This is a genomic window from Streptomyces sp. NPDC008121 (genome assembly GCF_042957155.1).
GTDB lineage: Bacteria > Actinomycetota > Actinomycetes > Streptomycetales > Streptomycetaceae > Streptomyces.
This window is the reverse complement of the sequence record NZ_JBIBHT010000001.1, coordinates 598,768-710,666: the sequence shown is the minus strand read 5'-3', so window position 1 is coordinate 710,666 and position 111,899 is coordinate 598,768. Positions and strand designations below refer to the sequence as shown.

Here is a 111,899-nt window from a genome sequence, read left to right as displayed (position 1 = left end):
ATGCGGTCGTTCATGTAGTGGTCGATCAGCAGCGGGAAGTCGGAAGCAGGCTTGCTGGAGCCGTAGTTCGAGCCGATGAGCGAGAGCTCCTGATCGGACATGACGAAGGGGTCGATGGAGACCTTCAGGCCGTCCGCCACCTGCCCGGCGACCACCGCCGTGCCGCCCCGGGCCAGGACCTCGTAGGCCGCCTCGATGGTGCGGGGCAGTCCTATGGCCTCGATGGCGATCTCCACACCGCGTCCGTCGGTGAGCTGCCGCACCCGGTCCGCGAAGTCCTCGCGACCGTTGTTGATCAGGTCGGTCGCGCCGAAGACGCGTGCCTGCTCCAGCTTCTCGTCGGAGATGTCCGCGGCGATGATCTTCCGCGCGCCGGCGAGCCGGGCACCCTGGATCGCGTTCAGGCCGACGCCGCCGCAGCCGAGGACCAGTACGGTGTCGCTCGGCCGCACGTTGGCGGTGTTGACGGCCGCGCCGACACCGGTCGTGACGGCGCATCCGACCAGAGCCGCCTGCGGGAACGGGGCGTCGTCCCGGACGGCGATCGCGCCCGACTCGGGCACGAGGGCGTACTCGCCGAACGTTCCGAGGCCCGCGAAGCTGAGGACGTCGTCCCCGCCGGCGGACGTGATCCGGGACCGGCCGTCGAACGACAGGTGGTTCGCCGAGTGCTGGCTTACCATGTCACAGAGGACGGGCCTGCCGCTGATGCAGTAGCGGCAGCGGCGACACGAGGGCGTCCAGGACAGCACGACGTGGTCGCCCTTCTTGAGCGTCGTGACGCCCTCGCCCACGCTCTCGACGATCCCGGCTCCCTCATGGCCGAGGATCATCGGCGTAGGAACCTCCCATTCGCCCAAGAGGACGTGGAGGTCGCTGTGGCACACCCCGCTCGCCCGGAGCCGCACGAGCACCTCGCCGGGCGGAGGCGTCGAGGGGATCGTCACTCGCTCGATGGTCAGCGGTTCGTTCGGCGTCCTGAAGACGGCGGCGTCGAACTCGATCGTCATGAAGGTCTTCCTTCCGTGTGGTGGGGCGGTCACGTCCGAGCGGTGCGGATGAGCTTCTTGTTGGCGAACTCGTCGATGCCCGCCCGTCCGAGCTCGCGGCCGAAGCCGGACAACTTGACTCCACCGAAGGGCAGTTCCGTGCCGTCGAGGCCGACGCCGTTGATGAAGACCATGCCGGCCTCGATCCTGTCGGCGACGCGCAGCGCCTGCTCGGCGTCCGTCGTGAACACGTAGGAGCCAAGGCCGTACGGGGTGTCGTTCGCCAGCTCGACGGCCTCCTTCTCGGAGGCGACCCGGTAGACGGTCGCGACGGGGCCGAAGAGCTCCTCGGCGGCCGACGGCGACGCCGGGGAGAGGCCCGTCAGCACGCCGGGCGGGAAGTACGCCCCCTCGCGCTGCCGTGCGGAGACGAAGGTCGCCCCCTCGGTGACGGCTCGCCCGACCTGCTCCTCGACGTACTCGGCGGCGGCGACCGAGGAGAGCGGCGCCAGGCCGTCGGTCAGCGCGAGCACCTTCTCGGTGAACCTGTCGAGGAAGGCGTCGTAGAGGTCCTCGGCGACGATGAAGCGCTTCCCGGCGTTGCACGCCTGCCCGGCGTTCTCGAACCGCGCCTCGACCGCCGCCTGGACCGTGGCGTCGAGGTCGTCGGTCGACAGCACGATGAACGGGTCCGAGCCGCCCAGTTCGAGCACCACCTTCTTGAGGCTGCGTCCGGCCTTCTCGGCGACCTCCGCGCCGGCCCGCTCCGAACCGGTGAAGGAGACGCCCTGCACGCGGGGGTCGGCGATGGCGCGGCCGATCTGCTCGCCGGTGGCGTGGACGTTGACGTAGCAGCCCTGGGGGAAGCCCGCGTCCGTGAACAGCTGCTGGAGAGCCGCGGACGACTCCGGACACTGCGACGCGTGCTTGAGCACGATGGTGTTGCCCAGCGCGAGGTTGGGCGCGGCGAACCGGGCCACCTGGTAGTACGGGTAGTTCCAGGGCATGATTCCCAGCAGCACGCCGACCGGCTGGCGACGGACGAAGGCGGTGCCCTCGCCCTCCAGGAGCTCGATCGGCTCGTCGGTGAGGAACTTCTCCGCGTTCTCGGCGTAGTACCGGTAGATGGAGGCGCTGAACTCGACCTCCCCGACGGCCTCGTCCACCGGCTTGCCCATCTCCCGGTGGATGATCTCGGCGAGCTGCCGGCTGCGCTCGTCGTGCAAGGTGGCGACGGCGTGCAGCAGCTGGGCGCGCTGTGCCACGGAGGTCTGCCTCGACCACTGCGCGTAGGCCTCCGCCGCCGCGTCGAGCGCCGCGTCGACGGTCTCGTCCGTCGCGGTGGGGTACTCCTTGACCAGCTTGCCGGTGGCCGGCTCCACCACCGCGTACACGTGCCTTTTCGTCATGCTGGCTCCTTGTGGATGTGACGGGTTCATGCGAGGGCCCCGGTCGCGGGGGCCGGGTTCGCGTCCGAGGCCGCGTCGCGGTCGTGCAGGGCGCGGTAGGCGTGGAAGTAGACGAATCCCTGGGTGCCCCAGGTCGCCAGCGCGGCGGTGTAGAAGATCGTGCGGTTCGCGTCGTCGAACGGCAGCGGGAAGAAGTCGTACGTGATCGCGATGGTGGTCCCGGCGGCCGTGACCAGTCCGGTCCAGACCGCCGGCCACCTCGCGCCCGCGCTCCAGAGCCGTTTGACGAAGTAGCAGAGGAACACGGCCGTGAGGAGGTTGACGACGACGTAGAACACGGAGACCCAGAACGCGGCACGGTCGGTGTGGAGATCCGCGCCGTGGAGGGGGCGGAGGAACAGGGCGGCCACGATCGCGACCCCGAACACGGCGACGTCGACGCCGCGGCTCGGCTTGTAGCGATGGGTGACCTTCATCAGGCCCAGGACCAGGATGAGGGTGATGCCGACCGACCTGGAGAACGCGTCGAAGAAGTACGCCACGTCGTACAGCACGCTGTCGCTCTTGGCCCCGAGCAGCGACCAGAGCAGGAAGTTGGTGCCCGACGTCGCGACGACCATCCACTCGAGACCCAGGAGGTAGTTGCCGTAGCGGCGGATGAATCTCCAGCCGTAGAAGTAACCGGCGAAGATCATCCACAGGTCGGCCAGCAGGAACAGCGTCTCCTTCATCGGGACGCCCCCTCTCGGACGTCGCGAGTCAGCAGGGTGAGGACGCTCTCCGCGGTGCGCTGGCCCGTCAGAACGGCGCCGTTCATGGTTCCGGCCCATTCGCCGGCGGTTTCGGAGCCCGCCCAGTGGACGCGCCCGTGGGGCTCGCTCAGCGCCTTGCCGAAGCTCGTGGTCGCGTAGGGGGCGACGGCGGGGTTGGGGCCGCCCGGGGCGAAGGGCTCCGCTCCCCAGCAGTGGTCCACGTAGTCGATCGGGGCGAGCGCCTGCGGACCGTAGAGGTCGGCGAGTTGCCGGACCACCCGGTCGCGTCGGGCCCCGGGGCTGAAGCCGTCGAAGACGCGCGGATCGCAGAAGGCCATCAGGACGCCCGGCCCGCCGAGGGCGGGGGACACGTCGAAGGTGATGAACACGGTTCCGGTGTCGGTCACCGCCTCGCCGGAACAGCCGTCGGTCCGCCAGAACGGCCTCTCGTAGGCCACGAACGCCTTGCTCAGCACGCCCATGCGCCAGGTCCGCGTGAGCCCTTCGCCCTGCTGGGACAGAGCGGGCTCGAAGGCGATGGCGGCGCGGTGCGCCGGTGAGGCCGTGACGATCGCGTACCGGGCCCGGATCTCGCCGGAGTCGGTGCGGACGGTGACGCCGTCGTCGTCCTGTGCGATGCGGCGCACCGGTGTCTCCAGGCGCACGCGGTCGCCGAGCCGCTCCGCCACCCGCTGGGCGATCTCCTGGGTGGTCTCGACGATCCGGTCCTGCTGCTGGCCGCCCTCAACGTCCAGCATGTGGTCGAGCCCGCCCGCCGAACGGATGTAGCGCAGTGCGTGCAGCAGGGAGACGTCTCCCGGGGTGCAGCCCCATTGCACCTTGCTGATGACGGTCATCAGCGCACGGGTGCCGGGCAGCGCGTTCTTCCGGTCGAGCCACTCGCCGAACGAGACGGCGTCGAGCCGGCCGGCCCCCGGCGTCTCCCACGCCGCGTCCACGTCGACGGTCGCGACCAGCTTGTTCACCGCAGCCTGCATGCGCGCCATGTCCACCAGGGCCGCGGGGGAGACCTTGGGAATGGTCCCGCTGTAGGTGCGGCGCCGGCCCGCCATCCACAGCACGTTGCGGCCCTGGGCGAACTGGTCGGTGGTGGTACACCCCACCCGGCTCGCGAGGTCCCGGACGGCGGTGTGGCGCCGGGCCACCCAGGTCGCTCCGAGGTCGACCTTCACGCCGGCCACCTCGCCGGAGAACGAGCGGCCTCCCACCCGGTCGCGGCCTTCCACGACCAGGACGGACCGCCCCGTGCTCACCAGTCGCTCCGCCGCGCTCAGACCGGCGAAACCGGCACCGACGACCACGACGTCGACCGTGCTGCTCCCGGAGCGGGGCTCACGAGATCCGGACATGGCTGCCTCCTTCACCCACGCGGTTCGCGTGCTGCGCGATGTAGGTCGTGATGGGGCCGACGAGGGACTCGGGGAGGTGATGGCCCATGCCGGGAATGACCACGTGCTGTGCTGAGCGGATCGCCTGGACTGTCGCGGCGCCGCCGCTCGGGCTCACCAGTGGGTCCCGGTCGCCGTGGATGACCAGCGTCGGGGCGGTGATCCGGCTCAGCTGGGCCGTCCGGTCCCCGGAGCGCTGGATGGCCTGGATCTGGCGCGCCGTGCCGGCCGCCGGGTCGCCGGCGCTCCGGTCCCAGCCGCGCGCCGCGATGGCCGCCTCGGCCGCGTCGTCGATGGGGTGCCCCGTTCCCGCGACGTGACGGGTGAGCCTCAGGTGGGCACGGACCGCCGCGGTTCTGTTCCTCGCCGGCGGGGCGGCGAGGAGCCGGATCGTCGACAGGGCCGGCTGACCGACCTTGCGCGCCCCGGTCGTGGAGTAGAGGGAGGCCAGCGACAGGACCCGCTCGGGTGCTGTGGCCGCGATCGTCTGCGCGATCATCCCTCCCATCGACCGCCCGACCAGATGCACCCGCGCGATCCCGAGATGGTCGAGTACGCCGACGGCGTCCTGGGCCATGTCGGCCAGCGCGTACGCGTCGCCGCGCGGACGCGCGGCGATCTGACGCCAGAGCCCGGGAGGGGGCGCGGCGACGAACGTCGACTGGCCGGCGTCGCGGTTGTCGATCGCGACGACCCTGAAACCGTGGACGGTGAGGGAGTCGACGAACGAATCGGACCAGAAGGTGAGGTCTTCGCCCAGTCCCGCGATGAGCAGCATCGCGGGGTCGTCCTGGTCGCCGTGGTCCCGGAAACAGATCGTCATCCCGGACGGCAGGGTCGCGTACTGGTCGGCGCTCTCGACGGCGCTCGTCTCAGGCACGGGTGGCTCGCCTCCCGCCGGGTGCCGGCGCGGCCGCCCGGCGGACGCCGAACCGGAGGTTCTCGTCGGCCACCGGGCCGCGCAGCGCCCTGGCGTCCTCGGGGTAGGACATCGCCATCCGCCAGGGCTTCTCGGGGCCCTGCTTGGGCATGAGCTTCTCGCCGCGCTTGGCGTATCCGGCCTGGAGGTCCATGACGGGCCTGCGGTTCGTTCCCGGCGGTGCGACCGGAACCACCGTGTCGTATCCGCGGGTGTCCATGTGGCGGACGAGATCGATGAAGTAACGACACATCAGGCTCACCTTGAGCGTCCAGGACGAGGTGGTGTAGCCGATCGCCATCGCCCAGTTCGGCAAACCGCTCAGCAGCATGCCGCGGTAACAGAGCGCGTCCGCGATGTCGACCTGGTGACCGTCGACCACGATGGGCATGCCGTCGAAGAGCCGAAGGTTCAGCCCCGTCGCCGTGACGATGATGTCGGCTTCCAGTTCCTCACCCGACGCCAGGACGATGCCGCGCTTGCTGAACCTCGCCACGGCGTCGGTGACGACGGAGGCCCTTCCGTCCTTGATCGCGTCGAAGAAGTCGCCGTTCGGTGCCACACACACCCGCTGGTCCCACGGGTCGTACGGCGGGTTGAAGTGCTTGTCGACGTCGAACCCCTTGGGAAGGCGCTTGACGTTCTCGCGCCGGATGAAGGCCCGTCCTGCCTTGGGGAAGGTCCGCAGGCCCTTCACGACGGAGTGTTCGGTCCAGATGTTCTTGAACCGCGTCACGGCGTACCCGCGCTCTTCCCCGAGCAGCTTCGTGAGCGCCAGGGCGACCTTGTCGACGCGGGGGAGCGCCATGACGTAGGTGGGGGTGCGCTGCAGCATCGTCACGTGCCGGGCGGCGCCCGCCCCGGTGGTCATGGCCGGCACCAGAGTGATCGCGGTCGCGCCGCTGCCGATGACGACGACCTTCTTGTCGCTGTAGTCGAGTCCCTCGGGCCAGTGCTGCGGATGGACGATCCGGCCCTCGAACTCGTCCCGTCCCTGGAACTCCGGGGAGAACCCCTCGTCGTACCGGTAGTAGCCGGTGGCGGCGAAGACCCATCCCGCGTGGATCGTCCTGGTCCGGGTCGCTCCCGTGGCGGAGTCCGACGTCTGGACGGTGAGGGTCCACCGTGAGTCCGCCGTGGACCACTCCGCGCGGACGACCCGGTGGCCGAGCCTGAGGACGCGCTCCAGGCCGTTCTCCTCGACGGTCTCGTGGAGGTACTCCTTGATGAGGGGAGCGTCGGCGATCGCGGCTTCGTGGCGCCAGGGCTTGAACGCGTATCCGAACGTGTGGAGGTCGGAGTCCGAGCGGATGCCGGGATAGCGGAACAGGTCCCACGTGCCTCCGATGTCGTCGCGCGCTTCCAGTACGGCGAGCGACTTGTCGGGCAGCTCCCGGCTGAAATGGGTGGCCGCGCCGATCCCGGAGATTCCGGCTCCGATGATCACCACGTCGAATTCCTCGACGGCGTCCAACACCTCAGCTGTCATGGCGTTTCCTCGCTGTTCCTGTGGCGGTTACCTCACTGTCGCGAGCCGCGACCGCCTGCGAGAACGACAGCGGGCACCTCCTTCGCCAGAGCTCGGTGCACGATGCACAGGCGGACCCGGCCGCTGCGCCCATACGGTGTCCGACGTTCGGGCGGAGGCCCCGGTGGAGCCTGGGGCTCGGCCCTTCCGGGAGGGCGGTCGGAGACGGCCGTCCAGCGGCGTCTTGCTGCCGCAGCCATTGCAGGAGCAAGACCGGGGTGGTAGAGGTTTCCTCCCGCTGTTTAGTGGTAGTAAACAGCGGGCTCGTGGTCATGCGGGGAGACCGAACCCGCTGTCGTCACGACCTCGCCGCGTGCCGGGACCCACAGGTGTATCGAGTCGCGGGGGATCGCCGCCGTCGCTCCCGCGATCGCGGCCGAGCGGAAGCGGCCGACGTCCCTGAACCCGCACGGGGCCGCGTCTTCTCGGGCGGCAGGAGCCGCCTCCTGCCGCTCCGGCTCAGCCACCGCGAGGGAGCCGCACCTGTTCGTTCGCGCAGGCGTACCGCTCCACCCACTCCTTCACCCACCCATGACGAGCCGGTACCGGCCCGTGAGCCGAAAGGTGATCGCGATGACCGACCTCTCCAAGACAGGGCACGCCGAAGCACCCGGCGGTGAAGCGGGATCGGGCAACCCGCTCCACCGTGGGCTCGGCGTGTCGCAGATCGTTTTCATGGTCGTCGCCGCGGCGGCACCGCTCGGCCTGGTGGCCGGCGGGGTACCTCTCGCCTTCGCCGTGAGCGGCAGCCCGGGGATGCCGCTGTACTTCGTGCTGTCCACCGTGCTGCTGCTGGTCTTCGCGGTCGGCTTCACGCTGATGGCCGGACGGGTACGTGACGCGGGGGCCTTCTACGCCTACGTCCAGGCGGGGCTGGGCCGGATCCCCGGTCTTTCGGCGGCGACCCTCGCGCTCTTCTCCTACACGCTGCTTCTCGTCGGGGTGAACGCCTACGTCGGGGTCGCGACGAGCAACGTCATCGAGCGGTACGCCGACGTCGGCTCCCCGTGGTGGGCCTGGGCGCTCGTCTCGCTGGGCGTCATCGCCTTCCTCGGCTACCGCGACATCGAGCTGAGCGCCAAGGTGCTCGGTGCCGTGCTGGTACTGGAATTCCTGCTGCTCCTAGTCATGGACGTCGGCATCGTGGGCCACGGCGGCGCCCACGGCCTGACGGCCGAGCCGGTGTCGCCCTCGATCGTGGGCACCGGCTCCCTGGGCCTCGGCGTCATGTTCGCCCTCTTCGGCTTCATCGGCTTCGAGGCGACGGCCGTGTTCCGCAACGAGGCGAAGGACCCCGACGTCACGGTCCCGCGGGCGACATACGTCGCGATCCTGGTGATCGGAGCCTTCTACTCGTTCACCGTGTGGGCGATCGTGGTGGGTTCCGGCGTCGACGCCGTGGTCGGAGCCGCGCAGGCCGACCCCGAAGGTCTGGTCCTCACGTTGACGCGGAGCTACGTGGGGTCCGTCTGGGCCGACGCCATGCAACTCCTTCTGATAACAAGCCAGTTCGCTTGCGTACTGGCCTTCCACAACGTCGTGACGCGCTATCAGTTCGCGCTGTCCCGGGCCGGCGCGCTTCCGGCGTCGCTGAGCGTCGTCCACCCCCGGCACCGCGCGCCGTCGGCGTCCTCGGCCGTCGCCTCGGCGGTCGCGCTCGTCACCACGCTCGTCGTCGCCTCGCTCGGCCTCGACCCGATCGGGGACCTCTACGCGTGGTTCTCCGGCGCCGCCACCCTCGGCATCGTCCTGCTGATGGCGGCCACCAGCCTCGCCGTCGTCGGCTTCTTCCGGCGCGCCGACGGGCGGCAGCCGGTGTGGCGGACGGTCGTGGCCCCGGCCGTCGCCTTCCTCGGCCTGGCCTGCGTGGTCTGCCTGATGGTCGCCAACTTCCCGCTCCTCGTCGGCACCACCACGGGTGCCTGGGTGATCGGCGGACTCGTCGCCCTCTCGGCCGTGGCCGGCGCGGTGCAGGCCCTCGTCCTGCGAGCGCGCCGACCGGCTGTCTACGAGCGACTCTGAGCGACTTGCCGATCAGCTCATGAGCGCAAGGGCGCGGCCGGTCTGTGCACCGTGCACCGCCCTCGGAGGAAGCCGGTGCCCAGTGTCGTTCTCGCCATGCCCGTTGCCTGTGACAGTGGGGTACCAGGCAACCGCCACCGGCGAAGTCCGATTTCGCCGAGCACAGTGTCGTGGGCGGGCCGACCGAGGCGCCCAGGGGAGTGACGTTGAAGAATCGGACTGTCGTGGTGGGGCTCGGTGCCACTGGCCGGGCCATCGCCTCTTCCTTGCTGCGACGCGCGGACGTGGAGATCGTGGGAGCGGCGGACCGGGACCCCCGCGTGGTCGGTCAGGACCTCGGAGGGCTCCTCGGCGGCCTCGCGAACGGTGTCGTCGTCGTGAACGACCCGGACGAGCTGCCCGTCGCCGACCTCGCGATCGTGGCGACCGTCTCGGATCTGCACGGGGCGGCCGACGTCTTGCTGCCGCTGCTGGAACGTTCGTACAACGTTCTGAGCATCTGCGAAGAGCTGGCCCATCCATGGCGGAGCCACCCCGATCTGGCCCGGCGGCTCGACGACACGGCGAAGGCGCACGGCGTGACCGTCCTGGGCAGCGGGGCGAACCCGGGCGTCCTGATGGACACCCTTCCTCTCCTCCTGACCGCACTGACCCAGCGTGTGGAGAGCGTGCGGATCCTTCGGCGGACGAACATGTCACGCTACGGTGCGATCCTGTCGAAGTTCGGCCTCGGTCTGACCATGCGCGAGTTCGCGACGGCTCGCAGCCGGGGCGAGGTCGTCGGGCACCACGGCTTCGAGCAGGCCATCGGGGCGCTCGCGGCAGGGCTCGGATGGGATCTCGACTCGGTGGACGTAAGAGAGGTCGAACCCGCCGTCGTGACGACTTCGCCGCGCGTCGGGGACCACATGCGTATCGAACCGGGGCAGATCGCGGCGGTCACTCACGCCGCCCGGGGCGTGCTCAAGGGCGAGGTGGTGATTGATCTGGAGATCACGTTCGGGTTCTTCGAGGCGGCCGACGAGGTGGCCGCGGGTGACGACTACCGGATCGTCGGAGAGGAGCAGATCGTCGACCTCCGTTCCTCCGTGGGCTTCGATTCCTTCCTCAGCACCGTCGCGGCAGCGGTCAACGCCTCCACCGCGGTCGTCGAGGCGCGTCCCGGTCTCCTGACCATGGGGGACCTGCCCGCCCGTTCGGTCGCGGCCAAGGGAGAGCGGCGAGCGGGCCGGACCTCACTCGGGGCCACGACTTCTCAGGACTGAGACGGAGACGCAGAGGACGGAGAACCTCCTGTTCGCCGTCTTCACGCGTCTCGCCGAAGAGCCGCCCGTCACCGTCGATCCGCCGGAAGGGAACGGGGGCTCGGGCGCGCCGCCGAGCACGCCACGACGCGGAGTACGAAGTGGGGCGGACGCCCCACCTGGAAGGAGATCGGGACAGCATGAGGACCGACAGCACGAAGTACACCAGCTTCACCGGCTGGATCGACCCGCCGGACGACGTGCGGCCCGCGCTGGACGGTGATCTCACCTGCGACATCGCCGTCATCGGCGGCGGGATGGGCGGCATGGCGGCCGCCCTGCGCCTCGCGGAGCGCGACCAGGACGTGGTCCTGCTGGAGGCCGAGTTCTGCGGTTACGGCTCGGCCTCGCGCAACGGCGGTCAGATCGCCGGGGCGCCGGGTGGCGACCTGCGGATGCTCAGCCTCCAGTCCCCGAAGAAGATGCCGGTCATGGCCAAACTGGCGGAGCACGCGGGCCGCTATGTGGAAGACCTCATCACGAGGCACGACATCGACTGCGACTACGTGGCGAACGGCCTGGTGTGGGGTGCGGTCTCACCCCTCATGATGCTCAGGGTGCGTACCCAGGCGGCGATCCTGCGCGCCTTCGGTGGGGGCGGGACCGTCGGCAGCAGCGAGGAGCTCGGCCTCCCCGCCGGCTTCGTGGGCGGGATGCGGGAATCCATCGGCGGGATGCTGAACCCGGGCAAGCTCGCCCGTGGTGTGCGCCGCGCACTGCTCGCGTCCTCGGCCAAGGTCTTCGAGCGGACGCGGGTGAGCGATGTCCGGCGCACGGGCGGCATCGTCGAGATCACGACACCGCACGGCACCGTGCGGGCCAACAAGGTGCTGCTCGCGACCAGCGTCTACGGCGGCGAGTGGGACATCACGCCCAAGAACCTCGCGACGCCGCTGTACGTCATCGAGATCGAGTCGGAACCCATCGCGCCGGAGCGGCTCGCCGCGCTGGACTGGACCAGCCGGTCCGGCATCATCACCCAGCACCAGTTGATGACCCACTACCGGCTCACCGAGCGCAACACCATCGTCTGCGGGGTCCGCAAAGCGCAGCGAGGCCAGACCTACCCGCTCCCGGACCGGCTCCCGGACCCCGCTGTCGTGCGGGACATGGGGAAGGATCTGGCCAACCGGTTCCCGTCGCTGTCCGACGTGGCCATCGAGCGGGCCTGGGGCGGTTGGATCGGCATCAGCCCGGACTGGCTGTCGGTCGCCGGGCAGGTGGGTGACAACGTCTTCTACGCGATGGCCTGCAACGGCCACGGCCTCTGCCAGGTGCCGTACGTGACCCACCAGCTCGCCGACTACATCGTCGACGGTCAGATGTCGGACGACCTCGCCGGCATCTGGTCGGACGCCCCGAAGTACTCGCCGTCGATGTCGCTGCTGATGCAGCCGTTCGTCCTCCGGGCCATCTGGGGGCTGGACCGGTTCAACGACTTCTTCAACGGCAGCAGGACACGGGCCCGGCGGGCGCTCGGTCGTGCCAGGCGCGGGGGTTCCTGAGGGTTCGGGCGACGCCTGCTCCGTGACGGCGCGGTGTGAGATCGCCATCCGCTACGACAACACCGCCGGGTCCTGCGAAGTAGCCGTCGCCCTCGCACCACTCCTCATGCGGGCCCGGCATTCGACGCCGGGATCTAGGCGGGTTCTCGCGCGGCGCGCGGCAGGGGAGGCGACAGGACCCAGAGGACCTCGCTCACCGTCGTACCCGGATTGTCGAACTCGTGAAGCGTCTGCCCGGAGAACGACGTGGACGCCCCGGCCGACAGCATCCGGGTCTCGCCTCCGACGATCAGACGGGTGGAGCCGCTCAGCCCCATCGCGAAAATCGTGGCGGTGTCGAGCCGGTAAGGGCCTCCGGTGCCCCCGCCTGGCTCGATCACGGAGCGGAAGACCTGGAACGCCGTGGTGCCGGCGGGCGTGAGCAGGTATTCGGCCACGCCCTCACCGCCCATGTCGATCCGGCTTCCGCCGTCCACGACGTGTTCGTCGGGGCACGCGAACAGCTCCCCGACCCCGATCCGCAGCACCTCGCAGACGCGCAGCAACGTGGGGACGGACACGCTGGTGAGCCCACGCTCCAACTGGCTCAGAAAGCCCTTGGTGACCTCTGCCCGGTGCGCGACCTCCGTCAACGACAAGCCGCGGTCGAGCCTGATCCTCCGCAGCTGCGCGCCGGTGGACGCTTCGAGGGCGGCGGCGCCCCGTTCCGCTCCGTCTGCTGTCCCGCCGTCACCGATGGACATGGTGTGCTCACCGCCCGTCCCGAGGCCGAGGTCGTGTGCCTGTCAGGTGACGGGCCGACCCGGACGAGTCCTCTCCGTGGCACGAGGCTAAGGCATGGGTGCCAGGGGCGGTCGGTGCGCCCCTGCGGAGGGGGAGGGGGCGATGGTGTCGAACCACTTGTAGTGCCGACGAGAAGGTGGTAAATCTGCCGCCGTTTAGTGGGAGTAAACAGCGGCCGAGGGCCGGGGACGCCCTCGTCGTCGGCCGGGCCGCCGACAAGCCCTTCATCGGTCTGGGACACAGCATGTCGGGAGCCTCGGCTCCCCGAGAGCAGAGGGACACTGAGAACATGGAAGAGCTGTGGCCCCCGCCCTCGCGTGAGGTCGCCGATGCGATCAGGTCCCTGTGTCAGCGCCTGCTGACGGAAACGGACGCCCTGATCGAAGCCTTCGCAAGGCCCTCTCTCGTCGCCCAGAACGATCCCGCTCTCCTCGCGGACGCATCGCTGGTCGAGGAGGATCGCGCGCTCAACCGCTCTGAGGTGGTCCAATGGTTGTCCGCAAACGTTCAGCAACCGGGGCGGAGGGTAGAGCCCTACGTCAGTCCGAGGACCACGGCGTACATCAACGATCTCGTCTCCCGGGGCATCGCGCCCGACTTCGCCGGTGCGTGGCGTGTGGCCCTGGGGATCGGCTGGCGGCGATGGCTGGAGGAATGCGTGGCGGACTGCGCGGACCCCGATCTTCTCGTGGGGGTCCTGGACGTGACGGCGCAGTCGCTGGTGCAGTACGCCCTCGACTCCGTCGCTGCCCTGCGGCAAGCCGGCCTCGCCGCGGCCATGGGGAACACGGATGCAGAGGGGATCGCACTGATCCAGCTGATCGCCAGTGGGGCACCGATGGCGGAGGACCTCGCCGAAGGACGCCTGCGCTACCGGATGGCGCGGTGGCACGTGGGTCTCGTCCTCTGGGTCGACGATCCCCAGCAGGCCGGTGCCCTGGAAGAGGCGATCGCCGCCGTGCGTTCCTCCGCCGGCGGCCGGAGCGCCCTGGTGGCGCGCGCCAGCGCCACGTCGCGGTGGATCTGGCTCTCGGGGGAAACCGTCCCGGACCTTCACCACGTGGAGAAGGACCTCGCGGCGACCGACGAGGTCCGCGCGGCGGTGGGAAGGCCGGGACGCGGTCTCGAAGGATTCCGCTCCAGCCACCAGGACGCCCTCGCGGCGCAGGCGCTGGTGATCCGGCTGGGTTCCGACCGGCGGTTCACCGCCTACGCCGACGTCGAGCTGATCGACGCGCTCACGAAGGACCGGCCCGGCGCACGTCGGTTCGTCATCAACACCCTCGGGCCATTGGCCGAAGCCGACACAGCCCTGCGGCAGGCACTGCTCACCTATGTGCAGTGCGGCTTCAGCACCACCCGGGCGGCCGCCGACCTCTATGCGCACCGCAACACCGTCGAACGGCGCGTCTCACGCGCCAACGAACTCTCGGCCGTCAAGGTGGAGGACAACCCGACCCACGTGGCGGCGGCGCTCCTGGTGCTGGACATCGCCCCTGACATCGTGACGATCGCTCCGAGCTGAACTCACGAGGCACGGGCTGCGGTCGGCATCTGCCGCGCAGTGTCAGTACGCGCGCGTAGGTTCCGACTCTGGACGTTTGACAGGTCTGCGGTATGTGGACGCGGTCAGGGGCTTGCTCTTGATGGTTCATCAGGTAAGTCAGCATGCGGTCAGCATGGGCCGCAGAGCGCTCCTGGAGAATTGCCCGAACTGCCGCCGGTGACGGCGTAAAAGACCAGGTGAGGGCCGTCTAGCCCGACCAGAGCGATGTTTCTCACAAACATCGTTCGGCGTGTGCCGATGTAAAGTCGAGGATGCCCTTGACCTGCACGAAGCAGGCAGGGAGCCGTCTTCGAGGAGTCCACAGTGCTGCGCACTCTGTTCAAGTCCAAGATCCACCGGGCCACCGTCACACAGGCCGATCTGCACTACGTCGGCTCCGTGACCGTCGACGCCGATCTCATGGAGGCGGCCGATCTGCTGCCCGGGGAGCTGGTACACATCGTCGACATCGACAACGGGGCCCGGCTGGAGACGTACGTCATCGAGGGCGAGCGCGGGTCCGGGGTGATCGGGATCAACGGCGCCGCCGCGCACCTCGTGCACCCCGGTGATCTGGTGATCCTCATCAGCTACGCCCAGGTCGACGACGCCGAGGCGCGGGCTTTCGTGCCGCGGGTGGTGCACGTGGACGCGGACAACCGGATCGTGGAGGTGGGGGCCGACGCGTCCGCGCCCGTGCCCGGGAGTGACACCCGGCGCAGCCCGCAGGCCGTCGCCGCGCACGTCTGAGCCGGGGGAGGCGTCTCGCATGGCGGAGCTGAGGATCCGCGACGACCGGGCCGAGGGGCGCCTGGAGGCGTACGAGGGTGACACCTGAGGAGGCGCCCGCGGCGTCGGCCGAGGTCGTCCAGGCGGCGAAGGCCCAGCTCAAGGAGGCGCCGGAACTCTGGTGACCTTGGCGCTGCTGCACACCTCGGACGGCCACGTCCCCGTCTTCGACGGCCTACGCGACCGATACCACCCCGGCCTCGTCCTTCGGCACCTCGTCGCCGCGGAACTGCTCGTACGGGCCCGGGTCGAGGGCCCGGGAGTGGTGGCCGGAGCCGTCCGTGGCCTTCTCGGGCGTGCCGTCCGGGACGGCGCCGCCGCCGTGCTCTGCACCTGTTCGACCCTCGGGGCCGTCGCGGAGCGCGCCTCGGCCTCCCTCGGTGTGCCGGTGCTGCGGGTGGACCGGCCGATGGCGGCCGAGGCCGCCCGGCATGCGCGGATCGTGGTCGTCGCGACCGTGGCGTCCACCGTCGAGCCCACCCTCGGGCTCCTGCGCGAGGAGGCGGGCGACCGGTCCCCGGCGGTGGAGACCCTGCTGGTGGGGGAGGCGTGGGAGCGTTTCGAGGCCGGCGACCGCGACGGCTACCTGGACGCCGTCGCCGCCGCCGTGGACCGGATCGACCCGGGCGGCGACACCGTCGTCGTGCTGGCCCAGGCCTCCATGGCGGACGCCGCCGCCCGTACGCGTACACCGTTGCCCGTGCTCTCCAGCCCCGCGTCCGGTCTCGGCGCCGCAGCCGCCGCGGCGGGCCGCTGACCCGAAGGAATGGATCCGGCGGGCGCGGGCACGCGCACCGGTAGAACCTGGTGCAGAACGGCCGAGTTGAACGGCCGAGTCGACCGAGAGGCCCGTCATGACCCACCCGTACCCCGATCCGGTGCCGCCCTCGCCGGTCCCGCCTCCGGGCCCCGTCCCGCCCCCGACGCCCGGGCCGACCCCGGTTCCGCCGCCTAACCCGGTGCCCGAGCCGCCGCAGCCCACGCCCGTACCGGAACCGGAGCCTCAGCCCCAGCCGGGTCCCGCCGGCCCCTGAGCGGCGTGTGACACGAGGAAGTCGAGCCCCGCGCGGAATTCGCGCGGGGCCTTGTCACGGTCTGTGGATTACCCGTAACTTGGTCGGCTGCTGATGCGCCCAAGGGGGGACCATGGCCTTACGCGGACGACACCGCAGACCTCAGCAGAGCCGGATCAACCGGGCTTCGCTCACGGTCACCGCGAGCGGCGCCGGACTCGCGCTGCCGCTGATCGGGGCGGGCTCCGCGCAGGCCGCCTCTCTCGACGTGTGGGAGAAGGTCGCCGCCTGCGAATCCTCCTCCAACTGGGCCATCAACACCGGCAACGGCTACTTCGGCGGGCTGCAGTTCAGCCAGTCGACCTGGGAACGGTACGGCGGTACGCACTACGCCCCGCGCGCCGACCTGGCCTCGAAGGACCAGCAGATCGTCATCGCGGAGAAGGTCCTCAAGGGCCAGGGGCCGGGTGCCTGGCCGACCTGTTCCCCACGGGCGGGGCTCGTCCGCGGCGGTGACGCGCCGGACGTCCGGCCCGCCACCCTCCCCGCGCAACGCGGCTCCGGCGGCCAGGAGACGGAGCGGTCGGCCCGGCAGCAGCAGGGGCAGCAGCTCACGGGGCAGAGCCCCACGGGCAAGAGACCGACCGGCCAGAGGCCGCCGACCGCCGCACCGAAGCCCCCTGCCGCCGTCACTCCCACCAGCGTCCCGACGGTCCGCGAGATGTACACCGTCGCGCCGGGCGACTCGCTCTCCCGGATCGCACGCGAAGAGCAGGTGAGGGGCGGCTGGCCGCAGCTGTACGAGGAGAACCGCGCCGTCGTCGGCGGCGACCCGGACATGATCCACCCCGGGCAGCGGCTCACCTTGCGCATCTCCGCGCCCAAGTCCCCGCCCGCCCAGGCCCCCTCGGCCAAGGCCCCGACGACCACGGCCCCGCCCGCGAGTAAGCCGCCCGCGGGCAAGGCACCCGCGAGCAAGGCACCCGCGACGAAGCCGCCCGTGGCCAAGGCGCCGGTCACCAGGACCCAGCCCGTCACCCGGCCCGCGTCCAAGCCGCCCGTGAAGGCGGTGACCAAGCCCGTCACGAAGCCGGTGAGCCGGCCGGTCACCAAGCCCGTCACCAAACCGGCGACGAGACCCGCGCCCCGGGCCGACGACCGCTACAGCGCCCCCGTCTCCGCCTCGCTCGGCACCCGCTACCGCAAGGCGGGTTCCTCCTGGTCCAGCGGCTATCACACCGGGGTCGACTTCCCGGTCCCCACCGGCACCTCTGTCAAGGCCGTGTCCGACGGCAAGGTCGTCTCCGCGGGGTGGGGCGGCGCGTACGGCTACGAGATCGTCATCCGCCACGACGACGGCCGCTACAGCCAGTACGCCCACCTCTCGGCGCTGCACGTCCGCGACGGCCAGCGCGTCACCGGCGGTCAGCGCATCGCCCGCTCAGGATCGACCGGCAACAGCTCGGGGCCGCACCTCCACTTCGAGGTACGGACGGGCCCCGGATACGGCTCCGACATCGACCCCCTGGCGTACCTCCGCGCCCGCGGCGTCTCCATCTGAGCCCCTAGGGGGTGTCGGGCCCGCCGCGCGCGGGCCCGACCCCGGATCCGGGCACGGGGACGGCGCCTCCGGGTTCCCCGCCTCCCGGTCCACCACCGTGTGCGGGACCTGCGCCGTCGCCGCCAGGCGGTCCGTGGTGAGCTGGACGAGGCCGGCCGCCGTCACGGCGCCGCAGATCAGCGCCGCCACGGTGCCGGCGGCGCCGTAACGGAAGGTCTCGCCGAAGAGCGTCAGGCCCACCGCCGCGGCCACCACCGGGTTGACCACCGTGACCGTGGCCAGCGGCGCCGCCAGACCCGCGCCCCGGTAGGAGGCCTGGGAGAGCAGCAGTCCGGTGATCGCGAGCGCCGACAGGACCAGCAGGCTCGGCCACTGGGCCAGCGGCGCGCTCGCCGTCCACTCCTCCGCCACCGTTTTCGTGAAGACCGAGGCGATACCGAAGGAGACGCCCGCTGCGGCCGCCAGGATCACGCTGCGCAGGACGGAACGGCCCACCACGCGCGCGGCGGCGAACAGCGCGACGATCACGCCGAGCGTCCCGGCGGCCAGCAGCCACCTCTCGCCGCCGTCCAGGGACCGGGCCCCGGCGCTGCCGGTCAGACTGAGCAGCCCGGCCAGACCGACCGTGGCCATGACCGCGCCGCGCCAGGCCGTGCGGCCGGCGTGGCGGCCGACGAAGAGCGCCGCCATGGGCAGCGCGAAGACGATCGTGAGCGCGCCGAGGGGCTGGACCAGGCTGAGCGGACCGTAGGCGAGCGCGGCCACGTGGAGCGCGGCCCCCAGGCCGTTGAGGACCACGGACCCCCACCAGGCCGGGGTGCGCAGCGGGGCGTACGTGTGGCCGCCGGCGGTGGCCGCCACGCGCTCCTGCACGATCGCCGCGGCCGCGTAGGCGACCGCCGAGACCAGTGACAGGAGCACGGACGGCAAGAGGGGGTTCATACCTCCAACGATCTCTCCTTTCGGCGTTCACGTCGTCGTACCTGGGAACCCCCTCGGACGTACTGCTGACGCAGTACGGGCCCGATCCGTACACCCTGAGATGTACGCCGTCGCAGGTCAGGACGGGTGGAATGCGACCTTTCCGGTATCCAGGTCGAAGCGGGCACCGACGATCAGGGCCCGGTCGAACGCCTCATCCCGAGCCAGTCGCCGCCGGATCCGGGCCACATTGGCCCGCACCGTGTTCTCCACCCAGTCGCCCGGCAGGGCGCGCGTCTCCCGCGCGGCCGGGGCGATCTCCTCGACGAGCCGGGCGAGGTGCCCCTCGGCGGGCTTCCCGGTGCGGACGAACTCGACCGCGGCCGTCGCGGCCCCGCAGCGCTCGTGCCCGAGCACGACCACCAGCGGAACGCCGAGCTCCGTGACACCGAACTGGATCGAGCCGAGCACGGCCTCGTCGAGGACTTGCCCGGCCGACCGTATGGCGAGCAGATCGCCGAGCCCCTGGTCGAAGACGAGCTCGGGCGGCACCCGCGAGTCGACGCAGCCGAGGATGAGCGCGAAGGGGTGCTGCGAGACGGCGACGGCCGCGCGCCGGGCGGCGTCCTCGTGCGGGTGGAGCTGTCGCAGGGCCGCGAAGCGGGCGTTTCCCGCGCGGAGTTCGGCCAGCGCGCGGGCCGCCGTCGGCGGCTTCTCGGCCCGTGTCCGGCCCGACGGCGACGGGGTCGGGGACGTGAGGGTCGTGGCGCGGGCCGCGGGAACGCCCGCCGCGAGGGAGGCGGCCGCCGTCAGGGTCAGCACCGCCCGTCGCCGCGAGACCGCGGGCGCCGTGGGAGGGGTGGAGGGGGACGTGCGCGGGGAGGTGGTCATGCGCCGAGCGTTACGGTGATCAACGGGCACCGCGACCGGCTTGGTCCGTTCATGACCTGACCATGACGGGGTGTGACCCACATTTGACCGCGCCCATGCCGGGCGGGCACGTCAAGGAGGCAGGTCGGTGGATCTCGTCGAGAGCGCGTCGGTGGGCGGTTTCTTCGCGCTGCGGACGACCCCGCCCGCGCCTCCGCCCACGACCGCGGCGGACGGCTCGCACCCGGCGGAGGACTCGGCCCCGCCCGCGCCCGTGACCCCGCCCGAGCAGAGCGCCCCGCCCGCGCCCCCGGCGTCCGCCTCCACCGCCCGCCCCCTCGCCGGCCTCTACGCGGGCCGCATCGGCCCCCTGACCGCCCGCGTCGACACCGTCGCCGCCCGCATCCGTACGCCCGAGCGGAGGGTGGCCGCCTCGCTCGCGCATCTCGGGCTCGCCGCGCGGTTGTGGTCGGTCGCCCTCGGTCCGGCGGTCCTCCACGGGAGGTTCCCCGACCTCGATCCCCGGGAGGTCCACTGGGACGGGACGGCCACCTCGCCCGACGACCTCTGGTGGTCCGGCACCGCCACCCGCCCCGGCACGGTGGAGGAGTTGCGCGAGGCCGTCCTGGAAGCCCATCTCGTACCCCTCGCCCACGCCTTCCGCGCCGACGGCCGGATCTCGCCGCGGCTGCTGTGGGGCAACGCCGGCTCCGCGCTCGCCGGCGCCCTGCGCGAACTCGTCCGCTGGGCCCGCGCCCAGGGCCGCCCGGACGCGGGCGAGCGGGCTGCCGCCCTCGTCTCCGGGCTCTTCGCCCACCCCGACCTCGCGCGCACCGTCCGCGGTCCCGCCCTGCGCCGTACCACCTGCTGCCTCTACTACCGCTCCCCGAACGGCGGACTCTGCGGCGACTGTGTGTTCGAACACCCTCCCGTCACGGGTTTGGAGACATGCCCTCCGGCTCCGTAAAGTTCCTCTTTTGAGAGACGAGCGCGCGCGAGCGTATGAGCGATCGAGGAACGGCAAAGGCCATGACGGTGACTGAAGAGACCCAGGAGCACGGGCCGGGCATCGACCCCGAGCGCCTGGCCGTCTGTCTGAGCGTCCTCGACGAGCTCGACGAGCTGGACGTCGACCACCCCGACGCGATCGCCGTCCGCCGCGCCACCGCCGGCATCTACCGGACCGTGAAGCAGCGCCGCCGCCAGGAGCGCCGGGCCGCCAAGACCGCGCACGACAAGGCGGTCACCGAGTCCACCGCCACCGGCTCCGCCCAGCGGATCGACGACGAGACCGAGGGCATCCTGCCCTCCTCCGTCACCGAGGCCGGACAGATCGCCGGGATACTCCAGCGCCCCCGCTCCTGCTACATCTGCAAGACCCGGTACATCGAGGTCGACTACTTCTACCACCAGCTCTGCCAGGCCTGTGCCGCCGAGAACCGCACCCGTCGGGACGCCCGCGCCGACCTCACCGGCAAGCGCGCCCTGCTCACCGGCGGCCGCGCCAAGATCGGCATGTACATCGCGCTGCGGCTGCTGCGCGACGGCGCCCACACCACCATCACCACCCGCTTCCCGAACGACGCCATCCGCCGCTTCAAGGCGATGCCGGACAGCGACGAGTGGATCGGCCGGCTGAAGATCGTCGGCATCGACCTGCGCGATCCCGCCCAGGTCGTGGCGCTCGCCGACTCCGTCGCGGCCGAGGGCCCGCTGGACATCCTGATCAACAACGCCGCCCAGACCGTGCGCCGCTCCCCGGGCGCGTACAGCGAGCTGGTCGCCGCCGAGGCCGCGCCGCTGCCGGCCGGTGAGCTGCCGCCCGCCCAGATCATCGGGACCTTCGGCTCCGGTGCGGTGGACACCATCCCGGCGCTGCCGTCCGCCCGCAAGGGCGACGCGCTCACCGCGCAGGACGTGACCGAGCTGGCCCTCGTCGGCGGCTCGGCCTCCCTGGAGCGGATCGCCGCCGGTACGGCGATCGACGCCGGCGGTCTCGTCCCCGACCTGCACGACACCAACAGCTGGATCCAGACCGTCTCCGAGGTGGATCCCGTCGAGCTGCTCGAAGTGCAGCTGTGCAACTCCACCGCGCCGTTCATCCTGATCAGCCGGCTCCGCCCGGCGATGGCGGCCGCCGCCGCGAAGCGCACGTACGTCGTGAACGTCTCCGCGATGGAGGGCGTCTTCAGCCGCGGCTACAAGGGAGCGGGCCACCCGCACACCAACATGGCCAAGGCGGCGCTGAACATGCTGACGCGCACCAGCGCGCAGGAGATGTTCGACTCCGACGGCATCCTCATGACCGCCGTCGACACCGGCTGGATCACCGACGAGCGCCCGCACCCGGACAAGATCCGTCTCGCCGAGGAGGGCTTCCACGCGCCCCTCGACCTGATCGACGGCGCGGCCCGGGTCTACGACCCGATCGTGCGCGGCGAGGCCGGCGAGGACCTGTACGGCTGCTTCCTCAAGGACTACGCCCCGGCCAACTGGTAAACCTGCCGGACAGCCGGGCCGTGCCGCCCAGGCGGCCGCCCGGCACGGCTCCACCTGGCCGGGCACGGCTCCCGCCTGGGCCGACACGCCTCCCGGCCACCCGTCCCGGCGGTCGCTCACCCGTACGACATTCACCCGATCGCGTCACACTTTCGAGCCCCATAGAGCGCGAGCGCGCTCATTTGGTTACTCTGAGGACCACGGTCGGCCACCGGGGTTTCACAAAACCCTCACGGCCGGCCTGGGGACTGGCCTTCCACCAAGGCCGCGGTCCCGCCCCTCCACGGCGCCACCGCGACCGAACGGCCATGTCCTCATTGGTAACGCGACACAAGGGAGTGCGCGGTGACACCAGAACTGACGAAGCAGGAACAGCGACCGGCCGACCGCCCGGAGCGGCCCCGGCGGTCCGGCGAGCTGGGCAGCCTGGAAGTGTGGGCCCGCTCGGCGCCCATCAGGCTGGCCGGCTACGAAGACGACCTCGCGGAGCCGCACATCCTGCCCGGTATCGACTGACCGGGATCGACCGAGTCGCGATTCGTCGCTTCGCCCTGTGCCCCCGTCCGGACCCCGGCCGGGGGCACAGCACTGTCCGGCCGCCTGCCCGCCGGGGCGCATCACCGAACACTCACCGGGACTCGCCGTCCCGGAGCCGGATCGGCGGCATGTACTCCCGTTCCAGCGTCCGGTGCCACCACGCGCCGGTCTCCCGCAGCTCACGCCAGGTCGTGTACCGGTAGCGGTAGAGCCGCGCCCGGACATGGGTGGGCGGCCGGTCCGGGAAGGGGTTGTGACGCAGCAGCCGCAGCGTGTCCCGGTCGCCTTCGAGCAGACGCTCGAGGAAGGGCCCGAACCACTCGCGCGCGTAACCGGGGGAGAGCGCCGCGAACCACATCAGCCAGTCGAGCCGCAGATGGTACGGGGCGAACGGCCGGGGCATTCGGCGCGGATCGCCCGGCTTGCCCTTGAAGCCGTACTCCCGCCAGACCGTGCCCGCGTGCGGCGCCGGATCGTCCGTCCCCTCGATCACGATCTCGTCCCGGACCCGGCCGATCGACCCGAAGGCGCCGTACGTGTTGACCAGGTGGAACGGGTCGTACGAGCGGTTCATCGCCTGGTTCCTGGAGAGCAGGTTGCGGGCGGGGCGGTAGCTGAGGCCGAGGACCAGCGCCGTGGCCGCGACGACCAGGACCACGTACCAGAGCGGCGGATCGGGCTGCGGATGGTCACCGACCAGCGGCGAGGCGTCCACGGCGGAGAGCGCGAGGACGATGGTGATCCAGTTCAGCCAGGCGAAGTTGCCGGAGAGCACCAGCCAGAGCTGGGTGAGCACCATCAGGCCGGCCGCGACCGTCGCCACCGGCTGCGGAGCGAAGAGCAGGACCGGGACGAACAACTGCACCATGTGGTTGGCGGCGACCTCGGCCCGGTGAAGGGGCCGGGGCAGGTGGTGGAAGAACCAGCTGAGCGGGCCGGGCATCGGCTGCGTCTCGTGGTGGTAGTACAGGCAGGTCAGGTCGCGCCAGCAGCGGTCGCCGCGCAGCTTGATCAGACCCGCGCCGAACTCGACCCGGAAGAGCAGCCAGCGCAGCAGGAAGAGGACGAGGACGGGCGGGGCCGTGTCGTCGTTGCCGAGGAAGACGGCGAGGAAGCCCGTCTCCAGGAGCAGCGACTCCCAGCCGAAGCCGTACCAGGTCTGGCCGACGTTGACGATGGACAGGTACAGAGCCCAGAGCACCACCCACAGCAGCATCGAGACGGCCAGCGGTACCGCGTCCCCCGCGCCCGCCACCAGCGCGAGCGCCAGGGCGGCGCCGGTCCAGGCGACCAGCGCGAAGAGCCGGTCGGAGTAGCGCCAGTGGAAGAGGCTGGGGGCCCGGCGCGGGCCCACCCGGCGGACGTACTCCGGCACCGGGAGCATGCCGCGCTCGCCGATCAGGGCCCGGAACTGCAGCGCGGCCGACACGAACGCCACGAGGTAGAGCCCGGCGAGCCCGCGCTGGAAGACGATCCGGCTCAGCCAGTAGTCGGGCGAGGTGAACCACTCCATCCCCTCCAGTATCGGCCCGTACGCCCCCAGCCTCACCCCGTCCGTTCACTGGGCCCGGCCGGCGACCGCTCCGCACCGTCGGTGGCGGCCCCCCGGCTCCGAGGCGGGCGGGTCAGCCCTTCTCCTCGTCCTCCGCGGCGCGCTCGCCCTCCGCCTGGGACGGCGTGGTGCGCAGGGTCTGCGGATGCCGCTGCTTCCTCTCCTGGGCGTCCATGTCCTCGTCGAGCCGCTCGCCCTCGGCCTGCGAGGGACTGGTGTATTCGTCGTACTGGCTCATCGCCGACTCCTCGGAAGGGATGTCACGCACACGCGGAAGGTCATGAACAAGTGACGCATACCGGACGAATCCGTACAGGGGGAGCGTAACGCCCGGTGCACGCCGTTCACCCCTCGACGATGCGCCGCAGCGTACGTCCGAGATGCCGGGCGTAGGCGTGCTGGAGGACCGGGATCAGCGGTCCGGCGAGGCGGGTGTACCAGGTGGCGGGGCGGCTGAAGGCGGTGACCGTGAACCAGACCGAGCCGTCGGCGTGCAGATCGACCACGAAGGACTCCTCGCCGCGCTCGGGATGCCGCGCCAGGGTGCCGTACGCGAATCCGGTGCGGTCCTTCTCGTACGCCGTCCAGACGACCTCGCAGGGCGCGGCGAGGCGGAGCGGGCCGACGCCGACGGAGATCTCGACGAAGGCGCCCGGCTCGGCCCGGACGGCCGCGCTGCGGACGCGGGCGCCCGACGAGCGGTGCATCCGCCAGGTGGTGACGGCTGCCCCGGCGGTCTCGAAGGCGTCGCGGCCGTGCCCGATCCGGGTGGTGTGGTGCAGGTGGTGGTAGCCGGCCGGCAGCGGGCCGGACGCGGTGGCGCCCAGGCCGGGGTAGGCCAGGCCCGCGGGGGTGTCGGTGGCGAGGCTGCGGATCAGACGGGTCATGACGCGGTCTCCGATCGGGGTGCGAGGGTGCGCAGTCGGCGCCAGGCGAGTACCGAGCACAGCGCGAACCCGAGGGCGTTGGCAAGACCGTGGGTGGCGGCCATCCAGGTCAGGCTGGGGTGGGGAAGGCCGGTCGCCTCGCCGAGCGCCCAGCTCAGGGCGAGCAGCATGGTGGCGACGAGGACGGCCGCGGAGGTGGCGAGGAGGGCGCGGGTGGCCGGGTCGGCCACGCCGGTACGGACGTCCCGCCAGGTCAGCAGGGCGACCGCCCACATGCCCCCGGTGAGGACGACTGCTCCGGCGAGTTCGGCCCAGTCGTCGATGAAGTAGCCCGCCAGGACCAGCAGGGTGCCGAGCGGCACGCTGAGGGCCGCGAACCGTGCCAGGGGCCCGGGGGAGGCGCGGCAGACCAGGCCCGCGACGAGGGCGGCGGCGAAGCCCGCGAAGTGGAAGTGCGGGACGGTCAGGGCGAGGATGTCGAGGTCGAAGCCGAGGAGTTCGTGGCCGGCCCGTTCGGCGACCAGGGCGAGGCCCGCCACCGAGGGTGCCGCCAGGGCGGTGAGCACGGCGACCTCCGCCGGGGCAAGGGAGCCGGTCGCGGCGAGGCGCAGCGGGGCGTGCAGCGCGAGGGCGAGCGTGGCGAGGGCGTAGACGGCCGCGAGCGCGGCGGCGGTGGGGCCGCGGGGGAGCCAGAGGGCGACGGCGCCGGGCAGGGCGAGCAGCGGCCAGGCCCGCGCAAGCGGGCGCAGGGCGGCGGGCTGAGGGCCGTCGAGCAGGCGGAGTCCGGCCGGGACGACGGCCAGCATCCCCAGCATCACGATGAGTCCGACCAGTACGGACATGCGGCCACCCCTTGTTGAACGTGTTCAAGTGTCATGGTCGAGCGTAGACCGTCTCTTGAACGTGTTCAAGTGCCCGGGTGTCGGCGGGACGACCGGATGGCCGCACTCGGATTGCGGTGCGCGGCGGGATGCGACAGACATGAGGGAATGTCCCGTCCCGGGTGGAGAACGGCCGGGTGAAGGAAGCGTCTCGGGGCGAAAGAGGCGGGAGAACCACGTGCGCTCACCCCTGCGCCGGCCACCACGGCCCCTCGCCGCGCTGGCCGCGCTGACCTCCGCGCTGCTGATCGCGGGCTGCTCGTCCGGCGGCGACGCGGGCGGGAGCGGGACCGAGGAGGCGACCGCCGCCTTCGGGGAGGTCCTCCTCCAGCCGGCCACCGCCCCGGGCCCCGACCCGTTCACCGCCTCCACCGCCACGGCCACCACCGTCGCGGCGGGGACGACCGCCGTGGCCCGGGCGCCCGCCTCCCCGGCACCCGCCCGCGGCCGGGCGCTCCGCGAGGTCACCGGCTCCACCCCCGGCCTCTACGGCGGCACCCGCTCCGTCGCCAGCTGCGACGTCGAACGGCAGGTCGCCCTCCTGACCGAGGACCCGGCCAAGACGGGGGCCTTCGCCGAGAGCTCCGGTGTGCCCGAGTCCGGCATCGCCGACTGGCTGCGCGACCTCACCCCGGTCCTGCTGCGCACCGACACCCGGGTCACCGGCCACGGCTACCGCGCCGGCGAGGCTGCGCCCTTCCAAGCCGTCCTCCAGGCCGGCACGGCGGTCCTCGTCGACGGCTACGGAGCGCCCCGCGTCCGCTGCGCCTGCGGCAACCCGCTGCGCTCGCCCGTCGACGACAAGGGGGCCGCGCACAGGGGCAAACCCTGGAGGGGCTACCACCCCGACCGGGTCGTCGCCGTCACCCCGACCACCACCGTCGTCGGCAGCCTGGTCATCGTGAACGTCGCCGACAACACCTGGATCGAACGGCGGAGCGGATCCGACGGGGAAGGGGACCGCGACCCCGACGTCGTACCGCCGTGCGACCCCGCCGAGTGCGACCTCGTCGCCGCCCCGTCCCGCCGGCCGCCGGACGCGCCGGCCCCGCCGCCGACCGGCCCCGACGGGCCGGACACGCCCCGGGATCCGGCGCCCCCGGACACCTCCGTGCCACCGCCCGGCGAGGCCCCCTCGGACCCCGCCCCGCAGGAGCCGGAGCAGCCGATGGAACCGCCGATGGAACCACCGGTGGAGCCGCTTCCCGAGCCTCCGCCGGGGGAGCAGCCGCCGTCGGATCCGGACGCGCCGATGGACCCGGGTGTCCCGATGGGACCGGATCTGGGCATTCCGCTGCCGGAGGAGCTGTACCCCTCCGGCGAGGGCCCGCGGCAGCCCGAGACCTACGAGGGATAGGACGGAGCGGAGGAGCCCGGTGCGGCGCGCACCGGGCCCCTCCGCTCCGTCCGTGCGACGCCGTCGCGGCGCCTTCGTCCGGCACGATCCCCTGGCCGTACGTCCCGTAAGGCAGCGGAAGCCCCCGGCTCCGGCCACGCCCGAGCCCTCGGAAGACCTGCCAGTAAGGCGCTTTCCGGCGGGCGATCTCCGCCGTGCGCGCGGCCCGACCTGCGCCTAGCGTGGCCATCATGGACGCGGGCAGAGGGGGCGGCGATTCGACGGAGCGCTGCCTCTGTGCGACAGGGGCGGGGGGTGAGCGGTGCCGCTTCCTCCGGGACTTCGGCCAGGAGTTCGGGATGGGCAGTTTCGACTGGGACCTGACCGCCGGGACCATGGTCATGGACGACGGCGCGCTGAAGCTCTTCGACATGTCCCCCGACGAGTACGACGGCGACCCCGCCACCCTCAGCTCCCGGGTGCTGCCCGACGAGGCCCGCCGGCTCGACACCCTCGTCACCCACGCCCTCAAGGACGGCAGCCGACGCTACGGCGCCTACTTCCGGATCCGCCGCCGCGACGGAAGCCAGCGCTGGACCCACACCCAGGGCGTCATCCACCGCGACGAGGCGGGGCGCCCCCGGCGGATCCTCGGCATCGTCCGCGACGCCTCGGAGGAGCTGACCGAGTCCGCCGCCCGGCTCGGCCTCGACGAGGGCCGGCGCAAGCGCACGAGCGTCGTGGAGAGCACCACCGCCGCCCTCGCCCACGCCCGGACCGTCAAGGACGTCATCGACCTGCTGAACGACTCCCACGGCCTGGAGTACTTCGGCGCCACCAGCCTGGTCATGGGCCTGCTCCAGTCCGGCCGGATCCACCTCGTCGCCGAGGGGCCCAACGGCGCCTTCGTACCCGGCACCCGCTTCACCCGGGTGGACGAGCCGTACCCCATGAGCGAGGTGATCCGGACCCTCACCCCCCGGTTCATCGACTCGCCCGAGGACTTCGCCCGGTCCTACCCCGTCCTGTGGCCGCACATCAGCGGCCTCGGCATCACCTCGGCCGCCTACCTGCCGCTGATCGCGCAGGCCCGCCCGGTCGGCGCGCTCGGGCTGCTCTACAGCGACAAGACGGGGTTCAGCGCCGACGAGCGGAACCTGCTGGTCGCGCTCGCCAGCAGCATCGCCCAGAGCCTCCAGCGGGCCATGCTCTACGAACAGGAGCACGACCTGGCGGAGGGGCTCCAGCAGGCGATGCTGCCCCGCCGGATCCCTGACGTGCCGGGAGCGCACATAGCCGTCCGCTACCGCTCGGCCCGCCTCGGCCGGGACATCGGCGGCGACTGGTACGACATCATCCCGCTGCCCGGCGGCCGGGTCGGCGCCGTCATCGGGGACGTCCAGGGGCACGACACCCACGCGGCGGCCGTGATGGGACAGCTGCGCATCGTGCTGCGGGCCTACGCCGCCGAGGGGCACAACCCGGCGACGGTGATGGCCCGCGCCTCCGTCTTCCTCCACGAGCTGGACACCGACCGCTTCGCCACCTGCACCTACGCGGAGGCGGACCTCGCGACCGGCGTCGTCCAGCTGGTGCGCGCCGGACACGTGGACCCGCTGATCCAGGACACCGAGGGCGGCTGCCGGCGGCTCCCGGTGGAGGGCGGGCTGCCGCTGGGTCTCTCCGCGGAGTTCGGCCGCCTGGACTATCCGGTGACCGCCCTGGAGCTGGACCCCGGACAGACCCTCGTCCTGTACACCGACGGCCTGGTGGAGGCGCCGGGCTCCGATCTCGACGAGGGCATGCGGTGGCTCTCCTCGCTGGTCCGGCGCGGCCCGCGCGACCTCCAGCAGCTCGCCGACCACCTCTGCGAGAGCGTGGACGAGCGGGGCGGCGACGACGACGTGGCGATCCTGCTGCTGCGGCGCGAGGGGGCGTACTTCCCCCGGTCCGGCGGCCGGCTCCAGCAGCACGTCGGCCAGAGCGACCCCGAGGCGCTGAGCTCGGCCCGCCACATGATCAGGGCCGCCGTACGGGCCTGGGGCGGGGGCGAGCGCTCCGACGAGATCGAGCTGGTCGCCGACGAGCTGGTCACCAACGCGCTGATGCACACCGACGGAGGGGCGATCGTGACCCTGCGGATGCTCGGCAACCCGGAGCGACGGCTGCGGGTGGAGGTCGAGGACCGCTCCAGCGCGCTGCCCCGGCGCCGGGAGGCGGGCGAGGCGGGCGTCTCGGGGCGCGGGCTGCTGCTCGTCGACCAGCTCTCGGACGTCTGGGGCGTGGAGTCACGCGGCAGCGGCAAATGCGTGTGGTGCGAGTTCAGTGTTAACCCAGAGTATACGGATCGTACTTGACCGTAACCGATCGTCCGCGATTGACTTCGGGCTTCCGCTGCCCTTCCCGGACACGACCTAGGACATGAGGATGCGTTGAGCACCGAGCTTCTGGCACCCCTCGATCTGGCCTTCTGGCACCTCGAATCCACCGACCACCCCATGCACCTGGGCGCCCTCGCCCACTTCGGGCCCGCGCCGGACGACACCGACCTCCTCGACCTGCTCGCCCGCCGGGCGGCGGCGATCCCCCGGCTGCGCATGCGGGTCCGTGACGTCTGGCTTCCCGTCGGCGGTGCGGCCTGGGCGTCGGACAAGGACTTCGACGTGCGGCGGCACGTGCGGCGGATCGTCCTGCCGGGCGCGGACTTCGCGGACGAGGCCGACCGGCTGGCGGGCGACCTGATGGAGCGGCCCCTGGAGCGGGGGCGACCGCCGTGGGAGATGTTCCTCCTCACCGGAGCCCGCGACGGCTCCTTCGCCGTCCTGGTCAAACTCCACCACGCCCTCGCCGACGGCATGCGGGCCGTCGCCATCGGCGCCGGGATCTTCGACGAGATCGCCGCCGTCCGCGCGGCCGCCGTGCGGCGCGTCCGCCCCGTGCCCCCGCGCTCCTGGCTCCCCGGGCCCGGCCGGCTCGTCGGCGCCGCCCGCGGCCGCATCGAGGACCTCGGACGGGCCGTCGAGGTCGGCGCCAGTGTGCTCCGCGCCAGCCGGCTCGAACCCCGGGGCGCCACGGCCCTCGCCGCCCACTCCAGCGGCACGCGCCGGGTGGCCACCACCGCCCTCGACCTGGACCGGATCCAGCGGGTGCGCCGCGCCTCCGGCGGCACCGCCAACGACGTGCTGCTCGCCGTCGTCGCGGGGGGCCTGCGCCGGTGGCTCGAAGAGCGCGGCGAACCGCTCCCCGGCGCCGACCCCCGGGCCCTCGTCCCGGTCTCGCGCCGGCGCCCTGGCGCCTCCTCCGGCACCGGCAACAGCCTGTCCGCCTACCTCCTGGCCCTGCCGGTCACCGAGCCCGACCCGGCCGCCCGGCTGGCCGCCGTACGGCGGGGGATGGAACGGAACAAGGCCGACGGGCCGATGCGGGGAGCCGGCGCCGTCGCCGTCCTCGCCGACCAGCTGCCGCCCCTCGCCCACCGCTTCGGCGCCCCCCTGGCCTCGGGAGCCGCCCGCCTCCTCTTCGACGTCCTGGTCACCAACGTGCCGCTGCCCCGCTCGGCCCTCTCGCTCGGCGGCGCGCCGCTGCGCGAGCTGTACCCGATGGCCCCGCTCGCCCGCGGCCAGTCCCTCGCCGTCGCCATGTCCCCCTACGGCGGCCGGGTCCACATCGGCCTGGTCGCCGACGGCAAGGCCGTCCCCGACCTGGACGCCCTGGCATCCGCCCTGGCCGCCGAACTGGAGGTGCTGCACCGGGCGGACGGAGCCTGAACGGCACGGGGGCGTGGGGACGGCGGCCGGCGGGCCCACGGCGGACGCCCGCCCGCCGGCCCTTGGTTCCCGGCGGTCGACACGCCGACGGCCAGGAGGAGTCCCCTGGGCGCGCGTCGGGGCCATGGGTGGGGCAGGGTGGAGCCATGCCCGAACTGCCCGAGGTGGAAGCCCTGCGAGAGTTCCTCGACGAGCATCTCGTGGGCAAGGAGATCGCCCGCGTCATCCCGGTCGCGATCAGCGTCCTCAAGACGTACGACCCCCCGCTGACCGCCCTCGACGGTGCCGAGGTCGTCTCGGTCGGACGGCGCGGCAAGTTCCTCGACATCCGGACGGCCGCCACCACGGGTGAGCTGCTCCACCTCCTGGTCCACCTCGCCCGCGCGGGCTGGCTGCAGTGGAAGGACCCGCTGCCCTCCGGACCGCCGCGGCCCGGCAAGGGCCCGCTGGCCCTCCGTACCGCCCTCGTCACGGGTGACGGCTTCGACCTCACGGAGGCCGGCACCACCAAACGGCTCGCCGTCCACCTCGTCCGCGACCCGCTCGACGTCCCGGGCGTCGCCCGCCTCGGGCCCGACCCGCTCGCCGCCGCATTCGACCTCGCCGCCTTCACCGCACTGCTCGCCGGGGAACGCCGCCAGATCAAGGGGGCCCTGCGCGACCAGAGCCTGATCGCCGGCATCGGCAACGCGTACAGCGACGAGATCCTGCACGCGGCGAAGATGTCCCCCTTCAAGCCGACCCAGAACCTCACCGAGGCCGAGACCGCCGCCCTGTACGAGGCGCTGCGCACCACCCTGCGCGAGGCCGTGGAACGCTCGCACGGCATCGCGGCGGGCAGGCTCAAGGCCGAGAAGAAGAGCGGGCTGCGGGTGCACGGCCGCACCGGCGAACCGTGTCCCGTCTGCGGGGACACCATCCGCGAGGTGTCCTTCAGCGACTCCTCGCTGCAGTACTGCCCCACCTGCCAGACCGGCGGCAAACCGCTCGCGGACCGCAGGCTGTCCCGACTGCTGAAGTAGCGCCGCCCCAGGCACCCCCGCGCCCCGGACAGACGGGACTTTCGAAACACGGCCGAAGCGCCCGCCCCCGCGCCCCCGGCCCCCGGCCCCCGGTGGCCGGTTCTGCCCCGGCCGCGCCCCGCCTACACTCCGCTGCATGCTGCGCGTACTGGCCGTCGACGACGAAGAGCCGGCCCTCGGGGAACTCCTCTACCTCCTCCGTGCCGACCCGCGGGTCCGCAGCGCCGAGGGAGCCACCGACGCGACCGAGGCGCTGCGCAGGATCGGGCGGGCACTGGAGGCCGGGCCCGACGGCGAGGAGGCCGTCGACGTCGTCTTCCTCGACATCCACATGGCCGGACTCACCGGGCTCGACCTCGCCCGCCTGCTCGCCGGGTTCGCCCGGCCGCCGCTGATCGTCTTCGTCACCGCCCACGAGGGCTTCGCCGTCCAGGCCTTCGACCTGAAGGCGGTCGACTACGTCCTGAAGCCGGTGCGCCGGGAGCGGCTCGCCGAAGCGGTCCGGCGCGTCCGCGACCTGGTCCACGTGGCCCCGCCGCCTCCCGCGCCCGGCGGCGCGCCGGAGCAGATACCGGTGGAACTGGGCGGTGTCACCCGGTTCGTGGCCGTCGACGACATCGAGTACGTCGAGGCGCAGGGCGACTACGCCCGCCTGCACACCGGCGACGGCGGCAGCCACCTCGTCCGCATCCCGCTGTCCACGCTGGAGGAGCGCTGGGCGGCCCGCGGATTCGTACGGATCCACCGCAGCCACCTCGTGGCCCTCGACCGCATCGACGAACTGCGCCTCGACGGCGGCGCGACCACCGTACGGGTCGGCGCCGCCGAACTCTCCGTGAGCCGCCGCCACGCCCGCGACCTGCGGGACCTGCTGATGCGCCGGGCGGCCGGGCGCCCCTGACGGCCCGCCCCTCCCGCCCGCCCACGCGTCTACCGCCCGTGATCGCTTCTGCGTAGACTCCACCCGCCCCAGCAGGTCGATCAGAGGCGGGAGCGGACGCCGATGTCCGAGCAGGAGCCACCGCCGCGCCGGCCCCGGCGCGAGACCGTCACGCACGCCTCGGCCCTGCGCGAGGGCGCCACCGGGACGCCCGGCGTGCCCCGGCAGGCGTCCAGCCCGCGCCCGCCCGCCGGGCGGCGAGCCGGCCATCCGCCCGCCCGTCACGAGATCAGCGAACAGACCACCCTCGGCCACACCTACGTCCGCTCCCTGATGCGCAGCCAGCTGAGGGCCGCGCTCACCGCCCTCGGCGCGCTCGCCCTGCTCGTCGGCTCCCTGCCCCTGCTCCTCGCGCTCCCCGCCCCCGAAGCCGTCGTCTGGGCCGCCCTCGGCGTCGGCGTCCACCCGGTCATCTGGGCCGTCGCCCGCTGGTACGTCCGCAGGGCCGAACGCAACGAGCGGGACTTCACCGGCCTCGTCGAGGGCCGCTGAGCCCGGGGGAACGGACGTGAACCACACCTACGCGGTGGCCGCCGTCACCGCCGTCGTCGTGGCGACCGTGCTCATCGGCGCCCTCGGTCTGCGGATATCCCGCACCACCTCCGACTTCTACGTCGCGTCCCGCACCGCCGGTCCGGGGCTCAACGCCGCCGCGATCAGCGGCGAGTACCTCTCCGCCGCGTCCTTCCTCGGCATCGCGGGACTCGTCCTCGTCCAGGGCCCCGACATGCTCTGGTACCCGGTCGGCTACACCGCCGGCTATCTCGTCCTGCTGGTCCTGGTCGCGGCCCCGCTGCGCCGCTCGGGGGCGTACACGCTCTCCGACTTCGCCGAGGCCCGGCTCGAATCGCCGCAGGCCCGCCGGCTCGCCAGTCTCTTCGTCGTCGGGATCGGCTGGCTCTACCTGCTGCCCCAGCTCCAGGGCGCGGGACTCACCCTGGAGATCCTCACCGGCGCGCCCGACTGGGTGGGCGGCCTCCTCGTCGCCGTCGTCGTCACCGGCATCGTCGCCGCCGGCGGCATGCGCAGCATCACCTTCGTCCAGGCCTTCCAGTACTGGCTCAAACTCACCGCCCTGCTCGTGCCCGCGCTGTTCCTGGCCGCCGCCTGGTCCGGCGACGACGCGCCCCGGGTCCGCTTCGACGCACCGGCGGTCTTCCGTGAGCACACCGTCGTCCGCGTCGCCGACACCGTCCGGATCGAGGTCGACGCCCCGCTCGCCCTCACCGTCACGGGACGGATCGACGCCCGCGCGTACGAAGGCCGTTCCGTCACGCTCGACCCGGGCACCCACCGGGTGGAGGGCGGTACCGAACTCGCCTTCCCCGCGGGCGCGAAGGTCCCGGAGCGTACGGTGGTGCCCCCGGCCGAGGGGTGGGGAAGGGCCTCCGACGGCGCCGACCCCCTCGGCTGGTCGCAGCCGCTCGCCGGAGGGCGCGACGGGCACCAGCTGTACGCCACGTACGGGCTGATCCTCGCCACCTTCCTCGGCACCATGGGGCTGCCCCACGTCGCCGTCCGCTTCTACACCAGCCCGCACGGCCGCGCCGCCCGCCGCACCACCCTCGTCGTGCTCGGGCTGGTCGGCGTCTTCTACCTCCTGCCGCCGGTGTACGGCGCGCTGGGCCGGATCTACGCCCCCGAACTCGCCCTCACCGGCGCCGCCGACGCGGCGGTGCTCGTGCTCCCGGAGCGGATGCTCGGCGGGGTGCTCGGAGACCTGCTGGGCGCGCTGCTGGCCGGCGGGGCGTTCGCGGCGTTCCTGTCGACCGCCTCCGGGCTCACCATGTCGGTCGCCGGGGTCCTCACCCAGGACGTGCTGCCGTCCCGGGGCGTACGGCACTTCCGGCTGGCGACCCTGCTGGCCACCGCCGTCCCACTGGCCGTCGGGGTGATGGCGTCCAAGGTCCCCGTCGCCGACGCCGTCGGCCTCGCCTTCGCCGTCTCGGCCTCCTCCTTCTGCCCGCTCCTCGTCCTCGGCATCTGGTGGCGGCGGCTCACCCCGCCCGGCGCGATGGCCGGACTGCTCCTGGGCGGCGGTTCGGCGCTCACCGCGGTGATGGCGACCCGGGCCGGGCTGCCCCCGGCCGACGGCTGGGCGCACACGCTGATGGCCTGGCCGGCCGTCTGGTCGGTCCCCATGGGCTTCGCCTCGATGGTGCTGGTCTCGCTGGCCACCCCCCGGCGCGTCCCGGCCGGGACCCCGGCGATCCTGGCCCGGCTGCACCTGCCGGAGGAGCTGCTGCGCGAGGGGGCCGGCCGATGAGCGGGACCGCCCTGGCGGCCGCCTCCGCCGCCGCGGCCGTCCTGCTCGCCGTCGGATTCGTGCTGGGGCGGCTCACCGCCCGGCGCGGCGACCGGGACGCCGACCCCGACCTCGGCACCCCCGTCGAACGCGCCACCTTCCACACCCTGCACACCGCCTCGCTGGCCGCGCCGCCGCTGCGGGCGGGCCTGACCGAGGACACCGCCCGCAAGGCCGCCCGGCGGCTGCGGTCCCTGCTCGGCACCGAGGCGCTCTGCCTCACCGACCGCTCCGCCGTCCTCGCCTGGGACGGGCCGGGCGAGAGCCACCACCGCGACCACGTCATGCACCAGGTGGCCGAGACGCTCGCCTCGGGGCGCAGCCGCTCCGCGCACACCGGCTGCGGGGAGTTCGAATGCCCGCTGCGCTGGGCGGTGATCGCCCCGCTCACCGGAGAGGACGGCGTGCTCGGAGCGCTCGTCGCCTACGGCTCGCGGGAGTCCGCCGTCCTGGTGCGGGCGGCCACCGAGGTCGCCCGCTGGGCGTCCGTACAGCTGGAACTGGCCGAGCTCGACCGGTCGCGGACGCGGGTGGTGGAGGCGGAGATCCGCGCCCTGCGCGCGCAGATCTCGCCGCACTTCATCTTCAACTCCCTCGCCGCCATCGCCTCGTTCGTACGGACCGATCCGGAACGGGCACGTGAACTCCTCCTGGAGTTCGCCGATTTCACCCGCTATTCCTTCCGCAGGCACGGGGAGTTCGCCCAGCTCGCCGACGAACTGCGCTCCATCGAGCAGTACTTGGCGCTGGCCGGGGCGAGGTTCGGCGACCGGCTCAAGGTGACCCTGCAGATCGCCCCCGAAGTCCTGCCGGTGACGCTGCCGTTCCTCTGCCTCCAGCCGCTCGTCGAGAACGCCGTCAAGCACGGTCTGGAGGATTCCGTGCACGTCTGCCGGGTCACCCTCGCGGCGCGGGACGCGGGAGCGGAGGCGGTGGTGACGATCGAGGACGACGGCGTGGGCATGGACCCCGCCGTGCTGCGCGCGATCCTGCGCGGTGAACGGCCCACGGGCTCCGGGATCGGACTGTCGAACGTGGACGAGCGGCTGCGCCAGGTGTACGGCGCGGAGTACGGCCTGGTCATCGAGACCGGCACCGGCGCGGGGATGAAGGTGACCGTACGGATCCCGAAGTACCGGGCCGGTGTGCACCCGACACCCGGCTAGATCGACGGTGGTGCGGAGCCGGCCGGTGGGTCAGTACAGATGCAGGGCCAGATGGCCGAGGGGAAGTCCCAACTGCCATGCGGGCATCCACACTTGTTCCCGCTCGTCGACCGGGAAGCCGGGGGAGAAGGGCGGCAGGCCGCCCAGATCGGCCGCCCGGATCAGGGTCGCCTCCAGGAGCCGCCAGGTCTCGCGGGCCAGGGCCAGGTCGGGTCCCTCGTCTCCCGCGCGGGCCCGGGCGTCGAGCCGCCCGCGGACCCAGTCGGGCCAGGGGTGGTCGTACGCGGTCCGGTTGATCCACTCGTCGAGCCGGTCGGCGCGGCCCGTGGCCACGCGGTCCTCCGCGGTCTCGCAGAGGTGGATGGTGAGGGCCAGCGTGCGCTGTCCGGCCCGGTACTCCAGTGAGCCGGGCTCCACCAGACAGCTCGTGCGGAGCAGGTCGCCGGCGGTGAACTCGGCACACAACCAGGCCATCGGGACGGCGAGGCCGCCCCCGCTGGTGCCGTTCGTACTCTCGGGCAGCAACGCTCCCACCTTCTCCGGACGTGTCGTGTCGGTCGAGGACCCCGAGGACGAGCCTCCACCCAAGAAGACGCGCGCGGGTCGCTCTTTGCTCAACTCGCCGGTGTGGTTTCGGATACGTTTTACCCGCGCATCGGTGCTGGTGGGAGAGGCGGGGCGGGGCCTTACGCCCGTGACGCGTGGGACATGTCGAGGCCCGGGCGGACCGGGGCGGCCCGGTCGACGGGCCCTCGCTGCAGGTCCGGGCGGCTCAGCCGAGCAGGGCGTAGACGGCCGTCGCGTGCGCGGCGGTCTCGTCCGTCCCCTCGGCCGTCATCGCGATGTCCGCGAACGCCATCCGCTTGCCGGTCTTGGTGAGCCGTGCCCGCACCAGGACGTCCGCGCCCAGGACGGCCCGCTGGAAGCTGATCGACTGCTGGACCGTCGTCATGGGCACGAAACCGCCCCGGGCGGCCGAGACCGCGATCACCGTCGCCGTGTCGGCGGCGGCCATCAGCGCCTGCCCGCACAGCCCCCCGCCCTCGCGGGCCAGCCGGTCCGACCAGGGGAGACGGAGGACCGCCTCCCCGGTGTCGAGCGAGACCACCGAGAGGCCCAGGTCCAGCACCCACGGGGCGAAGTTGTCGGCGAGTACCCGGTCCGCGGCGGCGAGAGTCAGCGTCACCCGCTCATTGTGCGGCCGCGGCCCTCGGCCGGGCAACGCCCCCGCGCCGGGGGCGGTAACCGGGCAGGCACCGCCCGAGCTGGCGCAGCGCGTAGTGCGAGCGGGACTTCACCGTCCCGGCGGGGATGCCGAGGTCGGCGGCGGCCTCGTTGACGGTCAGGCCGTGGAAGTAGATCCGGACCAGGACCGCCCGATGTTCCGGGCTCAGGCCCCGCACGGCCGCCCGGACATCGAGGGCGGCGACCGCCGACTCCGTGACGTCCGCCGGATCGGGGGTGGCGGCGAGCATCCCGTCGCCGATCTCGGCGGGCCGGGCGAGCCGGGAGCGCCGGGCGTCGATGGCGAGGCGCCGGGCGACGGTGAACAGCCACGGCCGCATCGACTCGTACGGGCTGTCGAAGGCCTCCGGGTGGAGCCAGGCGCGCACCAGCGTCTCCTGGACCAGGTCCTCGGCCCGCTGCTGATCGCCGTAGGTCAGCTGAAGCAGGAAGGCGAGGAGGGCCGGGCCGTGGTCACGCTGGAGCTCCGCCAGGGCACGCTCGTCGGTCGTCGCCGTTGTCATGCTGCACACCTCTCCTGCCGGCTCGTCGTCCCACGGGGCGTATCCGAACGCATGCGGGCGACGGGGGACAGGGAACGCACACGTCCGTGCGACGAGCGGTCGCACCGAGCGGCGAATGGTGCGGTGAACGGTCACACGGAAGCGCTGCGTCCGTTTCAGCGGGGTTTGAAAGCTTCGCGGCTTTGTGCCTTGACTGCGGCTTATATCCGCTGTGAATTCATCAGGACAGATGTTCGTCAGATGAACTGCGGAGTCCGGCATATGACCCAGCGCACGAGACGACGGGCGGTGGTCGTCACCGCCGTCCTGCTCACCGCGGCGACCGGCTGCGCCGGCGCGGCCCGTACCTCCGGAGCACCGCCCGCGGGGCAGGACCCCCCACGCTCCGCCGTCCCGCCACCGGCCGGCTCCGCCACGTCCTCGGAGGGAGTCGGCGGGCCCTCGGCCCGCGCCGGCTTCACCCTCGTGGCCTCCGGGGACGTCCTGCCCCACTCCTCGGTCATCCGCCAGGCCGCGGCCGACGCGAACGGCCAGGGCTACGACTTCCGCCCGATGCTGGCCGGCGTCAAGCCGGTCGTCTCCCAGGCCGACCTGGCGATCTGCCACATGGAGACGGTGTACGGCGAGGAGGGCGGCCCCTACACCGGCTACCCCGCCTTCAAGTCGCCGCCCGAGATCGCCGCGGCCCTCAAGGACACCGGCTACGACTCCTGCTCCACCGCCTCGAACCACACCCTGGACGACGGCGTCGCCGGACTGGGCCGCACGCTCGACGCGCTCGACCGGGCCGGCGTCCGGCACGCCGGTTCCGCCCGCTCCGCCGAGGAGGCCGCGCGGCCCCCGCTCATGAAGGCGGGCGGCGCGACCGTCGCCCAACTCGCCTACACCTACGGAACCAACGGTTACCCCCTGCCCGACGGGCAGCCCTGGGCGGTCAACCTGATCGACGAGCAGCGGATCGTCGCCGACGCCCGGGCGGCCCGCAAGGCCGGCGCCGACGTCGTCGTCGTCAGCCTGCACTGGGGCACCGAGTGGGAGACCGCCCCCGACGACACCCAGCTGACCCTCGGCAGCTCCCTCACCGCCTCCCGGTCCGGCGGGCGCCCCGACATCGACCTCATCATCGGCACGCACGCACACGTGCCCCAGGCGTACGAGAAGGTCAACGGCGTCTGGATCGTCTACGGCATGGGCGACCAGATCGCCGGCGACATGATCAATTACCAGGGCTCCCCCGACCCCCGGGGCAACCAGGGCACCCTCGGCCGGTTCACCTTCGCCCCGCCCGCCGCGCCGGGCGGCCGCTGGGAGGTCACCAAGGCGGAGTTCATCCCGCAGTGGTTCGACACCTCCCGGGGCCGGGTGGTCAACCTCAACGCCGCCCTCGAACAGGGCGGCGGGCAGACCGCCGTACGCGACACCATCCGCGAGGTCGTCCTCGGCCGCGGCGCGGGCAACGACGGTCTGGTGATGGGGCGGTAGGCGGTGAAAGGCCGCGCCGGGGCGGTCCGGCTATCGGCTCATCGGGTGCTTTCGGCAGGGCGGCCGGTGTGGAGGAAGCGCACCGGCCTTCGGCCATGCGAGTTATTAGTCATGAAAAACGATCAGATTCCCAAAGGGCGCCGTACGGTGCTGCGCATCGCCGCCGCCCTGGGGGCCACCGCCACGGTCGGGGTCTTCGCCGCGGAACGGGCCGCCACGCCCGTACGGCCCGGGAGTACCGCACCCGGGTCCGCCGCGGGCGCGCCCGGCTCCGGGGCGCCGGCGAGCACCCGGCTGAAGCCCTCCGCCTACCGGCTCCAACCGATGACCGCCTACGCGCCCCCCACCCTGCGCAGGGCGCTCCCGCCGGTCCGGCAGCGGCCGTTCCTGAAGATGTCCGGCGTCGGCCGCTCGATGGTGCTGACCTTCGACGACGGACCCGACCCCCGCTACACCCCGGAGATCCTCGCCACCCTGCGCCGCTACGGCTGCCGGGCGATGTTCTTCGTCTGCGGGGAGATGGCCGCCGAGAACCGGGACCTGCTGCGGGAGATGGCCGCCGACGGGCACGTGGTGGGCAACCACTCCTGGTCCCACCCCCTCATCCCCAAGCTGCGCCCCTCGCTCATCCGCCACGAGCTGGGCTCCACGAGCGACCTGGTGGAGCGGACCCTCGGTACGGCGCCCCTGTGGTACCGCGCCCCGTTCGGGGCGTGGAACCGGCACTCGTTCGAGATCGGCGCCGAACTGGGCATGGAGCCGCTGGCCTGGACCGTGGACACCCTCGACTGGAAGGAGCCGGGCACGGACAGCATCGTGCGCCGGGTCCTGGACGGGGCGGCCCCGGGGGTCGTGGTGCTCTCGCACGACGCGGGCGGCAACCGCTCCCAGAGCGTGGCCGCGCTCAGGCGCTACCTGCCCGAACTGCTGGACGCCGGCTACAGCATCACCGTGCCCCAGCGCTGACCGGGTACGGCAGGGCCCCCGGCGCGCGGCGCCGGGGGCCCTGCCGGTGTGTCCGCCCGCTCAGCGGGTGGCGACCATGCGGGCGTAGACGACGACGTTCCCGTCGTAGCCCTGCGCCCGGGAGTAGCCGCCGCCGCAGGTGATGACCCGCAGCTCGGGCTCCCCGGTGTCGGCGTAGACCTGGACACCGGGGAAGTTGTTCTTGGCGTACACCTCGACGCCGTAGATCTCGAAGATCGCGACGCGGCCGTCGAACCGCTCCACCTCGACCAACTGGCCCTTCTCCAGCGAGCCCAGGCCGTAGAAGACCGCGGGACCGGCCTGGTTGTCGACATGGCCGACGATGATGGAGGTGCCGCGCTGCCCGGGCGCGATGCCGTTCTGGTACCAGCCGGCCAGATTGGCGTCCTCCGGGGGAGGCGCGGCGATCCAGCCGTTCTCGTCCAGGCCCACGTCCATGAGGGGGGCCGCGACCCTGATGGACGGGATCTTCACCCGTGAGGCGGGGGCGAACGGCAGCGGCGCCAGGCCGGAGACGGCCGGCGGAGCCCCGATGCGGGTGGGAGCCGCGGCGGCGGCGGGCTGCGGGGGGCCGAGCTCGACATCGACCCCGTTGCGCATCATCGCCAGGCCGGACAGCATGACGAGGGTCAGGACGCCCCACGGTTGGCGTCTTCTGGGCTCAAAGACGCGGAAGTCCTTGGGGCTCATGGTTCTCCCTTCGTGGCGTCGACGAAACGGTAAGGGTGGCGGGTCGGACCGGCGAGCGGGGAGAGGCGAACGGGTGGCGGGCGCCTCCCGGCCGTGCGAGGGCCATCCGGCAGGCGCCGGGAGCTCAGTGGTACCCCAGGGCGGGCCGGGTGACGAGAACGATGACCCATACGAGTAATCATCAGATAAGCAGCCTGACGGCCTGTGACCTGCGGCTCCGTCAGGTCCGGCGGCCCTTTTCCCGGCGTGTCGCCTCACCGGGGTGGACCAGTGTCAGGGTGCGGTGGTTGTCCGGAATGGTGATGGTTCGTCATGGAAGGCGTACTCGTCGAATTTCCCGGGGCACCGCTTCGGGGCGTCTTCCACTGGAGGTTCAACCATGCGTGCTGCACGCACTCTGGCGGTGGCCGCCACCGCATTCGCGGCGGTCGGGCTCGCGGCCCCCCTCGCCGCCGCCACGAACGGTCCCGGCGACGTCACCGTCAACTCCTCCGTGGTCCAGCGGGGAGGGGACGGAAACCAGGGCGTCACCGTGACCCCCTTCGCCGTCCACCAGGGATCGACCCTCACGATCACGGTCAGGGGCTGCTCCGGCGGCCGGGTCACGTCCGACGCCTTCCCGACGACCAGCCTCTCCGCGAACGTCAACGGCGTCTCCAGTGCCGTCGCCCGCATCCACGACAACGCCCGGCTCGGTCAGCACACCCTGACCGTGCACTGCAACAACAACCGGGTGCTCACCGGCCAGTTCCGCGTGCTGGCCGGCCAGGGCTCGCAGGGCGGCATCGGCGGCTCGCTGGCGCCCAGCTCCACGGAGATGGCCGTCGGCGGTTCGCTCGTCGCCGCGGCCGGGCTCGGCGGTGGTCTCTTCATCGCCCGCCGCCGCCGTGTCGGCGCCGCCGCCTGACCGGCCGAACCTCCCGATCGGCCGGCCGCCACGCCCCGTCGCCCCCGAATCCTGGTCGGACAGGACTCGGGGGCGACGGGTGTCCGCGGTCGTGTCCGCGGTCATGGCGGGGGTGCGGGTGGTGGCGGGAGGCGCCGTCGGGAGACACCGTCCCCGCCGTCAGTGACGCCGGGCCCGGTCGAGATCCGCGCGGCGCCGCCGTACGACGAACACCAGACCCGTGGTCGCGACGGCGACCAGGCCGGCGCCCGCCGCCAGGGTGACCGTGTCGATCCCGCCGACCGAACCACCGAGACCGCCCTGTACGCCGCGAGGCGGGGTGAGCACGGTGGAGTTGGCCGTCGGGGTGGCCGTGGTGCCGCTGATGGTCAGCGTGACGGTCTCCTGGACGCCGCCGGTGCAGTTGAACGAGACGGTGTAGACGGCGCCCCGCTTGGCGTCCTGGTCCACCACGGCGGTGGCCGTGGATCCCGGGGCGATGGTCACGGTGTCGAAGATGCCGGCCGAGGCGGTCGCGGTGCTGCGGCAGGCGGGAGCGCTGAGCGTCACCCGGCCACCGGGGGCCACGAGCGAGGGGGAGACGACGAAGTCGCCCGGAGCCTTGGCTCGGGGCGCCTTGGGGGCGGGTGCGGGGGCGCCGTCCGCAGCCGAGGCGAGGGGAGCGGCCAAGGCGAGGGCGGCCGCCCCCAGAAGGGCAGTGGACGCGGCACGTATCGCGCGCATGGGTGTCCTCCGGGTCCGTGAGGCGCAGCCGCGGAAGGTTTTCCGCGAAAGGGCAGGAATGCACCTCGATGCCCGAAACGTTAGAAGCGCACTATCACAACCGCGATCCCAGACGGGCGAATGGGGCACCAAGGTCAACCGTTCGGCCTACAGGGCGCTGCTCCGGGCCCGGGATTCCGGGCCTTCCGCCACGCCGTGTCCGCCGCCCCCGGGGGCGTCTCCGTCCGCCCGTCCGCTCCCGGCCGTCCACCGCCCGCCCTCCGCCCCGCCCCCCGTTCAGTTCACGACCTCCGGGAAGAGGTCGGTGAAGGGGGTGGCGGTGGCCGAGATGCCCCGTCCGAACGGCGCGTCGAAGTCCCAGATCAGGAAGAGCAGGAAGGCGATGAGCGCGCTGAAGAGGCCCGCGAGCAGGAGTTCGCGCCCGGTGCGCCGGATCTGCAGGGTGAAGATCAGGCCGACCGTCACCAGCGCTCCGATGATCAGGCCGAACCACACCACCCCCGGCATCGTCGCCCCCGCGCTCTGCCCCCGCGCTCCCCGGGCGTCGTCCACCGCCGCCACCTGGTCCACCAGCGGCTGGTACGCCTGTCCCTCGTGGTCGTCGGCGGGACGGTAGTCGGTCACGCCGCGGCGGATCCGCTCCAGCAGTTCGGTGCCCTTCTCGCTGAGTTCGCCGTGCTCGGACATGTGGCGCCACTCGTCGTCGATGACGTAGGCGACGTACGCGTCGACGTCGGAGCGGATCCGGTCGCGGACGTCGGCCGGGTAGACCTCGACCCGCGCCGAGATCTCGTGCAGCGCCTGGGCCTCCTGGCGCACGGTCTCCTGGGCGGCGCTGCGGGCCTCCCAGACGCCGGCGATGGCCAGGCCGAGGACGATCGCGTAGACCACGCCGATCATCATCGTCATGTACTCGATGACGTCGGGCGTCTCGCTGGGGTCGTCGTCATCGGAGAGCCTGCGGTTGTTGATGACGACGATGGTGAGGACGACGGCGCACGCGGCGGCCATCGCGATGGACAGGACGAGCCATTCGGACATGGTGGTCTTCCTTCGGCGGGCTCGGCGGGCTCAGCGGGAGCGGGGACGGAGTGCCGCGGTCGCCAGTACCGCGGGTGCGGTGACGAGCAGCGTCATCGACACGAGCGAGGGTCCGCCGTCGGGTTCGGGCCGCTGGGCGCGGCGGTAGGCGGGCAGGGCGACGGGGGCCGGGGCCGGCGGCCGCGGCCGCAGTGTGGGGGGCGGCGTCGGCTTCGGCGCCGGCGGGGGAGGGGGCGGCGGTGCGGGCGCCGGCGGGGGAGGCGGAGGTGGCGGGGCCGGCCTCGGCGGGGGCGGCGGATCCGCGCGCACCGGAGGCGGCGGCTCGGGCGTCGGGCTCGGCTTCGGCGGCTTCGGCTTCGGCGGCGGAGGCGGCGGGGGTGGAGGCTCCGGCGAAGGCGTCGGAGTGGGCGTGGGCGTGGGCGTCGGCGTGGGGCTGGGCGAGGGCGGCGGGGTCGGGGTCGGGGTGGGCGGGCACACCCCCGCCACCGCGACCGCGTTCGTACCGCCGGGCCCGGTCACGGCGTAGGCGCAGGCGTCGGCGGCCGCCGGCACCGGAGTGGCGAGCAGCCACAGCAGCGCGGCGGCCCCCAGGGGCCGCGAGAGGAGCGATCCGTACACAGACACGCCGACGAGCATGATCAGAACGCGCCCCCCGTGTGCGCGGAACGCTCCGGATTCGCTGGATGGAGGGGTTCTTGGAGGACGGCGGTTTGACGTTCCGGCGGAAATTTTTCGCCAGAGGTTGAGCAGACCGCCCCCCGGCCCCGTACTCCATGCCGTGGACGGATCCCGACGCCGGTCCAACAAGCTATGAAGCAACGGGAGTTGACATGAAGACCTGGGGGAACGCGGCACTCGCGCTGACCGCGGCGGCCGTTCTCACGCTGACGACGGGTTGCGGCCAGGAAAAGGGCGACCAGTCGCTCGGCGGAGCCCCCGCCGGGGCGGCGAACCCGGCCGGGGCGTCCGCCGACGGATACAACCCCGGTGGGTACGCCTCCGGGGGTTACGGCTCCGGCGCCGAGGGTTCGGGAGCGGCGCCCGCCTCGCCCGCCGGCCAGCTCGTGGCGGCGGACACCAAGCAGCTCGGCGAAGTGCTCACCGACAGCAAGGGTTTCACGCTCTACCGCTTCGACAAGGACTCCGCGAACCCGCCCCGCGCCACCTGCGAGGGCGACTGCGTGAAGGCGTGGCCCGTGGTGAGCCCCGCCGGGGCCAAGCCGCCCGCCGGCGTGGACTCCGCGCTGCTCGGCGAGGTCACCCGGGCCGACGGCACCAAGCAGCTCACCGTCGACGGCTGGCCGATGTACCGCTACGCCAAGGACGCCCGGCCGGGCGATGTCAACGGTCAGGGCGTGGGCGGCACCTGGTTCGCCGCCGCCCCGGACGGAAAGAAGGCCGCACCGGCCCAGAATGAGGAGAACGCCGACGGAGGCGAAGATTCCGGTACGGTTCCCACAGGGCTCTCGGTGCGCAAGGATCCCAAGCTCGGTGACGTTGTGGTGGATTCGCGTGGAATGACGGTTTACCGCTTCAAGAAGGATTCCGCCTGGCCCATGAAGACGGCCTGTGTCGGTCCCTGCCTGGAGAAGTGGCCGGTTGTCGCCCCTGTGGACAAGAACGACACCAAGGGCATCACGCGCAAGGGCTTCGTGACCTTCAACCGGCCCGACGGCATCAAGCAGCAGACCATCGACTGCTGGCCGCTGTACACCTTCGCCGGTGACGAGGAGCCCGGAGACACCAACGGCCAAGGCGTGGGCGGCACCTGGTACGCCGTCTCCCCCGAGGGAAAGCTGGTCGGAGCGCCCAAGTAGTCCCCCGCGCCGCGCTGCGACCGGTCGGCCCGCCGTCACGCCTCCCGTGACGGCGGGCTCGACGCACGTCCATATGCACGTGAATGTGCACGGTAGGAAGGCGCGAACTCTTCGCTGCGTACGCACGTGCCAATGGCGTGTGACCAAGAACGGATCGCGAATTTCCGTTTCCACTCGCTCTCTCGGCGGGCGATCAGTAGCCTCGGCTCGAACACCGGCCGCGAACACATGGCCGCATCCCCGTGGCGACTTGTTGGAGACATTGATGGAGCGTCCCGCCTGGGCCCCGCCGGGTATCGATATCTCGGTGCCGAGCGTGTCCCGTATGTACGACTACTATCTGGGCGGCTCGCACAATTTCGAAGTGGACCGGGAAGCGGCCCGCAAGGCCATGGAGTTCATGCCGGGACTGCCCAAGGTCATGCAGGCGAACCGTGCCTTCATGCGCCGCGCCGTGCGCTTCGCGGTCGACAGCGGCATCACCCAGTTCCTCGACATAGGCTCCGGCATCCCGACCTTCGGCAACGTCCACGAGATAGCGCAGGCCGCCGACCCGGCCGCCCGCGTGGTCTACGTCGACCACGACCCGGTCGCCGTCGCGCACAGCCGCGCCGTGCTGGAGGGCAACGACGGCGCGGCCGTCGTCTCCGCCGATCTGCGCAAGCCCCGGGAGATCCTCGACAACCCCGAGGTGGAACGGCTCCTGGACCTGGACAAGCCGGTGGCACTGCTCCTCGTCGCCGTCCTGCACTTCCTGGAGGACCAGGACGAACCGGCGAAGGCCGTCGCCGAACTCCTCGACGCCCTGGCGCCCGGCAGCCTCGTCGTGCTGACCCACGCCTCCTACGAGGGCATCCCGCTGACGGAGGAGCAGGCCGGCGGCACCGTCGAGGTCTACCGCACCATCCGCAACCCCCTCGTGATGCGCTCGCACGCCGAGATCTCCCGCTTCTTCGAAGGCTGCGAACTCCTCGAACCCGGCCTGGTGTCCATGCCGAACTGGCGGCCCGACGGGGAGGTCGAGGAGGAGGATCCCTTCGCCTTCTCGGGCTTCGCAGGGGTGGGGCGCAAGGCGTGAAGCTGCCGTCTCAGCCGTCCGGTTCCGGCGCGGAACCGGACGACGTCGAGGACAGACTCAGGCGGTTCGCGACGATCTGGAGCCGGGCCATCTTCCCGGTCACCGCCACCTCGCTGACCCGCGCCGAGTTCGAGGGGCACCTGCTGCCGCTCGCCCGCGTCCTGCGCGCCGCCCTGCACGACCGGCCCTTCGACACGACCCCGGCCCACCGCGCCGGGACCGCGCTCGTGGCGGCCCACTGCACCGACCCCGACGCCCTCAGCCGTAGCCTCGGCGTCGTCGACTCCTACCTCGTGCTGTACTGCGGCGACGAGCGGGAGCACCCCGCCGAGGAGCTGCGGGCCCGGTGCGCGCGGCTCCAGCACGCCATGGCGGCCGGCTTCGCCCAGGGCCTGCGCGAACGGACCCTGGCCGAACAGGAGTCGATAGCCCGCTCCGCGCTCGCCGCCCGCAGCGCCGCCGAGGTCGCCCTGCACGCCACCGAGACCCGTTTCCGGGCGGTCTTCGAGGGCGCCGCCATCGGCATCGGCATCGCCGACCTCGACGGCAACATCCTGGAGATCAACGAGACCCTGACCCGGATGTTCGGCGGCCTGGAGCACCACGTCCGCGGCCGCAACGTGCAGGACTGGGTGCACCCCGAGGACGCTCCGCACGTCTGGAAGCTCTACGGCGAGCTGGTCCGCGGGGAACGCGAGCACTACCGCGTCGAGAAGCCCTACTACCGCGGCGACGGCACGGTCCTGTGGACCAACCTCACCGTCTCGCTGCTGCGGGACGCCGAGGGCTTCCCGCAGTACCAGCTGGCGCTGATGGAGGACACCACCGAACGGCGCCTGCTCAACCTCCGGCTCCGCTACGAGGCGACCCACGACGCGCTCACCGGACTGCCCAACCGGACCCTGTTCTTCGAACGCCTGGAGAAGGCCCTCGCCCCCGCCGACGGAGCCCGCTTCGGGCTCTGCTACCTCGACCTCGACGGCTTCAAGGCGATCAACGACAGTCTCGGCCACGCGGCCGGGGACCGGCTGCTCGTCGAGGTCGCCGACCGGCTGCAGAGCTGCGCCACCGCTCCCGGCGAGATGGTGGCCCGGCTCGGCGGCGACGAGTTCGTCGCCCTCACCACCGGCACCGACACCGAACGACAGGTCGTCGAGCTGGCGAACCGCATCCTCACCACGCTCGCCACCCCCGTCCGGATCGACGGCCGCGAGCTGACCGTCCGCGGCAGCGTCGGCGTCGTCGAGGGCCCGGCGGGCGAACGGACCCCGGCCGAGGTGCTGCGCAGCGCCGACATCACCATGTACCGCGCCAAGTCGGCGGGCGGGAACCGCTTCGAACTCGCCGACGCCGAGGCCGACGCCCGGGCCATCACCCGGCACGGACTGACCACCGCCCTGCCGGCCGCCCTGGAGCGCGGCGAGTTCTTCATCGAGTACCAGCCGCTCGTCCACCTCGGCGACGGCAGCGTGCACGGCGCCGAGGCGCTCGTCCGGTGGTGCCACCCGCAACACGGAGTGCTCGGCCCCGACCGCTTCATCCCGCTCGCCGAGAACACCGGCCTGATCGTGCCGCTGGGCCGCTGGGTGCTCCAAGAGGCCGTGCGCCAGGCCCGGTTCTGGCAGGCCCGCCACTCCGACGGCGGACCGCTGCGGATCAACGTCAACCTCTCGCCCACCCAGCTGCACCACCCCCGCCTGGTCGCCGACACCGTCGACGTGCTGGAGCGCTCGGGCCTCGAACCGGGCGCCCTGTGCCTGGAGGTCACCGAGTCCGCGCTGATCGGGGCGGACGACGACCTCCTCAAGCCGCTGCGGCAACTCGCCGAGATGGGCGTGGACATCGCCCTCGACGACTTCGGTACGGGCTACTCCAACCTGGCCAATCTGCGCCGCCTCCCGGTGAGCGTCCTCAAGCTCGACCGCTCCTTCACCCGGGGCATGCAGCAGCACCCCGCCGATCCGGTCGACCTCAAGATCGTGGAGGGCATCGTCTCGCTGGCCCACAGCCTCGAACTCGCCGTCACCGTCGAGGGCGTGGAGACGGGCGCACAGGCCCAGCAACTGCGCGAACTCGGCTGCGACACCGCCCAGGGCTGGTACTACGCCCGCCCCGGCGCCCCCGACCGCATCCACGCCCTGCTCCTCGCGGACGCGGTGTAGCGAGCCCCGGGGGGCGGGGGCCTCACCCGGTGCAGGGCCCCTCGGGGCGGGGCTCACGGCGGGGTCGGGCCTCACGCGGGCCTCACGCGGTCCTCAGGTGGGCCTCACGTAGCGCGGGCGCACGCGGGGCGCGGACTCATGTGCTGCGCGGCCTCACGCCGAGCGGAGGAGGAACCGCTGCAGCTCCCGGGCCGCCCTGGGCGGGGCCACGTCGCTCCGGTGCGCCAGCGCGATCGTCCGGCGCAGACCGGGGCGGGCCAGGGGCGTGACCCGCAGGTCGCCGCCCGCCCGCGCCGCGACCATCGCCGGCACCACCGCGACCCCCAGGCCCGCCCGTACGAAACCGAGCACCGCGTCCATCTCGCCGCCCTCCACCGTGAACGAGGGCTCGAAACCCTCCGCCCGGCACGCGGCCACCGTCAGCTCCCGCAGGTCGTAGCCGTGCCGGAACATCACCATCGGGCGATCGCGCAGATCCGCGATCCGCACCGGTCGCCGCGGCGCCGGCGCGCCCGCCGAGGAGACCACCACCAGATCCTCGCGGAGCAGCTCCACCGTCGTCAGCGCCGGCGACGGACTCGGCAGCGGCAGCACCACCAGCGCCAGGTCGAGCGCGCCGCGCGCCAGCTCCCGTACGAGATCGTGCGAGCCGCCCTCCTCGATCAGGAGCCGGATCCCCGGGTGGGCGTCGTGGAAGGCCCGCAGCACGTCCGGCAACAGCCCCGTGCACAGGCTCGGCGTCGCCCCGAGCCGCACCCGTCCGCGCCGCAGCTGCGCCAGCTCCTGCACCTCGTGCCGGGCCGTGTCGGTGTCGGCGAGGATCCGCCGGGCCAGCGGCAGCAGCGCCTCGCCGGCGTCGGTCAGCGTGATGTTCCCGCGCGCCCGGCTGAACAGCTCCGCTCCCAGCTCCTGCTCCAGCGCCTTGATCTGCTGGGACAGCGAGGGCTGGGAGACGTGCACCCGCTCCGCGGCGCGGGTGAAGTGACGGGTCTCGGCCACGGCCACGAAGTAGAGGAGCTGCTGGAACTGCATAGGCCCAGCCTATCGAGATGAGCCGAACCATGTCTTGGACCTCTCGGGCTCTTCGCCCCTAGCGTCGACTCCATGGCTCTGGCAACGAAGACGAAGGACCGGGGGACCGGCCGTCCCCCCTCCCCGACGCGCTCGACCGGCTTCTGGGCGTCGACCCTCGGCAAGAAGACGGTCATGGCCGTCAGCGGCCTGCTCATGCTCGGCTACCTCGTCGCCCACGTCATGGGCAACCTGAAGGTCTTCTTCGGCCCCGAGGAGTTCAACGCGTACGGCCACTGGCTGCGCACCATGGGCGCCCCCGTCCTGCACCACTCCTGGGCCCTGTGGCTCGTGCGGATCGTGCTCCTGGCCGCCGTCGTCGCCCACGCCGTCTCCGCATACCAGCTCAGCAGGCGCGACATCCGGGCCCGCCCCACCGCCTACGTCCACCGGCGCAAGCGCTCCTCCTACGCCACCCGGACCATGCGCTGGGGCGGCGTGATCGTCGCCCTCTTCATCGTCTGGCACATCCTGGACCTGACCACCGGCACCGCGCACCCGGGCGGCTTCCAGGAAGGACACCCGTACCAGAACGTCGTGGACACCTTCTCCACCTGGTACGGCAACACCATCTACATCGTCGCCATGCTCGCCGTCGGACTCCACGTCCGCCACGGCTTCTGGAGCGCGGCCCAGACCCTCGGCGTCGGCAACGCACGCCGCGAACGGGGCCTGAAGGCCGCCGCCAACGGGCTCGCCCTCGCCCTCACCCTGGGCTTCGTCTCCGTCCCCGTCGCCGTCATGACCGGAGTGGTGAGCTGACATGAGCTTCCTCGACTACACGGTGGGCGCGCCCGCCGTCGACCACAAGGCCCCCGCGGGGCCCGTCGCCGAGCGCTGGGACACCCGGCGCTTCCAGGCCAGGCTGGTCAACCCCGCCAACCGGCGCAAGCACACCGTCATCGTCGTCGGCACCGGCCTCGCCGGCGGCTCCGCAGGTGCCACCCTCGCCGAACAGGGCTACCACGTCGTCCAGTTCTGCTACCAGGACTCCCCGCGCCGCGCCCACTCCATCGCCGCCCAGGGCGGCATCAACGCCGCCAAGAACTACCGCAACGACGGCGACTCCGTGCACCGCCTCTTCTACGACACCGTGAAGGGCGGCGACTTCCGGGCCCGCGAGTCCAACGTCCACCGCCTCGCCCAGATCTCCGTCGAGATCATCGACCAGTGCGTCGCCCAGGGCGTCCCCTTCGCCCGCGAGTACGGCGGACTCCTCGACACCCGCTCCTTCGGCGGCGTCCAGGTCTCCCGTACGTTCTACGCCCGCGGGCAGACGGGCCAGCAGCTCCTCCTCGGCGCGTACCAGGCGCTCTCCCGGCAGATCGCCGCGGGCAACGTCGAACTGCACGCCCGTACCGAGATGCTGGACCTGATCGTGGTCGACGGACGGGCCCGCGGCATCGTCGCCCGCGACCTGGTCACCGGCCGGATCTCCACCCACTACGCCGACGCGGTGGTCCTGGCCAGCGGCGGCTACGGCAATGTCTTCTACCTCTCGACCAACGCGATGAACTCCAACGCCACCGCCATCTGGCGGGCACACCGGCGCGGAGCCCACTTCGCCAACCCCTGCTTCACCCAGATCCACCCCACCTGCATCCCGCGCACCGGCGACCACCAGTCCAAGCTGACGCTGATGAGCGAGTCGCTGCGCAACGACGGCCGCATCTGGGTCCCCAAGGCGCAGGGCGACACCCGCCCGGCCGCCGAGATCCCCGAGGACGAGCGCGACTACTACCTGGAGCGGATCTACCCCTCCTTCGGCAACCTCGTGCCGCGGGACATCGCCTCCCGCGCCGCCAAGAACGTCTGCGACGAGGGCCGAGGTGTCGGCCCCGGCGGACAGGGCGTCTACCTCGACTTCGCCGACGCCATCCGGCGGATGGGGCGCAAGGCCGTCGAGGAGAAGTACGGCAACCTCTTCGACATGTACGCGCGGATCACCGCCGAGAACCCCTACGAGGTGCCGATGCGGATCTACCCCGCCGTGCACTACACGATGGGCGGCCTCTGGGTCGACTACGACCTCCAGACCACCGTCCCCGGCCTCTTCGCCATCGGCGAGGCCAACTTCTCCGACCACGGCGCCAACCGGCTCGGCGCCTCCGCGCTCATGCAGGGCCTCGCCGACGGATACTTCGTCCTGCCCTCCACGATCAACGACTACCTCGCCCGCCACCCGTCGGCCGCGCCGCTCGACGACGCGCATCCGGTGGTGCGCGAGGTGCTCGCCGAGACCGAGGACCGGCTGAACCTGCTGCTGGCCGTGGACGGCGACCGGACCCCCGACTCCTTCCACCGCGAACTGGGCGAACTGATGTGGGAGTTCTGCGGCATGGCCCGCACGGACGAGGGCCTGCGCACCGCGCTCGACCGCATCCCCGGCATCCGCGAGGAGTTCTGGCGCCGCATCAAGGTCCCGGGCACCGGCGAGGAGTTCAACCAGTCGCTGGAGAAGGCCAACCGGATCGTCGACTATCTGGAACTCGCCGAGCTGATGTGCCTCGACGCGCTGCACCGCGCCGAGTCCTGCGGCGGGCACTTCCGCGAGGAGTCCCAGACGCCGGAGGGCGAGGCCGCCCGGCGCGACGAGGCGTTCTCGTACGCCGCGGCCTGGGAGTTCACCGGAACCGGCGACGCCCCCGTCCTGCACAAGGAAGACCTCGTCTTCGAGTACGTCCACCCCACCCAGCGGAGCTACGCATGAAGCTCACCCTGCGCGTCTGGCGCCAGAAGAACGCCGACGCCGACGGCGCCATGTCCACCTACGAGGTGGACGGCATCTCCTCGGACATGTCCTTCCTGGAGATGCTCGACACCCTCAACGAACAGCTCATCCTGGGCGGCGAGGACCCCGTCGCCTTCGACCACGACTGCCGCGAGGGCATCTGCGGCGCGTGCAGCCTCGTCATCAACGGCGACGCGCACGGTCCCGAGCGCACCACCGCGTGCCAGCTCCACATGCGGTCCTTCCGCGACGGCGACACCATCGACATCGAGCCCTGGCGCGCCGCCGCCTTCCCGGTCGTCAAGGACCTGGTGGTCGACCGGTCCGCCTTCGACCGCGTCATCCAGGCCGGCGGCTATGTCAGCGTCCCCACCGGCGCGGCGCCCGAGGCCCACGCGACGCCGGTCCCCAAGGCCGACGCCGACTTCGCCTTCGAGCACGCCGAATGCATCGGCTGCGGCGCGTGCGTGGCGGCCTGCCCCAACGGCTCGGCGATGCTCTTCACCTCGGCCAAGGTCAACCACCTGAACGTCCTGCCGCAGGGCGCTCCCGAGCGCGAGACACGGGTCCTCGACATGGTGGCCCAGATGGACGCGGAGGGCTTCGGGGGCTGCACGCTGACGGGGGAGTGCGCGACGGCCTGCCCCAAGGGCATCCCGCTGCCGTCCATCGCGGCGATGAACAAGGAGTGGCTGCGGGCGCGGCGCAAGGCCGCCCGCCGGTAGACAGACCCCGGCGGCGGACGCGGGGGCGGCCCGCCCGGGGACGGGGTGTCAGTCGCGGGGGAGCAGGTGCCCCAGCGGCCCGAGGTCGAGGTTCAGGTCCTCCAGCGTGAAGCCGTGCTCCTCGCACAGCTCGGCCAGCCGGTCGTGCAGCGCCATGAGAGTGGCGCCCAGCTCCTCCTCCTGCTCGTCGGTGAGGTCCCCGGCGTCGACACGGCGCAGCGCCTGGCGCTCGATCAGCTGACGCAGCAGCTCCACGAGGGTCAGGACGAGTTTCAGGAGGTCCTCCTCCACGGTCTCCCGGTCGGTGGTGAGCCGGTGCGCGGGGCGCGATCGCCCGCCGTGGGCGGGAGGAGGAGCCTGGACGAGCCGGAAGGCCTGGGACATGGCGTCGCCGACGGCGGGCAGGCGCGGGGGCGCGTCCGCCTCGGGCGGCACCCGCGGGCGGCCCCGCTCCGAGGGCTCGCCGCTCATGGCGGTCCTCCGTCCTGCGAAGGCGCCGCGATCCCCGTCTCGGAGTCGACGGAGACGATGAGCGCCCGAAGCGAGATCCGTACGAGGTCGATGTCCGCGATCGACAGGACGATGTCGCCGGTGACGACCACCCCGCCGCTGAGCAACCGGTCGAGGAGGTCGATGAGGGCGACCTGACGCTCGGGGAGCGGGTCGCCGCGCTCGGTGAGGCTCATGGCGCCGTCCGGCGGATGTCGGGCCGCGCCGGGGGCTCGGCGGGTCCCGCCGACCCGGGGGCGGCCGGGCCGGTGGGGGTGTCCGGGGCGGTGGGGGTGTCCGGGGCGTCGCGGTCGCCCGGGCCGTCCATGGCGTCGCGCTCGTCCGGGGCCTCTTCCGCCTCGTCGGGCGGGGTGACGAACGAGTAGGGGGCCCACGGCCCCGTGACGTCGACGCGGACCCCCGTGAAGTCCCGGGCCGCGTCGGTGACGGCGGCGCGGAACGTCTCGGCCAGGTCGTCGGGTACGAGATAGGCGTCGTTCAGGACGTTCTCCTCGGGGCCGGTCAGCGCCCCGCTCTGGGCGGCGTGGCGCACCCGCTGGGAGGCGTGGCGCGCCGCCGCGGCCTCGATCGCCTCGGCCGCGAGCCGTGCCTGCGCGTGGACGGCCTCCTGCGCGTGGCGATGGGCCTTGCGGCGCTGCAGGTACGCCTTGCCCGGGGAGAGGGCCGCCTCCGGGGCCGGTTCCGCCCCGGGCCCGGCGGCGTCGGACCGTACGAGGTACATCTTCACGCCGAACTCCGTCTGCGCCTCCAGCCGGGCCAGTCGTTCGGCGAAGGCGGCGCGCCGGCGGACGAGCGCCTCGCGGGCCCGCGCGTCGTCCTCGTAGACGGTGGCCATGCGCAGGGGCAGGACGGTGGCGTGACCGGCGAGTGTCTGTACGACGTCGTGGTGGGCCCGTGCGACGCTCTCCAGCCAGTCCAGATCCTCGAAGTGGTCCTTCAGCGCGGCCTCGTCGAAGTCGCGGCGGGGTACGGCGCTGACGACGAACGCGAGGCTCCCCTGCGCGCCGTCCCCCGCTCCGGCGTCGGCGGGCGGTTCCGGTTCGTCGAGGTAGCGGACGGGGGAGCCGAGGACCCCGGCGATGCCCGCGAGGGCCTCGTGCGGCGCCTGGGCCCGCGGGACGACGGCGTACACGTAGGTGAGGACGTCCTCGGCGGCGCTGGTCATGAGCGGCCCCGCCGTCCGGTGGAACCGCCCGTCTCACCGTCCGGACGGTCGTTCGGCAGGTCGTGCAGCGCGCCGCCGATCGCGCGGCCGCCGGGTTCGGCCTCGTCGACGGGGCGGTCGCGCCGGAGCGCGTCCAGCTCGGCGCGGAGACGGCGGTTCTCCTGCTCCAGCGGGCTGCCGGTGTGGCGGCTGGAGAGCGACGGGTCGTGTTCCCACCAGTCGATGCCCATCTCCTTCGCCTTGTCCACGGAGGCGATCAGGATCCGGAGTTTGATCGTGAGGAGTTCGATGTCGAGCAGGTTGATGCGGATGTCGCCGGCGATCACGATGCCCTTGTCCAGCACCCGCTCCAGGATGTCGGCGAGGCTGGACGAGGTGTTCTGGCCGTACGGCGCGGCGGCACGGGACGGGGCGGAGCCCAGTCGGCTCGGCAGGGGATCGGTCACGGTGGCCACTCACTTCCCGGTCAAGGCAGTCGCTGCCGGAACTCTTCGATCTCCGCCAGACGGTCCAGCAGCTCGTCCTCCCGGCGGTCGAACGTCTCCTCGTCGATCTCCCCTTCCACCAGCATGCGTTCCAGCTCCGCGAGTTCGCGCCAGATCGGAGCGGGGTCGTAGTACTGGTCCTCGGCCTCGTCGACCACCCGCTGCGCGGCCCACATGACGGCGCGCACCGGCTCGACGGGCAGGGTCAACAAACGGCCCAGAAGTCCCATGGCGGTCCTTCCTCCTCACGTCACGAAGCTGTAGGGGGGCAGGGGACCGCTGAAGCGGAGGTCCACCCCGCCGTCGATCTCGCGAGCCAGGTTCGACTCGGCCTTCAGCAGGTCGTCCTTACGCTCGTCGGGAACCAGCAGCGACAGATTGAGGAAGGCGCTCGCCGACGGCGGGCGGGAGACGTGCTCACGGGCGAATGGGAGCAACGCCTGGACCAGCCCGTCGGCCAGGGTCTGCTGGCGCACCTCGACCTCGCGGGCGACGAGCTCTCCCAAGGTCATCGGCAGGTGCGGATCCGGATCACCGGAGCGGATCCGGTCGTTGAGGTCCCGGGCCTCCGGCGAGTCCTCGAGGATCTGGCGCAGGAGGGGCTCCTCATCCGCCTGAGACGCCCTCACATGGTGCTCGGCACAGCCCTCGATCCGGGCGAGCGCGTCGAGGTAGGCGCCGGTGTTCTCCTCCAGGGCCCGGAGAACGGCGTCCTCGTCCGGCGCGATGTATCCGAACTGCAACGGCAGGATGGCGCCGTCCGCCATCAGACGCTCCTGGACCTCCTGGTGCGCGGACAGGTCACGCCGCTTGGGGCGGATGTCCTCGGAGATCTCCCCGACGATCGCGCTGAGTTCACCAGAGGTGACGCTCCGCAGCGGCGAGGGTTCGGCGCCCACTCCGGTGAGACCGTCCAGGCGCAGGGAGTGGCCCTTGCCGGCGATCGAGTACACGTACAGCGCCATCGGTCACTCCTTCTCTCGCCGTACCGGCCGCCTCGCCGGGCGCCGCTTGCGGGGAGGGGCCGACTCCTCGGCCTCTTCCTCCTCGTCGGGCTCCCGCGCCTTGGACGACCCTCCGGTCAGGGAGTCGCTGACGGCTTCGACGGCTCCGCTGAGCGCGCCCTTGGACTTGCCCTTGGCGCCGCCTTCCATCATGTTGCCGACGACCTCGGGCAGTTGGGCCGGTGCCTTGCGTCCGGCTTCGAGGTCGAGCCGGTTGCAGGCCTCGGCGAAGCGCAGATAGGTGTCGACGCTCGCGACGACGATCCGTATGTCGATCTTGAGGATCTCGATGCCCACGAGCGAGACGCGGATGAAGACGTCGATGACCAGACCGCGGTCGAGAATGAGTTCCAGGACGTCGTAGAGGCTGCTGGAGCCGCCTCCGCCCCTGGATACGGTGTTGCCGCTCTGCGGCACCATGGTCATGGCGCCTCCTTCCGCGGCCGGCCCTTGCTCAGGCCGGCCGGTCGATCGTTCCTCGGCTGTAGCGGCGGGTGCGTTCGTAGGAGATCAGTTCGCCCTCCTCGTCCAGGGCGACCCGGTAGCTGGCCATGACGCTGGTGCTGTCCGGGACGCGCTCCAGCTCCATCACCTCCACCTGTGCCTCCCACCCCTGGTCGGTCGGCTTGAGCGAGGAGACCGAGTCGGGGGGCCGGCCGAGCAGCTCCGAGAGCTGCACGGCCGCCGAGCGCATGGCCGAAGCGGCGTTCGGGACGCCCGAGCGGCGTCCTGGGGAAGCGCGCCGCGGTGGCTTCCTGCGCTGCTCGTCGGTGTCGTCGTCGCCGCGCGGGGGGACCCGCCGGGAGCGACCCGGTTCTGCTGCGGCCATATGCCCTCCCATGGGGAGACAGCCCGTTACGTCCTAGAATGTCACCTATTGGGGGCATAAGTCTTGTAGGGGGGGTAGCCGCTGAGAGACGGCAGCCCGAGCGGGACCGCTTCGTCGCTCCTGCGCGAAACACCCCCGTTCCGCCGGTTCGGACGCTCCGGCAGGCGGAGCGAGAAGGCCCGCCGACGCCCTGGTGAAGGGGATGAGCTCATGCAGGACATGAACAAGATCGCGCTCGCGGCCGCCGTGGCTGGGGGTTACCTCCTCGGGAGGACCAAGAAAGGGAAGCTGGCCTTCTCCGCGGCGACGTACCTCGCCGGCCGCCGCTTCGGACTGGATCCGAGCCAGCTGATGAAGGAGGGCCTCTCCAGGGTCAAGGAGATGCCGCAGTTCGCCGACCTCGGCGACCAGCTGCGCGGCGAAGCACTCGAAGCGGGCAAGAAGGCGCTGACCGCCGCGGCCAACCGCAAGCTCACCGACCTTGCCGACTCGCTGCACGAGCGCACCCTGGAACTCTCCCAGGGCGGCGGGGGCCGTGAAGAGGACGAGGAGGAGGAAGAGCCGTACGAGGACGAGGAGGCGGAAGAGGAGTACGCCGACGAGGACGAGGACGAGGGTGGAAACGCGCCTTCGGAGAACGAAGAAGACGAGGAAGAGGACGAAGAGGAAGAGGACGAAGAGGAGGGGGAGCCGGAAGCCGAGGAGGAAGAGCCCGAAGAGGAAGAGGAAGAGCCGGAAGAGGAAGAGGAAGAGCCGGAGGAAGAAGAGGAAGAGGCTCCTCCGCCTCGTCGGCGCACCCCTTCGTCCTCACGTGGCGGTACGGGCAAGTCGGCCGCGGGCTCGTCTCGTTCGGCGGGCCGAGGCTCCGGTCCCTCCCGCGAGTCGGCCGCCAAGAAGGCGCCGGCGAAGAAGACGGCGGCGAAGAAGGCACCGGCCAAGAAGGCGCCCGCCAGGTCCGCCCCGTCGAAGCCCGCCGCGAAGAAGGCACCCGCCAAGAAGGCCCCGGCGAAGAAGACGGCGGCGAAGAAGGCCCCCGCCAAGAAGGCGCCGGCGAAGCAGACGGCGGCGAAGAAGGCCCCCGCGAAGAAGGCGCCCGCGAAGAAGGCGCCGGCCAAGAAGACCACGGGCCGGGCTCCGGCTCGCAAGACCGCCGCCAAGAAGTCGGCGGCCCGCAAGCCGTCCGGACGGAGGTAGGCCATGGCTACGTCAGACCGTGACGGCGGCAAGGGATCGTCGGGCCTGGATCAGCTGCTCGGCGAACTGACCGGCTTTCTCTCCGCCCAGGCGGACCAGTTGGCCGGCAAGGCGACCGACAAACTCGGGGATCTCACGGACCAGCTCACCGACGTGGCCGAGAACGGAGGGAAGCTCTCGGACGTCGCCGGAATCGGCGGCCGCATCCTGAAGGGCGACTCACCGCTGAAGGCCATGGCGGGCCAGAAGCTCGGCAGCCTGAAGGACAGCGTGACCGGGCTCTTCGGCAAGGACGGCGGGAAGGGCAAAGGCAAGAGCCGCAAGAGCGGCGGCAAGGCCATGAACATCATCGAGGTGCTCGACATCGGCCTGCCGCTGCGGACGGTGTACGACTTCTGGACGGAGTACGAGAAGTTCAGCAGCTTCGCCAAGGGTGTCCGCGACGCCTCGCGCGACGACGACACCGCCAGCTCGTGGAAGGTGAAGGTCGGTCCTTCCACCCGAAGCTGGAAGGCGACCACGCAGGAGCAGATTCCCGACGACCGCATCGTGTGGACCTCCGAGGGGGCCAAGGGGACCACGCGCGGTTGCGTCTCGTTCCACGAACTCGCGCCGTCGCTGACCCGCGTCGTCCTCGTCGTCGAGTACCTCCCCTCCGGCTTCTTCGAGAAGACCGGCAACATCTGGCGCGCGCAGGGCCGCCGCCTTCGTCTGGACTTCAAGAACTTCCAGCGGTTCGTCTCCCTGACCACCGACGAGCCCGAGGGCTGGCGCGGCGAGATCCGGGACGGCGAGGTCGTCCGGAGTCACGAGGACGCGATCGAGGAGGAGGAACAGGAGCAGGGCGAGGAGGAAGAGGGCGAGGAAGGCGAGTACCCGGACGAAGAGGCCGACGGGTACGAGGACGCCGACGAGGATGCGGAGGAGTACGACGAGGAGGGTGAGGAGGACGAAGAGCCCGAGGAGGGCGAGGAGGACGAGGAAGGCGGGTACGAGGACGAGGACGAGGAGGAGTACGACGAGGAGGAGCCCGAGGAGGACGAAGAGCCCGAGGAGGAGCCCGCTCCGCGGCGCCGCAGGCGCACGTGAGGGCACCCGGCCGCCGACCGGCGGTGCGCGACGGAGGGCCGGCAGTGGATGCCGGCCCTCCGTCGTGCCGTGATCACCGAAACAGCCCTACGCCTCGTGACGTCGGCCGCGTCGTGATCGTCGCCCGGGCTCCCCGCGCCCGGTGGGCGAACGCGGTCCTTCAGTGCTTGAGCGTGTCCTTGGCCTTGGAAGCGGCCTGCTTGGCGTCGCCGGCCATCTGCTCGCGGCGGCCCTTCATCTCCAGGGTCTCGTTCCCGACCGCCTTGCCCGTCTCCTCCTTCGCCTTGCCCTTGGTGGTCTTCGCGGCGTTCTTCGCCTTCTTGCCTGCGCCCATCTCTCTCACCTCTCCACCACGTCACCCCGTGCGTGTCCTACCGCGCCCCTACCCCGAGCGGCTATAAGCATGCCTTTCAGGCGAAACGGTCAAAAGGTCGCCACGGGTGGGGCCGGTCGCCGGGGCCCGCCCCGGTTCAGGGGGCGAGTCGGGCCGCCAGATAGCGGGCGGTCCGGCTCGCGTCGGCCCGCGCCACCTCGGCGGGCGGCCCCTCCGCCACGATCCGGCCGCCCTCGTCGCCGCCGCCCGGCCCCATGTCGATCACCCAGTCCGCCGTGGCCACCACGTCCATGTCGTGCTCCACCACCACGACCGTGTGGCCGGCGTCGACCAGACCGTGGAGCTGACGCATCAGGACCTCGACGTCGGCCGGATGGAGGCCGGTCGTCGGCTCGTCCAGGACGTAGAGGGTGTGACCCCGGCGGGGGCGCTGCAGCTCCGCCGCGAGTTTGATGCGCTGCGCCTCGCCACCGGACAGCTCGGTCGCGGGCTGGCCGAGTCGCAGATAGCCGAGGCCGACGTCGAGCAGGGTCCGCAGGCTCCGCTCCGCTGCGGGGGCCCCCGCGAAGAACCCGGCGGCGGACTCGACCGTCAGGTCGAGCACCTCCGCGATGGTGAGCCCGCGCAGCCGGACCTCCAGGGTCTCCGGGCGGTAGCGCGCCCCTTGGCAGTCAGGACAGGGCGCGTACGTACTCGGCAGGAACAGCAGCTCGACCGAGACGAAGCCCTCGCCCTGGCAGGTCTCGCACCGCCCCCCGGGCACGTTGAAGGAGAACCTGCCCACCTTGTACCCCCGTCGGCGGGCTTCCTCGGTGTCGGCGAAGAGCTTGCGTACGACGTCGAACAGGCCCGTGTAGGTGGCGAGGTTCGAGCGGGGCGTCCGGCCGATCGGTTTCTGATCGACCGTCACCATGCGGCCCACCCCGGCGATGTCCTCCGACAGCGCGCCCACCAGAGTCGACTTCCCCGATCCCGAGACCCCCGTGACCGCCGTCAGCGCGCCGACCGGGAAGGCCGCCTCCAGGCCGGTGAGGTTGTGCCGGGTGACCGGCCCCGTCCGCAGCGTCCCGCGCGGCTCCCGGACCGCCCGCTCGGGCACCGGGGCGCGGTCGAACAGGAAGCGGCGCGTCGTCGACTCCTCCACCCGCGCCAGCTCCCGCGGGGGCCCGCAGTGCAGGACCCTGCCGCCGTGGACACCGGCCCCCGGGCCGACGTCCACGAGCCAGTCAGCATGCCGTACGACATCGAGATGGTGCTCGACCACGAAGACGGAGTTGCCGGCCGCCTTGAGCCGGTCGAGGACCACGAGCAGCGCTTCGGTGTCGGCGGGGTGGAGGCCCGCCGAAGGCTCGTCGAGGACGTACACCACGCCGAAGAGACCGGAGCGCAACTGTGTGGCGAGGCGCAGCCGTTGGAGTTCGCCGTTGGAGAGGGAGGGGGCGGTGCGGTCCAGGCTCAGATAGCCCAGGCCCAGCTCGGTCACCGTACGGATCCGCGCACGCAGGTCCGCGACGAGAACCCGCGCGGCCCCGCCTCCGACGTCCGGCCGGTGCGCGTCCGCCGCGCCGGGTCCGGTCCCGTGTGCGGGGTCGGGTCCGGTTTCGTGTTCGGGGTCGGCTCCGGTCTCGGGGTCCGTCGGGTCGGCCAGGAGCGCCGCCAGGGCGGTGAGCGGCAGGGCGGCCAGCTCGGCGATCGTCCGGCCCGCGAAGGTCACCGCGAGCGCCTCCGGCCGCAGCCTGCTCCCTCCGCACACCGGGCAGGGCGCGGCGCTCAGGAACCGCTCCGCCTTGGCCCGCAGCGTGGGGCTCTTCGAGTCGGCGAAGGTGTGCATCACATAGCGCCGCGCACTCATGTACGTCCCCTGGTACGGGCGTTGGATGCGCCCCGCCTCCCGTACCGGATGGACCGTGACGACCGGCTGCTCGTCCGTGAAGAGGATCCACTCCCGGTCCTCGGCGGGCAGCTCCCGCCACGGCCGGTCGATGTCGTGGCCGAGGGCGTCCAGCACGTCGCGCAGGTTCTTGCCCTGCCAGGCCCCCGGCCAGGCGGCGATCGCCCCCTCCCGGATCGACAGCCCGGGGTCGGGCACCAGCAGCTCCTCGCTGGTGCGGTGGATCAGACCGAGCCCGTGGCACTCGGGGCACGCCCCGACGGCGGTGTTCGGCGAGAACGCGTCGGAGTCCAGGCGCGCGGCCCCCGGCGGGTAGCTGCCCGCCCGGGAGAACAGCATCCGCAGCGAGTTCGACAGGGTGGTGACCGTGCCGACGGAGGACCGGGCGTTCGGCGAGGAACGGCGCTGCTCCAGGGAGACGGCGGGCGGAAGACCGGTGATCTCGCCCACCTTCGGCGCGCCCACCTGGTGGATCAGCCGCCGGGCGTAGGGGGCGACCGACTCGAAGTAGCGGCGCTGGGCCTCGGCGTAGATCGTCCCGAACGCGAGCGAGGACTTGCCGGAGCCGGACACACCCGTGAAGACCGCGATCGCGTCACGCGGGATGTCGACATCGACCCCGGCGAGGTTGTGCTCCCGAGCCCCTCGGACACGGACGTACGGATCGGGCGCGGAGCCGGTCGCGGCTTCGGACGGGTCGGACATCCTTCGATCCTAAAGCGTGTCCCGCGAGTCCCGCCTGAGGTGCGGCACCCCGCGCACGGCGGTGACCTCAGGCGTCCGTCCTGGTCAGACCCGCCAGCCGGGCCAGTCGGCGGTACGAGTCGTGCAGCGCCCCGCGGTCGTACGTACTGGTCGTCACCAGCACCTCCTGAGCGCCGCTCTCCTTCACCGCCCGCTCCAGCTCCTCCCGGACCTGCTCCTCCGTGCCGTGGACGTGGCCCGCGAGCCCGGACTCGAAGAAACCGCGCTGCTTCTCGGTCATCGCCAGCTCCTCGATCCGCTCCACCGGCGCGAGCGGGGGGAAGGCGCCCCGGGTACGGGAGTACGCGCCCGACCAGGCCTCGGGGACCAGCAGCCGCCGGGCCTCCTCCTCGGTCCCCGCCACCGCGACCGTGCCCGCGACGACCACGTACGGTTCGTCGGCCCACGGCGAGGGGCGGAAGGCGGCCCGGTAGGCGTCGATCGCTGTCAACAGCCGCTCCCGGCCGCGCAGGTCGCCGATGACCAGGGGCAACCCCGCGGCGGCGGCGATCGAGGCGCCCTCGCCGGTCGCCAGGACGTACGGCGGGACCCTCAGGCCCTCGGCGGGCCGGGCGTGCACCTGGGGGTGCGCGGTCTGGGCCCCCGTGAACCAGCCGAGGAGTTCCTCCAGCTGCTCGGCGAACCGGTCGGCGTCCTCCTTGTCCCGGCCAAGCGCCCGCCGGATTCCGTCCGTGAAACCGACCGAACGGCCGAGCCCCATGTCGATCCGGCCCGGGAAGAGCGCCTCCAGGACGCCGAACTGCTCCGCGACGACCATCGGCTGGTGGTTGGGGAGCATCACCCCGCCGGTCCCGACCCGGATGGCCGAGGTCGCCCCGGCCACGGCGGCGGCCAGCACGGTCGGCGCCGAGCCCGCCACACCCGGCACGCTGTGGTGCTCGGACACCCAGAAGCGGTGGTAGCCGAGCGCTTCCGCCTCCCGCGCGAGGCGCACGGTGGCGCGCAGCGCCTCGGCGCCGTCCTCGCCCTCCCTGGTCCGGGAGCGGTCGAGAACGGAGAAGCGCACACCGTCGAGCGAAGAGGTCACGCCCCCTTCAACGCATCGGCGCCCCGGGGATTCCCGCGGCCGCCTTCCGTCGCCCCCCGCGGGACTTTCCGTACTCGGCCTAGGGTGGTGCCGTGACAGGTAACACCAGGCCCCTGGCCGTCTTCGACCTCGACAACACGCTTGCGGGCACGGCTCACCGCCAGCACTTCCTGGAGCGCCGGCCCCGCGACTGGGCGGGCTTCTTCGCGGCCGCGCCCGAGGACCCGCCGCTGGCGGAGGGCGTGGCGCTGTGCCGTGAGGCCGCGGAGGAGTGCGAGATCGTCTATCTCACCGGGCGCCCCGAGCGCTGCCGCAAGGACACCGTCGCCTGGCTGGCCGCGCAGGAGCTGCCGGAGGGCCGGATCCACATGCGTCGCGACCAGGACCGGCGCCCGGCACGCCTCACCAAGCTGGAGATCCTGCGCCGGCTCGGCCGCGACCGCGAGGTCCGCATGCTCGTGGACGACGACGAACTGGTCTGCGAGGCGGCCGAACGGGCCGGTTTCCGCGTCGTACGCGCCCGCTGGGCGGACCCGTCCACGGCCCTGAAGGACGCCCAGGAGAGGGAAGGCCGCACCTGAGCCCCCGGGGGCGCCCGTACGGGCGCGGGCCCGGGAGGGACCCACGCGCCGTCACGCGGGGGCCGGGTACGCGACGGGACCGCCCCCGTCACACCCGGCCCGCCTTCTCGCGCTCCGCGCCGTCAGGCGCTCTCGCCCTCCTCCAGGCGGAAGCCGACCTTCAGGCCGACCTGGTAGTGCTCGATCGCGCCGTCCACGATGTGGCCGCGGACCTGCGTCACCTCGAACCAGTCGAGGGCCCGCAGCGTCTGCGAGGCGCGCTCGATGCCGTTGCGAATGGCCTGGTCGACCCCCTCCGGGGAGGTGCCGACGATCTCGGTGACGCGGTAGGTGTGGTTCGACATGGGGGCCGAACTCCTCTCGGTGGGCTCACTCCACCGTGCCCCACCACGCCCCGGTCCGCGACACGTCGCCGGGGCCCGGGTGATCGGCCGTGCCCTCGCCGAGGGCGAGGCGGGTGACGATGCGGTAGCGGTCGCCCCGGTAGAGCGAGCGGACGTACTCCACGGGCCGTCCGTCCGCCCCCGACGTGACGCGGTCGAAGAGCAGCGCGGGGGAGAGGACGGGGACGTCGAGGAGGCCGGCCTCCTCCTCGCTCAGCACCGTCGGCTCGATGGACTGCACCGCGTGCGCCGGCCGGATGCCCCGCGCCTCCCGCAGATGGGTGTAGAAACCGCCCTCCATGTCGGCGGCGGTCAGGCCGGGAACCAGTTCGGCCGGGACGTGCAGGTGCTCCAGGGCGATCGGGGCGCCGTCGGCGTGCCGCACCCGGGTCACGCACACCAGCTCGGCGGCGGGGGAGACCTTCAGCTTCCGGCCGATGCGCGCCCCCGCCCGTACCGTACGCAGGGAGAGGACCGTGCTCGTCCAGGCGCCGCGGCTCGGCGGCGCGCCCGCCCGGTGGTCTCCCGCGACCAGCTCCTGGGTGATCTTCGCGGGGGCGACGAACATGCCGCGGCCGTGCTCCCGTACCAGCGCTCCGGTGGCCACGAGTTCGTCGACCGCCGCGCGCAGGGTGGGGCGCGAGACGCCGAGGGTGGCGCACAGGGTGCGTTCGGAGGGGATGGCGTCGCCCGGGCGGCGGCCGTCGATCACGGTGAGCAGATGCTCCCGTACCCGTTCCCGTTTGAGCTCCATCGCCCGCCTCCCCGCGTACCCGGCCCCGCCGCCGTCCGGCTGCCGGTCAGTATGCCGGTCCGTACGCGTCCCCTTGCGTGGAGGAGGTCACGAGGCCGTCGCGGGTGAAGTCGAGCCGGGAGACGAAGCGGTAGCGGTCGCCGCGGTACACGGAGTGGACGTACTCGACGGGGCGGCCCGCGGTGTCGAGGGTGAGGCGCTCGATCAGCAGCGCGGGGGAGAGGACGGGCACGTCCAGGACGGCCGCCTCGGCCTCGCTGACGACGGTGGGCTCGATGGACTGCGTCGCCTCCTGGACGTGGATGCGGTGGTGCTCCCGCAGATGGTCGTAGAGGTCCCCCGACTCCAGCTCCTCCGGGGTGAGCGCGGCCCCGACCAGGTCGGCCGGGATGTGCAGGTGCTCGATCGCCATGGGGGAGCCGTCGACCAGACGGAGACGGGCGATGTAGAGCAGCGCGGCGGCGGGGGAGAGGCGGAGCCTGCGGCCGATGCGCGCGCCGGCCTGGATGGTCGCCGACTCCAGGATGGTGCTCGACCAGGTGCCCGAGGCGCGCGGGACGGCGAACGCCGCGTCATCCGGGGCCAGTTGCTGGGTGATCTTCGCGGGGGCGACGAACATGCCGCGGCCGTGCTCCCGTACCAGCGCCCCGGTGGCCACGAGTTCGTCGACCGCCGCGCGCAGGGTGGGGCGCGAGACGCCGAGCGTGGCGCACAGGGTGCGTTCGGAGGGGATCGGGTCGCCGGGGCCGCCCGCCTCGATCAGGCCCAGCAGGTGTTCCCGTACCCGCTCCCTCTTCAGCACCCCGCTGGAGGAGCCGTCCTTCATGCCACTCTCCCTGACTGGTCAACTGGTAAGTCGCATACTACGCGGCTCCGATGACCGGCGTCTCGGTGAATACCGCATGTTTTCAAGGGGGTTGACGGCTCCATTGGTCCATGCCACCTTCGGGGCACGCAGCTGACCACTTGACCAATTGGTCAACCATTCATCGAGGTGCCCGTGACAACTCGTTCCCTCGCCGGTCGCGTCTCCCTCGCGGTGACCCTTGCTCTCGCCGTCACCGCCACGGCCGCGGGCTGTGGCTCGACGGACGGCCCGGCGGCCTCCGGCGGGCCGGAGAAGGTCACCGTGTGGATCATGAAGGACAGCGTCACCGACGCCTTCCTCGACCGGTTCCGCACCGACTTCGAAGCCCGGAACAAGGACATCGACCTGGACGTCCAGATCCAGGAGTGGGACGGCATCGGCGAGAGGGTCACCGCCGCCCTCGCCAGCAAGGACGCCCCCGACGTCATCGAGGTCGGCAACACCCAGGTCGCGCAGTACGCGGCGAGCGGCGGCGTGCGCGACCTCGGCGACAGGGCCGGCGAACTGCACGGCGCCGACTGGCTGCCCGGCCTCGCCGAGCCCGGCAAGGTCGACGGCAGGCAGTACGGCATCCCCTGGTACGCCGCCAACCGGGTCGTGATCTACAACAAGGACCTCTTCGCGAAAGCCGGCGTCACCACCCCGCCCCGGACCCAGGACGAGTGGCTCGCCGTCACCGCCAGGCTCGACCGGGGCACCACCCAGGGCATCTACCTCCCCGGCCAGAACTGGTACGCCCTCTCCGGCTTCGTCTGGGAGGCCGGCGGCGACCTCGCCGTCCGGGACGGCGAGGGCTGGAAGGGCGCGCTCGACACCCCCGAGGCGCTCGCCGGCATGGACTTCTACCGGCGGCTCCAGGCCCTCGGCGAAGGCCCCAAGGACTCCGACGAGGCCAAGCCCCCGCAGGCCGACGTCTTCGCCAAGGGCGACGTCGCCCAGATCATCGCCGTACCCGGCGGCGCCAAGATCGTCGAGGAGGCCAACCCGGCGCTCAAGGGCAGACTCGGCTTCTTCCCGATCCCCGGCCGGACGGCCGGCAAGCCGGGCGCCGTCTTCACCGGCGGCTCCGACCTCATCATCCCCGCGGCCTCCACCCACCCCGACGCCGCCTACGAGGTCGTCAAGGCCCTCGCCGGCGAGAAGTGGCAGACGGACCTGGCCCGGACGATGAGCTACGTCCCCAACCGCACCTCGCTCGCCCGCGTCATCCAGGACGACGAGGGCACCGCCGCCATGGCCGCCGGAGCCGCCCAGGGCCGGGCCACCCCCAACTCGCCCCACTGGGCCGCCGTCGAGGCCACCAACCCCGTCAAGCAGTACATGACCGCCGTCCTCACCGGCGCCGACCCGGCAGGGGCCGCCCGGGCCGCGTCGGAGAGCATCACCAAGACCCTCGGCTCGTGAGACCGCAGCGCGGGCGGACCCTCTGGCCCTACCTCCTCGTCGCGCCCACCGTCGTCGGCGGCGTCCTGCTCCTGGGCTACCCCCTCGCCCGCAACCTGCTGATCTCCTTCCAGCACTACGGCATGGGCGAACTCATCCGCGGCGACGCCCCCTTCGTGGGTCTCGCCAACTACCGCACGGTGCTCACCGACCCCGAGTTCTGGGAGGTCGTCCGGCGCACCCTCGGATGGACCCTGGTCAACGTCGTCCTCATCATGGTGATCGCCACGCTGGTCGCCCTGATGACCCAGCGCCTCGGCCGGCCGATGCGGATCCTGGTGACGAGCGGGCTCGTCCTCGCCTGGGCCAGCCCCGTCATCGCCACCACCACCGTCTTCCAGTGGCTCTTCGCCTCCCGCCTCGGCCTGGTCAACTGGGCGCTCGTCCGCCTCGGGTTCACCTCCTTCGAGGACTACTCCTGGCTCGCAGACGGCACCTCCGCGTTCACCGTCCTCGTCCTGCTGGTCGTCTGGCAGTCGGTGCCCTTCGCCGCCATCACCCTCCACTCCGCCCTGCTGACCGTCCCCGACGAGCTTTACGAATCGGCCCGCCTCGACGGCGCCGGCGCCTGGCGCACCTTCCGCTCGGTCACCCTGCCCCTCCTGCGGCCGATCTTCGCCCTGGTGCTCTGCCTGGAGGTGATCTGGGTCTTCCGGTGCTTCGCCCAGATCTGGGCCGTCACCAAGGGCGGCCCCGGCGACGCCACCACCACCCTGCCCGTCTACGCCTACCGGGTCGCCCAGTCCCTCCACCGCTACGACCTCGGCTCGGCCGTCTCCACCCTGACCGTGCTCCTGCTGGTCACCGTCCTCATCGCCTACTTCCGCCGCATGCTCCGACAGGAGGCCGACCGATGACCCCGCGAGCACTGCGCCGGCTCCCCCTCAACACCGCCGCGTCGATCGTCTTCGTCGTGGCCGTCTTCCCCGTCTACTGGATGGTCCTCACCGCCTTCAAGCCCACCCCCGACATCCAGGCCGAGACCCCCGTCCTGCTGCCCACCTCCCTCACCCTCGACCACTTCTCCCACGCCGTACGGGCCGACGGCTTCTGGCTCTTCTGGCGCAACAGCCTCCTCGTCACCGCCGGCTGCGTCCTGCTCGCCCTGGTGGTCGCCCTCGGCGCCGCGTTCGCCGTCGCCCGGATGCGCTGGCGCGGCAGGCGCGCCTTCCTCCTCATGGTCTTCATCGCCCAAGTGGCGCCCTGGGAAGCGCTGTTGATCCCGATGTACGTCATCGCCCGGGACGCCGACCTGCTCGACCGGCTGGTGACCCTGACCCTGATCTACTTCATGGTCACCCTGCCGTTCACCGTCGTGACCCTGCGCTCCTTCCTGGCCGGCATCCCCGCCGAACTCGAAGAGGCCGCGCAGGTCGACGGCTGCACCCGCGCCGCGGCCTTCCGGCGCGTCACCTTCCCGCTCCTTGCCCCCGGACTGCTCGCCACCTCGCTCTTCGGATTCATCACCGCCTGGAACGAGTTCGCCTTCGCCAACATGCTCATCATCAAGAACCAGGACGACCGCACCCTCCCCGTCTGGCTCTCCTCCTTCTCCAACGTCTTCGGCACCGACTGGGGCGCCACCATGGCCGCCTCCACCCTCTTCGCCCTGCCCGTCCTCGTCCTCTTCCTGGTCCTGCAGGGTCGGGTCGCCGCCGGTATGACCGGCGGAGCCGTGAAGGGATAGCGAGCCCATGCCCCTGCCCCGACTGATCCCCCAGCCCTCCCGGCTCAGCCCGCTGCCCGGCCGGTTCGCCTTCGGACCGGACACCGCGGTGAGACCCGTCCCCGGCGCCGAAGCGGCCGCCGCGCTGCTGCGCGACCTGCTCCGCCCCGCCACCGGACTGCCCCTGCCGGACCGGCCGGACGGCACGGTCGTCCTCGCCCTCGACCCCGCCCTCACCGGACTCGGCGAGGAGGGCTACGGCCTCACCGTCGGCGCCGAGGGCGTCCTGCTCCGCGCCGCCCGCCTGCCGGGCCTGCTGGCCGGTGTCCAGACCCTCCGTCAGCTCCTGCCGGTGGAGGCCCTCTCCGCCGCACCCGTGACCGGCGTCGCCTGGTCCGTACCCTGCGTACAGATCACCGACCGCCCCCGCTTCCCCTGGCGCGGAGCCATGCTCGACGTCTCCCGCCACTTCCGCCCGGTGTCCTTCCTGCGCCGCTACGTCGACCTCCTCGCCCTCCACAAGCTCAACGTCCTCCACCTCCACCTCACCGACGACCAGGGCTGGCGCATGCCCGTCGCGGCCTACCCCCGGCTCACCGAGACCGGCGGCCTGCCCCACGGCGGCGCCTACACCCGCGGCGAACTCGCCGACCTGGTCCGGCACGCGGCCGCCCGCGGCGTGACCGTCGTCCCCGAGATCGAGATGCCCGGCCACGTGCGGGCCGCCCTCGCCGCCTACCCCCGCCTCGGCAACCGCCCGGACCGGACCCTCGACGTCTGGGACCGGTGGGGCGTGTGCGACACCGTCCTCGGCGTCCACGACGAGGTCCTCGACTTCTGCCGCACCGTCCTCGACGAGGTCATGGACGTCTTCCCCTCGCCCCACGTCCACCTCGGCGGCGAGGAGTGCCCCACCGCCGAATGGCACGCCTCCCCGGCGGCCCGCCGCCGCGCCGCCGAGGAAGGACTCACGGGCCCGGACGCCCTGCACGGCTGGTTCATGGACCGCATCGGCCGCCACCTCGTGGACGCGGGACGCCACCCGGTCGGCTGGACGGAGACCGGGGCCGACCTCCCCCCGTACTTCACCGTCATGCCCTGGCGCGACACCGCGCACGGACGCACCGCCGCCCGCCGCGGCCACCGGGTCGTCATGGCGCCCCACCGCACCACCTACCTCGACTACCCCCAGTCGGCCGGCCCCGACGAGCCGCCCGGCCAGCCCGGCGCGGTGGTCGACCTGCGCGCCGTCCACGGCACCGACCCCGCGCCCCGGGACTGGAGCCCGGAGGAGACCGGCCGGGTCCTCGGCACCCAGGCGCAGCTGTGGACCGAATACGTCCCCACCGCCGCGCACGCCGAGTACCTCACCTTCCCCCGGCTCTGCGCGCTCGCGGAGACCGCCTGGACCGGCCGCCACGACTGGCCCGGTTTCCGGGACCGCCTGCACCACCACCTGACCCGGCTCGACACCCTCGGGGTGCCGCGCCGCCTTTCCCCCACCCCCACCGTCCCAGGAAAGGAACTCCCATGAGCCACCCGACGAACCCCAGGACCGGCCGGAGCACACGCCTGCGCGCCGCCCTCGCCGCCGCCACCGTCACCGGCCTCGGCGCCACCGTCCTGACCGCACTCCCGGCGGCCGCGGCCGGCGAGCCCGTCACCGTCCAGTACCGCCAGAGCGCCGGCGGCGGCGACCAGGCCGAGCCCTGGTTCAAGGTGGTCAACACCGGCTCCTCCGCCGTGACTTTGAGCCAGGTGAAGGTGCGCTACTACTTCAAGGCCGAGGCGGGCGCGTCGTACACCTACGCCTGCTCTTGGGCCGTGAAGGGCTGCGCGAACCTCACCGGCACCTTCGGCACCCTGGCCCGCCCCACCGCCACCGCCGACCGCTATCTGGAGGTCGGCTTCACCGCGGGCGCCGGCACCCTCGCGCCCGGCGCCGACACCGGCGACATGCAACTGCGCTTCCACCGCTCCAACTGGCAGCCGCTGAACCAGAGCGACGACTACTCCTTCGGCCCCGGCCAGACCTCGTACGCGAACTGGTCGAAGGTCACCGCCACCGTCAACGGGGTCCAGGTCTGGGGCACGGCCCCGGCCGGCAACGAACCCACCCCGGACCCGACGGACCCCACCCCCGACCCGACCGACCCGACCACGCCCCCGCCCACCGGAGCCACGCTCTTCGACGACTTCGACTACACCAGCCACACCGACCCCGCGATCGCCGCCCACGGCTGGAGCGTGCGCTCCAACTCCGGGGGACCCGGCGTGCCCGGAGCGACCTGGGCCCCGGAGAACGTCACCTTCGCCAAGGAGGGCGGCAACTCCCTCATGAACCTGAGGACCTCGACGGCGGGCACCGGCGAGTCCACCCGCCACACCGAGATCCTCACCCGCTCCTCGAAGTTCAAGAACGGCACCTACGCCGCACGCGTCCGCTTCTCCGACGCCCCGCTCTCCGGCCCGGACGGCGACCGCGTCGTCCAGACCTTCTTCACCATCAACGACCTCAAGGCGCCGATGGCCGACGACTACGCCGAGTACGACTTCGAGTACCTCCCCAACGGCGGCTGGGGCGAGCCCGCCAACATCCTCTACACGACCTCCTGGGAGACCTACCGGCCCGACCCCTGGGAGGCCGTCAACCAGCACTCCGAGGTCCGGGCGAGCTACGCCGGGTGGCACGACCTGGTGGTGACCATCGACGACCGCTCGATCGTCTACTACGTCGACGGCCAGGAGTTCGGCCGCCACGACGCCCGCTACCTCCCCGAACGCCCGATGTCCATCAACTTCAACCAGTGGCTGATCGACCTCGCGGGCCAGACGTCGACGACCCCGCGCGCCTACGACCAGAAGGTCGACTACGTCCTGCACGTCAAGGACCAGGTGCTGACCCCGGCGCAGGTCGCCGCCAAGATCGCCGCCTACCGCTCGGCGGGCACCGCCTTCCAGGACTCCGTACCGGCCGTCCCGTAAAAGCGACAAACGGGCGGGCGCACGACGGTGCGCCCGCCCGGAGCGGGAGCGAGCAGGACTTGACCAGTCTGGTTGGTCCAGACCAGAATCCAGGCCACCTACCCGCGCGAACACCGCGTTCGTCCCCCCACGTCGGGTCAGCTCCCCATGCCGCACTCCATGTCATGGAACGCAGAAGGTGACCTACGTGATGAACCGCCCTCTCGCCTGCCCTCTGGCCGTCGCGACCGCCCTCGCGCTCGCGGGTTGCGGCCTGCTGCCGGGCGGTGGTGACCAGGACCGCACGGTGAGCGTCTGGCTGATGCGGGACAGCGTCAGCGAGGACTTCCTCGAGCGCTTCACCACCGCGTACGAGGCCGAGCACCCGGGCGTGCGGCTGAGGTTCACGATCCAGGAGTGGACCGGCATCGGCAAGAAGGTCACCGAGGCGATCCAGGGCCGAGGCGGCCCGGACGTCATCGAGGTCGGCAACACCCAGGTCGCCCAGTACGCGGACACCGACAAGCTCTTCGACCTCACCCTGGAGTCCGTGCGCGACCTCGGCGGCGAGGACTGGCTGCCCGGCCTCGCCGAGCCCGGCCGGATCGGCGGATCGCAGTACGGCATCCCCTGGTACGCCGCCAACCGGGTCGTGATCTACCACAAGGACCTCTTCCAGGCGGCCGGGGTCACCCGGCCGCCGGCCACCCGCGCGCAGTGGCTCGACGACACGGAGAAGCTCGCGAAGAGCGGCTCCCAGGGCATCTACCTCGCCGGACAGGACTGGTACACCCTCTCCGGGTTCGTCTGGGACGAGGGCGGCGAACTCGCCGTCGACAAGGGCGGCGAGTGGACCGGCGCCCTGGACAGCCCGGCGGCGCTGCGCGGGATGGACTTCTACAAGAGACTGCAGGCCCTCGGCTCCGGCCCCAAGAACGCGGACGAGCAGACCCCGCCCCAGGCCGACGTCTTCGCCCGGGGCGACGTCGCCCAGATCATCGCCACCCCCAGCGCCGTCCCGGCCATCACCAAGGCCAATCCGGCACTGAAGGACAAGCTCGGCTTCTTCCCGATACCCGGCAAGAAGGCCGGACAGCCCTGCGCGGTCTTCACCGGCGGCTCCGACCTGATCATCCCCGAGAACGCGCCCGAACGCACCGCCGCCATCGACGTCGTCAAGGCCCTCGCCGGCGAGAAGTGGCAGGCCGAACTCGCCCGCGCGATGAACTACGTCCCCAACAAAACCACGCTCTCCTCCGTCGTCCAGGGCCAGGAGGCCACGGCCGTCATGGCCGTCGGCGCGGCCCGCGGCCGGGCCACGCCCAACTCCCCGCAGTGGGCCGACGTCGAGGGCGCCAACCCCATCAAGCCGTACATGACGGCGGTCCTCCTCGGCGAGGACCCGAAGCAGGCGGCGGAGCACGCCTCCGAGCAGATCACCCAGGCGCTCGCCGAATAGCATTCAGCGCCTCCACACCCGCGAGCCCCCGAACGGTCACGTCGAATCCAGCCGGTCACGGAAGAAGTAAGGAGCCGGACCACCGCCCCGCGCGGCCCGGCCCTCACCGTCCCCTTCCGTGCCACCGGAGGAGCCCGACATGCCCGCACCGTCGCCCGCAGCAGCCGTCGCCGTCGCACCAGCGGTCGACGGTGCCACCGCCCCGGCCCCCGCCGTGCCCGTCCCCGCCGGCCTGCCGGCGCCCGCCCGCATGCCCGCGCCCGGGGGTGCGCCCGCCCGCGTGCCCGCCCAGGCCACCGGTCCCGCGGCGGCCGGGGCCGCTCCCGTCGACCAGCCGCGCTACGTCGTCCGCCTCGCCCGCGACGAGGACGAGGTCCGCGCCGCCCAGCGGCTGCGCCACCAGGTCTTCGCCGGTGAGCTGGGCGCCCACCTCGACGGCCCGGAGCCCGGCCTGGACATCGACGCCTTCGACGCGTACTGCGACCACCTGCTGGTCCGCGAGGAGACCACCGGCGAGGTCGTCGGCACCTACCGGGTCCTGCCGCCCGAGCGCGCCCGGATCGCCGGACGCCTCTACTCCGAGCACGAGTTCGACCTCGGCCGGCTCGCCCCCCTCCGCGACGACCTCGTCGAGGTCGGCCGCTCCTGCGTCCACCCCGCCCACCGCAACGGCGCCGTCATCGCCCTCGTCTGGGCCGGGCTCGCCCGCTACATGACCCGCACCGGACACAACTGGCTGGCCGGCTGCTGCTCCCTCCCGCTCGCCGACGGCGGCGCCCTCGCCGCCGCCACCTGGGACACCGTCAAGGCCAAGCACCTCGCCCCCGAGGAGCACTGGGTCACCCCGCACCGGCTCTGGAGCCCCGACGGCATCGCCCGCCCGCGCGGCCGCACCGAACTCCCCCCGCTGCTGCGCGGCTACCTCCGCCTCGGCGCCCGGGTCTGCGGTGCCCCCGCCCACGACCCCGCCTTCGGCGTCGCCGACCTCTACGTCCTGCTCTCGCTGCGCGACACCAACCCCCGCTACCTGCGCCACTTCCTCTCCCTCGCCCCCGCGCCGTGACCACGGCCCCGTCCGCCTGGCTGCCCACGGCCCCCTGCACCCCGGGCCGGTGCACCGCCCACCACGGCCCCGGCTGCGCCACCGTGGGCCTCGCCCGGGCCGTCCTGCGACTGGCCACGGCCCTCGCCGTGATCCTCACCGGCGTGCTGCTCGCCCCCCTCGCCGGGCCGCTGCCGCCCCCGGCCCGGCGCCGGCTCACCCGCCGGTGGTGCCGGACGGTCGTACGGGCCTTCGGCGTACGCGTACGGATCACCGGGAACCCGGACGCGCCCGCCGGGCCGGCGCTTGTGGTCGCCAACCACATCTCCTGGCTGGACATCCCGCTCGTCGCCGCCGTCCTCCCCGGACGCATGCTCGCCAAGCGAGAGGTCAGGACCTGGCCCCTCCTCGGGCCGCTCGCGGCGCTCGGCGGCACCCTCTTCATCGACCGCGACCGACTCCGGGCCCTGCCCGGCGCCGTCCGCGAGCTGACCGGGGTCCTCGCCGGCGGCGGCCGGGTGGTCGTCTTCCCCGAAGGCTCCACCTGGTGCGGGCGGGCGGAAGGGGCGTTCCGCCCGGCCGTCTTCCAGGCCGCGCTCGACGCGGGAGCCGACGTACGGCCGGTCCGGCTGGACTACCGCCCCGCGGGACCGGCCGCCTTCGTGGGCGAGGATCCGCTGGCCGCCTCGCTGTGGCGGATCGCGACGGCCCGGGGACTCACCGCGGACATACGGATATCGGATCCAATATCCAGCCTCCAGTATCCGAACCGGCGCGCCCTCGCGCGCGCGGCTCAGCGCGCCGTCGCCAGCGACAGCGCGAACCGCCCCTCCGCATCCGTCCACCACCGGGCCGGCTCCAGACCCGCCGCCCGCAGCTCCTCGCGCACACCCGCCTGACGGAACTTCGCCGACACCTCCGTCCGCACCTCCTCACCCGCCTCGAACGGCACCACCAGGTCCAGCTCCGGGATCTTCACCGTGACCGCCTGCCGCGCCCGCAGCCGCATCTCGATCCACTCCTGCTCCGCGTTCCAGAGCGCCACGTGGTCGAAGTCCTCCGGACGGACGTCCGCGTCCAGCTCGCGGGCGATCACGGACAGGACGTTCTTGTTGAACGCCGCCGTCACCCCCGCGGCGTCGTCGTAGGCGGCGACCAGGGTCGCCTCGTCCTTCACCAGGTCCGTGCCGAGCAGCAGGGCGTCGCCCGGCGCCATCATCGCCCGTACCGAACGCAGGAACACCGTCCGCTCGGCCGGCAGGAGGTTCCCGATCGTGCCGCCCAGGAACGCGACCAGGCGCGGCCCCGGCGTCCCCGGCAGGGCGAGGCCCCGGGTGAAATCGGCGACCAAGGCGTGGATGTGGAGCCCGGGCCGCTCCGCGAGCAGCGCCTCTGCGGCGCCCGTCAGCGCCGACTCGCTCACGTCCACCGGCACGTAGCTCTCCAGGGCGGGCAGCAGCGCGTCGATCAGGAACCGGGTCTTCTCCGAGGAGCCGGACCCCAGCTCCACCAGGGTCCGGGCCCCGGTCGCCGCCGCGATCTCGGGCGCCCGGGTGGCCAGGATCTCCCGCTCCGCGCGGGTCGGGTAGTACTCGGGGAGCCGGGTGATCTCCTCGAACAGCTCGCTGCCCCGGGCGTCGTAGAACCACTTCGGCGGCAGCTGCTTGGGGGTACGGGTCAGACCGTGCAGCACGTCGGCGCGCAGATCGGCCTCGGTGGCGTCCTCGGGCAGGGTGCGGGTCAGCTGGAACGGGCTCACGCGGAGGGCTCCTTGAGCGGGGTCAGGGTGACGTCGGTGCGGGTGGCGGTCAGCAGCGTGCGGTCCGGCACCTCGCGCCAGAGGGGGTCGTCGTCGTAGGGCTCCGAGGCGACGACCGTGCGCGGCGAACCGCTCCGGTCGGGGCCCGTGAGGGAGAAGAGCGTGTTCCCCCAGGTGGTCGCGGTGATGGTCGAACCGTCGGTGAGCAGCAGGTTCAGCCGGGAACCGGGCGCGGCGCCGGCCGCCTCCCGAACGGTGTCGGTGAGGGCTTGCTCGGGCGGGTCGCCGGCCCGCAGCCGGTGCAGCACCAGCGCCCACACCAGCGCCGAGTCGCTCCGCGCCTCGAGCCGCAGCCACTCCTCGGGCGAGAGCGCGGCGGCCGGGCCGGACAGCGCGTCGGGCCAGCCCTCCACCGCTCCGTTGTGGCTGAACAGCCACGGCCCGGCGCCGAACGGCGCCGCCGCGGCCTCGCCGTCCGCCCCCGGCAGGGTGGCACCCCGGACCGCGGCCAGGAAGGCACCGGCGCGCACCACGCGCGCGAGATCGACGAAGGAGGCGTCGGCCCAGACGGGTACGGCCCGGCGGTAGCGCGCCGGGACCGGGTCGCCCTCGGCGTACCAGCCCACCCCGAAACCGTCGGCGTTCACCACACCGCTGACCTGCGTCCGCGGCTCCCACGCCTGCCGCGACAGCGAGTGCTCCGGCGCGAGCACCAGCTCGCCGATGGCCACGGGGGGACCGAGATAGACGACATGGCGGCACATCAGCGGACCTCCGCGTCCCGGGCGGTGCGGAAGCCGGCGAAGATCTGGCGCCGCACCGGCAGGTCCCAGTTGCGGAACGTCCCCCGGCAGGCCACCGCGTCGACGGCGAACGAACCACCCCGCAGCACCTTGTGCTCCGGACCGAAGAAGACCTCCGAGTACTCCTTGTACGGGAAGGCCGTGAACCCCGGATAGGGCAGGAAGTCGCTGTCCGTCCACTCCCACACGTCGCCGATCAGCTGCCGTACACCGAGCGGCGAGGCGCCCTCCGGGTAGCTGCCGGCCGGAGCGGGCCGCAGGTGCCGCTGACCCAGGTTGGCGTGGCCCGGCTCCGGGTCCGCGTCGCCCCAGGGATAGCGGCGCGAGCGCCCGCTCGCCGGGTCGTGGCGGGCGGCCTTCTCCCACTCGGCCTCCGTCGGAAGCCTGCGCCCGGCCCAACGCGCGTAGGCGTCCGCCTCGTACCAGCTGACGTGCACCACGGGCTCGTCCTCCGGTACGGGCTCGGTCACCCCGAACCGGCGGCGCAGCCACTGCCCGCCGGAGCGGCGCCAGAACAGCGGGGCCGCGATGTCGTGCTGCCGGATCTGCGCCCAGCCCTCCGCCCGCCACCACCGTTCGTCGGTGTAGCCGCCGTCCGCGATGAACGCCATGAAGGCGCCGTTGGTGACCGGGACGGTGTCGATGTAGTACGCCGGGAGGACCCGGGGGTGCGCCGGGCGCTCGTTGTCCAGCGCCCAGGGTTCGTCGGAGGTCCCCATCGTGAACGCCCCCCCGGGGACCAGGACCTCGACGGGCAGCGGCCCGTGCGGCGCGGCCGGCGGGGGAGGGGCGGTCAGCGCGGCCGGCCCGGTGCGCAACTGATGCGTGATCAGCATCGTCTCGTCGTGCTGCTGCTCGTGCTGGGCGATCATCCCGAACGCGAACGCGGCCTCCACCAGCGGGCGGCCTTCCAAGGGGGTCCGCGCCAGGACGTCCAGCACCCGGCTCCGTACGTCCGAGGCGTACGCGCGGGCCTCACCGGGCGGCAGCAGCGGCAGCGTCGGCCGGCTGGCGCGCGGATGCTCGAAGGCGTCGTAGATCGAGTCGATCTCCGGCCGCAGTGCGTCGCGGCCGGCGACCGCCCGCCACAACCACTGCTCCTCCTGGTTGCCGATGTGCGCCAGGTCCCACACCAGTGGGGACATCAACGGCGAGTGCTGAGCAGTCAGTTCGTCGTCCTCGACGCAGGAGGTGAGCAGCGCGGTGCGCTCGCGCGCCGTGGTCAGCGCGTCGAGCGCCCGCTGTCGCAGGGCCGTCGGGTCGTCGGTCACGGTCATGACGCCACCTTCCGCAGGTCGTCGGCCGGACAGCCTCCGGGGATCACATGGCGCTCGTGGAACGCGGCCACCGCCCGCTGGACGGACTCGCTCGCCCCGAGCCGGGGAAGCGCCTCCAGCGCGGTGGGGAACGCCACCAGCGCGGCGGCGTGCAGATCCGGGTCGGCCAAGCCGTCGCGGGCCGCCGCCAGCCACAGCGGGTTGCGCGGCGGCGCCTGGCAACCGGCGTACTCCGCCAGCGGCTTGACCGCGCGATAGACGGTCTCGGCGGCCTCCGGGTCGTCGAAGAGCGCGGTGGCCACGGCCACCGGCACGATCCAGCCGTCCTCGCCCGGCTGTGCGTCGATCATCCGCAGCTCCAGGTGGCCCCGCGGCCGTACGGGCGGGAAGAGCGTGGTCATGTGGTAGCGCAGGTCCTCCTCGGTCGGCGGCCGGGGCCGGCCGGTGCGCAGCCACTCCCGGAACGTCAGTCCCCGCGGCACGTGCCACGGCCCCTCGTCGGCACGGACGCACATCACCGGGGTGTCCAGCACGTGCGCGGCCCAGGCCGCACGCGGCTCGCCGTCCGCCGGGACGGGGGCGAGGGCGCGCGCCGGGTCGAGGTCGGTCCACAGCGCCTGCCGGGCGGAGCGCCATCCGGTGTGGCGCCCGCCGTGCACGGCGGAGTTGGCGAACGCGGCGACCAGCACCGCGCCGAGCAGGTGGGCCAGCCGCCACCGCCGGTGGTAGCCGAGGGGACCCGGCTCCTGGTGACCGGCGTCCAGACAGACCTGGACCGACGCCGAGTCGCACATCATGGCCCGGCCGGCCGGGCCCGTACGGTCGAGGGCGGCCTCCATCGCGTCGTAACGGGGCTCGCGCAGCACCCGCTCGCGCGGCGTCTGCCACGGATCGACGCCGTAGCCGCTGAGGGAGAGTCCGAGAGGGCCGAGCGTGGCACGCACCGCGTCCAGGTCGGCCGAGAGGGTGTCGACGCACTCCATGAGGGAGGCGGCGGGCGGGGAGCTGAGTTCCAGCTGCCCGCCCGGTTCGAAGGTGAGGGCCGACGCGAGGGGTACGGCCCGCACGGAGTCGACGGCCGCGGCCAGCCGCCGGGGCGGGACGGGGAGCCGCGGATCACGCAGCTCGTGGACGAGCCATTCCACCTCCACCCCGACCGTGCGGGGCGGGCCCGTCTTGAAGCAGATACATCGCAGCAGATCCTCCGCCTCGTCCTCGGTCAGAAGCGGACCGTCCGGCGGTATGCCGCTCGACGACATTCGGTTCCTCCTGTCTTGGAAGCCGCTGATTCCACCTAAAGCCACCTCCGGCGGGCGTGCAAGACCGCCCCCTCGGCCCCCACGGGGAAATCCCCTTGCTCCCGCGCCACGGAGTCGATCAAGCTGACGCCATGAGCGCACGACTGCGGGGGATCGCGAAGGAGACCGAGGAGATCGTCGAGGCGGGCCACTACCGCGCCCCCGACGGCCGTCGGGTCTCGATGGAGGCGGCGCTGAGCGCGGCGGTGGACGGCACCCGCCTGTACGGCCCCGATCCCGTCCCCGTCACCCCCTGCGGCGAGCGCCCCACCTCCGTCGAGGTCACCGACGAGAGCAGCCTCGTCGCCGCCCGCCGTCTGACCGCCGCCGGCCCCGACCCGGTCGCCGTCCTCAACTTCGCCTCCGCCCGGAACCCGGGCGGCGGCTATCTCAACGGCGCCCAGGCCCAGGAGGAGGCCGTCTGCCGGGCCTCCGCCCTGTACACCACCCTCCTGCGCGCCCCCGAGTACTACGCCCACCACCGCGCCGAGCGGGACGCCTTCTACACCGACCGGGTCATCCACTCGCCCGGCGTGCCCGTCTTCCGCGACGACCGGGGCACGCTCCTGAACGAGCCGTTCACGGTCGGTTTCCTCACCTCGCCCGCCCCGAACGCCGGCGTCATCCGCCGCCGGTCCCCGCGGCTCGCCGACCGGATCCCGGCCGCGCTCGCCGCCCGTGCCGAACGGGTCCTGGAGACGGCCGTCGCGGCCGGCTACCGCCGGCTCGTCCTCGGCGCCTGGGGCTGCGGCGTCTTCCAGAACGACCCGGCCGAGGTGGCGGGCGCCTTCCGCGCACTGCTCACGGGCGACGGCCGCTTCGCCGGCCACTTCGACGAGATCGTCTTCGCGATCCTGGACCGTACGGCCGACAGGACGACGCTGAGCGCGTTCCAGCGGGTCTTCGCGGAGGCCTGACCAGGGCCGGGTCGTCGCGCAGGCCTGATCCAGGGCCGGGTCCGCGGCCGGTCCGACGAAGGCCGGTCCGACGAGGGCCGGTCGGACGAGGGCCGGTCGGACGAGGGCCGGTCGGACGATGCCGGTCGAACGGAGCGGGGCCGGCCGGCGGTCGGGTCGGACCGCGGTCGGGCCGACGGGGCCGCGCGAAGCGCCGCCGGCGCGCCCGGATGGGCCACCCGTGGGGCGGGGCCCGGACGGCGGCCCGAGGCTCGGACCATGGCCTTCGCGACCTCCCCCCGTAGACGACGCGCCCGGTCCGCCGCCCTGGTGACCGGCCTGTTCGCGTGCGTCCTCGCCATCCTCCCGGCCGGCCCGCCGCGCCCCGCGCGGGCGGCGACCGCCCCGGACCCGTCGCCGTCCCTCTCCCAGGGCACGGCCGCCGCCGAGGAACCGCCGCCGCGCACGGTCTCCGCCTGGCTGCCCTACTGGGACCAGGAGGCCGCCTACCTCGCCGCCCTGCGTCACGCGGACCAGCTGCACACCGTCAGCCCGTTCTGGTTCGAGGCGAAGGCCGCCGACCGGATCGACCCCCACCCGGGGGCGGGTGAGCGGCTCGTCGTGGACGGCCTGCACCGCGCCGGCGTCAAGGTCGTGCCCACCGTCATGGAGACCCTGCCCTCCGGCGTCCTCGCCGACATCGTCACCGACCCCGCCCTGCGCGCCGCGCACGTGGACGCCCTCGTCGCCGTCGCCGTCAGCCGCGACTACGACGGGCTCGATCTGGACTACGAGTCCATCGCCACCACCGGCGACGCCGCCTACCCGGCCGTACGGAAGGGGTACGCCACCCTGGTCACGGACGTGTGCGCCCGGCTGCACGCCCTCGCCCTGGAATGCGTGGTCACAGTGAGCCCGCAGACCGCCACGACGGGCCGCATCTGGGACTACACCGCCCTGGGCAAGGCCGCCGACCGGGTGCGCATCATGGCGTACAACCTCCACTACGCGGGCGGCGCCCCCGGCCCGCTGGCGAGCACCGCCTGGTACGACGACCTGCTGCGCATCGCCACCTCCCTCGTGCCGCGCGAGCGGATCGAGCTCGCCCTGCCCGCCTACGGCTGGGACTGGGTCACGGCGGGGGAGGGGAAGACCGCACACGTGACCTGGAAGGAGGCCGAGGCGCTGCGCCGCGCCCAGCAGGCGCCCTACCGGCTCGACCCCGTCTCCGGCACCCCCCACTTCACCTATACGTCGGGGGCTCTCACCCGCGAGGTCTGGTACCAGGACGCCAAGGGCGTCGCCGGGCACCTGCCCGTCCTGCGCCGCCACGGCGTCGTGAACACGGCCCTCTGGGCGCTGAACTTCGAGGACCCCGACCTGTGGGCGGTCCTCGCGAAGGGCGCCGCCACACCCTGACATGCGCCGTGGGTACCCGCGTGCGAGTCTGAGAACGTCCCCCAGCGTCCCGCATTCCGCTCCAGGAATCACAGGAGGCACGATCGTGGGCAAGAAACAGACCCGGGTGAACCACGGAGCCCGAACGGGCGGACACGAACAGAAGACGACCGCGGCGGCGCAGGAACAGCCCGGCTCGTCCGCGGCGAGCCGGCCCTCGCGCCCGCTCATCGAGCAGGTGTCCCACAAGAAGGAACGGAAGTTCGGCCACAACTGACCCGTACGGTACTCGGCCACAACTGACCCGTACGGTCACCACGGCCCTTCCTTCCGTGCGACGATCGCGACCGCTCCCGCGCTGAACGCGGGACGCGGACGCGACCGGGGCCCGGCGCCGTCAGAGCGCCGGGCCCCGGCCCGTCCCGCCGGCCCCGGTCCTGAGCCCCACCGCCGGACCGCCCACCGCCGGACCGGCCGTCGACCGCCCGGTCTACGGCCGGTCGGCGTCGGTGACCTCGATCGCCTCCCCCCGCGGCGTCGGCGGAGCCCCCGCGGCAGCCGATGCCGGGGAGTCGGAGGACCCGTTCGCGCCCGCGCCGGGGCTCATCGTGGACAGCAACTGACGGGCCACACCGAGCCCCGTCCCGCCCATGGCCAGCGCCTTGGCGAACACCTCCGCCATCCCGTCGGCGCCGTTCAGGAGCACCATCTGGTCCACGTTCCCGAAGGCGGACGCCCCCGCCCGGACGATCTCCGGCCAGTTCTCGGCCAGCTGCTGGGCGACCACCGCCTCCTGGTTCTCCGCGAGCGCCGCCGCCCGCGCCTTGATCGACTCCGCCTCGGCCAGACCCTGCGCGCGTGCCGCCTCGGCGACCGCGAGACCCCGCGCGTGCTGCGCCGCCGCCTCGGCCTCGCCGGTCAGCCGGGTCGCCGTGGCCCGCGCGGCGCTCGCCAGCTCGGTCTCCTTCGCCTCCGCCTGCGCCGCCGAGATCCGGGCGTCCCGCTCTGCCTCGGCCAGCGTCCGGGTCTCGTACGCCAGGGCGTCGGCCGGCTTGCGGACCTCCGCCTGGAGCTGCTGTTCCTTGCGGTGGCCCTCCAGCTCCGCCACCCGGGTCTCCTGGACGACGACCTCCTGCCGTGACGCCGCCTCGGCCAGCGGACCGGCCTGCCGCGCCTTGGCCGACGCCTGGTCCCGCTCGGCCTGATAGCCGGCCTGCAGGATCTCGCTGTCCCGGGTGGCCTCCGACATCCGCGCAGCGGCCTGCTGCTCGGCCTCCGTCGCCCGCCGGTTGGCCTCCGCCTGCGCGATCCGGGCGTCGCGCTGGACGGCGGCCGCGTGCGGGGCGGCCAGGTTCTTGATGTAACCGGTCGGGTCCTCGATCTCGTGGATCTGCAGCGAGTCGACGATCAGACCGAGCTTCTCCATCTCCGTGCCACACGCCGAACGGGCCTGCCCGGTCAGCTTCTCGCGGTCCCGGATCATGTCCTCCACCGTCAATCCGCCGACGATGGCGCGGAGATGACCGGCGAAGACGATGTGGACCCGCTCCGACATCAGCTTCTGCTGATCGAGGAAGCGGCGGGCCGCGTTGGCGATCGACACGAAGTCGTCACCGACCTTGAAGATCACCACGCCGCGGACCTTGAGCGGAATGCCCTGGTGCGTCACGCACTCCACGGACAGCTGGGTCTCGTTGAGGTCGAGCGACAGCTTGCGAACCGCCTGGACGCCTGGCACCACGAGGGTGCCGCGCCCCGTGACGATCCGGAACCCCATGCCCTCGCCGAGCCCCTCCATCTTGTGGTTGGAGCCGGAGATGATCAGTGCTTCGTTGGGTTCCGCGACGCGCCACATCATTTTGAACAGCACGATGAGGACGATGACGGCGCCGCACGCGACGCCCGCCAGGATGCCGATGCCCATGGGCAGCTCCCCCTTCACCGGAGCCGCTCGGTTCCGGTGAAGGGAGTGTGCGCCCGTGCGGCCCGGCACTCAATGGATCGGTCAACCGCCGTACGCGGCTGTGACATAGACGGTGCGTGGAGGGAGATGTTCCACGACAGTCACGACCGTTCCGGTCTCGATTCGGGCCTCGCCCACGGCCGGATAGGCGAGGAAGTGCTCGGCCCCGCCCCGGATCCGGACGATCACCTCACCGACGAGACCGGGCCCGACGGTGCCGGTGACCCGGCCGAGCATTCCCACCATCGAGACGTCGTCCATGACCAAAAGGTACGTCAGATCCAGCCCTCCAGAGCGGTCATGAACCCCTCGAAGTCGTCCCGGTGGATGGTGTGTCCGGCGCCGGCGACCGTACGGACTTCGAAGCCGCGCTCCTTCAGGAGCCGGGCGTTCCCGGGGGACACCAGCCCGCTCGGGTCGGCCAGTGTGATCAGCGAGGGGACGGCCGGGCGCAGCGGCCAGGCGTCCCGCCCGGCGAAGTCCACGAGACCGTGCGCCGTCCGCTCGTCCCACAGCCGGACGGTCTCCGCCTCGACGGCGACGTCCTCCTCCGCCCAGTGGGGGTTGAACTGCCGGATGTGGTCCGCGGTGAAGGCCTTGGCCCGGGTGAACAGCTCGGGGCGGTAGCCGCCGACCCCCGCCGGCAGGTGCCAGGCCGGGTCGGAGTACACCGCCCGGCGCGGTACCAGCCGCTCCACGGCCAGGGCCAGCGCCAGCGCGCCGAGCGAATGCCCGAGGGCCAGCTCGGCCCCCCGCGGAAGGTTCTCGACCAGGTCGTCGGCGTAGTGCGCCGGGGTGTACTCCTCGGGGCCCGCGGCCCGGTCGCTGAGCCCGTGCCCGCGCAGGTCCACGGCGGTCACGCGGTACCCGCGGCCGGCGAGCGCGGGACCGACCCGGCGCCAGGTGCGATGGTCGCTCAGGATGCCGTGGACGAGCAGCGCGTCCCGGTCGCCGGATCCCCAGGTGGTCGTGTGCAGCCGCACGCTCGTGCCTCTCGCTCCAGGCGCCGGTGCTCCCGGCGCGCGCGGTACGGATCGGACGCACGGCCGGTGCGCCGAGTACGACCGTACGACCGCGTCGCGGGTCGGCGGCGGGTATGCGCCACTCCCCGGGCCGGCGGGGTGGACGGCGGCGGGCCCGGGGGCGGCCGCCCCTGCCGGTCTCCCGCGGGCCGGGAGGAGACGGGTGGCGGGCGGTGACACGTGCCGGTGACGCGTGTGAGCACGGCCCGGCCCCGAATCCGGCCATCCGGCAGAGCCCGGTCCTGAGGTGTCTGGAAAGATGCCGGAGCGATGAGCCAGTCACCGAGACAGTCCGCCGAGCGTCCCGTACCGACCAGCGCCGATGTCGCGCGGCTCGCGGGCGTGTCCAGAGCCACCGTGTCGTACGTACTGAACAACACCGCGGCCGTACGGATCAGCGAACCGACCCGCCGCCGGGTACGGGAGGCGGCCGAGGAGCTGGGCTACGTACCGCACGCGGCGGCCCGCAGCCTGCGCGCCGGCCACAGCCGGATGGTCCTGCTGCCCACCGCGCACGTGCCCGTGGGCCCGCTGTACAACCGGTTCTTCAACGAGCTCCAGTGGGCGCTGCGCCGCCTCGACTACACCGTGGTGCAGTACGGAAGCCTCGGGCTCGACGGCGACGAGGCCGCCCGCGCCTGGGCCGAGCTCCGCCCCGTGGCCGTTGTCTCCCTCGGCGAGGTCCAGCTCACCCCGCAGGGCGTCGAAGTCCTCAAGCGCTCCGGCGCCAAGGCGGTGATCACCGTCGGGTCGCAGCGGATCGCAGGGGCGCACGCGCTGGTCATGGACCAGGCGCGGGTGGGACGCGTCGCGGGGGAGCACTTGGTCGAGCGCGGCAGCCGCCGGATCGGCGTCGTGGTCCCCGAGGAGCCCGGCCTGGAGATGTTCTCCGGCCCGCGGCTCGACGGCGTCCGCCAGGCGGCCGCGCGGGGCGGCGCCACCGTCGTCCCCCTGCCGCTGCGGTACGACGAGGCGTCGGCGGACGCCCTCGCGGCGGGCTGGCGGGAGCTGGGCCTGGACGGTGTCTTCGCGTACAACGACGAGTACGCGATGCTGCTGATGCGGGCGCTCCAGGACGCGGGCGTCGACATCCCGGGCGATACGGCGCTCGTCGGCTCGGACGACCTCCTCCTCGGGCGGCTGCTGCGGCCCCGGCTGAGCACCGTCCAGATCGACATGGTGATCGGCAGGCACCTGGCCGAGCTGGTCGACCGCGCGGTCCGCGACCCGGAGGCGGTGCCGGAGGCGCACGACCTGATGGCCTCCCGGCTGGTCCGCCGGGAGTCGAGCTGACCCGCCGTCCGGCCTGAGGGCATCCGAGAGCCACGGGTCCCCCCTGCACGGGCCCCCCGCACGCCGCTTTCCGCGCCCGATTCCCGGTCGTCCGGCGGGAGCCGCGTCGAGCGCTTAGCGTCGGATACATGAGCAAAGTTCCACAGCGTTTCGAGATCCTGCTCGTCCCCCAGCACGTGCTGGACCGTGGCGGCGCCTCCGTGGACGACAGCGCGGTCCGCTCCGCCGTGGTCGAGGCCAGTGGCCGGCAGGGGGCCTCCGGCTATCCGCGCTACGAAGGCCACGGCCTGACCGCCGAGATCGACCCGGAGACCCGTACCGTCGAGGCCCTGCTGGTGGACGGCCGCGAACTCGACTACGGCCTGACGGCGCTCATCCGGACCGCCCCGGCCCCCTGAGACCGGCCCCCTGAGACCGTTCCCTGAGCCCGGCCGCGCGCCCCTCAGGCCGGCGCCCTTCCCCCTGACTTCCGTACAGCGGATGTAGACGCCATGCATCGGGCTCGGGGCCGTTGACAGGACGAGCGGTCCGGCAGAGACTCGGGCCGCACGATCACGAAGGAAAGTTCACCAGGCGAACAGATCCTGTCGAAGGTCCCCGTGGGAGAGAACCGATGACCATCCGCGACGTCTTCATCGTCGACGCCGTCCGCACCCCGATCGGCAAGTTCGGAGGCGCTCTCTCCTCCGTACGCCCCGACGACCTCGCCGCCCATGTCGTCCGGGAGCTGGTCGGCCGCGCCCCCGACCTCGACCCCGCCAGGATCGACGACGTCTACTTCGGCGACGCCAACGGCGCCGGCGAGGACAACCGCGACGTGGCCCGCATGGCCGCCCTCCTCGCCGGGCTCCCCGCCTCCGTGCCCGGCGTCGCCGTCAACCGGCTCTGCGGTTCCGGCCTGGAGGCCGTGATCCAGGCCGCCCGCGCGATCGCGCTCGGCGACGCCTCCGTGGTCGTCGCGGGCGGTGTCGAGTCGATGTCCCGCGCGCCCTGGGTCCTGCAGAAGCCCGAGCGCGCCTTCCCGGCCGGACACCAGCAGCTGCACTCCACGACCCTGGGCTGGCGCATGACCAACCCCCGGATGCCCGCGGAGTGGACCGTCTCCCTCGGCGAGGGCGCCGAACTGATCGCCGACAAGCACGGCATCACCCGTGCGCGGCAGGACGCGTTCGCGCTGGCCAGCCACGAGAAGGCGGCCGCGGCGTGGGCGAAGGGGCTGTACGACGGCGAGGTCGTCCCCTACCCGGGCGCGGAGCTCGCCCGGGACGAGTGCATCCGGGACACCACCTCGCTCGAGGCTCTCGGCCGGCTGAAGCCCTCGTTCCGCCCGGACGGGGGCACGGTCACGGCGGGCAACGCCTCGCCCCTCAACGACGGCGCCGCCGCCCTCCTCCTCGTCGACGAGGACGGACTGCGGGAGACCGGCCGCGAGCCGCTCGCCCGGATCCGCGCCTCGGCCGTCACCGGCATCGAGCCGCAGCTCTTCGGGCTCGGCCCGGTCGAGGCGGTCCGGCGGGCGCTCGGCAAGGCCGGCCGCTCCTTCGCGGACCTCACCACCTTCGAGTTGAACGAGGCCTTCGCCGCCCAGTCCCTCGGCTGCCTCGCCGAGTGGCCGGAACTCGACCCCGGCATCGTCAACCCGCGCGGCGGCGCCATCGCCATCGGCCACCCACTGGGCGCCTCGGGCGCGCGGCTCGCCGGCTCGGTGGCCCACCAGCTCGCGGCGGCCGGCTCGGGCACCGGCCTCGCCGCGCTCTGCATCGGGGTCGGCCAGGGTCTCGCGCTGGTCCTGGAGCGCTGAACCCGCCGCCTGCGGCGCGCCAGCACGAAGGGGCGGTACGGATCTCTCCCGTACCGCCCCTCCGTCTCCGTCCGTCCCTGTCGGCCGGGCCTACTGCTTCGCTTCCTCGATCGACTTGCGCACCTCGTCCATGTCGAGCTTGCGCGCCTGGCCGATCACGTCCTCCAGGGCGGCCTCCGGCAGCGCGCCGGGCTGCGCGAACACGGCCACGTTGTCGCGGACGATCATCAGCGTCGGAATCGAGCGGATCTCGAAGGCGGCGGCCAGCTCCTGCTGGGCCTCGGTGTCGACCTTGGCGAACACCAAGTCCTCGTGGCGCTCGGACGCCGCCTCGAAGACCGGCGCGAACTGACGGCACGGACCACACCAGGAAGCCCAGAAGTCGATCAGAACGAAGTCGTTGTCACTCACGATCTGGTCGAAGTTTTCCTTGGTGAGCTCAACAGTGCTCATACTTCCTGCCTCTCCGGTCTCCTGGCGGTCTCCTGGCGGTGTCCTTACGGTCCCCTGGGGACTCGCCCCGCACAACGGCGCGTCGAGCCTCGCTATTCCGGGACCGCAGGGCGGCGCCTTCCCCTGTGGCCACCGCGCACACCTGCCACCAGACTGGGGCCATGACTCAAGCGGTGAAGCAGGCGTACGACGTGGTGGTGCTGGGAGCGGGACCGGTGGGCGAGAACGTGGTCGACCGGGCCCGGGCGGCCGGACTGAGCGTGGCGGTGGTGGAGAGCGAACTCGTCGGCGGCGAGTGCTCCTACTGGGCGTGCATGCCCAGCAAGGCGCTGCTCCGCCCGGCGATCGCCCGTTCCGACGCCCGTGCGGTCCCCGGCCTCCGCCACCTGGTCCAGGGTCCGCTGGACGCCCGGGCCGTGCTCGCCCACCGCGACTACTACGTCTCGGACTGGAAGGACGACGGCGCCGTCGGCTGGCTCGACTCGACCGGCGCGCGCCTGGTCCGCGGACACGGCCGCCTGACCGGAGTCCGCGAGGTCGCCGTCGACGGACCCGAGGGCGAGCGCCACCTCCTCACCGCCCGGCACGCCGTCGCCGTGTGCACCGGCAGCCGCGCCGCCCTGCCCGACCTGCCGGGCCTGTCCGGCGCCCGGCCCTGGACCAGCCGCGAGGCCACCAGCGCGCACCACGTCCCGGACCGCCTCGTCGTGGTGGGCGGGGGAGTGGTGGCCGCGGAGATGGCCACCGCCTGGCAGGCGCTCGGCTCGCACGTCACGATGCTTGTACGCGGCGGGGGCCTGCTGGAGCGGATGGAACCGTTCGTCGGCGAGCACGTCGCCGACGCCCTGACCGAGCGCGGGGCCGACATCCGTACCGGAGTCTCCGTGTCCGCCGTGGTCCGCGACGGGGGTACGGGGCCGGTCACCGTGGTCCTGGAGGGCGGCGACCACGTCGAGGGCGACGAGGTCCTCTTCGCGACCGGCCGCGCCCCCCGCACCGACGACATCGGCCTGGAGACCGTCGGCCTGGAGCCCGGCTCCTGGCTCACCGTCGACGACAGCCTACGGGTCACCGGCCACGACTGGCTCTACGCCGTCGGCGACGTCAACCACCGGGCCCTCATGACCCACCAGGGGAAGTACCAGGCCCGGATCGCGGGCGCCGCCATCGCCGCGCGCGCGGCCGGGGACGCCCTGTCCGGCAGCGATCCCTGGGGCGCCCATGAGGCCACCGCCGACCACGCGGCCGTACCCCAGGTCGTCTTCACCGACCCGGAGGCCGCGGCGGTGGGCCTCTCGCTCGACGAGGCCCGGCGCGCCGGGCACCGCGTCCGCGCCGTCGACCTGGACCTCTCGGGCGTCGCGGGCGCCGGGCTCTACGCCGACGGCTATCGCGGCCTCGCCCGCATGGTCGTGGACCTGGAACGCGAGATCGTCCTCGGCGTCACCTTCGTCGGGCCCGGGATCGGCGAACTCCTGCACTCGGCGACGATCGCCGTTGCCGGCGAGGTCCCGATCGCCCGCCTCTGGCACGCCGTCCCCGCCTACCCGACGCTGAGCGAGGCGTGGCTGCGGCTCCTGGAGGCGTACCGCGACGGCGCGGGCACGTCATGAGCGGTAAGGCAGCGTCATGAGCGGGACGGGCACGTGCGGGACGGGCGCCCGCGAGGTTCGGCGCGCGAGGGGAGGCGTGATGCCGTGAACGGCGTCCCGCAGGCCCCGAGGGATGGTTCCTCGGGCGAGCTCGCCAACGACTACGACGGTCCGTGCGCGGTGTGCGGGGCGGTGGTCACCGCGGGTGCGGGCGTGCTCCGGCACGGCCGCACCGGCGGCTGGAAGGTCTACCACCCCGAGCACGTACGGGAACCCACGCCCCCGGCCCGTCTGGACCACTCCGGCTGGCACCGCCGGCCCCTCCTGGCCCTGGACATCGCGACCACCGGGAACCGGGCGGCCGTCGACCGGATCCTCACCGCCTCCGTCCGGACGAGCGACGGCGTGGTGCGGGATTGGATCGTGGATCCTGGATCCAATCTCCTGTCGGTGGCGTCCGGCAAAACACATGGCATGACCATCGAACGGGCCCGGCGGGAAGGCGTTCCGGCCGCGGACGCCCTCGGCGAGGTGGCCGACCTGCTCGCCGGACACCTGGCCGCGGGGGAGCTTCTGGTCGTGTGGTTCGCCCCGCACGTCCTCTCCCTCCTCCACGCCGAACTGCTGCGCCACGGCGTGGAGGTGCTGACGGCGCGGCTGCCGGGCGGCGTGGCCCCGGTCTGCGACCCCCTCGTCCTGGACCGGCACGCGGACCGCTACCGCCCGGGGCGCCGTTCCCTGGAGGCGGTCACCCGGTGGTACGGCATCCCGCACACCCGCCCCAGCGACGCGGCCTCCGACGCCGAGGCCACCCTGGCCCTGGCCCAGGTCGTCGGCGCCTGTTATCCCGCGATCGCCCGGCTGTCCCGGCCCGTGCTCCACGCCGAACAGATCATCTGGAACGCGGAGTCGTCCCGTCACCGCCCCGGCGCCCCGGACTGGCCCATGACCCCGGTGGAGCCCCTGCCGTGGGAGGAGCCGCCGGCACGCTGACCCCGGCCCCGGCCCCTGACCCCGGCCCCGGCCCCTGACCCCGGCCCCGGCCCCCGCCCGGCATCCGGCCGCCGGGGCCGGGGTCAGGCTTCCGGAGTCTTCGGAGCCCGCTCCTGAGCCCGTACCGGCACCAGGCGGGCCGCCGCCGCCCGCGCCGCCTCCAGAGCCGGGCGGGGATCGCGCCCCTGCTCCTGGCCGAGGACCACCCGGGTGCTCAACCCGTCCAGGAGGGCCAGGAGTTCGGAGGCGCGCGCGGTCACCTCGGCCGCGTCCATCGGGGCGAAGCGGCGCTGGGCCACCCCCTTGGCGAGCAGTGCTTCCAGGTCCTCCTGCCAGCCGCGGTCCAGTTCGCGCTGCGCCTCGCCCAGGGACTCGTTGGCGGGCGTGCGGGCCCAGAGTTCGATCCACAGCGTCCAGCGCGGGTCACGCGGGCCGCGGGGGAGGTAGAGCCTGAGGAAGAGGTCGAGCTTGCGCTCCGCCGTCAGTCGGCGGGACAGCAGCGACCGGCGCTCGTCGGCGAGCGCCGACTCGCTCCACCGCAGTGCGGCCAGCAGGAGCAGGTCCTTGCTGCCGAAGTAGTACAGGATGTGGCCGCCGCTCGTGCCCAGCCGTTCGGCCAGCGCCGACATCGTGAGCGCCGTCAGCCCGTCCTCGGCGATCGCCGCCATGGCCTCTTCGAGCATCCGCTCCTGGGTGATGTGCCCGTCGCGCCGTCGTGCCCCTGCCACCCGCTCCGCCTCCGCCGCGCCGCTCTGACGATGGTCACGACTCTAACCGCAGGTCCTCGAGGTCTTGACGCGGCGGGCCCCCGTCGCACATCTTGAATGTCGTTCTAAGTTCTAGAACAGCATTCAAGGTCTGCGGAGTGGTGGGAGCCGGAGTGGACACAGCACGACAGGCACAGGCGCGACAGGGCAGAGCGGCCGTCGACGGCCGCGACGAGGTGTTCCAGGTCGAGGGCCACGGCATCGACCCCATCCCCGACGCCGAGCGCCACGGCGGCGCCAAGGACCTCTTCTGGCTCTGGTTCGGCTCGAACCTCACCTTCACCTACGTGATCAACGGCGCCCTCGCCGTCGCCTTCGGCCTCTCCTTCTGGCAGGCCACCGCCGTCGTCGTGATCGGCGGGCTCTCGTTCTTCGCCATCAGCGCCGCCGGACTCAGCGGCGTCCGCACCGGCACCGCCACCCTCGTCATCTCCCGCGCGGCGTTCGGCGTGCGCGGCAACTGGCCCGCCGGCCTGCTCAACTGGATCGTCAGCATCGGCTACACCATCGTCAACACGGTCGTCGGCACCCTCGCCCTCGAAGCGCTGTTCGCCCACCTCGGCTGGGCCGCCGGCGGCACCACCCGCGCCCTCGCGCTCGCCCTCACGCTGACCATGACCTTCGCCGTCGCCCTCTGGGGCCACGCCACCGTCCAGTTCGCCGAACGCTGGATGGCCTACGCCCTCGCCGTCGGCTTCGCGGCCCTGCTGGTCTTCGTCCTGCCCGGCGCCGACACGGCCGTCCCGGCCACCGGTCCCGGCGCGGCCGGCTGGAGCCTCGCCTTCGTCGTCATGCTCGCCGGCCCCTTCTCGTACCTCCCCATGCCCGCCGACTACACCCGCTACCTCCCCCACACCACCTCCCTTAAGGCCCTCACCTGGAGCGGCGCCCTCGGCGGCTTCCTCTCCTCCGTGGCCCTCGGCGTCGCCGGCGTCGCGGCCGCCACCCAGACCGACATGACGGACGCGGTCGCCGGCGCGGAGGGACTGCTCCCGGGCTGGTTCCGGCCGCTCTTCCTCGCGCTCGTCCTCGGCGGCTCGGTCACCAACTCGATCATCACCCTCTACTCCTCCAGCCTGAACCTCCAGGTCCTCGGCATCCCGTGGAGCCGCGCCCGCGCCATCGTCATCAGCGCCGCCGTCACCGCCCTCGGTTCGCTCGGCGCGCTCTTCCTCACCGACTTCACTACCTCCCTCCTCGCCTTCCTCTCCCTCCTGATCATCGTCTTCGCCCCCTGGGGCGGCGTCTTCCTCGCCGACATGGTGCTGCGCCGCTGCCGCTACGACTCCGCGTCGCTGCACGCCGGCGAGCACGGGGCGTACTGGTACCGCGCCGGCTGGCACCCCGCGGGGATGACCGCGCTGCTCACGGGCATGGTCTTCGCGGCGCTCACCTGCGACTCGGAGCTGTGGACGGGCCCGCTCGTGGCCCCGCTCGGCGGAGCCGACCTCACCCTGCTCGGCGCGGCGGTCTCGGCGCTGGTCTATCTCCTCCTCGCACGCCGTACCGTCACGCCCACCCCCGTCCCCGTGCCCGCGCCCGCCGCGCACCCGTAACCCCGCCGCTCCCCACGCGGCCACACACCACCCACGCGCCCGTCACGCCACGCCCATGGACCGGTCCGCGTCCCGCACACGGACCAACACCCCTACGCGACACCACGCACCCGACCCCGCACCCCTCACGGAGTTCACGCGCATGCTCACCCCCACCCCCGCCGACCTCGTCCTCACCCGCGCCCGGATCCACACCGTCGACCCCGAACTGCCGGAGGCCGAGGCGATGGCCGTACGCGACGGGCGGATCGTCTGGCTCGGTGCCGACGCCGAGGCCGCCGCCTGGGTCGGACCCGACACCCGGATCATGGACGCGGGCGGCCGTCTGGTCCTGCCCGGCTTCATCGACGCCCACAACCACGTGCGCCTCGGCTCCGACGACGCCTGCGTCCAGCTCGCCGGGGCCCGTACCCTCGACGCGATCCACGAGCGGATCACCGCCTGGCGCCAGGACCACCCCGACGCCGAGTGGATCGAGGCCGAGGCCTTCGACTACTCCGCGATCCCCGGCGGCCGGATGCCCACGGCCGCCGACCTCGACCCGGTCACCGGTGACACCCCCGCCCTCGTCCTCAGCTACGACGTGCACACCGCCTGGCTCAACACCGCGGCCCTGCGCCGGCTCGGTGTCACCCGGGACCGTACGAGCCTGCCGTTCGGAGAAGCCGCCACCGACCCGGCCACCGGTGAACCCACCGGATTCGTCAAGGACTTCGCCGTCAAGGGCCTCTCGCGCGACGGTCACCGCGCGCTGCGCGACCTCGGTGTGCCGTGGGCGGCGCCCGACCGGCAGTACGGCCGGCTCGCCAAGAGCCTCGACGACGCCATCGGCTACGGCATCACGACGGTCGTCGAACCCCAGAACTCCCTCGACGACCTCGCCCTCTTCGAGCGGGCCCGTGCCGAGGGCCGGCTCCGCTCCCGGATCGTCGCCGCCCTCTTCCACCCGCGCGGCACCACCGACGCCGACCTGGACGCCTTCGCCGCCGCGGCCCGGACCCACGCCGACGACCGGCTGCGGGTGGGCCCGCTGAAGCTCTACATCGACGACGTCGTCGAGCCCCGTACGGCCGCTCTCCTGGAGCCGTACGCCGGGTGCGGTCACCACCGCGGCGACACGTTCTATCCGGCGGAGGAGTTCACCGACCTGCTCACCCGGCTCGACGCCCGCGGCTTCCAGTGCTTCGTCCACGCCACCGGCGATCGGGGCATCCGTACGGTCCTCGACGCCGTCGCCCGCGCCCGGGAGGTGAACGGGCCGCGCGACGCCCGGCACCAGGTCGTCCACGTGGAGTGCCTCGACCCGGCCGACACGCCGCGCTTCGCCGCGCTCGGCGTCGTCGCCTGCATGCAGCCGCGCCACGCCGCTCCGGACATCGCGGGCCCGGGCCAGGACTGGGCCGAGAACATCGGCCCCGACCGCTGGCACAAGGCCTGGCCCCTGCGGAGCCTGCACGCCGCCGGGGCGGTGCTGGCGCTCTCCAGCGACTGGAACGTCGCGGAGATGGACCCCATGGTCGGCATCTACACCGCCGTCACCCGCCGCCCGCTGCGGGGCGGCGGGGAGCCCTGGACGCCCGAGGAGACGATCGACGTCACCACCGCCGTCGAGGGCTACACGATGGGCTCGGCCTACGCCAACTTCCTGGAGGACGAGCGCGGTTCGCTGACGGTCGGCAAGCTCGCCGACTTCGTGGTCCTGTCCCGCGACATCCTCCGCGTGGACCCGGAGGACATCCCCGGCACGGTGGCCGAGACGGTCGTGGTGGGCGGCGAGGTGGTCCGTACCGCGGCACGCGCCTGACGCCGGTCGCGTACCGGGCACGCCGCGGCGTGCCCGGTGCGGCGCCGATCAGAGCCGGGCGAGGATCCTCCGCAGCCGGTCCACCTCGGCGGTCTGGGTGCGGACGACGTCGTCGGCGAGCTTCCGGGCCGTGGCGTTACGGCCGTCCTTCCGCTCGGCCTGCGCCATCGCGACGGCTCCGTCGTGGTGGGCGATCATCAGCTCGGCGAACCTGCGGTCGAACGCCGTGCCCTTCGTGGCGGCCAGCCCCTTCATGTCCCGCGCGGACATCATCCCGGCCATCTCGTGCCCGCCCCGGCCGTCGTGGGCGGCGGACTCCGGCTTGCTCCACCCGGCGAGCCAGGACCTCATCTTCCGGATCTCGGGACCCTGGGCCTTCTCGATCTCGGCGACGAGCTTCCTGATCCCGGGGTTCTCGGCCCGCCCCTCGGCCAGCGCGGCCATCTCCAGCGCCTGCTCGTGGTGGGGGATCATCATCTGCGCGAACATCACGTCGGCGTCGTTGAACGCGCCGGGCGCGGTGTCGCCGCCGGAACCGGAGACGGATGCGGACGCGGAGGGGGCCGTGTGCGTCGTGGACGCGGAGTGCTCGGCGCCGTGGGCCGGGCCGTTCGCCGACGTGTCGGCGGAGCCGCAGGCGGAGAGCAGGAGACAGGCGGTGGCCAGGCCGCCGGCGGCGGTGAGGTTTCGGGCGGTGGGGTTCGTGAAGGCACGCATGTGTGTCACACCTCGTGTGCTGTCGGTGCGGCGTACGCCTGTGCGTACGCGCGGAAAAGGCTGAACGAACGCGGAGGCGGGCAGCGCGAGGCGGCCCGCGGTGGCGATCGGCCTAGGGCGTGTTTCGAAAGTCCCGTCTGGCCGGGAACGTCTGGCACGCGCGCTCGCTGCGTTGTCGGTCGTCGGCGCAGCCCGCTGCGCTCTCCTTCCTCCGCCTTGCGATCGCACGCACCAGACGCCCCCGGCCCCGCCCTGCGGGCGGACGACGCTACTTTCGAAACACGCCCTAGATCCGCAGGATCGACAGCTCGGCGAGGTCGGGCGTTCGGGGCGGCGGGGCGTTGGGGCCCAGCGCGGGCAGGAGGCGGGCGAGGAGCCGGGCCGGCCAGTCGGGGCGACGGGCGAGCGCCGCACGTACCAGCCCCGCGATCAGCCAGACGCCGAGGACGGCCACACAGAGCGTGGTCATGTCCATCGCCATGCCGGAGTCGTGGGACGGGGCGGGCGCCCCGCTCTCGGGGGCGTGCCCGGGTGCGGCGCCGCTCTCGTGCCCGGGTGCGGCTCCGGCGGCGGAGAGAGGGGCGGTGCCGGTGGTGTCGTGCCCGGAGGAGCCCTCGGGGTGGCCCACCGCGTGCATCACGAAGACGCCGAGCGCGAGCACGACGACGAGCAGCAGGTGCGCCAGGGCGCCACCCGCTCGCCAGTCGTGCCGTCCCGGCCGTCGCGCGTCCACGGTCCGCACCTCCCGCCCCGACCCTACCGAAGCCCCCGCCGCTCCCAGGTGGGGGCTCACCCTGACTCGTGGCCAAGGGTCACTCCGGAGAGTCCCCGGACATCGCGGCCGCCAGCCGGAGATGGGGCGCGGCCTCCGCGGGCCGCCCCTGCCGCTCCAGGGTGCGGCCGAGCATCAGGCGGGCGTAGTGCTCCACCGGGTCGCGGTCGAGGACGGCGCGCAGCTCGGTCTCGGCGCGCGAGAGCTGCGCCGAGTGGTAGTAGGCGCGGGCGAGGAGCAGGCGCTGGGCCGTCTGCTCGGGGTGCTCGGGGACCAGACCGCGCAGGATGCGCGCGGCGGACTGGTACTCCTTCGCCTCGAAGAAGAACCGCGCGCGGTCCCAGCGCTCGCCGGCGGTCCCGAACTCGTAGTACGTCTCGTTCATTTCGTTCTCCTTCGCCGTGCCCCCGTTCTGCCACCCTGGGGGAGGTGTCCGCCTCAACGCCCTCGTTTGGTTGAACATTCCACTAACATGGTCGCGTGGGCGCCCCCACCCCGTGCCGGACAGGAATAGGTTGAGCGTCATGAGCAATCTTGATCGACAGGCCGCCCTCAACGTCTGCGGCGGCCGCGGCTTCGTCGTCGCCGAGCCGGTACGGGAACTCCTCAGCCCCCGCCGTGTCCAGCTCGGAGAGTCCACCGAAGTCCGCCGTCTGCTCCCCAACCTCGGCCGCCGGATGGTGGGAGCCTGGGCCTTCGTCGACCACTACGGACCCGACGACATCGCGGACGAGCCCGGCATGCAGGTGCCGCCGCACCCGCACATGGGGCTCCAGACGGTGAGCTGGCTGCACGAGGGGGAGGTGCTGCACCGCGACAGCACGGGCAGCCTCCAGACGATCCGGCCCCGCGAGCTGGGCCTGATGACCTCGGGCCGGGCCATCTCCCACTCGGAGGAGAGCCCCCGGCCGCACGCGCGCCTCCTCCACGGCGCCCAGCTCTGGGTCGCCCTCCCGGACGCCCACCGGGACGTCGAGCCGCACTTCCAGCACCACGCCACGCTGCCGCAGGTCACCGCCCCCGGTCTCACGGCCACGGTGATCCTCGGTGCCCTCGACGGCGCCGAATCCCCGGGCACCGCCTACACCCCCCTCGTCGGCGCGGACCTGGCCCTGACGGCGGGCACGGAGGCCGCCCTGCCCCTCGAACCGGACTTCGAGTACGCGGTCCTCTCCATGTCGGGCGAGGCCCACGTCGACGGCGTACCGCTCCTGCCCGGCTCCATGCTCTACCTCGGCTGCGGCCGCACCGAACTGCCCCTGCGCGCCGTCTCCGACGCCGGCCTGATGCTCCTGGGCGGTGAGCCGTTCGAGGAGGAGATCGTCATGTGGTGGAACTTCATCGGACGGTCCCACGAGGAAATCGCACAGGCCCGCGAGGAGTGGGCGAAGGGCTCCCGGTTCGGGCACGTGGAGGGCTATGACGGGGGTCGCCTGCCAGCGCCCGAACTCCCGCCCGTAGCCCTGAAGCCGCGGGGAAGGGTCCGCTGACCCGCACTGTCATGCTGCGAACAGGTTGAGCACGGGTACGCCGAGGGGGGCGACGACTGCCGGGGGCGGGGAACCGTCGGCTCCGCGTGCTTCCGAGGGCGTCGTGCCGGACACTGCTGTATAAGGGTCGGCGCACTTCGCGCGGCTCACGACGAGACATTCAGGCGTGCTCGTGGTCCCGCTCTGGTTGTGGATGGCGTTCGCCGCGACGGTGGTGGTGTCGCTGGCGGTGGATCTGCTGGCCCACCGCACCGCGCACGTGATCGGCTTCAAGGAGGCAGCCGCCTGGAGCGGACTATGGGTGAGTCTTGCCCTGATCTTCGGTGGAGTCGTCTTCCTCGTCCTGGGTACGACCGCCGGCACCGAGTACACGACGGCCTGGCTGCTGGAGAAGAGCCTGTCGGTCGACAACCTGTTCGTCTTCGCCGTGATCTTCGCGTACTTCAAAGTGCCCCGCGCCTACCAGCACCGTGTGCTGTTCTTCGGCGTCATGGGCGCCCTCGTCTTCCGCGGAATCTTCCTCTCTCTCGGCGTGGCCGTGGTCAGCCGGTTCACCGCGGTGCTGTTCGCCTTCGCGGCGGTGCTTTTCTACAGCACCTACAAACTCCTCAAGGACGAGGAGGAGAGCTTCGACCCCGGACAGAGCTTCGCCGTACGGATGCTGCGCAAGGTCATTCCGGTGCGGGACGAATACGCCGGGGCTAAGTTCTTCGTTAAGGAAGCCGGAAAGCGCGTCGGCACCCCGCTGCTGGCCGTGGTCGCCGCCATCGAGGCGGCCGACCTGATCTTCGCCGTCGACAGCGTGCCCGCCGTCCTGGCGGTCAGCGATGACGCGTTCATCGTCTATACCAGCAACGCCTTCGCCATTCTCGGTCTGCGGGCCCTCTATTTCATGCTCGCGGGGCTCTTGGACCGCTTCCATTATCTGAGCAAGGGTCTGGCGATCATCCTTTCCTTCATCGGCGTCAAGCTCATTCTCCAGGCGTCCCACAAGATGATCAGCCCCGGCATCCCGGAGATCCCTTCACCGATCAGCCTCGCTGTGATCGTCGTCGTATTGGCGGGCTCCGTCGTACTGAGCATCAGACGACCGGCCCCTGGAGGCTCCCCGGGGCATGCCGACGCGCAAGGGGACGTCACCGCGGTTGCCGAGCCCCCCGAGGCGCGTGAAGCCCTGCCTCCGGCGGTTGAACCCCTGCCCCTCACCGGTTCACCGGCCGAGGACCATGAAGCCCGTCGCCGCGTGGGACGGCAGGGCAGTCAAAGCCTTCCCAACGCGCAAAAACGGGCATATCGTAAAGATATGGTCAAGAGCAAGCATAAGATTGACATGTACGAGTGTCCGACCTGCCGGCAGTCCGTGCCGTCCGCGGTGCATCGCCACAAGACCCTCGGTGTCTTCGTCCCCGTCCGGGGGCCGGGCGCGTGCGAGAACCGAGACTGTCCCGACTACCGCCTGGATCCCAAGAACAAACCTCCGTCCGGTGCCGCGTAGCCACTCGAACCGAACGTCGCGTTCCCTCGTACGGATGCTCCGCGTACGCCCCGAACCGCCGACCCGGCTCAAGGCCCGGGGGCGGGTGCGCTGACCTGAGCGACGAGCCCGAAGCACCGGAAGCGCTCGCCCGGGACCGGCCCCCGTGGACGTGGGGCCGGTCAACTCCCCTCCCACAGGCGGTTCCTGCGTCTCCTCGGTCATTCGGCGTGTGCCTCCCGCGGCTGGTTAGATCGGTCGGGGTGACCGGGGATGAGGACGTGACGGTCGCCCGGGTGTGACAGAGGGAGGCACGGATGAGCAGGGTCGCGTGGACGGACACGGTGTCGGGCGCGCCGCGTTGTACCGCTGACGGCAACGACAGGATCCGCGTGCGGGGCGCGCGGGTGAACAACCTCAAGGACGTCAGCGTCGAGATCCCGAAGCGGCGGCTGACGGTGCTGACCGGTGTCTCCGGATCCGGCAAGAGTTCGCTGGTGTTCGACACGATCGCCGCGGAGTCGCAGCGGTTGATCAACGAGACGTACAGCGCCTTCCTGCAGACCTTCATGCCCACGCTGGCGCGGCCGGAAGTCGACGTCCTGGAAGGGCTGACGACGGCGATCATCGTCGACCAGGAGCGGATGGGGGTCAACATCCGCTCCACCGTCGGCACCGCGACCGACGCCCACGCCATGCTGCGCGTCGTCTTCAGCCGACTCGGCGAGCCGAGTGCCGGGCCTCCGTTCCACTACAGCTTCAACCAGCCCGCCGGCGCGTGCCCCCGCTGCGAGGGGACGGGCCGTGTGACCGATCTCGACCTGACGCAGTTCTACGACGAGAGCAAGTCGATCAACGAGGGCGCGATCACCGTGCCCGGTTACAAGGTCGGCAGCTGGTTCGTGCGGATCTTCGCCGGGTCGGGTTTCGTCGACCCCGACAGGGCCGTCCGCGACTACACCGAGACGGAACGGCACGACTTCCTGCACCGCGAGCCCACCAAGGTGAAGGTCGACGGCATCAACGTCACCTACGAGGGGCTGGTCCCCAAGGTGCGCAGGTCGGTGCTGTCCAAGGACGAGGACGGGCTGCAGCCGCACGTCCGGGCGTTCGTGGAGCGGGCGGTCACCTTCGTCACGTGCCCCGACTGCGAGGGGACCCGGCTGGGCGAGGCGGCCCGGGCGTCCAGGATCAAGGGGATCAACATCGCCGACGCGTGTGCGATGGAGGTCCGGGACCTGACCGCGTGGGTACGCGGGCTGGACGAGCCGTCGGTCGCACCCCTGTTGGCGACCTTAGGGCAGACCCTCGACTCGTTGGTCGAGATCGGGCTCGGGTATCTGTCGCTGGAGCGGCCCGCGGGCACGCTGTCGGGCGGTGAGGCGCAGCGCGTGAAGATGGTCCGCCATCTCGGCTCCCCGCTCAGTGACATCACCTACGTCTTCGACGAGCCCAGCACGGGTCTGCACCCGCACGACATCCAGCGGATGAACGGCCTGCTGCTCCTGCTGCGGGACAAGGGCAACACGGTGCTCGTGGTCGAGCACAAGCCCGAGGTCATCGCCATCGCCGACCATGTGATCGATCTCGGGCCCGGTGCCGGGACGGCCGGCGGCACCGTCTGTTTCGAGGGCGGCGTCGAAGGACTCCGAACCAGCGGCACACTGACCGGTCGTCACTTCGACGACCGGGCGTCGCTGAAGAAGACGGTCCGGAAGCCGGTCGGTGCGCTGGAGATCCGCGGGGCGCGGGCGAACAATCTGCGGGACGTCGACGTCGACCTTCCGCTCGGGGTGCTGACGGTGGTGACCGGGGTCGCCGGATCCGGGAAGAGCTCGTTGCTGCACGGGTCGATCCCGGCGGGCGCCGGGGTGGTGTCGGTCGACCAGGCGCCCATCCGCGGCTCGCGGCGCAGCAACCCGGCCACCTACACCGGTCTGCTGGAGCCGATCCGTAAGGCCTTCGCCAAGGCCAACGGCGTCAAGCCCGCCCTGTTCAGCGCCAACTCCGAAGGCGCCTGCCCCACCTGCAACGGCGCCGGGGTGATCTTCACCGACCTGGCGATGATGGCCGGAGTCGCCACCACCTGCGAGGAGTGCGGCGGCAAGCGGTTCCAGGCAGCGGTGCTGGAGTACCGGCTCGGCGGGCGGGACATCAGCGAGGTGCTGGCGATGCCGGTGGCGGAAGCGGACGAGTTCTTCCGTGCCGGCGAGGCGCGTGTCCCCGCCGCCCAGGCCGTCCTCGGCCGGCTGGCGGACGTCGGGCTCGGCTACCTGACCCTGGGCCAGCCGCTGACCACGCTCTCCGGCGGTGAGCGGCAGCGGCTGAAGCTGGCCACGCACATGGCGGACAAGGGCGGGATCTACGTCCTGGACGAGCCGACCACGGGTCTGCACCTCGCCGACGTGGAGCAGTTGCTCGGGCTGCTGGACCGGCTGGTCGACTCGGGCAAGTCGGTCGTCGTCATCGAACACCACCAGGCGGTGATGGCGCACGCGGACTGGATCGTCGACCTCGGCCCCGGCGCCGGACACGACGGCGGCCGCATCGTCTTCGAAGGGACCCCGGCGGAGCTCGTCGCCGCCCGCTCCACCCTCACCGGCGAGCACCTGGCCGCCTACGTCGGCCTCTGATCCGCCCGGCCCGTGCGTGCCGCCGCCCGCGTCAGCGCCCGGCCGCCGAGGAGGAGGGGGCGAGGTGCCCGCGCAGGATCTCGCACACGTGGTCACGCCGGGCGTCCAGGAAGAAGTGGTCGCCGGGCAGTTCGTGGAACGCGAAGGCCCGGCGGGTGAGGCTGGCCCAGGCGGCCGCTTCCGAGGGCCGTACGTACGGGTCGGCGGTACCGGTGAGGGCCACGATCGGGCAGTCGAGGGCCGGCTCGTCGCTCCGGCGGTAGGTCTCGATGGCCCGGTAGTCGGCGCGGATGGCGGGCAGCAGGACGCCGAGCAGTTCACGGTCGGCGAGGACGGCCGGGTCCGTCGCGCCCAGGCGCTCCAGCTCCGCCGCCAGCAGGCCGTCGGGCAGGGCGTGGATCCCGCGGTCGCGGCGGGCCGACGGCGTGCTCTGGCCGGAGACGAAGAGGGTCCGCGGGCCGTCGCCCCGCGCCTGGGCCCGGAGCGCCACCTCGTAGGCCACGGCGGCCCCCATGCTGTGCCCGAAGAAGGACAGGGGGCGGCTCAGGAGCGGACGTACCGCGTCGGCCACGTGGTCGGCCAGCTCGCCGACACTGTCGACGAGCCGCTCCCGGAAGCGATCCTGTCGGCCCGGGTACTGGACGGCGAGGAGCTCGACGTCCGGAGCGAGCGCCACCGCCATCGGACGGTAGTAGGCGGCGGTGCCGCCGGCGTGGGGGAAGCACAGGAGCCGCACGGACGCGGCAGGCGCCAGACCGAAGCTGCGGATCCAGGGACCGATCGGGAAGAGCACGTGTTCTCCGAGGTGTTTCGGGGCAAGGTGGGCACCGCATTTCCATGATTGGGACCGGGGCGACGCGTGTCCCGCCGGCGGGACACCCGCCGAATTTTCCGCCCGCCCGGTCGTGGCATGCCCGGTCGCGCTTCCCTTGATGCGTATTTCTGGACGTCGATATGGTTTTGCGAGCCAATAAGTCGGTGCAGGGCACGTCGGTAAAGCGCCTGCGCCCTTTTCTTGATGGTGCCGCCGGAGGGGAAATCGACAGTAATGTCAATCGATGTGTTGGCAGTCGACGTCGGGAAGGCCCTCGACAGCGTCGACGAATGGCTGAATTCCTATATCACCCAACCCCATGAGCAGCTCGGCCGGTCGGGCGCGGTATGTCCGTTCGTGGCACCCGCCAGAAGGGTGCACGCGGTCGAGACGGCGGTGCGGCTCGTGGGGCCGGCCGCCAGTCTGCCGTTGATCAGAGAGATCATCCGCTGCGGTCTTGACGAGTTCGAGCACCTCGACTGGCGGGCGTCGAACCCGACCCTGCGGTCGCTGCTCATCGTGCTGCCGGACCTGGCGCCCGAGGCGTTCGCGCTGCTCGACGAGGCGCACGCGCAGGTCAAGACCGAGAGCGTGGGACGCGGCCTGATGATCGGCCAGTTCCATCCGCGGTGCGCGGAACCGGCCGCCCACAACCCGGCCTTCAAGGTCAGCCGGTCACCTGTGCCGCTGGTCGCGGTGCGGGCGATGGCGGTGCACGACATCCTCTTCCTCGGCGAGCGGGCGGACTGGTTCGCCGAGTACCACCGTCGCTTCGGCGCGCGGTACCGGTCCCGGCCGGACGGGATCGGGCCGCTGCTGACGACGCTGTACCACAAGGCCCTGAGCCTGCACGGACCTGGAGGGACACCGGATGACCGCCGCGCGACCGGGTGAACGGCGGAACGACGCGGTGGTGACGCGCTGCCCCTACGGCGGGGCGGCGGGCGCGCCCCCGACCGAGTACGCCGAGTACGCCGAGATGGACGCTCTCCTCGCGTTGCAGCATCCCCGCACCGCGGCGGCGACCGAACCCGGCTTCATCATCATGAGCCAGGTCATGGAACTCCTCTTCAAGCTGCTGCACATCGAATTCACGGCGGTCCGCGACCGCGTGGACGACGACGATGTGGACGCCGCGCTGTGGGCGTTGCGCCGGGCCGCGCGGGTGCAGCAGGTGGCGTTGTCGTCGTGGGACTTCTTCAGCGCGATGACACCGGGAGAATTCGCCGAGTTCCGCGAGGTGTTGGGTGGCGCCTCCGGTTTCCAGTCCGCTTCGTACCGGCGGCTGGAATTTCTGCTCGGGAACAAAAATCCGCGGATGGTGCTTCCGCACCGTGACGCGTCGAGCCATGAGGCGGTGTCCCGGCAGTTGCACGAGCCGAGCCTCTACGACGCCGTGCTGGCCCTGCTGCGTCGCCGCGGCCTTCCGGTCGCGGACGCCGTGCTGGCGCGCCCGTGCGAGGCGCCGTACGAACCTCACGACAGTGTGGAGCGGGCCTGGCACGAGGTGTACGGGAACAGTGAGGCGCACCGCCCGCTCTTCCTCCTCGGAGAGGCGCTGACCGATGCCGCCGACGCCTTCGCCCGCTGGCGCTACACGCATCTGACGGTGGTGCAGCGGGTGCTCGGGGGCAAACCCGGCACGGGCGGCACCGAGGGCGTGGCGTGGCTGGAGAGCATCAGCGGCCACCGCTTCTTCCCGGAGCTGTGGTCCGCGCGGTCGTCCCTGTAGGGCGTGCCCCCAAGTCCCGTCCGGCCGTGCACGCCTGACACGCCCCGCGGGTCCCGCTGTCACCTCATCGATCACCGACCACACGAGGGAGCTCATCATGGCCAAGGCCGGTCCCGTCGACCACGAAGACCTCACCCGGATCCTCTTCGGCGCCTCCGCCTTCCACCTGCTGCACGCCGGCTGTGAACTCGGTCTGTTCACCCGGCTGCACGAGGAGGGGCCGCTCACCACCGAGCAGGTGTGCGCCACGCTGAAGCTGGAACCCCGGGCGGCGCAGATCCTGTTGCTGGGCACGACCTCGCTGGGCCTCACCGCCCGCAGGAGCGGCCGCTACCTCAACGCCGAGCTGATCGACGCGATGCTGTCCGACGGCACCTGGAGCATCATCGAGGACCTCGTGGAGTTCCAGGACCGGATCACGATGCCGGCCGCGGCCGACCTGGTGGAGGCGCTGAGGCAGAACACCAACGTCGGGCTGCGCAGCATCCCCGGCGAGGGCGACGACCTGTACCACCGGCTGGCCTCCCAACCGCAACTGGAGGCGCTCTTCTACCGCTGCATGCGCTCGTGGTCGCGCCTGTCCAACCCGGTCCTCGTCGACCGGGCCGATCTGAGCGGGGTGTCCCGGGTGCTGGACATCGGTGGCGGCGACGGGGTGAACGCGATCGCGCTGGCGGAGGCGAACCCGGGGACGTCCTTCACGGTGGTCGACATGCCCGGCGCACTCGACATCGCGAGCGGCCGGATCACCGAGCGCGGACTGGACGACCGGATCTCCGTACGGGCCGGGGACATCTTCGCCGACGACTACCCGGCGGGCCACGACTGCGTGCTGTTCGCCAACCAGCTCGTCATCTGGTCGCCCGAGCAGAACACGGCGCTGCTGCGCAAGGCGTTCGACTGCCTGCCGCCGGGCGGCCAGGTGCTCATCTTCAACGCGTTCTCGGACGACACGGGCGACGGGCCGTTGTACGCCGCGCTCGACAACGTCTACTTCGCCACGCTGCCGGCCCCGGACAGCACCCTCTATCACTGGGGGGAGTACGAGGAGTGGCTGCGTGTCGCCGGGTTCCAGCGGGTCGAACGGCTGCCGGGCGGGACGTGGACGCCGCACGGGGTGCTGCGCGCCTGGAAGTAGGGCGGAACAAGGGAGGGTGGGACGGGCGCACCGCCCGTCCCACCCTCCCTAGCGGGCGTCACCCGGGAAGGCTGGCCAGCGCCGCCTCGTCGAGAGTCCTGAGCACCCACTGCTCGAACTCGTCCCCGGAGAGCTCGGCGGCCTTGCGCCACCGCTGCACCCGCTCGGCCGGGGCGCTGAGCTTGGGCAGGTAGTCCTTCGGCGGCTCGCCCTTGCCGTCGCCCTGTCGGTGGGAGCGGATGTTGCGGCGCAGTTCGTTGCGTGACCAATTGAACTCGTCGGCCATGTCCAGCCACTTGTCCTGCTCGCAGGGCGGCAGTGAACTCACCTCGGCGTGGTGCTGGAAGCTCAGCGTCTCGCGGCGGCGGCTGAGCTCGAACTTGCGGACCACCCACGCGTAGTTGCGCAGGGTCTGGTAGTCGAGGCCGCAGGCCTCGATGGCCCTTAAGTACCGGTCCGAGAACTCCTCCTGTCCGTACACCAGCCAGTCGCCGAGGCACCAGGACGAGGAGTCGACGATGCGGGAGATCTGCGAACCGACGTTCTGCCATCGTTCGAAGGTGAGGGCCGCGGGAATTCTCAGTCCGACGCGTGTCGTGAGGATGTCCTTGCCTTCGCGCCCGCCTTCGGTTCCTCCTCTCCGGAGGGGCGTTCTGGCAGACGGGCGGTTTCGCTGAGCCTGGTCCACGGAGTGCTGCATACGAACCTCTCTTCCGGCGGTGCTCGTGCCTCTGGGCATGCAGAGGCCGCATGGTTGAGGTGATTCGGGCGACGTACGCGACGAAGTGCCGGCCCGGGGGGGCCGGACGCCGACCAAGGCCGTGGCTGAGGCGGCCGTGCGCTGGAGAAGGGTGGTCGGCGCGGAGGGGGGATGTCGTGACGACAGCTGCCGGGGGGCATGGAAAAGGAGAAGCCCGCCCGGTGTGAAAGAGGCGCTAGAGCGCGCGATATCTCGCGTGGGGCTGGTTGCCCGCAACGATCATTGCCAAAGGAAACACCCCCGTGGGAATTCCGGCGAGACGAAGCAGAGAAGCCGCGTCGTCGACCGGGCGACGACGCCACTGTCATATTATCCGATCAGTGCGGCGATCCAAGGGAGCGTAGCAATGAATTCCACTCTCCCGCATGCGGCCGTGATCGGTTGGCTTGATATGGATCCGCGACCTTGACGGTGCCGGATAACGAACGACCGGGACGTGCCCGTGGTGGCACGTCCCGGTCTCGCCGTGGGGTCAGGAGGCCTGGGCCTGCGCCTCCGCGAGGCGTTCCTGCGCCTCGGCGAGATCCTCCTCGGTGGGGGCGTCGTCCTGGGTGAGCTTCAGGCGCCAGTAGCCGGAGAACTCGATCCGGCTCTTCGGCAGGCCGCGGTCGTCCACCAGGTGCCGCCGCATCCGGCGTACGAGACCGGCCTCGCCGGCGAGCCAGGCGAAGCCGTCGCCGTCCGGCAGCACGGCCTCCCGCAGCGCGTCGGCCAGCGCCTCGCTCTGCCCCGGCTCGGTCGCGCCGCGGTACAGCCAGGTCGTGGTCAGATCGGCCTCGGTGCGCAGCGGCTGCTCGTCACCCGCGTCCTGGACCTCGATGAACGCCATCACCCGGGCGCCGGACGGCAGGCTCTCGACGATCGACGCCATCCCGGGAACGGCCGCGTCGTCACCGGCCAGCAGCACCCAGTCGGCCTCCGCGAGCGACGCGGACAGCGGCTTGGGGCGCGCGAAGTAGTCGCTGGGACCGAACACGCCCAGGAAGTCGCCCTCCTCGGCGTCCATCGCCCACCGCGTGGCCGGTCCGGCGTGCCGGTGCAGGACGAAGTCGAAGGTGAGGGAGTTCGTGGCCGGGTCGTGCGCGCGGATCGTGTAGCTGCGCATCCAGGGCCGCTCGTCCTCCGGGATGGCCCCGAACGCCTGGTACCACGTCATGAGGTCGGTGGTCTCGGTGACCTCGGGCAGGACCGGTCGGGGCTGCCCCGGGCGTGGAAAGTAGAGCTTGACCTGTTGGTCGGGTTCCGTGAGGGAAAAGCCCCGAAGGTCGTCGCCGGTGACGGTGACGCGGGCCATGTGAGGGGTGATCCGCTCGGTCCGGGTGACCTGCAGGAGCCAGATCGGCAAGCTGTTCATGGATTCCTTCGCACGATGGGGGCGGATGGCGCGGGGGGCGTCGTCCGGCCGGTGTCGACGTTTCGGCCGTGACATCTCCCGTAACCCTCTTGCCCGCAACACTTTACGGCATAAGGAGCTATCGGTGCAGAGCTGCGCGGCGGCACCGGTCACCCCTTGCCGCCGCCGTACGCGGCGAGTTTCTCCCGGACCAGCCGGCCGATCGCCTCGAGCGACGCCTCCCGGTTCAGCAGCGTGCCGTGCTCGCCCGGCAGGGCGTGCCGCTCGATGCGCCCCGCCACGTACGGCGTCCACGCGCGATGCGTCAGCGACGGCTCCTGCTGGTCGTCCGCGGTCAGCAGCAGCAGATCGGCCGCCAGCCGCTCGGGGCGGTAGTCGATGAGCAGCCGGGTGTTGTTGGCGGAGATCTCCATGATCATCCGCAACTGCTCCTCGCCGAGGTTCGCCAGCGCGCTGCCCCGCCGCCGCAGGATCTCCCTGGTGCGCTCGAACGTCAGCCGTTCCCCCTCGCCCGGTACGAACGACTCGTCGACCAGACCGACGAGATAGGTGAGGTGCTCGTGCAGATCGTCCTCGTCCAGCTCCGGGACGTCGTCATGGGTCAGCCCCTTCCAGCCCGGGCAGGCGTCCACGACGGCGAGCACCCCCACCCGCTCCCCGCGGCGCCGCAGTTCCACGGCCACCGCGTAGGCGGCGACCCCGCCGAACGACCAGCCGAGCAGGTGGTAGGGGCCCGCGGGCTGGACCCGCTGGATCTCGTCGGCGTAGTCGGCCGCCATCGCCTCCAGCGTGTCCGGGCGCGGTTCCGGTTCGCCCAGACCGCGCGCCTGGATCCCGTACACCGGCCGCTCGGTGTCGAGGTGCTTCAGCAGACCGGCGTACGACCAGCCGATGCCACCGCCGGGGTGCACACAGAACAGCGCCTCGCGCTCACCCCGCGGGCGCAGCGGCAGCATCACCTCGTACCCGTCGCCCGTGTCGGCGGTCCGCAGCCGCCCGGTCATGCCGGACGGGGTCGGCGTCTCGAACAACGCGCGCAGCCCCACGTCCACGCCGAACGCCGCGCGGATCCGGGCCTTGAGCCGGGCCGCCAGCAGCGAGTGGCCGCCCAGCTGGAAGAAGTCGTCGTCGACCCGGACCCGGGGCAGGCCCAGCACCTCGGCGAACAGCTCGCACATCAGCTCTTCCTGCGGCAGCCGGGGAGCACGGCCGTCCGCGCCGGAGTCGAGATCGGGGGCGGGCAGCGCCGACCGGTCCAGCTTGCCGTTGGGAGTCAGCGGCAGCCGGCTGAGCGGCACCACCGAGGCGGGCACCATGTACTCCGGCAGCTGCCGCCGGGCGTGCTCCAGCACGTCGCCCACCAGCGCGCCCGCCGCCCGTGCGGTCAGCGGTGCCCGCACCCAGCGGACCAGCGGCGTGGCGGTGCCCAGGGGGGCCCGCGGCCGGTACAGGTCGACCACCCGGGCCGCCGGATCCGGCGCGGTGAACACCACGTCCAGGCGGCAGGGGTCGGACGACCAGGTCACATGCGCGGCGAGGCCGAGCCGGGCGGCGAGTTCCTCCACCGCAGCGAGCGGCGGAGCGTCCCCCGGCACCTCCGGGTCGTGCCCGTGGATCGCCGCTTCGACGGCCGCGTCCTCGGCCAGGCGCCGGTTCGGCACCCCCGCGACCCGCAGCGGCGGCCGGACCCGGCGGAGCGTCTCCTCCAGACCGGCCGGCCCGGTCGCGTCGTCCCACTCGACCACGGGCAGCTCGCCCGCCGAGGTGAGCGGGGTGCCGCCGTCCTTGAAGAGCGTGACGTCGTAGCGGTACCGCGTCAGTTCGTTGGCGAAGGCGCCCCGCTTCACCTCGACCCGGGCCCCCGCGAGGCCCTCGACGTGTTCGCCCAGTACGGTGAACAGCTCGGGTGCGACCAGCAGTTCCTTCTCCATCACCAGGGCGCGTTCGACGGCCCGCCGCAGACTCGCGCGGTCGTGCCGGTCGTGCACCTTGTGGGCCAGCGCCGCGGAGGTGAGCATGCGGTGCAGTCGCAGATCGCGTACGTCGCCGAGGAACAGGGCGCCGCCCGGAGCCAGCAGCCTCATGGCGGACCTGATGACCCGCAGGAGATACGCGGAGCTCGGGAAGTACTGCACGATCGAGTTGAGGACCACGGTGTCGAAGTGGCCCTCCGGGAGGTCCCCGGTCTCGTGGGCGGCCAGGGTCCGCAGCCTCACCCGCTCGCTCAGCCGCGGATCGCCCGCCACATGTCCGCGCAGCGTCTCGACGACCGCCGGCGAGAAGTCCGTGGCCCAGTACTCCGCCGTGTCCCGGGCGAGCCGCGACAGCAGCAGGCCGGTGCCGGCGCCGATCTCCAGCACCCGGCGCGGTCGCAGCCGCCGGATGCGGGCCACCGTCTCACGGCGCCACTCGCGCATCTCCTCCACGGGGATGGGCGCGGAGTCGTAGCTGCTGTTCCAGCCGGAGAAGTCCTCGCCGAACGCGGCGGTCGGCGCGGCGTACAACGACTCGTAGATCCCCTGCCAGGCCTGGACCTGGTCCTGTTCTGCGGTGTGGTCCAAGCCCCCGGCCTCCGGGTCGGTGACCACGTACGCCACCAGGCGCGGATCGCCCGGCCGGGCCTCGCGGACCAGCACCGCCGCCTGCCCCACGGCCGGATGGCGCAGCAGCACGCTCTCCACCTCTCCCGGCTCGATGCGGAAGCCGCGCAGCTTGACCTGGTCGTCGCCGCGCCCCACGTAGTCCAGCGCGCCGTCCGCCGTCCACCGCACCAGGTCCCCGGTCCGGTACATGCGCGCGCCCGGCTTGTCGAAGGGGTCGGCCACGAACCGCCGTGCGGTCAGGCCGGCCCTGCCCAGGTAGCCCCGGGCGAGACCGGTGCCGGCGATGTACAGCTCGCCGACCACTCCGGGCGGGACGGGACGCAGGTCCGGATCCAGCACGTACAGCCGGGTGTTGGCCATCGGGAGCCCGATCGGCACGGACGTGGCGTCGGCGGCCAGCGCGCCGACCGTCCAGCTCGCGGCGAAGGTGGTCGTCTCGGTCGGTCCGTATCCGTTGACGACCGCCAGACCGGGGCAGGCCGCGAGCACCGTGCGCACCGCGTGCGGAGACACCGCCTCACCGCCCGTCCACACCTCCCGGACGCCGGCCAGGCACGCGGGGTCGCTCTCGGCGACCAGCGTGAACAGCGAACTGGTCAGCCACAGACCGGTGACCCGCTGACGCACGATCGTGCCGGCGAGCGCGTGCAGGTCGAGATCCCCGTCCGGGCCGATCACCAGGGTGCCGCCGGTGAGCAGCGGCACCCACACCTCGTACGTCGACGCGTCGAACGCCGGTGACGAGTGCAGCAGCACCCGGCGCTGGGCGTCGGTGCGCCAGCGCGGGTCGGTCGCGAGTTCGGCCACGTTGCGGTGGGCGACCCCGATGCCCTTGGGCCTGCCGGTGGAGCCGGAGGTGTACATGATGTACGCCAGATCGTCCGGACCCGGCTGTCCGGCCGGCGCGGCT

Annotated in this window: 104 protein-coding genes and 1 pseudogene (2 of these 105 only partly in view); 55 read left to right on the top strand and 50 right to left on the bottom strand. The window is 72.4% G+C overall.

Annotated features, from left to right (window positions below; genetic code table 11):
* The 6 genes in view from ACFZBD_RS03095 to ACFZBD_RS03070 are tightly spaced (at most 29 nt apart) and all read right to left on the bottom strand, a layout consistent with a single transcriptional unit that may run on beyond the window.
* Positions 1-1,010 carry the 5' portion of a Zn-dependent alcohol dehydrogenase gene (locus tag ACFZBD_RS03095; RefSeq protein ID WP_338491736.1) on the bottom strand. It extends 106 nt beyond the left edge of the window, so the window shows 1,010 of its 1,116 coding nt (coding positions 1-1,010); its start codon is at positions 1,008-1,010; its stop codon lies off the left edge, out of view.
* Positions 1,011-1,039: 29 nt separating this feature from the next.
* Positions 1,040-2,398, bottom strand: coding sequence for an aldehyde dehydrogenase family protein (locus ACFZBD_RS03090; protein WP_391134374.1), 1,359 nt, complete (start codon positions 2,396-2,398; stop codon positions 1,040-1,042).
* Positions 2,399-2,424: 26 nt separating this feature from the next.
* Complete coding sequence (locus ACFZBD_RS03085; RefSeq protein WP_391134371.1) at positions 2,425-3,129, bottom strand: transporter; 705 nt, start codon at positions 3,127-3,129, stop codon at positions 2,425-2,427.
* Positions 3,126-4,520 carry an FAD-dependent oxidoreductase gene (locus tag ACFZBD_RS03080; RefSeq protein WP_391134368.1) on the bottom strand — a complete coding sequence of 465 codons (1,395 nt, stop codon included), beginning with the start codon at positions 4,518-4,520 and terminating at the stop codon, positions 3,126-3,128. Before ACFZBD_RS03080 ends, ACFZBD_RS03085 begins: the two co-directional genes overlap by 4 nt.
* Entirely contained in the window at positions 4,504-5,439 is a 936-nt protein-coding gene (locus ACFZBD_RS03075) for an alpha/beta fold hydrolase (protein ID WP_391134365.1), read from the bottom strand. The genes ACFZBD_RS03080 and ACFZBD_RS03075 overlap by 17 nt, the downstream gene beginning before the upstream one ends.
* Positions 5,432-6,967, bottom strand: coding sequence for an NAD(P)-binding protein (locus ACFZBD_RS03070; protein ID WP_391134362.1), 1,536 nt, complete (start codon positions 6,965-6,967; stop codon positions 5,432-5,434). The genes ACFZBD_RS03075 and ACFZBD_RS03070 overlap by 8 nt, the downstream gene beginning before the upstream one ends.
* Positions 6,968-7,579: 612 nt before the next feature.
* On the opposite strand from ACFZBD_RS03070, the gene ACFZBD_RS03065 reads away from it, so the two are divergent.
* From ACFZBD_RS03065 to ACFZBD_RS03055, 3 genes are all read left to right on the top strand, one after another.
* Positions 7,580-9,028, top strand: coding sequence for an amino acid permease (locus ACFZBD_RS03065; protein ID WP_391134358.1), 1,449 nt, complete (start codon positions 7,580-7,582; stop codon positions 9,026-9,028).
* A 206-nt stretch (positions 9,029-9,234) separates the two neighbouring features.
* On the top strand, positions 9,235-10,293 hold the full coding sequence (locus tag ACFZBD_RS03060) for a dihydrodipicolinate reductase (RefSeq protein WP_391134355.1): 1,059 nt from the start codon (positions 9,235-9,237) through the stop codon (positions 10,291-10,293).
* 179 nt (positions 10,294-10,472) lie between these two features.
* Positions 10,473-11,837 (top strand): FAD-dependent oxidoreductase, encoded by a 1,365-nt coding sequence (locus ACFZBD_RS03055; RefSeq protein WP_391134352.1) that lies wholly within the window; start codon positions 10,473-10,475, stop codon positions 11,835-11,837.
* Between the two features lie 134 nt (positions 11,838-11,971).
* Here ACFZBD_RS03055 and ACFZBD_RS03050 read toward each other — a convergent pair whose 3' ends face one another.
* Complete coding sequence (locus ACFZBD_RS03050) at positions 11,972-12,580, bottom strand: helix-turn-helix domain-containing protein (protein WP_391134348.1); 609 nt, start codon at positions 12,578-12,580, stop codon at positions 11,972-11,974.
* A 329-nt stretch (positions 12,581-12,909) separates the two neighbouring features.
* On the opposite strand from ACFZBD_RS03050, the gene ACFZBD_RS03045 reads away from it, so the two are divergent.
* The 4 genes from ACFZBD_RS03045 to ACFZBD_RS03030 all read left to right on the top strand — a co-directional run bounded on the left by ACFZBD_RS03045 (position 12,910) and on the right by ACFZBD_RS03030 (position 17,529).
* Positions 12,910-14,145, top strand: coding sequence for a helix-turn-helix domain-containing protein (locus tag ACFZBD_RS03045; protein WP_391134345.1), 1,236 nt, complete (start codon positions 12,910-12,912; stop codon positions 14,143-14,145).
* A gap of 345 nt (positions 14,146-14,490) precedes the next feature.
* Entirely contained in the window at positions 14,491-14,916 is a 426-nt protein-coding gene (gene panD / locus ACFZBD_RS03040) for an aspartate 1-decarboxylase (protein ID WP_391134342.1), read from the top strand.
* A gap of 160 nt (positions 14,917-15,076) precedes the next feature.
* The gene (locus ACFZBD_RS03035) at positions 15,077-15,712 is read left to right on the top strand and encodes an aspartate/glutamate racemase family protein (protein ID WP_391134339.1); all 636 of its coding nucleotides are present in this window, start codon (positions 15,077-15,079) and stop codon (positions 15,710-15,712) included.
* A gap of 389 nt (positions 15,713-16,101) precedes the next feature.
* On the top strand, positions 16,102-17,529 hold the full coding sequence (locus tag ACFZBD_RS03030) for a transglycosylase family protein (protein WP_391134336.1): 1,428 nt from the start codon (positions 16,102-16,104) through the stop codon (positions 17,527-17,529).
* On the opposite strand, the gene ACFZBD_RS03025 is transcribed toward ACFZBD_RS03030, so the two are convergent.
* Together ACFZBD_RS03025 and ACFZBD_RS03020 are read right to left on the bottom strand one after the other, a co-directional pair.
* Positions 17,410-18,471: a DMT family transporter gene (locus ACFZBD_RS03025; RefSeq protein ID WP_391134333.1), complete on the bottom strand. Its 1,062-nt coding sequence runs from the start codon at positions 18,469-18,471 to the stop codon at positions 17,410-17,412. The genes ACFZBD_RS03030 and ACFZBD_RS03025 overlap by 120 nt on opposite strands.
* A 117-nt stretch (positions 18,472-18,588) precedes the next feature.
* Positions 18,589-19,341 carry a carbonic anhydrase gene (locus ACFZBD_RS03020; RefSeq protein ID WP_391134330.1) on the bottom strand — a complete coding sequence of 251 codons (753 nt, stop codon included), beginning with the start codon at positions 19,339-19,341 and terminating at the stop codon, positions 18,589-18,591.
* A 127-nt stretch (positions 19,342-19,468) separates the two neighbouring features.
* Between ACFZBD_RS03020 and ACFZBD_RS03015 the strand changes: the two genes are divergently transcribed.
* From ACFZBD_RS03015 to ACFZBD_RS03005, 3 genes are all read left to right on the top strand, one after another.
* The gene (locus ACFZBD_RS03015; RefSeq protein ID WP_391134327.1) at positions 19,469-20,287 is read left to right on the top strand and encodes a (2Fe-2S)-binding protein; all 819 of its coding nucleotides are present in this window, start codon (positions 19,469-19,471) and stop codon (positions 20,285-20,287) included.
* Positions 20,288-20,349: 62 nt separating this feature from the next.
* On the top strand, positions 20,350-21,819 hold the full coding sequence (locus tag ACFZBD_RS03010; protein WP_391134325.1) for an SDR family NAD(P)-dependent oxidoreductase: 1,470 nt from the start codon (positions 20,350-20,352) through the stop codon (positions 21,817-21,819).
* A gap of 345 nt (positions 21,820-22,164) precedes the next feature.
* The gene (locus ACFZBD_RS03005; protein ID WP_391134322.1) at positions 22,165-22,335 is read left to right on the top strand and encodes a hypothetical protein; all 171 of its coding nucleotides are present in this window, start codon (positions 22,165-22,167) and stop codon (positions 22,333-22,335) included.
* Positions 22,336-22,447: 112 nt separating this feature from the next.
* On the opposite strand, the gene ACFZBD_RS03000 is transcribed toward ACFZBD_RS03005, so the two are convergent.
* The 4 genes from ACFZBD_RS03000 to ACFZBD_RS02985 all read right to left on the bottom strand — a co-directional run bounded on the left by ACFZBD_RS03000 (position 22,448) and on the right by ACFZBD_RS02985 (position 25,637).
* The gene (locus tag ACFZBD_RS03000; RefSeq protein ID WP_391134319.1) at positions 22,448-23,869 is read right to left on the bottom strand and encodes a lipase maturation factor family protein; all 1,422 of its coding nucleotides are present in this window, start codon (positions 23,867-23,869) and stop codon (positions 22,448-22,450) included.
* A gap of 112 nt (positions 23,870-23,981) precedes the next feature.
* Complete coding sequence (locus ACFZBD_RS02995) at positions 23,982-24,176, bottom strand: hypothetical protein (RefSeq protein ID WP_391135984.1); 195 nt, start codon at positions 24,174-24,176, stop codon at positions 23,982-23,984.
* 76 nt (positions 24,177-24,252) lie between these two features.
* On the bottom strand, positions 24,253-24,795 hold the full coding sequence (locus ACFZBD_RS02990; RefSeq protein WP_391134316.1) for a DUF1990 family protein: 543 nt from the start codon (positions 24,793-24,795) through the stop codon (positions 24,253-24,255).
* Positions 24,792-25,637, bottom strand: a complete 846-nt coding sequence (locus tag ACFZBD_RS02985) for a YndJ family transporter (protein ID WP_391134313.1) — start codon at positions 25,635-25,637, stop codon at positions 24,792-24,794. Before ACFZBD_RS02985 ends, ACFZBD_RS02990 begins: the two co-directional genes overlap by 4 nt.
* A 217-nt stretch (positions 25,638-25,854) precedes the next feature.
* Here ACFZBD_RS02985 and ACFZBD_RS02980 point away from each other — a divergent pair, with 217 nt between their 5' ends.
* The 8 genes from ACFZBD_RS02980 to ACFZBD_RS02945 all read left to right on the top strand — a co-directional run bounded on the left by ACFZBD_RS02980 (position 25,855) and on the right by ACFZBD_RS02945 (position 36,212).
* On the top strand, positions 25,855-27,033 hold the full coding sequence (locus ACFZBD_RS02980) for a DUF6777 domain-containing protein (RefSeq protein ID WP_391134310.1): 1,179 nt from the start codon (positions 25,855-25,857) through the stop codon (positions 27,031-27,033).
* A gap of 338 nt (positions 27,034-27,371) precedes the next feature.
* Positions 27,372-29,369 carry a SpoIIE family protein phosphatase gene (locus ACFZBD_RS02975; RefSeq protein WP_391134307.1) on the top strand — a complete coding sequence of 666 codons (1,998 nt, stop codon included), beginning with the start codon at positions 27,372-27,374 and terminating at the stop codon, positions 29,367-29,369.
* Positions 29,370-29,444: 75 nt separating this feature from the next.
* Complete coding sequence (locus tag ACFZBD_RS02970) at positions 29,445-30,779, top strand: wax ester/triacylglycerol synthase family O-acyltransferase (protein WP_391134304.1); 1,335 nt, start codon at positions 29,445-29,447, stop codon at positions 30,777-30,779.
* 146 nt (positions 30,780-30,925) lie between these two features.
* A complete protein-coding gene (locus ACFZBD_RS02965; protein ID WP_391134301.1) occupies positions 30,926-31,801 on the top strand; it encodes a DNA-formamidopyrimidine glycosylase family protein in 876 nt (291 codons plus the stop codon).
* Between the two features lie 136 nt (positions 31,802-31,937).
* Positions 31,938-32,702 (top strand): LytTR family transcriptional regulator DNA-binding domain-containing protein, encoded by a 765-nt coding sequence (locus tag ACFZBD_RS02960; protein WP_391134297.1) that lies wholly within the window; start codon positions 31,938-31,940, stop codon positions 32,700-32,702.
* 102 nt (positions 32,703-32,804) lie between these two features.
* Positions 32,805-33,233 carry a hypothetical protein gene (locus ACFZBD_RS02955; protein ID WP_391134294.1) on the top strand — a complete coding sequence of 143 codons (429 nt, stop codon included), beginning with the start codon at positions 32,805-32,807 and terminating at the stop codon, positions 33,231-33,233.
* A 16-nt stretch (positions 33,234-33,249) separates the two neighbouring features.
* Positions 33,250-35,007, top strand: coding sequence for a cation acetate symporter (locus tag ACFZBD_RS02950; protein ID WP_391134290.1), 1,758 nt, complete (start codon positions 33,250-33,252; stop codon positions 35,005-35,007).
* A complete protein-coding gene (locus ACFZBD_RS02945; RefSeq protein WP_391134287.1) occupies positions 35,004-36,212 on the top strand; it encodes a histidine kinase in 1,209 nt (402 codons plus the stop codon). The genes ACFZBD_RS02950 and ACFZBD_RS02945 overlap by 4 nt, the downstream gene beginning before the upstream one ends.
* A 30-nt stretch (positions 36,213-36,242) precedes the next feature.
* Here the strand turns inward: ACFZBD_RS02945 and ACFZBD_RS02940 are convergent, their stop codons facing one another.
* The 3 genes from ACFZBD_RS02940 to ACFZBD_RS02930 all read right to left on the bottom strand — a co-directional run bounded on the left by ACFZBD_RS02940 (position 36,243) and on the right by ACFZBD_RS02930 (position 37,960).
* The gene (locus ACFZBD_RS02940) at positions 36,243-36,737 is read right to left on the bottom strand and encodes a hypothetical protein (RefSeq protein ID WP_391134284.1); all 495 of its coding nucleotides are present in this window, start codon (positions 36,735-36,737) and stop codon (positions 36,243-36,245) included.
* Between the two features lie 247 nt (positions 36,738-36,984).
* Positions 36,985-37,398 (bottom strand): hotdog domain-containing protein, encoded by a 414-nt coding sequence (locus ACFZBD_RS02935; RefSeq protein WP_391134281.1) that lies wholly within the window; start codon positions 37,396-37,398, stop codon positions 36,985-36,987.
* A 4-nt stretch (positions 37,399-37,402) separates the two neighbouring features.
* Positions 37,403-37,960, bottom strand: a complete 558-nt coding sequence (locus ACFZBD_RS02930; protein WP_391134278.1) for a sigma-70 family RNA polymerase sigma factor — start codon at positions 37,958-37,960, stop codon at positions 37,403-37,405.
* A gap of 261 nt (positions 37,961-38,221) precedes the next feature.
* Here ACFZBD_RS02930 and ACFZBD_RS02925 point away from each other — a divergent pair, with 261 nt between their 5' ends.
* Both ACFZBD_RS02925 and ACFZBD_RS02920 read left to right on the top strand, forming a co-directional pair.
* The gene (locus ACFZBD_RS02925; RefSeq protein WP_391134275.1) at positions 38,222-39,442 is read left to right on the top strand and encodes a CapA family protein; all 1,221 of its coding nucleotides are present in this window, start codon (positions 38,222-38,224) and stop codon (positions 39,440-39,442) included.
* Positions 39,443-39,553: 111 nt separating this feature from the next.
* Entirely contained in the window at positions 39,554-40,408 is an 855-nt protein-coding gene (locus ACFZBD_RS02920) for a polysaccharide deacetylase family protein (protein ID WP_391134273.1), read from the top strand.
* 60 nt (positions 40,409-40,468) lie between these two features.
* Here the strand turns inward: ACFZBD_RS02920 and ACFZBD_RS02915 are convergent, their stop codons facing one another.
* Entirely contained in the window at positions 40,469-41,119 is a 651-nt protein-coding gene (locus ACFZBD_RS02915) for a class F sortase (protein ID WP_391134270.1), read from the bottom strand.
* Positions 41,120-41,498: 379 nt separating this feature from the next.
* Between ACFZBD_RS02915 and ACFZBD_RS02910 the strand changes: the two genes are divergently transcribed.
* On the top strand, positions 41,499-42,026 hold the full coding sequence (locus ACFZBD_RS02910; protein ID WP_391134267.1) for a hypothetical protein: 528 nt from the start codon (positions 41,499-41,501) through the stop codon (positions 42,024-42,026).
* Between the two features lie 159 nt (positions 42,027-42,185).
* Here ACFZBD_RS02910 and ACFZBD_RS02905 read toward each other — a convergent pair whose 3' ends face one another.
* Both ACFZBD_RS02905 and ACFZBD_RS02900 read right to left on the bottom strand, forming a co-directional pair.
* Positions 42,186-42,749 carry a hypothetical protein gene (locus ACFZBD_RS02905; protein ID WP_391134264.1) on the bottom strand — a complete coding sequence of 188 codons (564 nt, stop codon included), beginning with the start codon at positions 42,747-42,749 and terminating at the stop codon, positions 42,186-42,188.
* 276 nt (positions 42,750-43,025) lie between these two features.
* Positions 43,026-43,790 (bottom strand): hypothetical protein, encoded by a 765-nt coding sequence (locus ACFZBD_RS02900; RefSeq protein WP_391134261.1) that lies wholly within the window; start codon positions 43,788-43,790, stop codon positions 43,026-43,028.
* 403 nt (positions 43,791-44,193) lie between these two features.
* Here ACFZBD_RS02900 and ACFZBD_RS02895 point away from each other — a divergent pair, with 403 nt between their 5' ends.
* From ACFZBD_RS02895 to ACFZBD_RS02880, 4 genes are all read left to right on the top strand, one after another.
* Complete coding sequence (locus tag ACFZBD_RS02895; protein ID WP_391134258.1) at positions 44,194-44,316, top strand: hypothetical protein; 123 nt, start codon at positions 44,194-44,196, stop codon at positions 44,314-44,316.
* Between the two features lie 304 nt (positions 44,317-44,620).
* Positions 44,621-45,607 (top strand): SCO0930 family lipoprotein, encoded by a 987-nt coding sequence (locus ACFZBD_RS02890; protein ID WP_391134255.1) that lies wholly within the window; start codon positions 44,621-44,623, stop codon positions 45,605-45,607.
* A gap of 265 nt (positions 45,608-45,872) precedes the next feature.
* A complete protein-coding gene (locus ACFZBD_RS02885) occupies positions 45,873-46,685 on the top strand; it encodes an SAM-dependent methyltransferase (RefSeq protein WP_391134252.1) in 813 nt (270 codons plus the stop codon).
* Positions 46,682-48,847: an EAL domain-containing protein gene (locus ACFZBD_RS02880; RefSeq protein WP_391134249.1), complete on the top strand. Its 2,166-nt coding sequence runs from the start codon at positions 46,682-46,684 to the stop codon at positions 48,845-48,847. The genes ACFZBD_RS02885 and ACFZBD_RS02880 overlap by 4 nt, the downstream gene beginning before the upstream one ends.
* Positions 48,848-49,000: 153 nt before the next feature.
* Here the strand turns inward: ACFZBD_RS02880 and ACFZBD_RS02875 are convergent, their stop codons facing one another.
* Complete coding sequence (locus ACFZBD_RS02875) at positions 49,001-49,879, bottom strand: LysR substrate-binding domain-containing protein (RefSeq protein WP_391134246.1); 879 nt, start codon at positions 49,877-49,879, stop codon at positions 49,001-49,003.
* A gap of 72 nt (positions 49,880-49,951) precedes the next feature.
* Between ACFZBD_RS02875 and ACFZBD_RS02870 the strand changes: the two genes are divergently transcribed.
* From ACFZBD_RS02870 to ACFZBD_RS02860, 3 genes are read left to right on the top strand one after another with little or no spacing between them, the layout of a single operon-like run.
* On the top strand, positions 49,952-50,680 hold the full coding sequence (locus ACFZBD_RS02870; protein ID WP_391134243.1) for a succinate dehydrogenase: 729 nt from the start codon (positions 49,952-49,954) through the stop codon (positions 50,678-50,680).
* Between the two features lies 1 nt (position 50,681).
* Positions 50,682-52,628, top strand: a complete 1,947-nt coding sequence (locus tag ACFZBD_RS02865; protein WP_391134240.1) for a fumarate reductase/succinate dehydrogenase flavoprotein subunit — start codon at positions 50,682-50,684, stop codon at positions 52,626-52,628.
* Entirely contained in the window at positions 52,625-53,374 is a 750-nt protein-coding gene (locus ACFZBD_RS02860; protein WP_391134237.1) for a succinate dehydrogenase/fumarate reductase iron-sulfur subunit, read from the top strand. The genes ACFZBD_RS02865 and ACFZBD_RS02860 overlap by 4 nt, the downstream gene beginning before the upstream one ends.
* Positions 53,375-53,422: 48 nt before the next feature.
* Here the strand turns inward: ACFZBD_RS02860 and ACFZBD_RS02855 are convergent, their stop codons facing one another.
* From ACFZBD_RS02855 to ACFZBD_RS02820, 8 genes are read right to left on the bottom strand one after another with little or no spacing between them, the layout of a single operon-like run.
* A complete protein-coding gene (locus ACFZBD_RS02855; protein ID WP_391134234.1) occupies positions 53,423-53,845 on the bottom strand; it encodes a gas vesicle protein GvpK in 423 nt (140 codons plus the stop codon).
* Positions 53,842-54,060 (bottom strand): gas vesicle protein GvpJ, encoded by a 219-nt coding sequence (locus ACFZBD_RS02850; RefSeq protein WP_391134231.1) that lies wholly within the window; start codon positions 54,058-54,060, stop codon positions 53,842-53,844. The genes ACFZBD_RS02855 and ACFZBD_RS02850 overlap by 4 nt, the downstream gene beginning before the upstream one ends.
* Positions 54,057-55,049, bottom strand: a complete 993-nt coding sequence (locus ACFZBD_RS02845; RefSeq protein WP_391134228.1) for a GvpL/GvpF family gas vesicle protein — start codon at positions 55,047-55,049, stop codon at positions 54,057-54,059. Before ACFZBD_RS02845 ends, ACFZBD_RS02850 begins: the two co-directional genes overlap by 4 nt.
* Positions 55,046-55,495: a gas vesicle protein GvpJ gene (locus ACFZBD_RS02840; RefSeq protein ID WP_391134225.1), complete on the bottom strand. Its 450-nt coding sequence runs from the start codon at positions 55,493-55,495 to the stop codon at positions 55,046-55,048. Before ACFZBD_RS02840 ends, ACFZBD_RS02845 begins: the two co-directional genes overlap by 4 nt.
* 20 nt (positions 55,496-55,515) lie before the next feature.
* On the bottom strand, positions 55,516-55,764 hold the full coding sequence (locus ACFZBD_RS02835) for a gas vesicle protein GvpG (protein WP_391134222.1): 249 nt from the start codon (positions 55,762-55,764) through the stop codon (positions 55,516-55,518).
* 15 nt (positions 55,765-55,779) lie between these two features.
* The gene (locus tag ACFZBD_RS02830; RefSeq protein WP_391134219.1) at positions 55,780-56,499 is read right to left on the bottom strand and encodes a GvpL/GvpF family gas vesicle protein; all 720 of its coding nucleotides are present in this window, start codon (positions 56,497-56,499) and stop codon (positions 55,780-55,782) included.
* A gap of 3 nt (positions 56,500-56,502) precedes the next feature.
* Complete coding sequence (locus tag ACFZBD_RS02825; RefSeq protein ID WP_391134216.1) at positions 56,503-56,964, bottom strand: gas vesicle protein GvpJ; 462 nt, start codon at positions 56,962-56,964, stop codon at positions 56,503-56,505.
* 28 nt (positions 56,965-56,992) lie between these two features.
* Complete coding sequence (locus ACFZBD_RS02820; protein WP_391134213.1) at positions 56,993-57,367, bottom strand: gas vesicle protein GvpO; 375 nt, start codon at positions 57,365-57,367, stop codon at positions 56,993-56,995.
* 210 nt (positions 57,368-57,577) lie between these two features.
* Between ACFZBD_RS02820 and ACFZBD_RS02815 the strand changes: the two genes are divergently transcribed.
* Positions 57,578-58,561, top strand: coding sequence for a histone H1-like repetitive region-containing protein (locus ACFZBD_RS02815; RefSeq protein WP_391134209.1), 984 nt, complete (start codon positions 57,578-57,580; stop codon positions 58,559-58,561).
* Between the two features lie 3 nt (positions 58,562-58,564).
* Positions 58,565-59,650 (top strand): SRPBCC family protein, encoded by a 1,086-nt coding sequence (locus ACFZBD_RS02810; protein ID WP_391134206.1) that lies wholly within the window; start codon positions 58,565-58,567, stop codon positions 59,648-59,650.
* 160 nt (positions 59,651-59,810) lie between these two features.
* Here ACFZBD_RS02810 and ACFZBD_RS02805 read toward each other — a convergent pair whose 3' ends face one another.
* From ACFZBD_RS02805 to ACFZBD_RS02795, 3 genes are all read right to left on the bottom strand, one after another.
* On the bottom strand, positions 59,811-59,984 hold the full coding sequence (locus ACFZBD_RS02805) for a CsbD family protein (RefSeq protein ID WP_391134203.1): 174 nt from the start codon (positions 59,982-59,984) through the stop codon (positions 59,811-59,813).
* Between the two features lie 136 nt (positions 59,985-60,120).
* Entirely contained in the window at positions 60,121-62,580 is a 2,460-nt protein-coding gene (locus ACFZBD_RS02800; protein WP_391134200.1) for an ATP-binding cassette domain-containing protein, read from the bottom strand.
* 67 nt (positions 62,581-62,647) lie between these two features.
* Positions 62,648-63,667, bottom strand: coding sequence for an MsnO8 family LLM class oxidoreductase (locus tag ACFZBD_RS02795; protein WP_391134197.1), 1,020 nt, complete (start codon positions 63,665-63,667; stop codon positions 62,648-62,650).
* Positions 63,668-63,759: 92 nt separating this feature from the next.
* On the opposite strand from ACFZBD_RS02795, the gene ACFZBD_RS02790 reads away from it, so the two are divergent.
* Positions 63,760-64,248 (top strand): hypothetical protein, encoded by a 489-nt coding sequence (locus ACFZBD_RS02790; RefSeq protein ID WP_391134194.1) that lies wholly within the window; start codon positions 63,760-63,762, stop codon positions 64,246-64,248.
* Between the two features lie 122 nt (positions 64,249-64,370).
* Here the strand turns inward: ACFZBD_RS02790 and ACFZBD_RS02785 are convergent, their stop codons facing one another.
* From ACFZBD_RS02785 to ACFZBD_RS02775, 3 genes are read right to left on the bottom strand one after another with little or no spacing between them, the layout of a single operon-like run.
* Entirely contained in the window at positions 64,371-64,592 is a 222-nt protein-coding gene (locus tag ACFZBD_RS02785; RefSeq protein ID WP_391134191.1) for a dodecin, read from the bottom strand.
* Between the two features lie 25 nt (positions 64,593-64,617).
* Positions 64,618-65,385, bottom strand: a complete 768-nt coding sequence (locus ACFZBD_RS02780) for a UTRA domain-containing protein (RefSeq protein WP_391134188.1) — start codon at positions 65,383-65,385, stop codon at positions 64,618-64,620.
* A 46-nt stretch (positions 65,386-65,431) separates the two neighbouring features.
* Positions 65,432-66,211, bottom strand: coding sequence for a UTRA domain-containing protein (locus tag ACFZBD_RS02775; RefSeq protein ID WP_391134185.1), 780 nt, complete (start codon positions 66,209-66,211; stop codon positions 65,432-65,434).
* Between the two features lie 174 nt (positions 66,212-66,385).
* Between ACFZBD_RS02775 and ACFZBD_RS02770 the strand changes: the two genes are divergently transcribed.
* The 8 genes from ACFZBD_RS02770 (at position 66,386) to ACFZBD_RS02735 (ending at position 75,726) form a co-directional block, all read left to right on the top strand.
* Positions 66,386-67,657, top strand: a complete 1,272-nt coding sequence (locus tag ACFZBD_RS02770) for an extracellular solute-binding protein (RefSeq protein ID WP_391134182.1) — start codon at positions 66,386-66,388, stop codon at positions 67,655-67,657.
* Positions 67,654-68,553, top strand: a complete 900-nt coding sequence (locus ACFZBD_RS02765) for an ABC transporter permease subunit (protein ID WP_391134179.1) — start codon at positions 67,654-67,656, stop codon at positions 68,551-68,553. Before ACFZBD_RS02770 ends, ACFZBD_RS02765 begins: the two co-directional genes overlap by 4 nt.
* Complete coding sequence (locus ACFZBD_RS02760) at positions 68,550-69,383, top strand: ABC transporter permease subunit (RefSeq protein ID WP_391134176.1); 834 nt, start codon at positions 68,550-68,552, stop codon at positions 69,381-69,383. The genes ACFZBD_RS02765 and ACFZBD_RS02760 overlap by 4 nt, the downstream gene beginning before the upstream one ends.
* A 7-nt stretch (positions 69,384-69,390) precedes the next feature.
* A complete protein-coding gene (locus ACFZBD_RS02755) occupies positions 69,391-70,896 on the top strand; it encodes a family 20 glycosylhydrolase (protein WP_391134173.1) in 1,506 nt (501 codons plus the stop codon).
* A complete protein-coding gene (locus tag ACFZBD_RS02750) occupies positions 70,893-72,347 on the top strand; it encodes a cellulose binding domain-containing protein (RefSeq protein ID WP_391134170.1) in 1,455 nt (484 codons plus the stop codon). Before ACFZBD_RS02755 ends, ACFZBD_RS02750 begins: the two co-directional genes overlap by 4 nt.
* A 187-nt stretch (positions 72,348-72,534) precedes the next feature.
* Positions 72,535-73,785 (top strand): extracellular solute-binding protein, encoded by a 1,251-nt coding sequence (locus ACFZBD_RS02745; RefSeq protein WP_391134167.1) that lies wholly within the window; start codon positions 72,535-72,537, stop codon positions 73,783-73,785.
* 250 nt (positions 73,786-74,035) lie between these two features.
* Positions 74,036-74,848 carry a GNAT family N-acyltransferase gene (locus ACFZBD_RS02740; RefSeq protein ID WP_391135899.1) on the top strand — a complete coding sequence of 271 codons (813 nt, stop codon included), beginning with the start codon at positions 74,036-74,038 and terminating at the stop codon, positions 74,846-74,848.
* A complete protein-coding gene (locus tag ACFZBD_RS02735) occupies positions 74,845-75,726 on the top strand; it encodes a 1-acyl-sn-glycerol-3-phosphate acyltransferase (protein ID WP_391134164.1) in 882 nt (293 codons plus the stop codon). Before ACFZBD_RS02740 ends, ACFZBD_RS02735 begins: the two co-directional genes overlap by 4 nt.
* Here the strand turns inward: ACFZBD_RS02735 and egtD are convergent.
* From egtD to egtA, 4 genes are read right to left on the bottom strand one after another with little or no spacing between them, the layout of a single operon-like run.
* A complete protein-coding gene (egtD, locus tag ACFZBD_RS02730) occupies positions 75,621-76,586 on the bottom strand; it encodes an L-histidine N(alpha)-methyltransferase (RefSeq protein WP_391134161.1) in 966 nt (321 codons plus the stop codon). The two genes, ACFZBD_RS02735 and egtD, sit on opposite strands and share 106 nt — an antisense overlap.
* A complete protein-coding gene (gene egtC, locus ACFZBD_RS02725) occupies positions 76,583-77,350 on the bottom strand; it encodes an ergothioneine biosynthesis protein EgtC (protein WP_391134158.1) in 768 nt (255 codons plus the stop codon). The genes egtD and egtC overlap by 4 nt, the downstream gene beginning before the upstream one ends.
* Entirely contained in the window at positions 77,350-78,666 is a 1,317-nt protein-coding gene (gene egtB, locus ACFZBD_RS02720; protein ID WP_391134155.1) for an ergothioneine biosynthesis protein EgtB, read from the bottom strand. Before egtB ends, egtC begins: the two co-directional genes overlap by 1 nt.
* Positions 78,663-79,925 carry an ergothioneine biosynthesis glutamate--cysteine ligase EgtA gene (gene egtA / locus ACFZBD_RS02715; RefSeq protein ID WP_391134152.1) on the bottom strand — a complete coding sequence of 421 codons (1,263 nt, stop codon included), beginning with the start codon at positions 79,923-79,925 and terminating at the stop codon, positions 78,663-78,665. Before egtA ends, egtB begins: the two co-directional genes overlap by 4 nt.
* Positions 79,926-80,056: 131 nt before the next feature.
* Here egtA and ACFZBD_RS02710 point away from each other — a divergent pair, with 131 nt between their 5' ends.
* From ACFZBD_RS02710 to ACFZBD_RS02700, 3 genes are all read left to right on the top strand, one after another.
* A complete protein-coding gene (locus ACFZBD_RS02710; protein WP_391134149.1) occupies positions 80,057-80,881 on the top strand; it encodes a TIGR02452 family protein in 825 nt (274 codons plus the stop codon).
* A 258-nt stretch (positions 80,882-81,139) separates the two neighbouring features.
* Positions 81,140-82,279 (top strand): glycosyl hydrolase family 18 protein, encoded by a 1,140-nt coding sequence (locus tag ACFZBD_RS02705; protein ID WP_391134146.1) that lies wholly within the window; start codon positions 81,140-81,142, stop codon positions 82,277-82,279.
* A gap of 85 nt (positions 82,280-82,364) precedes the next feature.
* Positions 82,365-82,535 carry a hypothetical protein gene (locus ACFZBD_RS02700; RefSeq protein WP_391134144.1) on the top strand — a complete coding sequence of 57 codons (171 nt, stop codon included), beginning with the start codon at positions 82,365-82,367 and terminating at the stop codon, positions 82,533-82,535.
* 213 nt (positions 82,536-82,748) lie between these two features.
* Here ACFZBD_RS02700 and ACFZBD_RS02695 read toward each other — a convergent pair whose 3' ends face one another.
* From ACFZBD_RS02695 to ACFZBD_RS02685, 3 genes are all read right to left on the bottom strand, one after another.
* A complete protein-coding gene (locus ACFZBD_RS02695) occupies positions 82,749-84,182 on the bottom strand; it encodes an SPFH domain-containing protein (RefSeq protein WP_391134141.1) in 1,434 nt (477 codons plus the stop codon).
* 81 nt (positions 84,183-84,263) lie between these two features.
* Positions 84,264-84,482 carry a hypothetical protein gene (locus tag ACFZBD_RS02690; RefSeq protein WP_365716109.1) on the bottom strand — a complete coding sequence of 73 codons (219 nt, stop codon included), beginning with the start codon at positions 84,480-84,482 and terminating at the stop codon, positions 84,264-84,266.
* Between the two features lie 14 nt (positions 84,483-84,496).
* On the bottom strand, positions 84,497-85,204 hold the full coding sequence (locus ACFZBD_RS02685; RefSeq protein WP_391134137.1) for an alpha/beta fold hydrolase: 708 nt from the start codon (positions 85,202-85,204) through the stop codon (positions 84,497-84,499).
* A gap of 309 nt (positions 85,205-85,513) precedes the next feature.
* Between ACFZBD_RS02685 and ACFZBD_RS02680 the strand changes: the two genes are divergently transcribed.
* The 3 genes from ACFZBD_RS02680 to ACFZBD_RS02670 all read left to right on the top strand — a co-directional run bounded on the left by ACFZBD_RS02680 (position 85,514) and on the right by ACFZBD_RS02670 (position 88,337).
* The gene (locus tag ACFZBD_RS02680) at positions 85,514-86,536 is read left to right on the top strand and encodes a substrate-binding domain-containing protein (RefSeq protein WP_391134134.1); all 1,023 of its coding nucleotides are present in this window, start codon (positions 85,514-85,516) and stop codon (positions 86,534-86,536) included.
* A gap of 128 nt (positions 86,537-86,664) precedes the next feature.
* Complete coding sequence (locus ACFZBD_RS02675; protein WP_391134131.1) at positions 86,665-86,934, top strand: hypothetical protein; 270 nt, start codon at positions 86,665-86,667, stop codon at positions 86,932-86,934.
* 215 nt (positions 86,935-87,149) lie between these two features.
* A complete protein-coding gene (locus ACFZBD_RS02670; RefSeq protein WP_391134128.1) occupies positions 87,150-88,337 on the top strand; it encodes an acetyl-CoA C-acyltransferase in 1,188 nt (395 codons plus the stop codon).
* Between the two features lie 90 nt (positions 88,338-88,427).
* On the opposite strand, the gene trxA is transcribed toward ACFZBD_RS02670, so the two are convergent.
* Complete coding sequence (trxA, locus tag ACFZBD_RS02665; protein WP_391134125.1) at positions 88,428-88,790, bottom strand: thioredoxin; 363 nt, start codon at positions 88,788-88,790, stop codon at positions 88,428-88,430.
* 161 nt (positions 88,791-88,951) lie between these two features.
* On the opposite strand from trxA, the gene ACFZBD_RS02660 reads away from it, so the two are divergent.
* Entirely contained in the window at positions 88,952-90,403 is a 1,452-nt protein-coding gene (locus ACFZBD_RS02660) for an FAD-dependent oxidoreductase (RefSeq protein WP_391134122.1), read from the top strand.
* Positions 90,404-90,487: 84 nt separating this feature from the next.
* A complete protein-coding gene (locus tag ACFZBD_RS02655) occupies positions 90,488-91,375 on the top strand; it encodes a 3'-5' exonuclease (protein ID WP_391134120.1) in 888 nt (295 codons plus the stop codon).
* An 83-nt stretch (positions 91,376-91,458) separates the two neighbouring features.
* Here ACFZBD_RS02655 and ACFZBD_RS02650 read toward each other — a convergent pair whose 3' ends face one another.
* Positions 91,459-92,103 carry a TetR family transcriptional regulator C-terminal domain-containing protein gene (locus ACFZBD_RS02650; RefSeq protein WP_391134117.1) on the bottom strand — a complete coding sequence of 215 codons (645 nt, stop codon included), beginning with the start codon at positions 92,101-92,103 and terminating at the stop codon, positions 91,459-91,461.
* A 152-nt stretch (positions 92,104-92,255) separates the two neighbouring features.
* Between ACFZBD_RS02650 and ACFZBD_RS02645 the strand changes: the two genes are divergently transcribed.
* Together ACFZBD_RS02645 and ACFZBD_RS02640 are read left to right on the top strand one after the other, a co-directional pair.
* Entirely contained in the window at positions 92,256-93,698 is a 1,443-nt protein-coding gene (locus ACFZBD_RS02645; protein ID WP_391134115.1) for a cytosine permease, read from the top strand.
* Positions 93,699-93,840: 142 nt separating this feature from the next.
* Complete coding sequence (locus ACFZBD_RS02640; RefSeq protein ID WP_391134113.1) at positions 93,841-95,502, top strand: amidohydrolase family protein; 1,662 nt, start codon at positions 93,841-93,843, stop codon at positions 95,500-95,502.
* 48 nt (positions 95,503-95,550) lie between these two features.
* Here the strand turns inward: ACFZBD_RS02640 and ACFZBD_RS02635 are convergent, their stop codons facing one another.
* The 3 genes from ACFZBD_RS02635 to ACFZBD_RS02625 all read right to left on the bottom strand — a co-directional run bounded on the left by ACFZBD_RS02635 (position 95,551) and on the right by ACFZBD_RS02625 (position 97,376).
* Positions 95,551-96,219 (bottom strand): DUF305 domain-containing protein, encoded by a 669-nt coding sequence (locus ACFZBD_RS02635; protein ID WP_391134110.1) that lies wholly within the window; start codon positions 96,217-96,219, stop codon positions 95,551-95,553.
* Between the two features lie 286 nt (positions 96,220-96,505).
* Positions 96,506-96,952 (bottom strand): DUF6153 family protein, encoded by a 447-nt coding sequence (locus ACFZBD_RS02630; RefSeq protein WP_391134107.1) that lies wholly within the window; start codon positions 96,950-96,952, stop codon positions 96,506-96,508.
* Between the two features lie 79 nt (positions 96,953-97,031).
* A complete protein-coding gene (locus tag ACFZBD_RS02625) occupies positions 97,032-97,376 on the bottom strand; it encodes a tetratricopeptide repeat protein (protein ID WP_391134104.1) in 345 nt (114 codons plus the stop codon).
* Positions 97,377-97,515: 139 nt separating this feature from the next.
* Here ACFZBD_RS02625 and ACFZBD_RS02620 point away from each other — a divergent pair, with 139 nt between their 5' ends.
* The 3 genes and pseudogenes from ACFZBD_RS02620 to ACFZBD_RS02610 all read left to right on the top strand — a co-directional run bounded on the left by ACFZBD_RS02620 (position 97,516) and on the right by ACFZBD_RS02610 (position 102,588).
* A complete protein-coding gene (locus tag ACFZBD_RS02620) occupies positions 97,516-98,481 on the top strand; it encodes a pirin family protein (protein WP_391134101.1) in 966 nt (321 codons plus the stop codon).
* Positions 98,482-98,647: 166 nt separating this feature from the next.
* Positions 98,648-99,580, top strand: a pseudogene (locus ACFZBD_RS02615) (TerC family protein); the annotation flags it as partial.
* Positions 99,581-100,272: 692 nt separating this feature from the next.
* Positions 100,273-102,588 carry an ATP-binding cassette domain-containing protein gene (locus tag ACFZBD_RS02610; RefSeq protein WP_391134098.1) on the top strand — a complete coding sequence of 772 codons (2,316 nt, stop codon included), beginning with the start codon at positions 100,273-100,275 and terminating at the stop codon, positions 102,586-102,588.
* 31 nt (positions 102,589-102,619) lie between these two features.
* Here ACFZBD_RS02610 and ACFZBD_RS02605 read toward each other — a convergent pair whose 3' ends face one another.
* Complete coding sequence (locus ACFZBD_RS02605; protein ID WP_391134095.1) at positions 102,620-103,381, bottom strand: alpha/beta fold hydrolase; 762 nt, start codon at positions 103,379-103,381, stop codon at positions 102,620-102,622.
* 255 nt (positions 103,382-103,636) lie between these two features.
* Here ACFZBD_RS02605 and ACFZBD_RS02600 point away from each other — a divergent pair, with 255 nt between their 5' ends.
* The 3 genes from ACFZBD_RS02600 (at position 103,637) to ACFZBD_RS02590 (ending at position 106,272) form a co-directional block, all read left to right on the top strand.
* Complete coding sequence (locus ACFZBD_RS02600; RefSeq protein ID WP_391134092.1) at positions 103,637-104,296, top strand: DUF6875 domain-containing protein; 660 nt, start codon at positions 103,637-103,639, stop codon at positions 104,294-104,296.
* A complete protein-coding gene (locus tag ACFZBD_RS02595; protein WP_391134090.1) occupies positions 104,274-105,134 on the top strand; it encodes a tryptophan 2,3-dioxygenase family protein in 861 nt (286 codons plus the stop codon). The genes ACFZBD_RS02600 and ACFZBD_RS02595 overlap by 23 nt, the downstream gene beginning before the upstream one ends.
* A 97-nt stretch (positions 105,135-105,231) precedes the next feature.
* Entirely contained in the window at positions 105,232-106,272 is a 1,041-nt protein-coding gene (locus ACFZBD_RS02590) for a methyltransferase (protein WP_391134087.1), read from the top strand.
* 58 nt (positions 106,273-106,330) lie between these two features.
* On the opposite strand, the gene ACFZBD_RS02585 is transcribed toward ACFZBD_RS02590, so the two are convergent.
* From ACFZBD_RS02585 to ACFZBD_RS02575, 3 genes are all read right to left on the bottom strand, one after another.
* A complete protein-coding gene (locus tag ACFZBD_RS02585) occupies positions 106,331-106,972 on the bottom strand; it encodes an LmbU family transcriptional regulator (RefSeq protein WP_391134085.1) in 642 nt (213 codons plus the stop codon).
* A gap of 532 nt (positions 106,973-107,504) precedes the next feature.
* Positions 107,505-108,386 (bottom strand): SIP domain-containing protein, encoded by an 882-nt coding sequence (locus ACFZBD_RS02580; protein WP_391134082.1) that lies wholly within the window; start codon positions 108,384-108,386, stop codon positions 107,505-107,507.
* Positions 108,387-108,535: 149 nt separating this feature from the next.
* Positions 108,536-111,899, bottom strand: the 3' end of a protein-coding gene (locus tag ACFZBD_RS02575; RefSeq protein WP_391134078.1) for an amino acid adenylation domain-containing protein. It continues 9,398 nt past the right edge of the window; the window shows 3,364 of its 12,762 coding nt (coding positions 9,399-12,762); its start codon lies beyond the right edge, outside the window; its stop codon occupies positions 108,536-108,538.

Excerpts from the sequence above, each read along its gene's own strand:
- ACFZBD_RS03090 (WP_391134374.1), bottom strand. The coding sequence starts at position 2,398 with ATGACGAAAAGGCACGTGTACGCGGTGGTGGAGCCGGCCACCGGCAAG.
- ACFZBD_RS03085 (WP_391134371.1), bottom strand. The coding sequence starts at position 3,129 with ATGAAGGAGACGCTGTTCCTGCTGGCCGACCTGTGGATGATCTTCGCC.
- ACFZBD_RS03080 (WP_391134368.1), bottom strand. The coding sequence starts at position 4,520 with ATGTCCGGATCTCGTGAGCCCCGCTCCGGGAGCAGCACGGTCGACGTC.
- ACFZBD_RS03070 (WP_391134362.1), bottom strand. The coding sequence starts at position 6,967 with ATGACAGCTGAGGTGTTGGACGCCGTCGAGGAATTCGACGTGGTGATC.
- ACFZBD_RS03065 (WP_391134358.1), top strand. The coding sequence starts at position 7,580 with ATGACCGACCTCTCCAAGACAGGGCACGCCGAAGCACCCGGCGGTGAA.
- ACFZBD_RS03055 (WP_391134352.1), top strand. The coding sequence starts at position 10,473 with ATGAGGACCGACAGCACGAAGTACACCAGCTTCACCGGCTGGATCGAC.
- ACFZBD_RS03050 (WP_391134348.1), bottom strand. The coding sequence starts at position 12,580 with ATGTCCATCGGTGACGGCGGGACAGCAGACGGAGCGGAACGGGGCGCC.
- ACFZBD_RS03045 (WP_391134345.1), top strand. The coding sequence starts at position 12,910 with ATGGAAGAGCTGTGGCCCCCGCCCTCGCGTGAGGTCGCCGATGCGATC.
- ACFZBD_RS03030 (WP_391134336.1), top strand. The coding sequence starts at position 16,102 with ATGGCCTTACGCGGACGACACCGCAGACCTCAGCAGAGCCGGATCAAC.
- ACFZBD_RS03025 (WP_391134333.1), bottom strand. The coding sequence starts at position 18,471 with ATGAACCCCCTCTTGCCGTCCGTGCTCCTGTCACTGGTCTCGGCGGTC.
- ACFZBD_RS03020 (WP_391134330.1), bottom strand. The coding sequence starts at position 19,341 with ATGACCACCTCCCCGCGCACGTCCCCCTCCACCCCTCCCACGGCGCCC.
- ACFZBD_RS03010 (WP_391134325.1), top strand. The coding sequence starts at position 20,350 with ATGACGGTGACTGAAGAGACCCAGGAGCACGGGCCGGGCATCGACCCC.
- ACFZBD_RS03000 (WP_391134319.1), bottom strand. The coding sequence starts at position 23,869 with ATGGAGTGGTTCACCTCGCCCGACTACTGGCTGAGCCGGATCGTCTTC.
- ACFZBD_RS02990 (WP_391134316.1), bottom strand. The coding sequence starts at position 24,795 with ATGACCCGTCTGATCCGCAGCCTCGCCACCGACACCCCCGCGGGCCTG.
- ACFZBD_RS02985 (WP_391134313.1), bottom strand. The coding sequence starts at position 25,637 with ATGTCCGTACTGGTCGGACTCATCGTGATGCTGGGGATGCTGGCCGTC.
- ACFZBD_RS02975 (WP_391134307.1), top strand. The coding sequence starts at position 27,372 with ATGGGCAGTTTCGACTGGGACCTGACCGCCGGGACCATGGTCATGGAC.
- ACFZBD_RS02965 (WP_391134301.1), top strand. The coding sequence starts at position 30,926 with ATGCCCGAACTGCCCGAGGTGGAAGCCCTGCGAGAGTTCCTCGACGAG.
- ACFZBD_RS02960 (WP_391134297.1), top strand. The coding sequence starts at position 31,938 with ATGCTGCGCGTACTGGCCGTCGACGACGAAGAGCCGGCCCTCGGGGAA.
- ACFZBD_RS02955 (WP_391134294.1), top strand. The coding sequence starts at position 32,805 with ATGTCCGAGCAGGAGCCACCGCCGCGCCGGCCCCGGCGCGAGACCGTC.
- ACFZBD_RS02945 (WP_391134287.1), top strand. The coding sequence starts at position 35,004 with ATGAGCGGGACCGCCCTGGCGGCCGCCTCCGCCGCCGCGGCCGTCCTG.
- ACFZBD_RS02930 (WP_391134278.1), bottom strand. The coding sequence starts at position 37,960 with ATGACAACGGCGACGACCGACGAGCGTGCCCTGGCGGAGCTCCAGCGT.
- ACFZBD_RS02925 (WP_391134275.1), top strand. The coding sequence starts at position 38,222 with ATGACCCAGCGCACGAGACGACGGGCGGTGGTCGTCACCGCCGTCCTG.
- ACFZBD_RS02920 (WP_391134273.1), top strand. The coding sequence starts at position 39,554 with ATGAAAAACGATCAGATTCCCAAAGGGCGCCGTACGGTGCTGCGCATC.
- ACFZBD_RS02915 (WP_391134270.1), bottom strand. The coding sequence starts at position 41,119 with ATGAGCCCCAAGGACTTCCGCGTCTTTGAGCCCAGAAGACGCCAACCG.
- ACFZBD_RS02910 (WP_391134267.1), top strand. The coding sequence starts at position 41,499 with ATGCGTGCTGCACGCACTCTGGCGGTGGCCGCCACCGCATTCGCGGCG.
- ACFZBD_RS02905 (WP_391134264.1), bottom strand. The coding sequence starts at position 42,749 with ATGCGCGCGATACGTGCCGCGTCCACTGCCCTTCTGGGGGCGGCCGCC.
- ACFZBD_RS02900 (WP_391134261.1), bottom strand. The coding sequence starts at position 43,790 with ATGTCCGAATGGCTCGTCCTGTCCATCGCGATGGCCGCCGCGTGCGCC.
- ACFZBD_RS02890 (WP_391134255.1), top strand. The coding sequence starts at position 44,621 with ATGAAGACCTGGGGGAACGCGGCACTCGCGCTGACCGCGGCGGCCGTT.
- ACFZBD_RS02885 (WP_391134252.1), top strand. The coding sequence starts at position 45,873 with ATGGAGCGTCCCGCCTGGGCCCCGCCGGGTATCGATATCTCGGTGCCG.
- ACFZBD_RS02875 (WP_391134246.1), bottom strand. The coding sequence starts at position 49,879 with ATGCAGTTCCAGCAGCTCCTCTACTTCGTGGCCGTGGCCGAGACCCGT.
- ACFZBD_RS02870 (WP_391134243.1), top strand. The coding sequence starts at position 49,952 with ATGGCTCTGGCAACGAAGACGAAGGACCGGGGGACCGGCCGTCCCCCC.
- ACFZBD_RS02865 (WP_391134240.1), top strand. The coding sequence starts at position 50,682 with ATGAGCTTCCTCGACTACACGGTGGGCGCGCCCGCCGTCGACCACAAG.
- ACFZBD_RS02860 (WP_391134237.1), top strand. The coding sequence starts at position 52,625 with ATGAAGCTCACCCTGCGCGTCTGGCGCCAGAAGAACGCCGACGCCGAC.
- ACFZBD_RS02855 (WP_391134234.1), bottom strand. The coding sequence starts at position 53,845 with ATGAGCGGCGAGCCCTCGGAGCGGGGCCGCCCGCGGGTGCCGCCCGAG.
- ACFZBD_RS02850 (WP_391134231.1), bottom strand. The coding sequence starts at position 54,060 with ATGAGCCTCACCGAGCGCGGCGACCCGCTCCCCGAGCGTCAGGTCGCC.
- ACFZBD_RS02845 (WP_391134228.1), bottom strand. The coding sequence starts at position 55,049 with ATGACCAGCGCCGCCGAGGACGTCCTCACCTACGTGTACGCCGTCGTC.
- ACFZBD_RS02835 (WP_391134222.1), bottom strand. The coding sequence starts at position 55,764 with ATGGGACTTCTGGGCCGTTTGTTGACCCTGCCCGTCGAGCCGGTGCGC.
- ACFZBD_RS02830 (WP_391134219.1), bottom strand. The coding sequence starts at position 56,499 with ATGGCGCTGTACGTGTACTCGATCGCCGGCAAGGGCCACTCCCTGCGC.
- ACFZBD_RS02825 (WP_391134216.1), bottom strand. The coding sequence starts at position 56,964 with ATGACCATGGTGCCGCAGAGCGGCAACACCGTATCCAGGGGCGGAGGC.
- ACFZBD_RS02820 (WP_391134213.1), bottom strand. The coding sequence starts at position 57,367 with ATGGCCGCAGCAGAACCGGGTCGCTCCCGGCGGGTCCCCCCGCGCGGC.
- ACFZBD_RS02815 (WP_391134209.1), top strand. The coding sequence starts at position 57,578 with ATGCAGGACATGAACAAGATCGCGCTCGCGGCCGCCGTGGCTGGGGGT.
- ACFZBD_RS02810 (WP_391134206.1), top strand. The coding sequence starts at position 58,565 with ATGGCTACGTCAGACCGTGACGGCGGCAAGGGATCGTCGGGCCTGGAT.
- ACFZBD_RS02805 (WP_391134203.1), bottom strand. The coding sequence starts at position 59,984 with ATGGGCGCAGGCAAGAAGGCGAAGAACGCCGCGAAGACCACCAAGGGC.
- ACFZBD_RS02800 (WP_391134200.1), bottom strand. The coding sequence starts at position 62,580 with ATGTCCGACCCGTCCGAAGCCGCGACCGGCTCCGCGCCCGATCCGTAC.
- ACFZBD_RS02785 (WP_391134191.1), bottom strand. The coding sequence starts at position 64,592 with ATGTCGAACCACACCTACCGCGTCACCGAGATCGTCGGCACCTCCCCG.
- ACFZBD_RS02780 (WP_391134188.1), bottom strand. The coding sequence starts at position 65,385 with ATGGAGCTCAAACGGGAACGGGTACGGGAGCATCTGCTCACCGTGATC.
- ACFZBD_RS02775 (WP_391134185.1), bottom strand. The coding sequence starts at position 66,211 with ATGAAGGACGGCTCCTCCAGCGGGGTGCTGAAGAGGGAGCGGGTACGG.
- ACFZBD_RS02760 (WP_391134176.1), top strand. The coding sequence starts at position 68,550 with ATGACCCCGCGAGCACTGCGCCGGCTCCCCCTCAACACCGCCGCGTCG.
- ACFZBD_RS02755 (WP_391134173.1), top strand. The coding sequence starts at position 69,391 with ATGCCCCTGCCCCGACTGATCCCCCAGCCCTCCCGGCTCAGCCCGCTG.
- ACFZBD_RS02750 (WP_391134170.1), top strand. The coding sequence starts at position 70,893 with ATGAGCCACCCGACGAACCCCAGGACCGGCCGGAGCACACGCCTGCGC.
- ACFZBD_RS02740 (WP_391135899.1), top strand. The coding sequence starts at position 74,036 with ATGCCCGCGCCCGGGGGTGCGCCCGCCCGCGTGCCCGCCCAGGCCACC.
- egtC (WP_391134158.1), bottom strand. The coding sequence starts at position 77,350 with ATGTGCCGCCATGTCGTCTATCTCGGTCCCCCCGTGGCCATCGGCGAG.
- egtB (WP_391134155.1), bottom strand. The coding sequence starts at position 78,666 with ATGACCGTGACCGACGACCCGACGGCCCTGCGACAGCGGGCGCTCGAC.
- egtA (WP_391134152.1), bottom strand. The coding sequence starts at position 79,925 with ATGTCGTCGAGCGGCATACCGCCGGACGGTCCGCTTCTGACCGAGGAC.
- ACFZBD_RS02710 (WP_391134149.1), top strand. The coding sequence starts at position 80,057 with ATGAGCGCACGACTGCGGGGGATCGCGAAGGAGACCGAGGAGATCGTC.
- ACFZBD_RS02705 (WP_391134146.1), top strand. The coding sequence starts at position 81,140 with ATGGCCTTCGCGACCTCCCCCCGTAGACGACGCGCCCGGTCCGCCGCC.
- ACFZBD_RS02695 (WP_391134141.1), bottom strand. The coding sequence starts at position 84,182 with ATGGGCATCGGCATCCTGGCGGGCGTCGCGTGCGGCGCCGTCATCGTC.
- ACFZBD_RS02690 (WP_365716109.1), bottom strand. The coding sequence starts at position 84,482 with ATGGACGACGTCTCGATGGTGGGAATGCTCGGCCGGGTCACCGGCACC.
- ACFZBD_RS02680 (WP_391134134.1), top strand. The coding sequence starts at position 85,514 with ATGAGCCAGTCACCGAGACAGTCCGCCGAGCGTCCCGTACCGACCAGC.
- ACFZBD_RS02675 (WP_391134131.1), top strand. The coding sequence starts at position 86,665 with ATGAGCAAAGTTCCACAGCGTTTCGAGATCCTGCTCGTCCCCCAGCAC.
- ACFZBD_RS02670 (WP_391134128.1), top strand. The coding sequence starts at position 87,150 with ATGACCATCCGCGACGTCTTCATCGTCGACGCCGTCCGCACCCCGATC.
- trxA (WP_391134125.1), bottom strand. The coding sequence starts at position 88,790 with ATGAGCACTGTTGAGCTCACCAAGGAAAACTTCGACCAGATCGTGAGT.
- ACFZBD_RS02660 (WP_391134122.1), top strand. The coding sequence starts at position 88,952 with ATGACTCAAGCGGTGAAGCAGGCGTACGACGTGGTGGTGCTGGGAGCG.
- ACFZBD_RS02640 (WP_391134113.1), top strand. The coding sequence starts at position 93,841 with ATGCTCACCCCCACCCCCGCCGACCTCGTCCTCACCCGCGCCCGGATC.
- ACFZBD_RS02635 (WP_391134110.1), bottom strand. The coding sequence starts at position 96,219 with ATGCGTGCCTTCACGAACCCCACCGCCCGAAACCTCACCGCCGCCGGC.
- ACFZBD_RS02625 (WP_391134104.1), bottom strand. The coding sequence starts at position 97,376 with ATGAACGAGACGTACTACGAGTTCGGGACCGCCGGCGAGCGCTGGGAC.
- ACFZBD_RS02620 (WP_391134101.1), top strand. The coding sequence starts at position 97,516 with ATGAGCAATCTTGATCGACAGGCCGCCCTCAACGTCTGCGGCGGCCGC.
- ACFZBD_RS02610 (WP_391134098.1), top strand. The coding sequence starts at position 100,273 with ATGAGCAGGGTCGCGTGGACGGACACGGTGTCGGGCGCGCCGCGTTGT.
- ACFZBD_RS02600 (WP_391134092.1), top strand. The coding sequence starts at position 103,637 with ATGTCAATCGATGTGTTGGCAGTCGACGTCGGGAAGGCCCTCGACAGC.
- ACFZBD_RS02595 (WP_391134090.1), top strand. The coding sequence starts at position 104,274 with ATGACCGCCGCGCGACCGGGTGAACGGCGGAACGACGCGGTGGTGACG.
- ACFZBD_RS02590 (WP_391134087.1), top strand. The coding sequence starts at position 105,232 with ATGGCCAAGGCCGGTCCCGTCGACCACGAAGACCTCACCCGGATCCTC.
- ACFZBD_RS02585 (WP_391134085.1), bottom strand. The coding sequence starts at position 106,972 with ATGCAGCACTCCGTGGACCAGGCTCAGCGAAACCGCCCGTCTGCCAGA.
- ACFZBD_RS02580 (WP_391134082.1), bottom strand. The coding sequence starts at position 108,386 with ATGAACAGCTTGCCGATCTGGCTCCTGCAGGTCACCCGGACCGAGCGG.